Raw genomic sequence first — 114364 nt, 5'->3', positions numbered from 1 at the left:
CCGTGCTGACCGACGCGCGCACCCCCGAGCAGGTGGCAGCGGAGATCGCCGCCGACCCCCGAACCGACGCGCGGGTGACCCCCGCACCGCAGGAGGAGCAGTGAGCACGATCGAGACCACCCGGGTGCAGGTCGCCGGGGAGAGCCCCTACGACGTCGTGATCGGGCGCCATCTGCTCGGCGAGCTGCCCGGGCTGCTCGGCCCTGACGTCCGGCGTGTCCTCGTCATCCACCCGTCCTCGCTCGCGGCGACGGCAGAGACGATCCGTGCGGACCTGGCCCAGACGGGCCTGGAGGCGTTCGCCGCCGAGGTGCCGGACGCCGAGGAGTCCAAGACCGCGCAGGTCGCGGGATTCCTCTGGGGGGTGCTCGGGCAGGCCGACTTCACCCGCTCGGACGCGATCGTGTCGGTCGGCGGGGGAGCGACCACCGACCTGGCGGGCTTCGTGGCTGCGACGTGGTTGCGCGGCATCCGCGTGGTGCACGTCCCCACGACGCTGCTCGCGATGGTCGACGCCGCGGTCGGGGGCAAGACCGGGATCAACACCGCGGAGGGAAAGAACCTCGTCGGTGCGTTCCACCCGCCGGCCGGGGTGCTGTGCGACCTGGTGGCCCTCGAGACTCTGCCGCGGTTCGATCTCGTCGCGGGCCTCGGCGAGGTGGTCAAGACCGGCTTCATCGCCGACGAGCGCATCCTCGAGATCGTCGCCGACCATGCGGCCGAGCTGCGGGACTGGAAGGGCGCCGACGCGGCGGACGAGACGTGGGCGGCGCTCGCCGAGCTCGTGGAGCGGTCCGTCGCCGTCAAGGCACGGGTGGTCGGTGCCGACCTCAAGGAGGCGGGCCTGCGCGAGATCCTCAACTACGGGCACACCCTCGGGCACGCGATCGAGCTCGTCGAGCGGTACCAGTGGCGGCACGGCGCCGCCGTCTCCGTCGGGATGGTCTTCGCCGCCGAGCTCGGACGGCTGGCCGGGAAGCTCGACGACTCGGTCGTCGACCGCCACCGCGAGATCCTCACGTCGCTCGGGCTTCCGACGACGTACCGCGGGGACCGGTGGGAGAAGCTGCTGTCGGGGATGCGCCGGGACAAGAAGACCCGGGGCGACCTGCTGCGGTTCGTCGTCCTGGACGCCGTCGGCCAGCCGACCCGTCTCGAGGGGCCCGACCCGACACTGCTCGCGGCGGCCTACGCCGAGATCAGCGAGGACGCCCCGACCGGCCGGGCTCCGATCGCCCTGTAGGTCGGCGCACTCACCACACGCCGCGGGCGCGCAGCACCTTCTCGAGCAGTTCCGCGCGGTCGGTCACCAGACCGTCGACCCCGAGGTCGAGCAGCTGGTGCATGTGGTCGACTGCGTTAATGGTCCACACGTGTACCTGCCGGCCCGCCCGGTGGGCGGCGGCGACCGTCGAGCGGTCGACGACCGTCACCGGTCCTTGGCGCACGGGGACCTGCAGCGCCTGGACGTCCGCCAGCGCGCAGCGAGCGAGTCGGGCCGAGCGCAACCGCGCGGCGCCGACGAAGGCCGCCACCTCCCCGGTGGCCGCCGACGTCGCGACGGCCCGTCCCAGAGCGGTCAGGGTTGCCCGACGGCGTGCCCGGGAGAACGACGTGACGCAGACCCGGTCCCACGCGCCGGTCCGGGCGACCGCCTCGGCCACCGGCACCGCCCCCGAGGCGGCCTTGACGTCGATGTTGACCCGCAGGTCCGGCCACGTCCCGAGCACGTCCTCCAGGAGCGGGACCGGCTCGACGCCACCGATGCGGGCCTCGCGCACCTTCGCCCAGGGAAGCTCCGCGACGAGCCCGTGCGCATCCGTCGTCCGGTCCAGCGATGCGTCGTGCAGAGCCACCGCCACACCGTCACGGGTGGCATGGGCGTCGGTCTCGACGTAGCCGAACCCGAGGTCGACCGCTCCGGCGAACGCCGCCATCGAGTTCTCCAGTCCCGAGAGCGAGAAGCCACGATGCGCGAGTGCGACCACGCCGCCCGGTGCGTCGAAGTACGGAAACGCCCACGACGTCGGACGCCCGCTCACGGGGCACCACCGGCCGAACCGGCGCTCGCGGCGAACGACAACACCTCGTCGAGGTACAGCGCGCGAGGTGCTGGTGCCGACAGCGACAGGTCGTGCACCCCGCCCTCGACCGCCACCGTCCGCACGTCGTCGCCCAACCGCGGCGCCAACCGTTCGATGTGGGCGACGTCGAGCACCGTGTCCTGGGCATCGAGCAACGGGTTGTCCGGGGAGTCGATGCCCGAGGACGCCGAGTGTGCGACCAGCACCGGGCATCCCACCTCGAGCCCCGCTGCCAACCGCACCTGAGCGCGCACCACCGCACGCAGCCAGCCTGCCCGCGCCGGCAGCCCCTGCGGACGCTTCAACGACGTGTCGAAGTCCCAGCGCCCTCCGTGCTCGACATGCTGATACGTCGCGTACCAGGACGGCGCGGACGTCACCTGCACCATCGGTGACAACGGCGCCGCGACGTCGAGCATCGCGAACGCCACCGGCGACAACCAGCTGCTGGCCCCCACGTCCAGGAACGGGCTGTTCAGCACCAACGCGTCGACCGTGCGGCGCTCGCGGTGCGAATGGGCCCACAGCGCGGCCACCAGCCCTCCGGTGGAGTGCGCGTGCACGATCAGCGGGAGGCCGGGGTGCGCGGCCCGCGCCAGAGCCACGGCCGTGCTCAGGTCGGTCGCCTGCTCGTGCAGGTCCGACTGGTAGTGCGGGACCTCGCCCGGTCGCAGGGACCGACCTGCGCGGCGGGCGTCGACGGCGTAGAAGGCGAACCCGGCTCGTGTGAACGCCTCGGCGAGGTGCGCCTGGAAGAAGTAGTCATTGTAGCCGTGCAGGTGGACGACGACGCCTCGCGGATCGGACGGCGTCCGGCGTGGCCGGACGAGCGTCGCGCCGGCGATCGGGGCCGACTCAAACGCGTCACCGAGCGGCGCGTCCGGAGCCCAGGGCACAGAGGGTGCGGCGTTCGTCATGGGTCGAACCTATGCCCTGCGCGCCGGTCTGCACCGGCGGGACGGTGCGCGGAGGTCCAGCACGCGGTCTCGAGTGTCGCCGCACTCGGCCGGCGCGGTCCGATCTCGGATCCCGCGCTGGGCACGTCGATCATGTCGCACTCCTCGAAGGGGGCCTTGCGCGGTGGGCGGTCGACGTTCTGGTAAACCGCGGACAGGGTGACGGCCCCTTCTGCCGATGTGCAGCCGGTCACCGTGCGACTGACGCGCGAGGTCCAGCTCGCCTCGAGCGGGGGATGGAGCACCTTCGTCGCCGCCCAGCTCGTCGAGAAGGTGCTCGTCGGGGTGGGGGTCGTCGCATGGCTCGCGATGGTGTGGCGGCTTCTCGCGGCTGCGGCCGCGGGAACGGCGTTCAGTCCTCGCACCGTGCGGTTGCTGCGTGGTCTGGGATGGCTGGCGATCGTAGGCGCGGCACCGGCCCCTGCTGAGCCACTACACGTCCATCGTCCAGACCGGCTACGGCGCGCAGTCCTTTGCCGAAGAGATGATGCTCGCACCGTGGGACGGCGCCTCGACCGGTGTGGACTTCGTCCAGATCGCCCTCGGTGTCCTGGTCCTCCTCGTGGCCGAGGTGTCTCGCCACGGGGCAGACATCGAGAACGAGCAGAGGTTGACGGTCTGATGGCGATCGCCGTCCGTCTCGACCGGATGCTCGTCGAGCGCAAGATGACCCTGACCGAGCTCGCCGAGCGAGTCGGTATCACGGTCGCCAACCTGTCGATCCTCAAGACCGGCAAGGCCAAGGCCGTGCGCCTCGGCACGCTCGACGCCATCTGTCGCCAGCTCGAGTGTCAACCGGGAGACATCCTCGAACACGTGGACGACGACGACCGCTGACGTACCGGCACCGTCGTCCGGTCGAGACCCACACCGAACGCTCGGGAACCGCCCGGGTCCTTCATGGCTCGCACACAGGTGCGGTTGCCAGGATCAGCAGCGTGACCCCTTCCGATCAGGTGAGGCGGCGACTGGCCGCCATCTCGAGCACGACGCTCACCATGCAGCAGCTGCGCGTCCTCGCGATCCTCCACGCGCACGACCCCCAGCGGGCGACAGAGCTCGCGAACCGCCTGCAGGTCAGCGCGGCCACGACGTCGGGCATCCTCGACCGGCTCGAGGCAGGCGGATACCTCGAACGTCGACAGCACGAGCTCGACGGGCGGGCCCGGGCGATCACCCTGACGCCGCGCGGTCGAGCGTCGATCCTGGCCTTCGTCGACTAGGGGGCACCTCCGCCGCAGCCCCGCCGACACGCGCCCGGTCCCGTGCACCCCCGATCGCGCGCATCGAGCTCTCGGGCACACCATGGAAGACAGCCGGCGGCCGTCGAGAACGCCCGGGCGCTCGCGGACAGCCACCAGGAGACGGACGGACCGACCAGGACGGGGACACCATGACCGACACCACCACCGGGGGACCGCACGAGGCGCTCGCGGTCTTCGTCGGCAGCTGGCACGCCGAAGGGGTCTCCTACGGTGGACCCACCCAGACACCGGCCGACCCGTACGCAGAACCCGCCCCGTGGCGAAGCATCCACACCGCACGCTGGCACACCGGCAAGTACTTCGTCATCCAGGACGAACGCGCCAACGGTCCCTTCGACACCCTCAGCATCCTCGGGTGGGACCGCGACACCGAACGCTACTTCGCACGGACCGTCGAGAACCACGGGTACGCCCGCGACTACACGATGACCGTCGACCGTCGCACGTGGACGCTCACCGGCGAGCACGAACGAGCGACGTTCGAGTTCAGCGCGGACGGCCGCACCCAGACCGTCACCTGGGAGTGGAGACCCCGGGACGCGTGGCTGCCCCTGTGCGACCGGGTCGCCCACCGCATCGACTAGTCGCGACGTCCGACAGCGTGCGGGTAGTCGGCATCCCGCCCCTGGAAGGCAAGGATCGCCGGGTTCAGCACGACGCCGTCACGGACCTCGATCGCGCGACGCACCGTCTCGTCCTCCACCCAGGCGTCGGGCCCACCCATGACCGTACGAAGAAACGACATCAAGGCAGAGCTGATCTCCCACGTCGCAGAGTTCCACAGGTACGAAGGACTGTGGTCGACCGCGTAGTACAGCACCCCGTTCCCGACGGCGAACGCCGGCTCCTCGAACGACGTCGGCCGGGCCCAGCCGAACGCCATACCCTCGTCGCACGACACGTCCACGATCACCGTCCCCGACGCAAGGTCCGGCAGATCATCGTCCGTCAAGAACATCAACGGAGCCTCGGTGTCCTGCAGCACGCAGTTGACGATGATGTCGTGCTCACCCAGGAACTCCGGCAACGGCACCCGGCCCTCCGCAGTCACCGCGTGCCCCACCCGGCCCCCGCTCGGATCGTCGTCCAACCGGACGATGCGCGCCGAATGGATCGGGGCCGCCACCGCCGCCACGTCCCGACGCGTCAGCACGTCGACGTCATGCACCCCCAGAGCATCCAACGCCGTCACCGCGCCACGCGCCGTCGCACCGAACCCGATCACCACCGCACGCAGCCGCGGACCGTAGTCCCCGGCCATCCCCGCCAGCTGCATCGCATGCAGCACCGAGCTGTACCCCGCCAGCTCGTTGTTCTTGTGAAACACGTGCAGGTTGAACGCCCCGTCCGGACCCCAGTGGTTCATCGCCTCGAACGCGATCAACGTCAACGACCGGTCGATCGCCACCTGCGTCAGCTCAGAGTCCTGGACACAGTGCGGCCACCCCCACAGCGTCTGACCCTCCCGCAGCTCCGCGACGTCGCTCAGCAACGGCTTCGGCGCCAGCACCACGTCCGACTCCGCGACCAGCTCCTCCCGAGACCGCAGACCACCCACCCACGCGCCCACCTGCTCGTCCGAGAACCCGAACCGCTCGCCGTAACCGCGCTCCAGCAGCACGAACGGACGAAGATCCTCAGGGATCTGCCGCAGATGACGCGGATGGATCGCCAGGCGCAGCTCGTTCTCCTTGCGCGACCGGGCAAGAATGCCAAGAGTCAGGGGAGTCATGACGGTGTCCTCCAGGGCCCAGGCGGTTTCGAGAGAATCGCACCAGCAGCCACCGGGCCCACCAGGGGAGGCTCTGCCTCGAACCGTACGCCCCTTTCCACCCGCCACCGACCACCAGGCCCGGCCGCCGACCACCACGCCGACGAACGCGCCCCGCCTGCACGGCGCAGGGGACGTCACGAAACGGCGCACGAGGACCTGACGGGCGCTCGCGGACAAGGCCCTGGCATAAATAGTGTGCCAAGCGTGGTCAACCCACCGTGGTTGCGCAGCGCAAGAAGCCCTCAGTCCACCGAGGCAGGGGAGCCGAGGCGCCGACGTCCCGCGCGTGCTGCGAACTCGTCGAGGGCGGTGAGGACCTGGGGTGCCTGCCAGAGGATCGACCGCCGTCGCCCGCCGACCTCGACGAGCGCACCGGCGTCCACCAGCCGGTCGATGGCGCGCCGGGCGTTCGGTTGGGTGACGCCGAGCTGCTCTCGCACCAGCTCGGTCCCGAGCACGGGGTGGCGCAGGACGACGTCGAGGAGCGGCCACGCGGCCGAGTCTGCGCGCGCGGTGAGGTTCGCGGCCCAGGTGGCACGGGCGTCGAGCAGATCGGCGACGAGGCGACGACCGTTCGACACGGAGAGGACCGCTGCGGCGGAGAGCGCGTCCACGATCGGTGCGGCGTCTCCTGCGCGGAAGGCGGTCAACGCTGAGAAGTACCCCTCCGTGTCGACGAGCAGGCCGGCGGAGACGGGCACGGTCACGGTCCGGGTCAGCCCGCGGTGCCTGAGGAGTGCATGGATGAGCGCTCGCCCCGTCCGGCCGTTGCCGTCGACGAACGGGTGGATCGTCTCGAACTGCGCGTGGGCGACCGCAGCGTGCGTGAGCGCCGGAACGTCGGTTCGTCGTGCGAACGCGACCAGGTCGGCAAGGTCGTCGGTCAGGCGGTCGTGGTGGGGAGGTGTGAAGACGGCGTCGTGCGGCGAGTACGCGGTGCCGCCGATCCAGACCTGCTCCGTGCGGAGCTCCCCGGCGTACGGGGCCGGGGACATCAGTGCGTCGTGCATCGTCAGGATCCCGGTGATGTCGACCCCCTCGGACAGGTTTACGGCGGCGGTCATCGCGCGGACGTTGCCGACGATCTGCTGCGCGTTCGCGCGGGCGTCCTCACCGATCTCGGCGAGCGCGATCTGACGTGCGCCCGACGTGAGGTTCTCGATCTGCGACGACGAGGCCGACTCCGAGCGCAGGAGCACCGCTGCGAACGGCGCGACGTTTCTGCCGACCTCCTGGTCGAAGTCTCCGATCAGGCGCGAGGCCTCCTCGGCGGCGGCTGCGGTCGCGCGCGGCACGCGGACGTCGGTGTCCGCGATCCTCGGTACGACGGCGGAGGTGTACGGCCTGCGGAGACGCTCGGCCGCACTGCGAGAGAGCGCTTCCGGCGGCAGCGACGAGCGCCAGCGGTGCTCCTCGCCGGCGGTCGCGGGCCAGGGGGTCGAAGCGGATGACATCTCGTCACCGTAGCACTCGGTCGTTGATTAAAGGATGATAAGCGTCGTGCTCGTCATCCTTTCCGGTCGCGGGCACCGTTGATCCCGAGTCCGGCCGGGAAGCGCACGCGGAGCAGGACGACGAGACCGAGCAGGATGACGGCGACGAGCCCCAGGATCCCCCAGTACTGGGCACCGCCCAGCGTCACCGCCACGGAGAAGGCGAGGGGTGCCAGGAAGCTTGCGGCGCGGCCCGTCGTCGCGTACAGGCCGAACGCCTCGGCCTCGTGGCCGGGGGTGGCCAGTCGACCGAGGAGCGCGCGGCTGGCCGACTGTGCCGGCCCGACGCATCCGGAGAGGACGAGTCCGCAGACCCAGAAGACGGTCGTCCCGCCGTCGTGCAGGAAGAAGACGCCCAGGCCCGCGGCCACCAGGATGACGAGCGACCAGACGACGACGCGGCGCGGGCCGACCTTGTCGTCCAGCCAACCCCCGACGAAGGTCGAGAGTCCGGCGACGAGGTTCGCCGCGATCGCGAACACGATGACCTCGCTCGCGGAGAAGCCGAAGGTCCCGGAGGCGATGACGGCCCCGAACGTGAAGACCCCGGCGAGTCCGTCGCGATAGATCGCGCTGGCGACGAGGTACCAGAGCGTCGAGCGCTGAGTGCGCCACAGGCCGGCGATGTCGCGGCCGAGCTTGCGGTACGCGTCTGCGACGCCGAGGGAGGTCCTGGCCGCCGTGCGCGGCTCCTCCGGGACCATGGTGAGGACCGGGACGGCGAAGAGCGCGAACCAGAAGGCCGAGATCAGCACCGAGACGCGGATGTTCATCCCGTCCTCGCCCGTCACACCGAACCACCCGACGTCGGGGTTGATGAAGCCGACGAAGAGGACGAGGAGGAGGACGATGCCACCCACGTACCCCGCGCCCCAGCCCCATCCGCTCACGCGGCCGATCGTGTCCGGCGTCGAGATCTGCAGGAGCAGGGCGTTGTAGGCCACCGACGCGAGCTCGAAGAACACGTTGCCGACGCTCAGCAGGACGACCCCGAGGATCACCGCGTCCGAGAGCGAGCCCGGCTCGGGGCGGACGAAGAACATCGCGACCATCGAGGCGAAGACCATGGCCGAGTTGATGCCGAGCCAGAGCTTGCGTCGTCCGGACGCGTCCGCGAGCGTCCCGATCGCGGGGGCGAGGACGGCGATCACCAGGCCGGCCGCTGCGAGTCCCCAGCCGAGCCACGCGGAGTGCTCCGCCATGACGGCCGTCGCGTCCGCGCCCTGCTCGACGAAGTCCTCGCTCGTGATCCAGCGGGTGAAGACGAAGGTGGTGACGACGGCGTTGAACGCGGCCGACCCCCAGTCCCAGAGGGACCAGGCCACGACCTGGCGACGGCGGCCCCCTGACGCAGGCGCGGGCACAGTGGCGGAGGTCACGTCGTCGGGCATGTCGTGATCGTAGCCGTCGAGGGGGTTCGCGAGGCGGCCGGCGGCACGGCGCGGGCGTGCCGGGTGTCGTGGCCGCTAACCTCAGGGGCATGACACGTGTCCTCGTCCTCAACGGACCCAATCTCGCCCGTCTGGGCGTCCGCGAGCCCGACGTCTACGGGCACACGAGCTACGACGGTCTGGTGGAGGCGGCCGCGGGGTGGGGTGGCGCCCTGGGCTTCGAGGTCGAGGTCCGCCAGACCGACGACGAGGCCGAGATCGTCGCATGGCTCCACGAGGCCGTCGACACGAGGTCGCACGTGGTGATCAACCCTGCGGCGTTCACGCACTACTCCTATGCGTTGCGGGACGCGGCCGCGCAGGTCACCCACGGCGGGCTGCGGCTGATCGAGGTCCACATCTCCAACCCGTACGCACGGGAGGAGTTCCGTCACCGGTCTGTCGTCGGCGCGGTCGCGACGGGGACGATCGCCGGGTTCGGCGTCGGGTCGTACCGCCTGGCTCTCGAGGCTCTGCGTGAGCTGGTCGGGGACGGAGCCGATGCCTAGATCGGTCAGCATCAAGGTTCAGAACTTGATCCGGGCGGATCAAGTCTGTACTATGGATTCATGTTCGTCCTGACGATCGACCAGCGTGGCAGCACCCATGCGTCCGACGAGGTGCCCGCGCTGCTCGACGCGCTGACCGAGACCTCGCCGACGGCGCTGCTCCTGCCGTACGAGCGGACGGTCGGCGACGAGGTCCAGGGTCTGCTCGTCGACGCGGCGACGGTCGTCGAGACGGTCCTGAGGATCGCGGGCCGTGGCGGGTGGAGCGTCGGTCTCGGCATCGGGTCCGTCCGTGAGCCGCTGCCCGGCAGCACCCGCGAGGCGACGGGGGACGCCTACGTCCGGGCGCGCGACGCCGTCGACCGGGCGAAGGGCCGTGGGCTGACCGTCCCGCTGGCCGTGACCGGAGCCGACGAGGAGCGCGCGCACGACACCGAGGCCTTCCTCCGGCTGCTCGCTGCGGTCGTGGCCCGCCGCTCGACGGCGGGGCACGACGCCGTCGCCGCGCTCCGGCGGGTCGGGGGGACCCAGAAGGAGGCGGCAGCCGAGCTCGGCATCAGCGAGCAGGCGATGAGCCAGCGACTTCGCGCTGCGCTCCACGACGAGGTCGAGGCGGCACGCCCGGTGGCGGTCCGCATGCTGCAGGAGGCAGACGGATGAGCGAACCCTGGTTGACGATCGTGTCCGTCGTGATCGGGGCCGGTGCCCTGGCCGCGAGCGTCGGCGGGGGGAGCCTGATCGTCCCCTGGGTCCTGCGATCGGCGTCCCGCGGGGCGGCGCAGGACGACGGGCCTGCGGGGGCACAAGCCGTCGCCGCGCTGCGCGGGGGCACGTGGATCGGGATCCTCGAGCGACTCGCCGTCACCGGGTGCCTGCTCGCCGGCTACCCCGCGGGGATAGCCGTCGTCGTCGCGATCAAGGGGCTCGGTCGGTATCCCGAGCTGCGCGAGCGGCCGGTCGCGTCGGAGCGGTTCGTGATCGGGACGCTCGCGTCGATGGGCTGGGCAGGGCTGGCGGGACTGCTCGGAGTCTGGGTGATCGGGCTGCTGGCGTAGACTGGACCGAGTTTTCGCGCGGCGGCACGTCCCCGCGCCCATCCGACACGACGACAGGAAGTTCTCACCCGTGGCAACGAGCAATGACATCAAGAACGGCACCGTCCTGCGTATCGACGGCCAGCTCTGGTCGATCATCGAGTTCCAGCACGTCAAGCCGGGCAAGGGTGGCGCGTTCGTCCGCACCAAGATGAAGAACGTCCTGTCCGGCAAGACGGTCGACAAGACGTTCAACGCCGGTGCCAAGATCGAGACCGCGAGCGTCGACCGTCGCGACATGCAGTACCTGTACCAGGACGGCGACGACTTCGTCTTCATGGACACGGACACGTACGACCAGCTGATGGTCCCGGCCACCGTCGTGGGCGACGCCAGCAACTACATGCTCGAGGGCATGATGGTGAACGTCGCGCAGAACGACGGCAACCCGCTCTACGTCGACCTGCCCGCCTCCGTGGTCCTCGAGGTCACGTACACCGAGCCCGGCCTGCAGGGGGACCGCTCCACGGGCGGCACCAAGCCCGCCACGCTCGAGACCGGCGCCGAGATCCAGGTCCCGCTCTTCCTCGAGCAGGGCACCAAGGTCAAGGTCGACACCCGTGCGGGGACGTACCTCAGCCGCGTGAACGACTGACATGGGCGCCCGGACCAAGGCGCGCAAGCGCGCCCTCGACGTGCTCTTCGAGGCCGACCAGCGCGAGGTCGACGCGGGGACCCTTCTCGCCGACCGCGTCGTCGAGCCCGGCACCGAGGCGGCGCTCCCGCAGTACACCGTCGAGATCGTCGAGGGTGTGCTCGAGCACCGTGAACGGATCGACGAGATCCTGTCGACGTACTCGCACGGCTGGACGATCGAGCGGATGCCGTCGGTGGACCGTGCGCTGCTGCGGATCGGCACCTGGGAGATGCTCTTCAACGACGACGTCCCCGACGTGGTCGCCATCGACGAGGCCGTGGACCTGACACGCGGTCTGTCCACGGACGAGTCCCCGGACTTCGTCAACGGACTCCTCGGCCGGATCCTCTCGCTGAAGCCGACGCTGCTCGCCTGACGAGACCTCGCCACGCGAGCCACGACGACCCCGCACCCCGACCGGTGCGGGGTCGTCGCCGTCTGTGACGCATCTCGCGCGCCGCATGCTGGATGCGTGGGCGGAGCACTCTGGCGGGCGCGCTAGTCTGAGCGTGTCAGAGATCCTTTAAGACTCGTCCAGTGAGGCGAGGAAGGAGCCAGAATGACTCGCTCACCTGTGCCCGCAGACGACGCACCCGCGTCCCCGAGCAGCGCCGGTCGCCCCGAGGGCACGGTCGTCCTCGGCGAGGCCGACATCTCCCGGGCACTGACCCGGATCGCCCACGAGATCCTCGAGCGCAACCGCGGCGCTGCCGACGTCCTTCTTCTCGGAATCCCGACGCGCGGCGTCCCGCTCGCACAGCGTCTGGCGCGTCGAATCGCGGAGGTCGAGCCGCAGGCAGACCCCGCGACCCTCGTCGGCCGCCTCGACGTGACGATGTACCGGGACGACCTGCGGAACAACCCCACGCGGACGATCGGGCGGACGGACGTGCCCGCCGGCGGCATCGACGGGAAGGTCGTCGTCCTCGTGGACGACGTCCTCTACTCGGGCCGGACCATCCGCGCGGCCCTCGACGCGATCGTCGATCTAGGTCGGCCCCGCGCGGTGCAGCTCGCCTGCCTCGTCGACCGCGGGCACCGCGAGCTGCCGATCCGGCCGGACTTCGTCGGCAAGAACCTGCCGACCGCCACCGACGAGCGTGTCCTCGTGCGCCTTGCGGAGACCGACCGCGACAACGCGGACTGCGTCGTCATCGCCGGGGGTGCTCGATGAGACATCTGCTCTCGACCCAGGACATCTCTCGCGACGAGGCCGTCCGCATCCTCGACACGGCCGCCCAGATGGCGGCGACGCAGGGCCGCGAGATCAAGAAGCTCCCCACGCTGCGGGGGCGGACCGTCGTCAACCTCTTCTACGAGGACTCCACCCGGACCCGTATCTCGTTCGAGACCGCGGCGAAGCGGCTCTCGGCGGACGTGATCAACTTCTCGGCCAAGGGCTCGAGCGTCTCCAAGGGCGAGTCCCTCAAGGACACCGCCCTGACGCTGCAGGCGATGGGCGCCGACGCCGTGGTGTGTCGGCACCAGGCCTCGGGAGCTCCGCACCTGCTGGCGAACGCCGGCTGGTTGGACGCCGCCGTCGTCAACGCGGGTGACGGCATGCACCAGCACCCCACGCAGGCGCTCCTCGACGCGTTCACGATGCGCCGCCACCTTGCGACGTACCTTGCGGGAGGCGCGGCACGTCCGGACGACGACGTGGCCGACGGCACGGACCTCGCCGGGCTGCGTGTCGCCATCGTCGGTGACGTCCTGCACTCCCGCGTCGCGCGGTCGAACGTTCACCTGCTGGCCACGCTCGGCGCGCACGTGACCCTGGTCGCCCCGCCCACGCTCCTCCCGGTCGGCGTCCAGACGTGGCCGTGCGACGTGTCGTTCGACCTCGACGCCACGCTCCGGGACGTCGCGCCCGACGCGATCATGATGCTGCGCGTGCAGCGGGAGCGGATGAGCGGGAGCGGCAGCGGCGGGGGAGCGTTCTTCCCCAACCCGCTCGAGTACACCCGCAAGTACGGGCTCGACCCGCGCCGTCTGGCGACCCTCGCCCCGCACGCGATCGTGATGCACCCCGGACCGATGAACCGGGGGCTCGAGATCTCCGCCGAGGCGGCCGACTCGCCGCGTTCGGTCATCGTCGAGCAGGTCGGCAACGGCGTGGCCGTGCGCATGGCAGTTCTCTACCTCCTCCTGTCGGGGGACAACTCCGAAGGGACGACACTCTGATGAGCACGACGACCATCCTCCGCGGCGCCCGGCCGACGGGCGGCGACCCCGTCGACCTGGTGCTGCGCGACGGCGTCATCGCCGAGATCCTCGACGAGGGGACCGCGTCGCACGAGGGCGCGGCCGTCGTCGACGCCACCGGTCTGGTCGCCCTCCCCGGACTCGTCGACCTGCACACGCACCTGCGCGAGCCGGGCCGCGAGGACGCCGAGACGATCGCCTCGGGAACGCGCGCTGCGGCAGCCGGCGGCTTCACCGCCGTCCACGCCATGGCGAACACGACGCCGGTCGCGGACACGGCAGGCGTCGTCGAGCAGGTCTGGCGGATCGGACGCGACGCCGGCTGGGTGGACGTCCACCCCGTGGGTGCCGTCAGCGTCGGCCTCGACGGGACGCAGCTCGCGGAGCTCGGCGCCATGGCCGACTCGGCGGCGCGTGTCCGCGTCTTCTCCGACGACGGCAAGTGCGTGCACGACCCGATCCTGATGCGACGGGCCCTGGAGTACGTCAAGGCGTTCGACGGTGTCGTCGCCCAGCACGCCCAGGAGCCGCGCCTCACGGAGGGCGCCCAGATGAACGAAGGTGTCGTCTCGGCGGAGATCGGGCTCACCGGCTGGCCCGCGGTCGCGGAGGAGGCGATCATCGCCCGCGACGTGCTGCTGGCCGAGCACGTCGGCTCCCGTCTGCACGTCTGCCACCTCTCCACGGCAGGGTCGGTCGACCTGGTCCGGTGGGCGAAGAAGCGCGGCGTCGACGTCACGGCCGAGGTCACGCCGCACCACCTCCTGCTGACCGACGATCTGGCGCGCGACTACGACCCGACGTTCAAGGTCAACCCGCCCCTGCGGACGGCTGAGGACGTCGAGGCCGTCCGCGCGGGTCTCGCCGACGGGACGATCGACATCGTCGCGACCGACCATGCCCCGCACACCCGTGAGGACAAGGACTGCGAGTGGGCCGCCGCCGCCTTCGGCATGACCGGCCTCGAGACCGCGCTCTCCGTCGTGCAGGCGACGATGGTCGACACAGGGCGCATGAACTGGGCGGACGTCGCCCGGGTGCTCTCCGCGGCACCGGCCCGGATCGGTCGGATCGACAGCGGGGACCGCGCGCAGGGTCGACCGCTCGCGGTCGGCGAGCCGGCGAACGTCGTGCTGGTCGACCCCGCGGCGACCCGGGTCGTCGACGGGGCGGAGCAGGCGACGGCGAGCACGAACACGCCCTTCCGCGGGCGGGAGCTCCCCGGGCGGGTCGTCGCGACGTTCCTGCGCGGTCGCGCGACGGTGCTCGACGGGTCTCCGGTGGAGGTGACCGCATGAACCTGCCCCAACCCGTCGCCGTCGCCATCTGGGTCGTCGTCGGTCTGGTCCTCGTCGCTCTGGTGGTCCGCGGGTTCGTGCGGATGCGGCGCCGTGGCGTCGACACGATCGGGGACCTGCCGGGACGTCCCGACGACCTCGGCGAGATCGTTCTCGGCGCCGTCGACGTGACCTACGTCAGCTCCACCCTGGCAGGAGAGGCGCTCGCCCGGGTCGGTGTCCACCACCTCGGGGACCGCTCCCGGGGGACGGCCACCGTCCACGAGAACGGCGTCGTCGTCGAGCGGTCGGGAAGCGCCCCGCTCTACGTCGGACGCTCCGCGCTGGAGGGCGTCCACATCACCAACGGAATGGTGGGCAAGCAGCTCGGGACGGGCACCATCGTCGTGCTCACCTGGAAGGCGCCCGCGACCGCACCGAACGACAGCATCACCCTGGACACAGGCCTGCACGTGCGACGAACGAGCGATCGCGAGCAGCTCATCGCCGCGATCGACGCACTCGTCCCATCCACCATCGACGGGGAGGAAACCTCGTGAGCATCGCACCCACCGCGCCGCTGCGCGCACCAGCCACGACGGACGAGGCCGTGCTCGTCCTCGAGGACGGCCGGACCGTCGTCGGGCGCGCGTACGGCGCCCGCGGCACGACCGTCGGCGAGATCGTCTTCAACACCGGCATGACCGGGTACCAGGAGACGCTGACCGACCCGTCGTACCACCGGCAGATCGTCGTCATGACCGCCCCGCACATCGGAAACACGGGGGTCAACGACGACGACGACGAGTCCCAGCAGATCTGGGTCAGCGGCTTCGTCGTCCGCGACCCCGCGCGGCGGGCCTCGAACTGGCGCGCCACACGGACCCTCGACGAGGACCTGGAGTCGCAGGGCGTCGTCGGGATCAGCGACATCGACACGCGCGCCCTCACGCGTCATCTGCGGGAGCTCGGCACGATGCGGGCCGGGATCTTCTCGGGCGAGTCGCTCGAGAACGACGGGGTCCGTCGCCCGACGGCGGACCTGGTCGCCGAGGTCAAGGCTGCTCCGCGCATGGCAGGGGCCGACCTGGCGAAGGAGGTCAGCGTCTCCGAGGCCTACACGGTCGAGCCGCAGGGCGTCGACGAGGCGACCGCCACGGTCGTCGCCGTCGACCTCGGCATCAAGTCGATGACGCCGCAGCGGCTCGCCGAGCGCGGGCTCCGGGTCCACGTCGTGCCGAGCATCACGACGATCGACGAGATCGTCGCCCTCGCCCCGGACGGCGTCTTCTTCTCCAACGGTCCGGGCGACCCGGGAGCGGCGACCGTCGAGGTCGACCTGCTCCGGTCGGTCCTGGACCGCCGCATCCCGTACTTCGGGATCTGCTTCGGCAACCAGATCCTCGGCCGCGCCCTCGGGTACGGCACGTACAAGCTCGGGTACGGCCACCGCGGCATCAACCAGCCGGTGATGGACCGCCGCACGGGCAAGGTCGAGGTGACGGCGCACAACCACGGCTTCGCCGTCGACGCCCCGCTCGAGGGTGAGTCCACCGCACCGCACGACGGCGGACGGTACGGCCGCGTCGTCGTGTCCCACGTCGGGCTGAACGACCAGGTCGTCGAGGGGCTCGAGTGCCTCGACCTCCCGGCGTTCTCCGTGCAGTACCACCCGGAGGCCGCGGCGGGTCCGCACGACGCCGCCTACCTGTTCGACCGCTTCGTCGAGCTCATGACGACCCAGAAGGAGGCCTCCGATGCCGCGCAGAACTGATCTCAAGAGTGTCCTGGTCATCGGCTCCGGCCCGATCGTCATCGGCCAGGCCTGCGAGTTCGACTACTCCGGCACCCAGGCGTGCCGCGTCCTGAAGGAGGAGGGCCTCCGGGTCATCCTCGTGAACTCGAACCCGGCGACGATCATGACCGACCCGGAGTTCGCCGACGCGACCTACGTCGAGCCGATCACGACCGAGGTCCTGACCACCATCATCGCGAAGGAGCGGCCGGACGCGCTGCTGCCCACGCTGGGCGGGCAGACGGCGCTGAACGCGGCGATCGACCTGGACAACGCCGGCGTGCTCGCCGAGTACGGCGTCGAGCTCATCGGTGCGAACATCCCCGCCATCCAGAAGGGCGAGGACCGCCAGCAGTTCAAGGACGTCGTCGAGAAGTGCGGGGGAGAGAGCGCCCGGAGCGCCATCATCCACACCGTCGACGAGGCGATCGCGGCGGCCGACGACCTGGGATACCCCATGGTGGTGCGTCCGTCGTTCACCATGGGCGGGCTGGGTTCCGGGATCGCGTACGACGAGCGCGACCTGCGCCGCATCGTCGGTGCCGGTCTGCACTACTCGCCGACCACGGAGGTCCTGCTCGAGGAGTCGATCCTCGGGTGGAAGGAGTACGAGCTCGAGCTCATGCGCGACAAGCACGACAACGTCGTGGTGGTCTGCTCGATCGAGAACGTCGACCCCGTCGGCGTGCACACCGGTGACTCGATCACCGTGGCCCCGTCGCTGACCCTGACGGACCGTGAGTTCCAGAACCTCCGGGACATCGGCATCGCCGTCATCCGCGAGGTCGGTGTCGACACGGGCGGCTGCAACATCCAGTACGCCGTGCACCCCGAGACCGGTCGTGTGGTCGTCATCGAGATGAACCCGCGCGTCTCCCGCTCGTCCGCCCTCGCCTCGAAGGCGACCGGCTTCCCGATCGCGAAGATCGCCGCCAAGCTCGCCGTCGGGTACACCCTCGACGAGATCCCGAACGACATCACGCAGGTCACCCCGGCGTCGTTCGAGCCCACGCTCGACTACGTCGTGGTGAAGGTCCCGCGGTTCGCGTTCGAGAAGTTCCCCGCGGCCGACCCGACACTCTCGACCACCATGAAGTCGGTCGGCGAGGCGATGGCGCTCGGGCGCAACTTCACCGAGGCGCTCGGCAAGGCGTTGCGCTCGATCGACAAGTCGGGGTCCGTCTTCCACTGGGACGGAGAGCCGCTCGGCGGTGCCGACCTGGACGCGCTGCTCGTGAAGATCGCCCGTCCGACGGAGAACCGTCTCATCGGCGTGCAGCAGGCGCTGCGTTCCGGGGCCACGCTGGAGCAGGTCTTCGAGGCCACGAAGATCGACCCGTGGTACCTGGACCAGATCCAGCTCGTCAACGAGGTAGCGGCCGAGGTGGCCGGTGCGGACGCGCTGACGTCGACGCTCCTGCACCGGGCAAAGCGTCACGGACTCTCCGACGCGCAGATCGCCGCGCTGCGGAACATGTCGGAGTCGACCCTCCGCGAGGTCCGCAAGGCGCTCGGCGTCCGGCCCGTGTACAAGACCGTCGACACGTGCGCGGCCGAGTTCGCCGCCGCGACGCCGTACTTCTACTCGACCTACGACGACGAGTCCGAGGTCGCGCCGCGCGAGCGCCCCGCGGTGATCATCCTGGGCTCCGGCCCGAACCGGATCGGTCAGGGCATCGAGTTCGACTACTCGTGCGTCCACGCGACCCTCGCGCTGAGGGACCGGTTCGAGACCGTGATGGTGAACTGCAACCCGGAGACGGTCTCGACCGACTACGACACCTCCGACCGGCTCTACTTCGAGCCGCTGACGTTCGAGGACGTCCTGGCGGTGTACGAGTCCGAGCTCGCCGCTGGCCCGGTCGAGGGGATCATCGTCCAGCTGGGCGGGCAGACCCCGCTCGGCCTGGCGCAGCGACTGGCCGACGCCGGCCTGCCGATCCTGGGCACGAGCCCCGAGGCCATCGACATGGCCGAGGACCGGGGGGCCTTCGGCCGGGTCCTCGAGGCCGCGGGCCTGCCTGCACCGCAGTTCGGCACCGCGCTGTCCCTGACCGAGGCGCAGGAGACGGCCGAGAGGATCGGTTACCCGGTGCTCGTCCGCCCGTCGTACGTCCTCGGTGGTCGCGGGATGGAGATCGTCTACTCGCGCGAGCAGCTGACCGGCTACGTCGAGCGTGCGCTCGAGGCGGCCGGCGAGGTCGCCCGCGCGAGCGCCGGCCTGCCCGCCCCGTTGCTGATCGACCGCTTCCTCGACGACGCGATGGAGATCGACGTCGACGCGCTGTACGACGGGACGGACCTGTACCTGGGCGGCGTCATGGAGCACATCGAGGAGGCCGGCATCCACTCCGGCGACTCGGCGTGCGTCCTCCCGCCGGTCACGCTCAGCGAGTCCGAGATCGCACGGATCCGTCGGTCGACCGAGGCGATCGCCGCCGGCGTCGGCGTGCGCGGTCTGCTCAACATCCAGTTCGCGCTCGTCTCGGACGTGCTCTACGTCCTCGAGGCGAACCCCCGCGCGTCGCGGACGGTCCCGTTCGTCTCGAAGGCGACCGGCACCCCGCTGGCCAAGGCCGCGTCGCTGATCATGACGGGCTCGACGATCGCCGAGCTCCGCGCCGAGGGTGTGCTGCCCGCGACCGGTGACGGTGGCGATCTCGACCTCGACGCCCCGATCGCCGTCAAGGAGGCGGTGCTGCCCTTCAAGCGGTTCCGTACCGACGACGGCACCGTCGTCGACACCCTGCTCGGCCCGGAGATGCGCTCGACCGGCGAGGTCATGGGGTTCGACGCGGACTTCCCACGCGCCTTCGCGAAGTCCCAGGCGGCTGCCTTCGGCGGTCTTCCGACGTCGGGCTCCGTCTTCGTCTCGACGGCGGACCGTGACAAGCGCGCGATCATCTTCCCGATCAAGCGGCTCGCCGAGCTCGGTTTCGACATCCTGGCGACGACGGGAACCGCGAACGTCCTGCGGCGCAACGGCATCAGCGTCACGACGGTGCGCAAGAACTCCGACGGTCGGGGCCCGGACGGGGAGCCCACGATCGTGGACCTGATCACGGACGGCAAGGTGGACCTCGTGGTCAACAGCCCGTCGGGTCAGGGCGCCCGTGCCGACGGCTACGAGATCCGCGCGGCCACGACGGCGGCCGACAAGACGATCGTCACCACCGTCCAGCAGCTGGCCGCGGCCGTGCAGGGCATCGAGGCGGTCCTCGAGGGTCCGTTCGACGTGTCCAGCCTTCAGGAGCACGACGCGCGGGCGAACGCACGATGACCGCGGCGTTCGGGGCGCGCCTCGCCGCCGCGATGGACGAGCACGGTCCGTTGTGCGTGGGGATCGACCCGCACCCGGGGCTCCTCGCGTCGTGGGGTCTTCCCGACGACGTGGGCGGGCTCCGGGAGTTCGCGCTGCGTGTCGTCGACGTGCTCGGCGGACGGGTGGCTGCCCTCAAACCGCAGTCGGCGCTCTTCGAGCGGCACGGGGCCGCGGGTATGGCGGTTCTCGAGGACGTCGTCTCGGCCGCTCGCGCGGCAAGCACGCTCACGATCGTGGACGCCAAGCGGGGCGACATCGGCTCGACGATGGCCGGCTACGCCGACGCGTTCCTGTCCGACGGCTCACCGCTGGCCGGCGACGCGGTCACCGTCTCGCCCTACCTCGGGTTCGGCTCGCTGAGCCCGGCGGCGGAGCTTGCTGCGCGTACCGGACGGGGGATCTTCGTCCTCTGCCTCACGTCCAACAAGGAGGGGCACGAGGTCCAGCACGCCGTCGGATCCGACGGGGCGAGCGTCGCCGCGTCCGTCGCGGCCCAGGCGGCCGTCCTCAACGCAGGTGCGGACCCGATGGGCTCGGTCGGGCTCGTGGTCGGGGCGACCGTCGGGGACGCGGTGCGCGAGACGGGCACGGATCTCGAGGCGGTCAACGGTCCGTTGCTCGCTCCTGGGCTCGGTGCCCAGGGCGCCGGCGCGGCGGAGCTCGCGAAGGTCTTCGGAGCGGCACGCCCGCGGGTGCTGGCGTCGACGTCACGTGCCGTGCTCGGTGCCGGACCGGACGGCCTGCCCGACGCGGCGCGTACGGCGGCCGACGAGGCACGTGGTGCTCTGAGGGCCTGACCTGCGTGGTCGTCCTCGGCGCGTTGCCGTTGCCACATCTGTGCGTGCTCGTTACTTTCGGTCCACGGGGTGTGACCCCGACCGCATGTGCGGGACTCCGCATCGACCGAGAAGGTGACTTGCGTGGCACTTCCGAACCTGACGCCCGAACAGCGCACGGCAGCGCTGGAGAAGGCTGCCGAGGCGCGCCGTGTGCGGGCCGAGATCAAGAACCGCCTGAAGTACTCGCAGGGCTCCTTGCGAGAGGTCGTCGAGCTGGGCCAGAAGGACGACGTCGTCGGCAAGCTGAAGGTGTCGGCGCTGCTCGAGGCGTTGCCAGGCGTGGGCAAGGTCAAGGCCCGTGCGATCATGGAGGAGATCGGCATTGCCGAGACCCGTCGCGTGCGGGGACTGGGACCGCACCAGTCCGCCGCCCTCATCGAGAGGTTTGGCTGAGATTTCCGCTGCATCCACCGGGGTTCCCGCGGAACCCCGTCCTGCCCGACTGACCGTACTTGCCGGACCCACCGCCGTGGGCAAGGGCACCGTCTCCGCCGACGTGCGCGAGCGCTACCCCGACGTCTGGTTGTCCGTCTCGACGACGACGCGTCCGCCCCGCCCGGGGGAGATCGAGGGGGTGCACTACCACTTCGTCTCCCCGGAGGAGTTCGACGCACTCGTCGCCGACGGGCAGATGCTCGAGTGGGCCGTGGTCCACGGGCGCAACCGGTACGGCACCCCCCGGGCCGCGGTCGAGCAGCGACTGGCCGACGGGGTCAGCGCGCTGCTGGAGATCGACCTGCAGGGAGCCCGACAGGTCCGAGAGTCGATGCCCGACGCACGCTTCGTCTTCCTCGCCCCGCCGTCGTGGGAGGAGCTCGAACGACGCCTGGTCGGGCGGGGGACCGAGGGGCCGGAGGAGCGCGAACGGCGGCTGGAGACCGCGCGCGTCGAGCTGGCTGCGGAACCGGAGTTCGACGTCGTGATCGTGAACGACGACGTTCACCGCGCCACGGACGAGCTCGTCCGTGTGATGGGGATCGACCCCGTCTCGGCCGGTCGACTGGACAGCAGCGACTAGAATATTGACGACGTCCCGCGCCCAGCGCGGGTGCCAGCTGCGGGACCACCGCAGGACGAGCCAACCCACGGAGCCCACTGTGTCCGGAACCATCGCTGCCCCCGAGGGCATCACCGACCCGCCCATCGACAAGCTCCTCGAGCGTGCCGACTCGAAGTACGCGCTCGTCATCTACGCGGCCAAGCGTGCCCGTCAGATCAACGCGTACTACTCGCAGCTCAACGAGGGCCTCCTCGAGAACGTCGGCCCGCTCGTCGAGACGCGCAACCAGGAGAAGCCGCTCTCGATCGCCATGCGTGAGATCGACCAGGGGCTGCTCACGATCACGCCGTCGGAGCCCGAGCCCGCCGCCTCCTGATCGTCGATGCGCGTCCTCCTTGGCGTCAGCGGAGGGATCGCGGCCTACAAGGCCGTGCTCCTGCTGCGTCTTCTGCGTGAACAGGGCCACCGCGTCCGCGTGATCCCCACCGAGGCCGCTCTGCGGTTCGTGGGGGCACCGACGTGGGAGGCCCTGTCCGGCGAACCCGCGACCGCGGCCGTCTTCGAGGACGTCGAGCACGTGCCGCACGTCGCCCTCGGCCAGGAGGCCGACCTCGTCGTCGTGGCCCCTGCCACCGCGGACCTCCTGGCCCGGGCAGCTCATGGTCGCGCCGACGACCTCCTGACGTCCGCCCTGCTCACGGCGCGCTGTCCCGTCGTGATGGCACCGGCGATGCACACCGAGATGTGGGAGCACCCGGCGACCGTCGCGAACGTCGAGACGCTCCGTTCCCGGGGTGTCACCGTGGTCGAGCCGGCCTCGGGGCGCCTGACGGGTACGGACACCGGGCCGGGCAGGCTGCCGGAGCCGGAGGAGATCCTCACGGCCGCGCTGTCGGCGGTTCGCGCCTCCGGCGATCTCGCCGGTCGACAGGTCGTGGTCTCGGCCGGAGGCACTCGCGAGCCGATCGACCCGGTCCGGTTCCTCGGAAACCGGTCGAGCGGACGCCAAGGTGTCGAGCTCGCCCGGGCTGCGACGGCCCGTGGTGCCGTCGTCACGCTGGTCGCCGCCAACGTCGAGGTGCCGGTGCATCCGTCGGACGTCCGGCAGATCGTGCGCGTCGGGTCGGCGCTCGAGCTCGAGACCGCCGTCCGGGACGCTGCACGCGACGCCGACGTCGTGGTGATGGCGGCCGCCGTCGCCGACTTCCGGCCCGCCCGGACCCCCGAGACGAAGATCAAGAAGGTCGCGGGGCAGGCGCCGGCCGCGATCGAGCTCGTGGAGAACCCCGACATCCTCGCGGGCCTGGCCCGCGACCGCGCCCGCGCCGGGCAGATCGTGGTCGGGTTCGCCGCCGAGACCGGCGACGAGAACGGCTCGGTGATCGACCACGGGCGCGTCAAGGCTCGACGCAAGGGTGCGGACCTGCTCGCGGTGAACGAGGTCGGTGCGCACCGGGGCTTCGGGGTCGCGGACAACACCGTGACGATCGTCGACCCCGACGGCGTCGTCGTCGGGCACTCGACCGGCACCAAGCGGGACGTGGCCGACGGGATCTGGGATGCCGTGGTGGGGTTGCTCCCGCCCGCGTGAAGCGCGTCTCATCTCGCAGTGCGGATGCCTCTGACCAGCCTTCAAGACAGTAGGGTGTGACCCATGACCGAACTGCGCCTGTTCACCTCGGAGTCAGTGACGGAAGGCCACCCGGACAAGGTCTGTGACCAGATCTCGGACGCCATCCTCGACGCGCTGCTGGACCAAGACCCGCACGCACGTGTCGCCGTCGAGACGATGGTGACGACCGGTCTCGTCCACGTCGCGGGCGAGGTGACCACCGAGGACGCGTACGTCGAGATCCCGCAGATCGTCCGGGACGTCGTGCGCCGCATCGGGTACACGTCGTCGGACGTCGGGTTCGACGGCTCCTCGTGCGGCGTGTCCGTGTCGATCGGGCAGCAGTCGCCCGACATCGCCCAGGGTGTCGACAAGTCGATGGAGCAGCGGGTGGACTCCGCGGACCTCGACCCGCTCGACGCGCAGGGCGCCGGGGACCAAGGGCTGATGTTCGGCTACGCGTGCGACGACACCCCGACACTCATGCCCCTGCCCGGCTACCTCGCGCACCGCCTCGCCGAGCGCCTGGCCACCGTGCGCCGGGAGGGGATCGTGGCAGGGCTTCGCCCCGACGGCAAGACGCAGGTGACGATCGGCTACGACGGCGACCGGGCGGTCACCCTCGACACCGTGGTCGTCTCGACGCAGCACGCGCCGGACGTCTCGCAGTCCTGGCTCGCCGAGCAGATCTCCACGCACGTGATCGACCCGGTGGTCGTCGAGCTCGGCGTCGAGCTCGACATCAGCGCCATGCGCGTGCTGGTCAACCCGACGGGCACGTTCGTCATCGGCGGCCCCCAGGGTGACGCGGGGTTGACGGGTCGCAAGATCATCGTGGACACCTACGGCGGGATCGCACGCCACGGGGGTGGGGCCTTCTCGGGCAAGGACCCGTCGAAGGTCGACCGCTCCGCCGCCTACGCCACGCGGTGGGTCGCCAAGAACGTGGTCGCCGCCGGGCTGGCGCGCCGCTGCGAGGTCCAGGTGGCCTACGCGATCGGCAAGGCGCAGCCGGTCGGCCTCTATGTCGAGACGTTCGGCACCGAGACGGTCCCGACGGCCCGCATCGCCGCAGCGATCCGCGAGGTCTTCGACCTGCGGCCGGCGGCGATCGTCCGCGACCTGGACCTGCTCCGTCCGATCTATTCGCAGACGGCGACCTACGGGCACTTCGGACGGGAGCTCGACGACTTCACCTGGGAGCGCACGGATCGCGTCGACGCGCTTCGCGCCGCCGTCTAGCGTCTGCCGGACGCCGTCGGTGGCTCGTGCTCCAATGGTCGCGTGACGAAGGACAGCGCGGGTGAGCAGGACACGCTGCTCGACGTGCCGGCGACGCCGGTCCGTCGGCGTGCCGCCCGAGGGGCTGCCGCGATCGCCGCAGCGGCGCCGGTCGCGCGGGTCACGCTCGACCTGGCGCCTGCACACCTGGACCGGATCTTCGACTATCTCGTCCCCGAGTCGATGGACGCGGCGGCACAGCCAGGGGTACGGGTCAAGGTGCGGTTCGGCTCCCAGGACGTCGACGGGTACGTGCTCGCCCGCGCCGACACGACGAGCCACGACGGGACGTTGCAGCGGATCCGGCGTGTCGTCTCGGACGAACGTGTCCTGACGCCCGAGGTGGCCGTCCTCGCGCGGGCCGTGGCCGACCGGTGGAGCGGGACGATGGCCGACGTCCTGCGTCTCGCCGTCCCCCCTCGTCACGCTCGCGCAGAGCTTGCCGGCGCCGCCGTCGACGACCCCGACCCCGGGGCCGCGCCCGTCCGGACGCCCGACCCCGACGTTGTTTCCGCACACGACCGTGTCGCGCGGCACTGGGAGCTCTACCGCGGAGGTGCGGCTCTCCTGCAGCGGATCAGCGCAGGAGGCGACCCCCGTGCGGTCTGGACGGCTCTTCCCGGCCGAACCGTCGCGATTCCCGAGGTCGAGGACTGGGCGGCCGGGTTGGCCGCGCTCGCGCGGACGGCGGCCACCGCGGGCCGTGGTGTGATCGTCGTCCTGCCGGACAAGCGGGACGTCGACCACCTGGCCCGGGCTCTCGACGCCACCGGCTGGTCGTGCTGCACGGCCCGGACACCGGGGGACTACGTGCGACTGGAGGCAGACGCGGGGCCGTCGCCCCGGTACCGCAGCTTCCTGTCCGCGCTGCACGCCGACGTCCGGGTCGTGATCGGCACCCGCGCCGCGGCCTATGCCCCCGTCGCAGGTCTCGGCCTCGTGGTCTGCTGGGAGGACGGTGACGACTCCCTGGCAGAGCCACGGGCCCCCTACGCCGCCGCGCGAGACGTCCTCGCTCTCCGGAGCGAGCTCGAGGGAGCGGCGTTCGTCGTCGGGTCGCACGGTCGCACGGTCTCGGCCCAGGCCCTGCTCGCCTCGGGGTGGGCGCGTGAGGTGTCGGCGGCCCGAGACGTGGTCCGGAGCTCCGCGCCCCGGGTCCGTGCCTTGACGTCGACCGAGCTCGCGTCGGAGGGTGCGGGCGCGGCGGCGCGTCTGCCGACGGCGGCGTGGCGGACGGCCCGTCAGGCTCTGGTCGACGGACCCGTGCTCGTCCAGGTGCCACGGGCCGGCTACATCCCGGTCGTGGCGTGCTCCCGGTGCCGCGCGTCGGCTCAGTGCCCGCGGTGCCACGGTCCGCTGGGCCTCGCCGGACAGCGGTCGACGCCGCAGTGCTCCTGGTGCGGTCATCTGGCAGCAGGCTGGCGGTGCGACGAGTGCGGCAACGACGCGCTGCGGTCCGTACGGGTGGGGTCGGGGCGGACGGCCGAGGAGCTCGGACGGGCGTTCCCCGGCGTCCCCGTCCGGCAGTCCGGGGCGTCGGCACCGGGCGGTGTCCTCTCGCGTGTCGAGGCACGTCCAGCGCTCGTCGTCGCCACGCCGGGTGCCGAACCCGTCGTCGACGGCGGGTACGCGGCCGCGCTGCTGCTCGACGCCGCGGTCAGCACGGCCTCTGTCCGGCTCACGGCGGCCGAGCGCGCCGTCGGCCGGTGGATGGGTGCGGCGTCGCTGGTGCGACCGGCGTCCGACGGAGGTGTGGTCCTCCTCGTCGGCGACGCCGCACCTGCTCCGACCAACGCTCTGGTCCGTTGGGACCCGGCCGGGCTGGCCGACCGCGAGCTCGCCGAGCGTGTGGAGCTGTCGCTCCCACCCGCCGTGCGGATCGCGTCGGTGAGCGGCGACCGCGAGGCCGTGAGCGCGGTGGTCTCGCGAGTCGGTCTCGCACGGGAGCATGCCGACTTCGTCGTCCTCGGTCCGGTCGAGATCGAGCGCGACGAGCGGAGGACGACCGACCGGACGCTCGCGCGGCCGGTGCGTACCGTGCTGCGCGTACCGGTCGGTGAGGGAGGCAGGCTCGCCAAGGAGCTCGCAGCGTCGCTCGCCGTCCGCAGCGCGCGACGCGAGGGCGGCTCGGTCCGCGTACGACTCGACCCCGAGGAGATGCTGTGACGATCGACACGGTCCTCTACGACTTCGGCAACGTGCTCGTCGGGTGGGACCCGCGACGTGCCCTGGTCGGCCCGATGTCGCCGGAGGACGTCGACACGTTCTTTCGTGAGGTCGACTTCGACGCGTACAACCGTGCGCGGGACGCCGGGCGGACGATCGCCGAGGAGGCCGAGCTCGTCGCGCGCGAGCACCCGGAGCACGCGGAGGCGTTCGCGCTCTACATCGACCGGTTCGAGCTGTCCCTCACCGGTCCGGTGGAAGGTTCCGCCGAGCTGGTCGACGAGCTCGCCGAGGCAGGGCTGCGGCTGTTTGGCCTGACCAACTGGTCGGCAGAGCTCTTCGGGGCGGCCGCTCACGCCGCCCCGGCGACGACGCGGATGGAGCAAGTTCTCGTGTCCGGCCGCGAGCGGCTGGTCAAGCCCGATCCCGCGATCTTTCGCCTCGCTCGCGACCGCTTCGGCCTCGACCCCACGGCGACGGTCTTCGTCGACGACAGCGCCGAGAACGTCGAGGCAGCGTCGGCCCTCGGCTTCTGCACCGTGCGCTTCCGCAGCACGTCCCAGCTCCGGGACGAGCTCCGCCGGCTCGGGGTCGACGTCCGGCTGCCGGGCCGCCGGGAGCCGGGCGCCTAGACTCTTGTTCATGCGTGTCCTCTTCGCCGGTACCCCCGAGGTAGCCGTCCCCGCCCTTGATGCACTGCTCGACTCGGAGCACGAGGTCGTCGCCGTCCTCACCCGTGCCGACGCGCCCGCCGGTCGTGGCCGTCGGCTGCGACCGAGCCCGGTCCGCGTGCGTGCCGAGGAGGCAGGCGTCCCCGTGATCACCGACCGACCGCGAGACCCGGGATTCGTCGACACGCTCGCGGGTCTCGACATCGACTGCGCCCCCGTCGTGGCGTACGGCGAGATCCTGCGCCGCGACGTGCTGGCCGTCCCGCGCCTCGGATGGGTCAACCTCCACTTCTCGATCCTTCCGGCCTGGCGGGGTGCAGCGCCCGTCCAGCGGGCGATCATCGCGGGCGACGAGATCAGCGGGGCCTCGACGTTCCTCATCGAGGAAGGGCTCGACACCGGGCCCGTCCTCGGCACGGCGACAGAGACGATCCGCCCCCGGGACACCGCGGGCGACCTCCTGGACCGCCTGGCTGCATCCGGCGCCGGACTCCTTGTCGCCACCCTGGACGCGATCGCCGACGGGTCGGCCGCCCCCGTGCCCCAGGGTGCGGACGGCGTCTCCGTCGCCTCCAAGCTCGCGCCTGCCGACGCCCTGGTCCGGTGGGCCGACCCGGCCTTCGCCGTCGACCGGCTCGTCCGTGGCTGCACGCCCGCTCCGGGCGCGTGGACGACGTTGCCCGACGGCGCCCGCCTCGGCCTCGGTCCGGTGCGTCCGCGCCCGGATGTGACCGACCTGCGCCCGGGCGAGCTGCGAGCGCTCAAGAAGGAGGTGCTCGTCGGGACCGGCACGCACGCGGTCGAGCTCGGCGACGTCGCACCCGTGGGCAAGAAGCCGATGCACGCGCCCGACTGGGCCCGCGGTGCCCGCCTCGGGGACGACGTCGTGCTCGGCGTTCGGGCGCGACCGGACGAGGGCGTCGCGGAGGAGAAGGCATGAGCGCCGACCGGCGCGACGCCAAGGGACGCCAACGTGGAGCGGCCCGGGCCCGCGGTGCGCGGAACCAGTCGCAGCAGGCGCCGGGTCAGCGCCGTCGGACGGGCGACCCAGCACGCAACGCCGCCTACGACGTCCTGCGGCAGGTCGCAGACTCGGACGCCTACGCGAACCTGGTCCTGCCGCCGCTCCTCCGTGAGCGCGGCATCGTCGGTCGGGACGCCGCGTTCGCGACGGAGCTCGCGTACGGGACGCTCCGGATGCTGGGTCGATACGACGCCGTGCTCGCGCAGTGCGTCGACCGACCGCTCGACCGGGTCGACCCCGCGGTTCTTGACGTCCTGCGGCTGGGCGCGCACCAGGTGCTGGGCATGCGGGTCGCGACGCACGCCGCCGTCTCCGAGACCGTCGCGCTGACCCGTGAGCGTGTGGGCGCAGGTCCTGCCCAGTTCGTCAACGCCGTCCTGCGCAAGGTCAGCGCCCGGCCGCTCGGCCAGTGGCTCGAGGTGCTCGCCTCGCAGGCACCGGACGACCTGGCGCGGCTTGCCGTCACGCAGAGCCATCCGGCGTGGATCACCAGGGCGCTCCGTGAGGCGCTCGTCGCGTCGGGCCGGTCGGCCTCCGAGCTCGGCGACCTGCTGGCCGCCGACAACGAGGCCCCCCGCGTGACGCTCGTCGCCCGCCCGGGGCTGTCTGCCGTGGCTGACCTGAACGGTGCGGAGCCGGGCCGGTGGGCCACCACCGCGGCGGTCCTCCAGGGCAGCGACCCCGGTGCGCTCGAGGCGGTCCGCGACGGCACGGCCGGCGTGCAGGACGAGGGCAGCCAGCTCGTCACGCTGGCCCTCGCCGGCGCCGTCGTGGACGGCCCTGACGAGCGGTGGCTCGACATGTGCGCGGGTCCCGGAGGCAAGGCGGCGCTGCTGGGCGCGATCGCCGCCGAACGTGGTGCCCGCGTCGTGGCCAACGAGTCCCAGGAGCACCGCACCGAGCTGGTCCGTCGGTCGATGAAGGCGGTACCGCGTGCGGCGGTGGAGAGCATCCGGACGGGTGACGGGCGCGACATCGGCACCGACGAGCCCGCCGCATACGACCGTGTGCTGCTCGACGCGCCGTGCACCGGTCTGGGCGCGCTTCGACGTCGGCCCGAGTCGCGGTGGCGGCGGACGCCGTCCGACCTCGGGACGTTGACGGCGCTGCAGCGCGAGCTGCTCGACTCGGCTCTCGACGCCGTCCGTCCCGGGGGAGTGGTGGGCTACGTCACGTGTTCGCCCCACATGGCCGAGACGCAGGTCGTCGTCGACGACGTCCTGCGGCGTCGTGCCGACGTCGAGCGTCTCGACGCCGCGGAGGCGGTCCGTGCCGTCGCCACGACCGAGATCCCGCTCACCGACCGCACGGACGTCCAGCTGTGGCCGCACGTCCACGGCACGGACGCCATGCACCTGACGTTGCTGCGCCGACGCGCGTGACACGGCGGGCCTAGGCTGGGGCCATGTCAGCTCTGATCGCCCCCAGCATCCTGTCCGCCGACTTCGCGAACCTCGAGCGCGACCTTCATCGGATCTCGAACGCCGACTACGCGCACGTCGACGTCATGGACAACCACTTCGTCCCCAACCTGACGCTGGGGCTCCCGGTCTTCGAGCGTCTCGCCCAGGTCTCGCCGATCCCGCTCGACGCGCACCTCATGATCGAGGACCCCGACCGGTGGGCGCCGGCCTACGCCGAGGCAGGGGCTGCCTCGGTCACGTTCCACGCCGAGGCGGCGACCGCGCCGGTCCGGCTCGCGCGCGAGATCCGACGGCTCGGGGCGAGGGCGTGCGTCGCCTTCCGGCCGGCGACGCCGGTCGAGCCGTTCGTCGACCTGCTCGGCGAGGTCGACATGCTCCTCCTGATGACCGTGGAGCCGGGGTTCGGCGGTCAGTCCTTCATCGAGGGGACGTTGCCGAAGATCCGGCGTGCACGACGGGCTGTCGCGGACGCGGGCCTGCAGGTCCGGATCCAGGTCGACGGGGGAGTGAGCAGGGAGACGATCGAGCGCGCGGCCGAGGCGGGTGCCGACGTGTTCGTCGCAGGCTCGGCCGTGTACGGGGCCGACGACGTCGCGGGGGAGATCACCACACTGCGTCGTCTCGCTGACGGAGCGCACGCGTAGGGAGAGTCGGGCGACGCCGGACGGGAGGGGCAGGACGACTGTCCGCTCCTCCCTTTCCTCGACGATAAAATAGTGTGCCAAGCACACATTACGCGCCTTGACGCGACCAAACCGGGACCTCACCCCAAAGGCAGCACATACGCCAGGAGTCGACCCTGGCCAGATGTGGGATCATGAACGTGCAAGTACGCAACAACGTGCTCCGGGGTCGGTGAAAGTCCGAGCCGGCGGTGACAGTCCGCGACCCGCGCTTCGGCGCGGTTGACCTGGTGGAACTCCGGGACCGACGGTGAAAGTCCGGATGGGAGGAACACGTGGCGGCGCGGGGAGACCTGTGTCGTGGTTTCGTGACGCGGCATTCTGCCGCGTGCGCGTGCCGTCTCTCACCCCGGAGCAGGATGCTTCGAGGACGGAGGAGACGTGAGCGCAGCTCGCATGACAGTGGTGGACGCGATGCGTCGTGCCCTGGTACTGGCCGCCGAGCGCCCTGTCCGTGGTCCGAATCCGCGCGTCGGCTGTGTCCTGCTCGCGTCCGGGAACGAGCATGACCCTCGCATGGTCCTGGCCGAGGGCCGCAACCATGGCGTCGGAACCCCGCACGCGGAGGCCGAGGCACTTGCCGATGCCCAGGCCCGAGGGGTCGACGTGCGCGGCTCGACCGCCGTCGTGACGCTCGAGCCCTGCCATCACAGGGGCCGGACACCGCCTTGCTCGTCGGCGCTCCTCGATGCGGGCGTCTCCGAGGTGGTCTATGCCGTCGCGGACCCGCACGCCGTCGCTGCCGGGGGCGGTGCGTGGCTCGCGGACCACGGCGTTCGCGTCACCGAAGGCCTCCTTGCCGACGAGGGGACCCAGGTGCTCGGTGTCTGGCTCGATGCGGTCCGCGCGGGCCGCCCGTTCGTGACGCTGAAGATCGCGACGAGTCTCGACGGCCGTGTCGCGGCTGCCGATGGGTCGAGCCGGTGGATCACCGGCGACCAGGCACGGATGCACGCGCACGAGGTCCGTGCCCAGGCCGACGCGATCCTTGTCGGTACCGGCACCGTGCGGGCCGACGACCCGTCCCTCACCGCGCGCGGTCCCGAGGGGAGGCTAGCCGACACGCAGCCGCTGCGCGTCGTCGTCGGGCACAGCCCCGTGCCCGCGAGCGCCCGTGTGCGGTCTGCGGACGGTGGGGAGCTCGTGGTGGTGCGGTCACGGGACGTCCGCGAGGTGCTGTCCGTCCTGCAGGAGCGTGAGGTGCGGCACGTGGTGGTCGAGGGTGGGCCGGTGGTGGCGTCGGCGTTCCTGGCGGCGGGTGCGGTCGACGAGGTTCATGCGTATGTGGCCCCGGTGCTTCTGGGTTCGGGCCGGAGCGCGGTCGTCGACATCGGGGTGAGGACGATCGGGGAGGCGGTGCGGCTGTCGACCGTGGGGGTTCGGCAGCTGGGTGAGGACATGTTGGTCGTTGCGAGGCCTGTCGGGCCGTCGCGGGAGGAGGAGTGCTGATGTTCACGGGAATCGTCGAGGAGATGGGTGTGGTGCGGGGGCTGGAGTTCCCGTCGGGTCCGGAGGGTGACGCGGTGCTCACGGTGGAGGGGCCCGTGGTGACGTCGGACGTGCGGCTGGGGGACTCGATCGCCGTGGACGGGGTCTGCCTGACGGTCGCGGGTGTCGACGGTGCGGTGTTCACGGCGGACGTGATGCCGGAGTCGTTGCGCCGCACTGCGCTCGGTGGCCTGACGGTGGGGGCGCGCGTCAATCTCGAGCGGGCGATGCCGGCCCACGGGCGGCTGGGCGGGCACATCGTCCAGGGGCACGTGGACGGCGTCGGTGCGTTGGTCTCCAGATCGCCGGGGGAGAGGTGGGACGACCTGGTGTTTGCCGCACCGTCGGATCTGCTCCGGTATGTCGCGGAGAAGGGCTCGATCGCCGTCAGCGGGGTGTCGTTGACGGTGACGTCGGTGGGTTCCGACTCGTTCGGCGTCTCGCTGATCCCGACGACGTTGGAGGCGACGGTTCTCGGCGCGCTGGAGCCGGGCGCCCGGGTGAACCTCGAGGTGGACGTGGTCGCGAAGTATGTCGAGCGGCTGATGGCGGGGGGCTCGTCCGCGAGCGCCGTCGGGGGTGTGGCATGAGCGGGGTGGTGCTGTCGTCGGTGGAGCGTGCGCTGGAGGAGATCGCTGCGGGACGCCCGGTGCTGGTGGCGGACTCTCCGGAGCGTGAGAACGAGGCGGACGTGGTGTTCGCGGCCTCGCGGGTGAGTGCCGAGTGGGTGGCGTGGACGATCCGGCACTCGTCGGGGTATCTGTGTGCGCCGATGCCGATCGGGCGGGCGGACGCGTTGGAGCTGCCCTTGATGGTGCCGGAGAGTCAGGATCCGCGCCGCACGGCGTACACGGTGACGGTGGACGCGGCGGTCGGCGTGACGACGGGGATCTCTGCGGCGGACCGTGCACGGACGCTTCACGTGCTGGCGGACCCGGGGTCGGGGGCGGTGGATCTGATTCGTCCTGGGCATGTGCTGCCGTTGCGTGCGGTGGCCGGAGGGGTGCTGCACCGTGCGGGGCACACGGAGGCTGCGGTCGACCTCGTTCGGCTGGCCGATGCGGGTGAGGTCGGTGGTATCGCGGAGCTCGTGCACGACGACGGGTCGATGGTGCGTCTGGACGACGCGTCGGCGTTGGCGCAGCGGGAGGGGCTGGTGCTCATCACCATCGAGGACCTGATCGCCTGGCGCTTGGAGCACGACCCGGTGGTGACGGAGCCGGAGGCTGCGCCGCAGCGTGCCCGGGTCCAACGTTCGGGTGTGGCTGCGCTGCCGACGGAGCACGGGGAGTTCCGGGTGCACGGGTACCGGGACGTGAAGACGGGGGCGGAGCACGTGGCCCTGGTGCCGGTCGAGCCGACCGGGGCGCCGGCGGACGTGCCTGTGGTCCGGGTGCACTCGGAGTGTCTGACCGGGGACGCGTTCGGGTCGTTGCGCTGCGACTGTGGCCCTCAGCTGCACGAGGCGATGCGCCGCGTCGCCGCGGTCGGGGGCGCGGTGGTGTACCTGCGGGGGCACGAGGGTCGGGGCATCGGCCTGCTCGGGAAGATCGGCGCGTACGAGCTGCAGGACGACGGCCGGGACACGGTCGAGGCGAACCTGGAGCTCGGCTGGCCTGCCGACAGGAGAGAGTATGGTGCCGCCGCGGCGGTCCTGGAGGATCTCGGGCTCGGTCGGGTGGAGCTGCTGACGAACAACCCTGCGAAGGTCACCGGCCTGACGGCGTCGGGCATCGACGTCGTGCGCGCGACACGGCTCGAGGTGGGGCACGGCAGGCACAACCATGCGTACCTGCTGACGAAGAAGGTGGCGATGGGCCACCTGCTGGACACGATCACGGAGGACGGACGATGAGCGGAGCAGGAGCACCGAAGATCCAGGTGGACGGGACGGGCCTGCGGGTCACGGTCGTCGCCGCGAGCTGGCACACCACCGTCATGGACGGGCTGCTGGCCGGGACACGCCGTGCGTTGGTGGAGGCTGGCGTCAGGAGCGTCACGGAGGTGCGGGTGCCCGGGTCGTTCGAGCTGCCCGTCGCGGCGGCGCGAGCGGCTGAGACCGGCGCCGACGCGGTCGTCGCGCTGGGCGTCGTGATCCGCGGCGGGACCCCGCACTTCGACTACGTCTGCTCGGCCGCCACGCACGGGCTCACGGACGTCTCGACCCGGACCGGCGTGCCGGTCGGATTCGGGCTCCTGACCTGCGACACCGAGGAGCAGGCCCTCGAGCGTGCGGGCCTCCCGGGGTCCGGCGAGGACAAGGGCGCCGAGGCCGCCGAGGCGGCGATCGCGACCGTCCTGGCCCTGCGTGCACTGTGACGTCCGCGAGCGCCGGGGCCGGTGCGTGGAATCCGTGCACCGTTCCGTGCGCGGGCGTCTAGGCTGGGTTCGTGAAGACGTTTGAGGAGCTGTTCGCCGAGCTGACCGAGAAGTCCGTGTCGCGTCCCGAGGGGTCGGGCACCGTCGCGGAGCTGGACGCCGGCGTGCATGCCATCGGCAAGAAGATCGTCGAGGAGGCTGCGGAGGTCTGGATGGCGTCGGAGTTCCAGACGGACGCCGAGGCTGCCCAGGAGATCTCCCAGCTGCTGTATCACCTGCAGGTCATGATGGTGGCGAAGGGTCTGACCCTTGAGGACGTCTACCGCTACCTGTGACGTGTCGTTGCCCGTGTCGTCAGAGTCGAACCGAGGAATTCCGTGCTGCGCATTGCCGTCCCGAACAAGGGGTCACTGTCCGAGCCTGCTGCTGCGATGTTGAGGGAGGCCGGGTACCGGCAGCGCCGTGACTCGCGCGAGCTCGTCCTGGCAGACCCGGACAACGACGTCGAGTTCTTCTTCCTGCGTCCGCGCGACGTCGCGGTGTACGTCGGGGCGGGGACGGTCGACGCCGGGATCACGGGCCGGGACCTGCTGCTCGACTCGGGGGCGCGGGCGGACGAGCACCTGCCGCTGGGCTTCGCCGGGTCGACGTTCCGGTTCGCAGCGCCGTCGGGGACGACGACGCAGATCTCCGAGCTCGCGGGCAAGCGGATCGCGACGTCGTACAACGTCCTGGTGGAGCAGTACCTGACCAGCCGGGGGATCGAGCCCGCGGGGATCGTGCACCTCGACGGAGCCGTCGAGTCGTCGGTGCGTCTCGGCGTCGCCGACGTGATCGCGGACGTCGTGGAGACGGGGACGACGCTGCGCGCGGCCGGCCTGGAGGTGTTCGGAGAGCCGATCCTGCGCTCCGAGGCCGTCCTCATCAAGCGGCGCGGTGAGGAGGACCCGGCGGGACTGGAGATCCTCACCCGCCGCCTGCAGGGGGTGCTCACCGCCCGGCAGTACGTCCTGCTCGACTACGACGTCCCCGTCCGGCTCGTCGAGCAGGCCGTGGCCCTCACCCCGGGGCTCGAGTCTCCGACCGTCTCCGCGCTGCACGACAACGACTGGGCTGCCGTCCGCGCAATGGTCCCGCGCCGCGAGACCAACCAGGTGATGGACGCCCTGTACGACGTGGGGGCACGGGCGATCCTCGTGACGTCCATCCACGCGTGCCGACTCTGAGCACCATGGCGTCCGTACCCCGCGACACCGACCCCTACGCGTCGTTCTACCCCCGGTGGGGGCGCGCCGTCGCGCTCGTCCTGGCTGCGATCCTCCTCGGCGGCTGCATCATCATCGCCGTCGTCGTCGAAGGTCCGATGGCCTCGGCCGGAAACCGTGCGTCACTCCTCGGCTTCGGTGCGTTCTCCGCCTTCCTCATGTGGCGGCTCGGCGGGGTCCGTGCCGACGTCAACCCCCAGGGCATCACCATCCGCAACGCGGGGAGCACCCGCAGGCTCGACTGGGCACAGATCGTGGCCGTCCGCTTCAGCCCCGACGACGCCTGGGTCCGCCTCGACCTGTCGGACGGAGACACCGTCTCCGTCCTCGCCGTCCAGCGCGCCGACGGCGCACGCTCCGAGGCCCAGGCACGTCGCCTCGCCGCGCTCGTCGCCGCCCACGGCGAGGCCCCCGAACCTCGACCCTGACAGCACGACCCTGCGTGCACGCCCTCGGAACGCACGACGTGGGGCCCGGACGGCGCGGGTGGCCCGGGGCATGACGAGGAAGGGCCCCGCAGCCACTGGCTGCGGGGCTCTTCCTCGTCATGACGGACTAGCGGTCCGAGCCTGCGCGCGAACGCTCCGGACGGTTCACCGGGCGGCTCGTCGCACCGTGACGGTGCTCGTGCCGCGGAGCGCTCGAGCCGCGAGCGCCCGACGGTGCCCCGCGGTCCTTCGTGATGCGCAGCGGGCGACCGCCCACACGGGCCCGTCCGATCCGGGCGAGCGTCTCGTCGTCGAGGTTCGGGACGATGTCGACCAGGGAGAAGCTCGGGAAGATGTCGATCTTGCCGAGGTCCTTGCCGTTGAGCCCGCCCTCGTTCGTCAGCGCACCGACGATGCCACGCGGCTCGACGCCGTCCTTGTGCCCGACCGAGACGCGGTAGCGCGTCCCGACGGCCTCGCGGCGGATCCCGCGCTCACCGCGCTCACGCTCGTCACGGACCCGGGGGGACCGCTCGCGGTCGGGACGGGTGCCTTCGCGACGTGCTGCGCCACGCTCGCGGGCGGCCTTCGCCTCGGCACGCTCGGCGTCGAACGCCTCCTGCTCGGCACGGGCCTTCGGGCCGTCGTCGCCGACCGCGAGCGCCGCGAGCGCCGCGGCGAGGTCGACCGGGTCGGTATCGGGGTGCTCTGTCAGGTAGGTGCGGACGAGGTCCGCGTACATCGTCAGGCGGCCGGCCTCGGTGCGGTCGGCAACCTTCGCGAGGAGGGTCTTGGCCCGGTGGGCGGAGACGTCGGCGGGGGAGGGGATCTCGATCTCCTCGAGCCGCACGCGGATCATCCGCTCGATCGTCTTCAGGCGTCCGCGCTCGTGCGGGTTGACGAACGACAGCGCGGTGCCTGACCGGCCTGCACGGCCGGTGCGGCCGATGCGGTGCACGTAGGCCTCGGGCTCCTTGGGCAGGTCGAAGTTCACGACGAGGCCGATGCGGTCGACGTCGAGTCCGCGCGCGGCGACGTCGGTGGCGACGAGGACGTCGACCTGGCCGGAGCGCAGGCGCTCGACGATCTTCTCGCGGTCCTTCTGCGCGACGTCGCCCGAGATGGTCGCAGCGGCGATCCCGCGTTCGACGAGGGCGGACCCGACCTCCTCGGCGGCGGCACGGGTGCGGACGAACACGATCGCCGCGTCGACGTCCGAGGTCGCGATCACGCGGGCGAGGGAACCGGCCTTGTGGCGGAACGGCACGACGGCGTAGGTCTGGCGGACGCTGGTGACCGTCGTGGCCTGGCGGGCGACGGCGATCTCGAGGGGGTCGTTGAGGTGCTGGGCCGCCACGCGACGAATCTGCGGGGGCATGGTCGCGGAGAAGAGTGCGACCTGACGCTCGACAGGGGCACGGTTGAAGATGTTCTCGACGTCCTCGGCGAAGCCCATGCGCAGCATCTCGTCGGCCTCGTCCAGAGCGAGGAACCGGATCGAGTCGAGCTTGAGGGTTCCGCGCTCGAGGTGGTCGATGACGCGACCGGGAGTGCCGACGACGACCTGGGCGCCGTCGCGCAACGAGCGTGCCTGCGGGCCGAACGGCGCGCCGCCGTAGACGGGGACGACCTCCAGACCGGGCATGTCGGCGGCGAACGACTCGATGGCCTCCGCGACCTGCATCGCGAGCTCGCGGGTCGGGGCGAGGACCAGCGACTGCGTACGGCGCAAGGTCGGGTCGATCGCGGCCAGCAGCGGCAGGCCGAAGGCCGCCGTCTTGCCGGTGCCGGTCTGGGCGATGCCGGTGATGTCGCGACCCGACAGCAGGGCCGGGATCGCCTCGGCCTGGATGGCGGAGGGGGTGGTGAAGCCCAGGTCGGCGACAGCCTTGCGCAGCGAGGCCGGCAGGTTCAGGTCGTCGAAGGTCAGGGCAGGGGTGGGTGCAGCGTGATCGGTCACGTACCGGTCCGTTCATGTGGGGCGGCGGAGCGTCGTGCGGTCACCGAGTCGGTTCTCCGCAGGTCGCTGTCCCGGACACAAACTGACGAGAGGCGCGCACAGTAGGGCGCGAATACACACCACGGGAATGGCGACATACTCCACTGGAGTCCCTCCAGCGTACGTTCTGCCCGCCGGCATGGGAACACCGAGGCCCGGTGAGGTCGGCCACAACGCCTCGGGGACACTACGCTTGCCCCGAGCACCGCACCGCACGAGAAGGGGAGGGCGACGTGCAGACCGCGACGGCGACACATACCCGTGCGACCTGTGTCCCGGCGCTGTTCACGCCCTGCCTCGTCCCCGGTACCGTCGGCGTCGTGACCCTGATCGTGGAGGAAGTCCGATGACGCGCCGCCCGGACGAGTCGATGACGCTGCTGCGCGAGGTGATGGAACGTCCCCTCGACCCCGGCTACGCGGCGGCCGCCGAACGGCGTGCCCAGAGCCCCGACGGCGGGACCCGCCGGGCCGCCTGGGTGACCGTCACGGTCTTCCTGGTCGCCGCGGCGATCGGTCTCGTCGTCACCGTCGCCGCCGTCACCCTGCGCGCACCCCAGCCGGCCGCCGCCGAGGCCCGCACGCTCCTCGAGACCGAGCTCGCCGACCGCGAGCGCCAGGCCGACGCCCTGGGCGCTGAGGTCGACGGCCTGTCCGACGAGGTGGAGGCCCTCCGGTCCCAGACCTTCGACGACCAGGACCCCGACGTCCAGGCCGCTCTGCTGCGTGACGGCGTCGTGTCCGGGTCGGTCGCCGTCGAGGGCGGGGGACTGCTGCTCACCCTCGCCGACGCGAGCGCCCTGGCCGGTGCGGAGATCGACACCGACTCCCGGGTGCACGACGACGACCTGCAGCGCGTGGTGAACTCGCTCTGGTACGCGGGCGCTGAGGCGATCTCGATCAACGGACGACGCCTGACCCCGCTCAGCGCCATCCGGTCCGCGGGTCAGGCGATCCTCGTCGACCTGCAACCGGTCTCCTCCCCGTACCGCATCACCGCCGTCGGCGACCCGACGACGATGCAGACGGAGTTCGCGAAGTCCCCGGGCGCATCATTCATCCTCACGTTGTCGTCGTTCGGGATCCAGAGCTCGACCACGCCACAGTCCAGCGGGCTCTCCGTGCCGGCCGACCCGAGCATCCAGACGTTCTACGCACAACCCCTAGACTCCAACCAAGACGATGCAGACGACACCGACGCCGACAGCACCTCGACGGAGCCGCCGACGTCCGACCCGGAAAGCACCCCATGATCGCCGTGATCGGCCTCGTGGTCGGCATGATTGCCGGCCTGGCCCTGCAGCCTGAAGTTCCCGCGTTCCTCGCGCCGTATCTCCCGATCGCGGTGATCGCCGCGCTCGACGCCCTGATGGGTGGCCTGCGCGCCAAGCTCGACGGCATGTTCGACGACAAGGTCTTCCTCGTGTCGTTCCTGTCGAACACGGTCATCGCGGCCTTCATCGTCTTCCTCGGAGACCAGCTCGGTGTGGGCAGCCAGATGTCCACGGGCGTCGTCGTCGTCCTCGGGATCCGCATCTTCTCCAACTCCGCGGCGATCCGCCGCCACCTGTTCAAGGCGTGAGCGGCATGACCTCACCGGAGAACGACGAGCCCGCTCCCGGGCGCAAGGACCCGACGGGCGCCGCAGACCCCGCAGACGCCGCGGACGAGACAGAGCGCCCGGAGGACGGGACGTCGCAGCCCGCCGGGCCCGCAGGCTCGGAGGCGCAGGCGGTGCCGGTCACCGATGCGCCGGAGGAGGCCCGTGAGCCTCGCGGAGCCGCAGACGACGGGCCCGATGAGGAAGGAGCGTCGGAGGAGGAGCTCGACACGGCCGACGAGTCCGACGTCGACCGCCCCGGACCGCCCGAGCCGCAGGAGCACCACGTGAGCGAACGGACGCGCGACGACCGGGGGACCACCGACACCGAACCCGACGCGGCCGGTTCCGACCTCGAGGTCGACCCGTCGGACACTGACGCGGCCGACGACGACCACGAGCACCGCGCCGGCCACCACGACCCGGTCGGCCCGAGCTGGTTCGCCTCGCGCAGGTCGCAGTTTCTCGCTGCGGTGCTGCTCGCGGGACTCGGCTTCGCCCTGGTCGTGCAGGTCGGTGCCAACCAGGAGGACGAGTACTCCACGCTGCGCCAGTCCGAGCTCGTCAGGCTGCTCGACGAGGCGACCCAGCGGACCAACGAGCTCGAGGAACGATCCCGTGAGCTCGAGGCGACCCGCGACGAGCTCGCCGCCGGCGTCGAGAGCGACCGGCGGTCCGAGGAGCTCGCGCAGGAACAGGCGACGACCGAGGGCATCCTGTCCGGCCGCCTGCCCGCCACGGGGCCCGGCATCGAGCTGACCATCATCGAGGGTTCCGAGGCGCTGTCGGCCTCGACGATGTTCAACATCCTCGAAGAGCTGCGCAACGCCGGGGCCGAGGCGATCGAGCTCAACGGTGTCCGCGTCGTCACGAGCACCTGGTTCACCCGGGGCGAGGACGGCCTCGTCATGGACGACAACCTCCTCGAGTCGCCGTACCACTGGGCGGCGATCGGCGAACCCACGACACTCGAACCCGCGCTCGAGATCGCCGGCGGTGCGATGGCCGCGGTCCGCAACGCCGGCGCGCAGGAGACGATCCGTCAGCTCGACGAGCTGGAGATCACCACGACCCGAGAGCCCGAGGACCCCGAGTTTGCGACGCCCGTCCCAGAATCTGGTTCATAGCGTCGTACCCCGCAGGGTGCGGAGAGTGCCTCACTGGCCATAGGGTGTACACGGATCCGACATGATGGACGCAGCGGCCGGAAACGGCGTTGCCAAGGAGGCGACATGACTACTCCGGCAGGCCCTGAACCGACGCACGGTGGCCCTGAGACGACGATCAGCTTCGGCCGCATCGACCCGGCTGCCGCCGAGGAGCCGGGGCCTCGCGGTGGGCTCGAGTCGGACGAGAAGGCCGCCGTCGCCGCGCTCCCGCGACACTCTGCGCTCCTGATCATGCAGCACGGACCCGGGGCCGGGTCGCGGTTCTTGCTGGACACCCCGCGGACCGTCGCGGGCCGCAGCGAGCGGGCCGACATCTTCCTCGACGACGTCACCGTCTCGCGCAAGCACGCCGAGTTCGTCCGCGAGGACGACGCGTTCTACGTCCGCGACATCGGCTCGCTGAACGGCACCTACGTCAACCGAGACCGGGTCGAGACGGTCGCGCTGAACCTGGGCGACGAGGTGCAGATCGGCAAGTTCCGTCTCACGTTCTACCCGAGCCCCCACGCGGGGACGACCGAGGCGTGAACGCTTCCGCACAACGTGCCGTCGGTCCCGAACCGGCAGGCACGACGTGGCCCCATGGTGTCTCGCATCGCGCCACCATGCGGATCTCGGACGTACTGACGGCGCTACGTCCCGAGTTTCCGGGCGTCAGTCACTCCAAGCTCCGTTTCCTCGAGGAGCAGGGCCTGATCGAACCGGTGCGGACCAACGCCGGGTATCGGCAGTACAGCCCCGCCGACGTCGAGCGGTTGCGGTTCGTGCTGGTCGAGCAGCGAGACAGCTACCTGCCGCTCAAGGTCATCAAGGAACGCCTCCACGAGCTCGACGAGGGCGGGACCGAGCACGCGCCCGGCCCCCGGATCGCCGGCACCCCCGCCGAGGCCGCGCCCAGCCGGTACACGACCGAGTCCCTCGCGGCTGCCGCCGGCGTCCAGACCGAGTTCGTCGACTCCCTGGTCGAGGCAGGGGTCCTTCGACGCTCGCCCGGCGGGCAGCACGACGCCGCGTCCCTCGAGATCCTCCGGCTCGCCTCCGCGCTGGCCGAGTACGGCGTCGAGGCCCGACACCTCCGCTCGCTGCGCACCGCCTCGGACCGGCACGTCAGCCTCGTCCAGCAGATCGTCGCACCGTGGCGCAGCCAGCAGTCCCCGTCGGCTCGCGCCCACGCGGGCACCATGGCCGCCGAGGTGGGGGAGACCTGCGCCCGGCTGCACCGGGCATGGGTCCACGAAGGCATCTCCGACCTCACCTCCTGACGCTCCGCGCGCCGTCCCGGTCGGACCGTCGTACGGTGACCAGGTGAGCCACAACGCCCCGATGGTTCACGTCGACGTCCTCGGCGTGAGGCAGCGGCAGGGCGAGCGAGAGATCGTCGTCCTGCTTCTCGATGGTGCCTCAGAGCTGGTCGTGCCGATCGTCGTCGGGCCCCGTGAGGCCAACGCGATCGCGACCGCCCAGTCGGGCATGACGGCTCCCCGCCCCATGACGCACGACCTGCTGTGCGACGTCCTCGAAGCCGTCCAGGTGCAGCTGACCTGCGCCGAGATCGTCGCGCTGGACGACGGGGTCTTCTACGCCGAGCTCGTGCTCAGCAACGGTCAACGCCTCGACGCCCGCGCGTCGGACGCCATCGCGGTCGCGATCCGCACCCACAGTCCCGTGCTGTGCTCGGCCGAGGTCGTCGCGACCTCCGGCGTCGAGGTCGTCTCCGGGCGCCAGCGCGAGGACCTCGAACGCTTCCGCACATTCCTCGACCACGTCGTCCCGGAGGACTTCACATGAGCCACCGGCGCGCCGCACCCTCGACCTGAGGTCGAGGGTCATAAGGTTGGTCCAGAGCACGATCACCGGACCTCGTGGGCGCACCACATGGCCGACGAGAACTCCGACCTTCAGGAGGCGCAGTGAACAGCAGCGGACAGTCGCAGGCCCCGGCCCCGCGCGACAACGGTGCGCAAGGCTTGCTGTTCGGCGAGTCGCTCGACGAGCAGTCCCTCACGGTCGGATACCGCGGACCCACCGCCTGCGGTGCCGCCGGGATCACCTATCGCCAGCTCGACTACTGGGCACGGACCGGGCTCGTCGAGCCGTCCGTGCGGAACCCGACCGGCTCTGGGACGCACCGGCTCTACGGGTTCCGCGACATCCTCGTGCTCAAGATCGTCAAGAGACTTCTCGACACCGGGGTGTCGCTCCAGCAGATCCGCACCGCGGTCCAGGCCCTGCGAGACAGGGGAGTGGCGGACCTGGCCCGGATCACCCTCATGAGCGACGGCGCCAGCGTCTACGAGTGCACCTCCGCCGACGAGGTCGTCGACCTCGTCCAGGGCGGGCAGGGTGTCTTCGGCATCGCCGTCGGACGGGTCTGGCGCGAGGTGGAGGGCACTCTGAGTGCGCTGCCCACCGAGGACGCCGAGCCGACGCAGCACGCGGGAGACGAGCTTGCAGCACGTCGCCGCTCCCGCATCGAGGCCGGGTAGCCGACTCCCCACCGCGCGGTCGTCGTCAGAGGTTCTAAGGTGAGAGGACGACCCGAGGAGGAACGATGACCACCCCCGAACCGCATGCGGACAGTCTCGGCGAGCAGATCGTCGCCCAGCATCCCGAGTACACCGAACCTGTCCTCCTCGAAGAGGACGAGACGGTTCCGCCGCGCCCTGAGGAAGACGCGGCGGACACACTGCGCTCCTAGAGGAGCGGGCGCAATGGCCTGATCATCGACTCCGAGAGCTTGGCGACGATGTTGCGCTCGCTCCACTCGCCGGCCGTGAGCTCACGGCAGTTCGTCAGGTCGGTCGCGAAGATCTCGTCCATCAGGCGTGCAACGCCCTCGTCGACGATCTCGGCGTTGACCTCGTAGTTGCCGCTCAGGCTCAGTCGGTCGATGTTCGCGGTGCCGATCGTGGTCCACCGTCCGTCGATCGTCGCCGTCTTGGCGTGGACCATGGCGTCCTGGAACAGGAAGATCCGCACTCCGCCGTTCAGGAGCGTCGCGTAGATCCCGTTGCGCAACCAGTCGGCGATGACGTGGTTCGAGATCTCCGGGACGATCACCCGCACGTCGACGCCGCGGGCCGCCGCGAGCAGCAGGCCCGTCAGGATCTCGCGGTCGGGGATGAAGTAGGCCTGCGTGATCGAGACCGTGCGCACAGCCCGGTCGATCGCGTCGAGATACAGGTTCCGGATCGGGAAGACCAGGTGCGACGGCGCGTTGCGAGCCATCCGGATCCGCGGGTCCCACACCTGCGAACCCGGGTCCTCGAGTGCGGGGTGCGCCGTCCTGTTCGCGTTCCAGAAGTCGACGAACGCGTTGCGCAGGTCCCAGACCGCCGGGCCCGAGATACGAAGGTGCGTGTCCCGCCAGCGCGTCGCGTAGTCGTCCCCGATGTTGTACCCGCCCACGAACCCGACCTCGTCGTCGACGACGAGGATCTTGCGGTGGTCACGGCCCGACTTCCTGACGTTGAAGGCCAGGACGCCCGGACGGAACACGGGAAACCGCACCACGTGGATCGCGGGGGAGAAGCGGAAGAAGTCGCGCGGGACGACCAGGTTCGCGAAACCGTCGTAGACGAGGTAGACGTCGACACCGCGAGCCGCTGCCTCCTCGACGGCCTCCTTGAAGGCGTGCCCGGTGGCGTCGTCCTTCCAGATGTACGTCTCGAGCATGACGCGGCGGCGTGCGCCGCGGATCGCAGCGAGCATGTCGGCGTAAAGGTCCTCACCGAACGTGTAGACGCGTGCCTCGGTCTCGTCGATCGACGTGTCTCCGGGCGGCGTGACGGGGAACGTACCGGTCAGACCAGAGCTGCGACGGCGGATCGCGTCGTACGCCATGATCCCCGTCGCGGCGCCGAAGGGGATCATGGCGGCGACCAGCGCCGACCGGCGCACCAGCCGCCCGAACCGTTGGGACGTCGTCAGGGGCTGCGGTGCGGAGCGCGCGAAGAAGGACACGTCCCGCACTTTACTGCGAGCGGACCGGATCAGCGCGACCGCAGCGCCTTGATGAGCTCGCTCTTGCGCATCGAGGACCGACCGGCGACGTCGAGCTCGCGGGCACGCTCTCGCAGGTCGTCGACCGTCCAGTCCTCGTAGGGCTCCGCATGACCGCCCCGGCGGCCGACGGCGCTCCGCCCTTCGTTTGCCGAGGCGTTGGCGATCCGCGCTGCCTTCTCCTTGCTCGCCCCGTCCTCTCGAAGACTCTCGTACACCGTGTCGTCCTTGACGCTCGGCCCCGGCTTCTTTCCCGGCATCTGCCACCTCCACGCGGTTCTGCTGATCGTGTACGAGCCCAGCATGGAACGGACCGCGCGAACTCGCACCGGGATGCCCGTCAGCCCGTCGACTCGCGAGGGCCGCTGAGCGGGTGGGCCCGGATGGCTGCCGCCAGCTCGCCGTCGATCCGGTCGAGGTAGACGTTCGTGGTGGCGATCGAGGCGTGGCCCAGGAGCTCGGCGACGACCTTGACGTCCCAGCCGTGCGCGACGAGGACGGTGGCCGTCGTATGCCGTAGCGCGTGCGGGGTGGCATCGCGACGGTACTCCTCGGGCATTCGCGCGGTGGCACGCCGCACGACGTCACGGACCCCCTGGGCGTCCATGCGTCGCCCGCGCCACGTGAGGAACAGCGCCTGCGCCGTGTCGGGATTGTCCGGCCGTCGGGCCGCGAGCCGTGGCCGCAGATCCCCGGTATAGGTCGCCAGCGCCTCGGCCAGAGGAGGGGAGAGCACGACTGTTCGCGGGACCCCGCCCTTGCCGCGGATTCGCCACCGCGTCTCGTGCGGCTCACGGACCAGGTCGTCCAGGTCCGTGCGGACCACCTCTGAGACACGCGGACCGAGGACGAGAAGGAGAGCGACGAGCAGGCGGTTCCGTTGGGCGAGATCCTGGTCGACACGCGGCGCCTCGTCGTCCGCCCTCTCGGTCGAATCCAGCAGCGCTCGGGCGGCCGAGGCGGACAGGGCCGTGCGGGCGCTGCGGAGCGGCTCCCGCGACCTCGCCGGAGGAGACGCGAGCTGGAACGGGTCCACCTGGACCCAACCGTGCCGTACCGCGTGGGCGAAGAACCTCGAGACGGACTGTCGGAATCGGTTCACCGTCGCGGCCGAGCGGCCGGGGGGCCGCTGCCGGGCCGAGCCGGGGGAGTAGCGGCGGTCCGGAGTGGCCTGATACTCGACGAGGACGTCGTCGACGTCGGGACCCTCGATCTCGTCCAGCACCACGCGGTCGCCCACCAGGCTCTGGAACTCGCGCAGATCCCGGACGTAGCTGCGTTGGGTCGAGGGAGCGAGGACCCCCCGCGAGGTCTCTGACGCGACGGAGCGCAGGTAGGCATCCACGGCGTCGACGACGACGATGCGTTCGATCCGTGGGGGACTGGCCATGAGAAACCTCGGGGAGCTGGTGTCAGAAGGTACGGACCAGACAGTACGGACAGCCACCGACAGCCCGTCGCCCGCGAGCACGTGCAGAACCATTGTGTTGCACTAAACACAATGGTTTATACCTAATGTCCGAATCAGCGTACCTCATGCACGGTTTGTCACGCGCGCTGCACGCCGCGAGCGTCGCCGTGCAGGGGCGTGCAGCGTGAAACGACACAGTTCGCGCCGAGCCGGGGTGCGCGCGTCGTCGGCCCGCCGTGCTCATGGATGTGCGAACGCCCCAGCGCGGCGCACGCCGGCAGGCCCGGAGGGGAGTGCGTAGTCGGCGATCGCGTCGCCGTGCTGGGTCGTGGGCTGCGCGACGGAGGCATTGCATCCGGGTGCATGTCGCGTCGCGCGACTGGCGACACCGTCGACCTCGTCGTGAGCTCGGCAGGAACGCGCCGTGGCACAGCGGTGGTTCACCGACGGTCGTCGCGGGTATGCGCGATCAGCGTCGTCGTCCCGGTCCGGGACGACGCATTCACCGTCTGGGCCCGCCCGTGACTCACGGGCTCTGGGGAGCGGACTCCTGGCTGCGTCCGGGCCGTTCTGACGCCAGAATGACATAATGAACATTATCGGCGTTCCCTAGGAGTGGCTTAGCACGCTTCTATGCACCAGCAGATCGACGGGACGTCGACCTTCGTGGCCGCTCCAGCTCCTGGTGCGACCAGCCAGTCCACACCGTTCGCCTCCGGGTTGGTCGCACGTCGCTCGATACGCGGACCATTCGTCGGCCGCGCTGTCGGCCCGCGGAGTGGTTCGGAGCTCGTCCGTCCGGGTGCCTGGGTGCCGTCACGCACCGACCACCGGCGCCACCAGGCCCGGCCGGCCCGGATTCCGCGCAGCTTGCCGGTGGTGACGCTCTCCCCTGTGCATGTCCTAAGTGTCCGAATTGCGGACGTCTGCGTCCTCGACACGCCAGGCCCGCGATCGTGTGTCGTCTCGCGAGGTCGGGCGTCGTCGTGCCCCGCTCCCCTGCTCTCGCCCCGCGCGATCCGTTAGTTGAATCTGATCGCAATTCCCGTGTCGTGCGTCACCCGCGATGCAGAGCTTGCTCTGTGCGACCCGCAGGATCTCACCGATCGTCAGGACCTACCACGAGTGCGTGCGCGGTGGCGAAGTTGCGGCGAGAGCGCCGGACCGACACTCTGGTCCGGTCCCGCACGCGGGACGTCCCCCATGACATTCACCGGACCTTCACGCGTTCACGGAACACCGGGCCCGAAGAAGCCGTTGAATGTCAGTGACGGCGATTGCTGTCATTCGACGCTTCCACTACCCCTTGGAGGATCACATGCCCGACCGCTCGCTGCGTGGGATGAGCATCGGTTCGAAGAGCATGGAGTCGGACGAGGGCGTCGACTTCGCCCCGCGCTTCCAGGCCAACTACGACTGCCCGAACGGGCACACCATCATCCTGCCGTTCTCCACCGAGGCTGAGGTCCCGCCCGTGTGGGAGTGCCGCTGTGGTGCCGAGGCTCTGCTGCGGGACGCCGAGCGTCCCGAGATGAAGGCGGGCAAGGCGCCGCGTACGCACTGGGACATGCTCCTGGAGCGTCGCACGGTCAAGGAGCTCGAGGAGCTCCTCGAGGAGCGACTCGAGCTGCTGCACGCGGGCAAGCTGCGCCGTTCGGCCTGATGCCTGAACGCGGACCGTCGAGGTCCGAACCGACGAAGGGCGTCGTGATCCACCACGGATCACGACGCCCTTCGTCTATGCCCGACGCCGGCGGCTGGCGACGACGCCGGTGCCGAGGAGGATCAGTGCGACGCCCCAGATGATGAGCTCGGGCCATGCCCCGAGGAAGACGGCCGGGGTGATCGTGGTCCGCAGCGGCAGGTCGGCAATCATCTGGTCCGCGGTGAAGAGGTCGGTCTGCTCGAGCATCGTCCCGTCGGCGGCGATGACGCCGGACACCCCGACCGTCGAGATCTGGACCGTGGAGCGACCGGTCTCGATCGCGCGCAGCTGGGACATCGCGAGCTGCTGGGTCGACTCGGCGGTGAAGCCGAACGACGCGTTGTTGGTGGGGACCACCAGCAGCTCTCCCCCGTCTCGGATCGACTGCTGGACGGTGTCGTCGTAGGCCACCTCGAAGCAGATGATGGTCGCCAGGGGGACGGTGCGGCCCAGGTCCGGTACGTCGAGGTCGACGACGGCGGGCCCGTCCCCCGCGATCATGTCGTTGGTGACTCGGTCGACCTGGTCGGTGAACAGGCCGACGAACGCGCGCATGGGGATGTACTCGCCGAACGGTGCGGGACGTTGCTTGGCGTACCGGTCGGTGACGCCGACCCCGGGCTCCCACAGGAGTGCGACGTTGTACCGGCCGCCGGTGTCGGGGAACTCCTGGGCGCCGACGAGGATCGGTGCGTCCACGGCCTGTGCGGCCTCGTCGATGTCTGCCGCGACGTCGGGCGTCGTCTGCGGGTCGAGGTCGGAGCCGTTCTCCGGCCAGAGCACGATGTCGAGCTCCCCGGGTTCCACGTCGTCGAGGAGGTCGAAGGTGCCGTCGACGTGGTTCTGGAGGACCTCTCCCCTGTTGGCGAACGACCCGAGGCCGGGTTCGGCGACGTTGCCCTGGACGGCTCCGACCGCGAGCGTCCCGGACTGTGCGTCGGTGCTCAGCGGGACGAGCAGCCCTCCGAGGACGAGCACCACCGCGGTGCCGGCGCCCGCGAGCGCCGGGGTGCGGTGGGTTCGGCGTGCGGTGATGAGGGTGACGGCGAGGAGTGTTCCGGTGAGGGTGACGGCGAGCGAGACGGCGGGGATGCTGCCGAGCCAGGCGTAGTGGCCGAGGGGTGACTGGGCCTGGGAGAAGCCGAGTCGGGCCCAGGCGAAGCCGCCGAAGGGCCAGGAGGAGCGGAACTGTTCGACGGCGACCCAGAGCACGCTGAAGGCGAGGGCCTGCAGGAGGAGGTGGCGTTGGACGAGGGGTGTGCGCCGGGTCCAGGTCCAGGTGGCGCCGAAGAGGGCGAAGAAGGCGGCTTGCAGGACGCTGAGTGCGATCCAGGGAAGGAGTGCGGTGGCTTCGTAGGACCACCACAGGTGCGGCAGGAGGAAGGTCAGGCCGAGGACGAGTCCGGTGAGGGCGTTCCATCCGGCGTGGTCGCGGCGCAGCGCGAGGAACGCGAGGGTCGTGCCTACGGGGGCGAGGGGCCAGATGCCGGCGTCGGGGAAGGCGAGGAACAGTGCGGCGCCGCCTGCGACGGCGAGGTAGATCGACAGGGCCCGGCTTGGTGGGGCGATGTCGGGTCGGGGGCCTGGTTCCATGCGCGCCAGCCTACGGCTCGCCTGTGAGTGGTCGGTCCACGGGTGGGTGGTGCGGGTCAGAAGGTGTCGTAGAGCACGACGCCGTCGCGCATGGTGTGCAGGCAGGTGGGGTCTGGTTCGTCGGGTCCGACGGCGGGCAGCAGGGGTGTGCCGGAGCGGACGTCGGTGGACCAGCTGGAGGCGCGTTGCTTGCCGCCCTGGACGGCGTAGTGGTCGGCGCGCCAGACGGCGAGGTGTGCGGGTGCTCCGACGCGGATCTCCCCTGCTCCGGTGTGTTCGAGTCCGGCGAGCCGCCATCCTCCGCGGGTGTGGGCACGGAAGGCGGCGCGGGCGGAGATGCGCTGGTCGGGGTCGACGTGTTCGAGGCAGGCGCGGACGGCTCCCCAGGGGTCGACGGGGGTGACGGGTGCGTCGGAGCCGAAGGCGATCGGGATCCCTGCGGACGCGAGGTCGGAGAACGCGTTGATGCCGTCGATCCGGGTGCCGCCGAGGCGTGCGGCGTACATGCCGTCGGCTCCGCCCCAGGCGGCGTCGAACCCTGGTTGGATGCTCAGGCTCACGCCGAGCAGCAGCAGGGCGGCGAGCGCCTGCGCGTCGACCATGGGTGCGTGCTCGATCCGGTGTCCGCGGGCGCGCAGGGCGCTGTTGCCCTCGATGTCGGAGGCTGCCTTGAGGCCGATGAGGAACTCGTCCATGGCGCGGTCGCCGATGACGTGGAATCCGCCCTGGGTCTTGGCGCGGGTGACGGCAGACAGGTGGTTGGCGACCTGTTCGGCGGTCAGGTAGAGCAGCCCGCGTCCGTCGGGGCCGCCGGCCTGGGCGTGGGCGTCGTGGGTGAGGTCGGAGTATCGGCCGCGCAGGGCTGCGGTGCGCGAGCCGAGGGAGCCGTCGACGTCGAGGTCTCCGCCGATGCCGGTGAGGCCGGGGATGTCGGCGAGGAGGGCGCGTGCGTCGTCGGCGGTCTCGCAGAGCTCTCCGCGGTAGCCGATGACGAGGGGGTGCCCGCTGGCGGGGTCGGCGGTGGTGGTCAGCAGTTCGCGCAGTCCGGCCCGGGTGTCGATGTGGGGGGCGGAGTTCTCGTGGATGGAGGCGATGCCGTGGGAGGCGGCGTGGTCGAGGACGGTGCGGTAGAGGCTGGTGCGCTGGGTGGGCGAGAGCTCGCGTGCGGCGTCGCGTGCGGCGTCGTTGGCGTCGGCCGTGACCCATCCGTCCTCCGACCATCCGGTGTACCGGGCGAGTCCGGCGCTGGTGGCGAGCGCGGTGGACACGACGGCGGAGTGCACGTCGACCCGGGCGGCGTAGACGCGTGCTCCGGCGGTGGCGTGGTCGATCTCGGCGGCGGTCGGTGCCCGGTGCTCGGGCCATTCGGTCTCGTCCCACCCGAAGGCGCGCAGGACCTCGTCGGCGTCGGTGGCCGGGCGCTCGCGGGCGGCGGTGGCCAGGACGCGCAGTGCGTCGTCGAGGCTGTGCACTCCCCCGCGGGGCGAGAGGTCGACGCCGGTCAGGGCGAGTCCGGTCTCCAGGGTGTGGACGTGGGCGTCGACGAAGGCGGGGGCGACGAGCGCGCCGTCGAGCTCGATGACGCGGTCGGCTCGGTGGGCGAGGCCGTCGGCGGTGTCGTTGGCACCGATCCAGGTGATGACGCCGTCGGCGACGAGGAGGGCCTCGGCGAACGGGTCGGCCGAGGAGTGGATGATGCCGCCGCGGTAGAGAGTCGTAGCCACGTCTCGCACCCTAGGGCACGTGGGGAGGTTTGCGGGACCGGGTGTGACGGAGTTGTGATGTTTGGGCCGGTGTGCCCGTTGTCTTAGAGGCTGGAGTAGGCCACGACGCCGCGGTGCAGCGACTTCAGGGCGGTGCGGGCCGTGGACCGGGTGCCGGTGGTGGGCGCGGCCTGGGCGAGCTGGTCGAGGACGTCGATGACCTGCTTGCACTGGCGGACGAAGTCTCCGGCGGTCAGGTCGGTGTCGCGCAGGACGAACTCGAGCGAGCGGCCGGTGGCCCACCGGTGGACGGGGCGCACGATCCCGAAGTCCGGCTGGTTGGTCGTGGCGACCTTGTGCGCAGCCTCGAGGTCGTCGACGGACGACCAGACGCGCACGGTCTCGTGCAGGGCGTGGGCCAGGCGCCCGTCGGGGCCGCCGGGGATCGGCGGGTCGGACGCGTCGTCGCGCCGTGCCTGGTAGACGAGCGTCGAGACGGCGGCGGCGAGCGCCGGGGCGTCGAGGTCGTCCCAGGTGCCGCGGCGCAGGCACTCGGCGAGGACGAGGTCGTTCTCGGCGTACAGGCGGCGCAGCCAGCGTCCGGCGTCGGTGACGGTGACGTTCCCGTCGGTGACGTCGAGGTAGTCGAGCTCGGTCAGGACGTCGCAGATGTGGTCGAAGGTGCGGGCGATGGTCCCGGTGCGCCCTTCGACACGGCGCACGAGGGCCGCGTGCTCGGTGCGAAGCCGTGCCCACCTCTCCCCCCAGCGGGCGTGGTCCTCGCGCTCGGGGCAGTCGTGGCAGGGGTGGCTGCGCAGCTGGCGGCGCAGGCGGGCGAGCTCGGTGTCCTCCGGAGCGCTTGCTGGTGCCTTGGTGCGGCGGGCCGTGCGGGGGCCGTCGTGCTGGGTCAGGGCGTGGCGGACCGTCTGGGCGAGGTCGCGGCGGTGGGCGCTGACGCGGGCGTTGAAGCCGCGCGGCACCCGGACCCGGGTGACGACGCGCACGCCGCCGGGGGCGTCGTCGGCGGTCAGGTGGGTGGTGCGGCGGTCGGCGTCCAGGACGAGGGGGCGGGGTCCGTCGAAGTTGCGTTCGCCGGTCGCGACGACGGTGACGTACCCGGCGCGTCGTCCTCCGAGGATCTGGACGACGTCCCCGGGGCGCAGGGCGTCGAGCGCGTCGGCGGTCTGCGCCCGTGCGGCGGTGCGGTCGCGGCGCGAGAGTTCCTTCTCTCGGTCGCCGATGCGCCGGCGCAGGCTCTGGTACTCGCGGAAGTCCCCGCGGTCGCAACGCATGGCCTGGGCGTACCCGTCGAGGGCCTCGGCGTGGGCCTGGGCCTGCTTGGCGAGCCCGACCACCCCCCGGTCGGCCTGGAACTGGGCGAAGGACGTCTCGAGGACGTCGCGGGCGCGGGCGCGACCGACCTGTTCGACGAGGTTGACGGCCATGTTGTACGTGGGCCGGAAGGACGACGTGAGCGGGTACAGGCGCCGGGAGGCGAGTCCCGCGAGCGCCACGGGGTCCAGGCCCTGGTGCTCGACGACGATCGCGTGCCCCTCGACGTCGATCCCCCTGCGGCCGGCACGTCCGGTCAGCTGGGTGTAGGCCCCGGGTGTCAGGTCGACGTGCCCGGTCCCGTCGAACTTGACGAGCTTCTCGAGCACGACGGAGCGCGCGGGCATGTTGATGCCCAGGGCGAGGGTCTCGGTGGCGAAGACGACCTTGACCAGCCCGGCGGCGAACAGCTCCTCGACGGTCTCCTTGAAGATCGGGAGCATCCCGGCGTGGTGGGCCGCGACCCCGCGTGCCAGGGACTCGGACCACGTGCGGTAGCCCAGGACGTCGAGGTCCTCGGGAGGCAGGGTGGCCGCGCGCGTCTCGACGATCTCGCGGATCTGGGACTCCTCGGCGGGGGTCGTCAGCCGCAGGCCGGCGCCGAGGCACTGTGCGACGGCGCCCTCGCACCCGGCTCGGGAGAAGATGAAGTAGATCGCGGGCAGCAGGTTCGCCTCGGCCAGGGTGTCGACGACGGCGAACCGGGCCGGTCCGCGACGCCCGACCGGGCGACCCCCGCCCGCGGGTCCGCGTCGTCCGGCGTTCCGCCGTCCCCCACGTCCGCGATACCCGCGGTCGCCCCCGCGAGGTCCGCCGTCGTCGCGGCCCGCGCGCATCGCGGTGACGAGCTCGGGGCTGATCGGCGGGTTGGTGCCCGGGTCGGTGGGATCGACGTCGTGGGCGTACAGGTCCAGCAGCTCGGGCGGGCCGTGGTGCTGGCTGCGTGAGGAGACCACGACGTGCTGCCACAGCGGCACGGGACGGCGCTCGCTGACGATCACGGCCGTGTCGCCGCGGACCATGGCGAGCCAGTCGCCGAACTCCTCCGCGTTCGAGACCGTCGCCGACAGGGAGACGAGCTGGACGTCGTCGGGCAGGTGGATGATCACCTCTTCCCACACGGGCCCGCGGAACCGGTCGGCGAGGTAGTGGACCTCGTCCATGACGACGTACGCCAGCCCGTCGAGCGCACCCGACCCGGCGTAGAGCATGTTGCGCAGCACCTCTGTGGTCATCACGACCACGGGCGCGTCGGCGTTGACGGAGGTGTCGCCGGTCAGCAGCCCGACGTCGTCGGGGCCGTACCGGCGCACCAGGTCGGCGTACTTCTGGTTCGACAGCGCCTTGATGGGGGTGGTGTAGAAGGCCTTGCGTCCGGCCGCGAGGGCCAGGTGCACGGCGAACTCCCCCACCACGGTCTTGCCCGCGCCCGTGGGTGCGGCCACGAGGACCCCGGAACCGGCCTCCAGGGCCTGGCAGGCCTGGACCTGGAACGGGTCGAGGTCGAAGTCGAGGGGGGCCCGGAACCGGCCGAGCTCGCCGCGTTCGGCGGCGGCCCGCTCCTGGGCGGCCGCATACCGCTCGGCCGGCGACGTGCCGGTCTCCTCGGGGCTGGTCGTGCCGCTGGTGCTGCTGCGCTTGGCCATGTGGCCACCCTACGGTCCGGCGAGGACCAGCAGCGCGCCGGGGCGGACCTCCACCCGCAGGGGCAGCGACCCGAGGACCTCGCCGTCCGCGCAGGCGACCGGTGGCGCCGCACCGGCGGCCGTGGCCTCGAGCACGACGGCGGTGCTGCGGAAGGTCTCGATCCCCTGCGTGCGCAGGTGCGCCCCGCGGTACATCCCGGGAAAGATGGTCGCCGCCCGCACCCGGGAGAAGGCAGGCGCGACGACGACGTCGAGCTGCCCGTCGTCGAGGACCGCGTCCGGGGCGATCCGGACCCCGCCGCCGATCACCGGGCCGTTCGCGACCGCGACCAGGGTGCCCGGTTGCTCCCAGACCCGGTCACCCGCCACGACGCGGTACCCGTAAGGGCGGAACCGGCGCAGCTCGCCCACCACCGCACGGACGTACCGCATCGAGCCCTTCGAGCGGGTGTCGGCGCTCGCACGGGCGCTGACGGCGGCGTCCAGACCCGCGGACAGCACACCGACGTACCAGCGCCCGACCGGGGTCACGTACGCGGCGTCGATCCGGCGCGGTCGCTCACCGGACCGTGCGATCACGGCCAGGGCGGCGTCGACGTCGTGCACGGGAAGGCCGAGCGTCGTGGCCGTGTCGTTGCCCGACCCGACCGCGACCACACCCAGCGGCACGGACGTCGCCGCGCACGCGTTGACCCCCAGGTGCACCATGCCGTCTCCCCCGACCACGACCAGGACGTCGACGCGGTCGCCGGCCACGGCCGCCCGGGCGCTCGCGGCCGCATTCTCGAGGGTCGGGGCGGACAGGTCGAGGACGTCGTGGCCCGCGGCACGCAGCGTCCCCAGGACGCGGGGTCCGGCGGGGGCGCCGCGGCCGGCCCCGGCGGTGGGGTTGACGACCACGCCGACGCGCTGGGGTCTCACGGACTCGCAGGGGCGGGGTCGGTGCTCGCGCGGCGGGCGACCTGTCGTCCGCGCAGGGCGCAGATTCCGACGGCCACGAAGTACAGCGCGCACACGGGCAGGGCGACCCAGATCATCGTGATGACGTCGGGCGTGGGTGTCATGACGGCGGCGAACGTGAACGACAGGAGGATGGCCCACCGCCACCCGTTGAGCCAGGTGCGTGCCTGGACGATCCCGAGGAACGTCAGGGCGACCATGACCACGGGGACGAGGAACGCGAACCCGAAGGCGAGGAGGAACCGCATGACGAAGCTCAGGTACGTCTGGGCGTCGATGAGGGAGGCGGAGCCGTCGGGGACGAACTCGAACAAGATGGAGACCGCGCGCGGGAGCATGAACCAGGCGACGGCGGCCCCGCCGAGGAAGAGCGGGACGGCGGAACCGAGGAACGCGAACGCGTAGCGCTTCTCGACGCGCGTCAGCCCCGGGGTGATGAACGCCCAGAACTGGTACAGCCACCAGGGGCTGGCGATCAGCATCCCGAGGAAGAACGAGATCTTGACCTTCATGTCGATCGCGGTGGCGACGCCGGCGAAGTTCAGGGCGGCGAGCCCGTCGCGTTCGGCGGCGACCTCCTCCATCGGGCGCTGCAGGAGCGCGAAGACGGTGTCGTAGACGATCCAACCGACCACGGCCCCGACGAGGATGCCGAGGCAGGCGAGGACGAGCCGGCGCCGGGCCTCGCGCAGGTGCTCGCGCAGTGCCATGCGCCGTTCGGGGTTGGCGCGTCGGGCGCCGGGCACGGCTATGCCTTCGGCGTGGTGCCGGGCGGCGTGGTGCCACCGTCGTCGCTGCTGGTGGTGCTCGCCGGGGTGCCGGGCTCGGTGCCCGGGGTGCTCGACGCCGGGGCGTTCGGCGCCTGAGGCGTCTCGGGCGTGTGGGTCGTCTGCGTGCCCGGGGTCGCGGGCGTCGTGCCGTCGCCGGCGGCGGGTGCGGCGGGCTCGTCGTCGCGGAGGTCCTTGACCTCCTTCTTGAAGATCTTCAGCGACTCGCCGACGGAGCGCGCCAGGTCGGGCAGCCGGCGGGACCCGAAGAGCAGGACGATCAGCAGGATCAGGATCAGGATCGTCGCCGGGTGGCGCAGGATGTTCACGTCGGGTCCTCGGTCTCGGTACGTGCGGGGGTGCGGACCTGGCCATCGTACGACCCTGGCCACTCGTCCCGCACCCATCGGCCCCAGGTCCGGCGGTGGCGGGCGGCCCGTGCGGCGCGCTGCGGTGCGTGCGACGCCCGGACGGCCCGGTACTCGGCCCGCAGCGTGTCAGGGTCGTCGTCGAGCCGCGCGCGGGCGACCGTGGGGTTCTCGGCGGCGACGCGTTCGAGCTCGTCCGCCCGCAGGCTCAGCTCGGCTGAGACGGACTGCGCGCGTCCGAGCTCTCGGCCGAACTCCTTGGCCCGGGACCACACGTCGCGCAGGATCAGGCCCAGCGCGACGACGGCACCGACGACCAGCACGACCCACACGATCCACCACATGCCGCTCAGCCTAGCGTCGGGGGTGCGGGATCGAACGCGGCGTAGGCGTCCAGGGCGGCCTGGGCGTCGCGGGCGACGTCGGTGAGCAGGTCGGGCGGGTGCGCGTCGACGACGTAGCGGGCCTGCTCGGTCAGCAGGTGCAGGAGCCAGACGCGGTTGGCGACGCGCAGGTCGACCTCGAACGTGGCGTCGGGCAGGTCACGGACGGCGTCGACGGGCACCTGTTCCGCGATCCACCGCGCGGACGAGGCGAGGCGCACGGTCACGACGGGCGCGTCGTCGTCGGGACGGAACGTCACGTCCCGGGGGACGTCGTGCTCGACGGCCGGCGTGTCGGTCACGTGGGCCGAGACGATGCGGTCGGTGCGGAAGGTCCGGCGTGCCTGGGCCCGGTAGCACCAGGCCAGCAGGTAGGTCGAGGCGTCGCGGGTGTGCAGCTCGATCGGGTCGACGTCCCGCTCGCTGAGGTTGTCGGCCGCGTCCGCGTACGTCAGGTGCAGTCGGCGGCCGCTCGACAGCGCGGTGCGGATGGCGTGGACGACGTCGGGGCGCCCGGGCGGTGACAGGCGCACGTCCAGGGCGGCGGCGGCCTCCCCGGTGGCCGTGGACAGTTTGGCGAGCACCGAGTCGAGGACGGCCTCGCGGCCGTCCTCGTCGGCGACGGTCTCGCGCAGCGCGCGCAGGGCGGCCACGAGGGCGACGGCCTCCCGGGTGCCCAGTCGCAGCGGGCGGGTGATGCCGCGGCCGTCGATCAGACGGACCACACCACGTTCCATGGACGCCGCGTCGAAGTCGATCAGGTCCTGCGGCCAGTACCCGGGGGTGCCCGCGACCCAGAGCTGGTCCACGTCCTTGAGGATCTGGGCGCCGGTGACGTCGAAGCGCCGTGCGAGATCCTCGACCCGCGCGGGCCCGGCGCTCTGCAGGTACGTGACCAGGCCCAGGAGTCGGACGAGTCGTTCGTCGGCGCGCTCAGCCACGGTCCGCCCCCAGTCGTGCCGCCGCCCGCAGTCGTTCGAGCACGGCTTCTCGCAGCTCGGTGGGCCCGAGCACCACCACGGCGGCCCCGTACCCGGCGATCTCGTCCGCCATCGCGGAGAGCTGGCCGTACGGCACCTCGACGACGTCCCGCACCTCCGCCTCCGCCTCCATCGGCGTCGTCGACCCCGGCGCGTGGCCGCGTACCGTCACGCCGACGGTGCCGCGTGCCCGCACCGCCCCGGCCCGCTCGGGCAGGACGGCGAGGCGCGCGACCTGCTCGGGGCCACCCGCCGTCGACAAGAACGCGTCGACGTCGACGTCGGCCGGCACCATGTACTCCCCCGCCGCCCCGGCGAGCCGCACGGACCCGACCATGCGGGACAGGCGGTAGGAACGTGGCGCCTGGCGCTCGCGGTCGTGGCCGATCAGGTACCACCCGCCCCCGCGGGCGGCGACCCGCCAGGGCTCGACGTGCCGCTGCGCCGTCTCGCCGGTGTTCGCGGCGTGGTAGCCGAAGCGCACGGGAGTAGCGGTGCCGATCGCGTCGAGCAGCGGGCCCAGCGCCCCGCCGGCGGCACTGACGCGCGGGGCGAGACCGGCGACGATGTCTGTCGCGGCCTCCGCGACGTCCGCGGCGCGGATCTTGGTCAGCGCCCGCGACGTGTCGGTCGCGATCGAGCGGTCCTGCCACAGCTGTGCCGCGAGCGACAGAACGCCCAGCTCGGCCGGGGTGAGGTCGAGCGCCCCGAGCGCGTAGGCGTCCTGGTCGACGCGATAGCCGATCTCGTCGGCATGCCCACCGGGGTCGACGGTCACGATCGGCACTCCCAGGTCGCGCAACGTGTCCTTGTCCCGCTCGAACATCCGTTCGAAGGCCTCGATGCTCGGTGCCTGGTCGTACCCGGCGACCGACGTGCGGATCTGCTGCTTCGACATCGCGGTGGACGTGTTGACCAGGGCGATGACGAGATTGAGCAGCCGTTCGGCCGGTGGGGTGCGGGTCACTTCCCCCACGCTAGCGGGCGGTACGCTCGTGCGCGTGATCACCTGGCGTTCCGGCACGGTCGTGTCGCACGGAAAGTCCTGGACGGGGGCGCAGGAGCTGCGCGTCGACCTCCATGACGCCGCGCACGACCCCGCACTCCCCGACCACGTCCGCGCGCTGGCGTACACCGACGTCGTCGGCACCCCCGCGGTCGGCGACCGGGTGACGCTCAACGTCTCCGCGCTGGCCCGCGGGCTCGGCACGGGAGGCTACGCGCTCGTCGTCGCCTCCCCCGACGCCCTGCCGCCCGACCCCGCCCCCGGACCCGGTCACCTCGTCAAGGCGCGCTACACCCCGCTGCAGACCCTCGTGCTCGGGGCCGACGAGCAGGAGTCGGACCACCACGCCCTCCTGGCCGACGCCGACGACCTCGCCGCGCTGCCCGTGGTCGTCGCCGACCTGCACTCGGCCGTGCCCGCCGTCGTCGCCGGGGCGCGGCATGGTGCGGCGCTCGCAGGCCGACCCGCACCCCGCGTGGTCTACGTCATGCCCGACGGCGGTGCACTGCCCGTCGCGTTCTCCCGCACCGTCTCGGCCCTGCGCGACGCCGACTGGCTCACCTCCTGCATCACGGTCGGGCAGGCCTACGGCGGCGACCACGAGGCCGTCACCGTCCACACCGGCCTGCTGACCGCGCACCTGGTCGAGCACGCCGACCTCGTCGTCCTCGCCCAGGGCCCCGGAAACCTCGGCACCGGGACCCGCTGGGGGTTCTCCGGCGTCCAGGCCGGCGAGGCCCTCAACGCCGCCGGCGTCCTCGGCGGGCACCCCGTGGCCTCCCTGCGGGTCTCCGGCGCCGACGCCCGGGACCGCCACCGTGGGATCTCCCACCACTCGTTGACGACGTACGGGCGCGTGGCCATCAGCCCCGCCGACGTCCCCGTCCCCGCGCGCACGCCCCAGACCCCCGCCGGTGCGTGGGACGCCGACCTCGACGCCCGCGTCCGCGACCAGGCCCGGGCGCTCGCGGCCCCGCACGGGCGACACCGGCTCGTGGACGTGCCCGTGGAGCCCGCCCTGCTCGAGGCGCTCGCGGACTGTCCCGTGCGGCTGTCCACGATGGGCCGCGGCCTGCACGAGGACCCGGCGTCGTTCGTCGCGGCCGCGGCCGCCGGGATCCATGCCGAGCAGGTAGCCTGCCGACGGTGAGCGAGGCACACCGCGGGGGGCACCGCGTCCGGATCGTCGCCGCCGCGGTGGTCGCCTGCCTGGTCGTGCTCGTCGCGGCGACCGCGACGCCTTGGGTGGTGGACGTGACCATCGGCGACCAGGATCCGGTCGACCCGGTCGCCCTCGACCCCACGATCCTCGAGTACAAACCCCCAGCACGCGGCGAGAGCACCGCGTGGAACCTCGGCGACCTGCCCCGGTGGACGGCACTGCTCCCGGTGCTCGCACTCGTCGGGGCGCTCGTCGCGCTCTTCGGCCGCGACGTGCTCAGATGGCTCCGCGACGTCGTCGACAGCCTGCGACGCCGCACGCCCACGACGACGTACGACACGCCCTCCACCGGAGGCACCGTGGACGCGAGCACCGTCACCGACGCCGTCCGGCACGCCGTCGGTGACGCCCACGCCGCGCTCGACGACCGGACCCGAGACCCGTCGGACGCCGTCGTCGCGGCCTGGGTCTCGCTCGAGGCCGCCACCGCCGACGTCGGCCTCGAACGCGACCCGACCCACACCCCCGGCGAGTACGTCCTCACGGTCCTCACCCGCACCGGGGCAGACCCGGACGCCGCCCGCGAGCTGCTCGCCCTGTACCACCGTGCACGGTTCGCCCAACACCACCTGTCCCCGGACGACCTCCAGGCAGCACGCCGGTGCCTCGACCGCCTCACCGAGACCCTCACCGACCCCGCAGGACTCGACACCGAACCGGGACGGGCATGACCGCCGCCCACGACCGACGCGGCGTCACAGCACCCCTCGTCGTCGCCACCGCGCTCGGACTCGCCGCCTGGGCGTTCGGCGACCTCGCCGACGCCATCACGACCGCCGCACTCGTCCTGACCGTCGTCGCCGCCGCCCGCATCGCACCCCACGGAACCCGGGCCACCCCCACCGACCCGACCAGCCCGCGGCCCGGAGGAGCACGAGCCGACCTGGACCTGCTCGGCCGCGAGACCCTCCGCACCGACCGAACCGTCGGCGAACGAGCCGTCGCCCGCACCCTCGAGCTCACCCGCGCCACGCTGATCCACCACGGCATCGACCCCACCTCACCCGCCGACCGCCCCGCCCGCGCCGCACTCCTCGGCAACACCACCCCGGCCATCGAGAGGGCGCTCGCGGGCTCTTCGACCGCGCCCGTCACGGCGGCCGAGCTGCGGCGGTGGCTGGATGTTCTGGACACGCTGGGACCGGTGCCGACGGTGGCACCGGCCGACACCCCGACGACCGAAAGGCCCACACGATGACCTCGGAGCACCCGCGGACTGCACGAACGACGGACCAGCCGCCCCTGGGCGTCGAGGAGATCGCGGCGCTCGGCCAGGACGTGATGAGGGCGGTGCGGACCGTCGTGGTGGGCAGCCTCGACGCGCTCGAGATCGCGCTCGCGTCGATCCTCGCGGGTGGGCACGTGCTGTTCGAGGACGTACCCGGGCTCGGCAAGACCGTCGCGGCGCGCAGCATCGCGCAGGCGCTCGGCCTGGACTTCGCGCGCATGCAGTGCACCCCTGACCTGCTGCCCGCGGACATCACGGGCTCGTACGTGCTGGACCCGGCGACGGCCGAGTTCGTGTTCCGGCCGGGGCCTGTGTTCACCGGGCTCTTCCTCGCGGACGAGATCAACCGCACGGCACCGAAGACGCAGTCGGCCCTGCTCGAGGCGATGGCGGAGGGTCAGGTCTCGGCCGAGGGGAGGACGTTCGCCCTGCCCACGCCGTTCCACGTCGTCGCGACGGCGAACCCGGTGGAGCACGAGGGCACCTATCCTCTGCCGGAGGCGCAGCTCGACAGGTTCATGGTCCGTCTGGCCGTCGGGTATCCCGACAGGCAGGACGAGGCGGAGATCGTGCACCGTCGACTCGTCCGGCGCACGGAGGCGACACGCGTGGAGCAGGTGACCGACGCCGGGACGGTCCGAGAGATGCAGCGTGGTGTCGAGGACGTCTCGGTCGACCCCGACGTCGTGCGGTACTGCGTCGACCTGGCCGCGGCGACACGCAGCCACCACGCCGTCGAGGTCGGTGCCTCGCCCCGCGGGTCGCAGAACCTCGTCCTGCTCGCCCGCGCCGTCGCCGTCCTCGCGGGGCGTGACCACGTGCTCCCGGACGACGTGAAAAAGATCGCGGTCCCGGTGCTCGCGCACCGGCTGACCCTCACGCCCGCAGCATGGGCCGCCGACACCGACCCGGCCACGGTCGTCGCCGCCGTGCTCGCCACGGTCCCCGGACCCGCCGCCGTCCCGAGCCGATGACCGAGCCGGGCGTCTGGCCAGCCACGCGCTACACGGTCCTGTCCGTCAGCGCGGGTGTGGTGCTGATGGGCCTCGGTCTGCTGCGAGGTGCTGCCGACGTCGCACTCCTGGGCCTTCCCGTCCTCCTCGCCGGGCTGTGGGGCCTCGGAGCCACGCCACGAACCCCCGGTACCGTGCGCCTCACCAAGGCACCGGCCGCGCCCGGTCGGGTCACGGCCGTCCTCGAGCTGACGACACCCCCGGGCAGCGACGTCGTCGTCGCCCGCGTCGCCGTACCCCACCACGGCACGCTCGAGGCCGTCGTGCACGTCCCCCACGAGCGCCGCCTGACCCTGACCGCCCCCACGAGCAGGACGGGACCGCACCCGCCATACCGGGCCACCGCCCTCGCGCTCGGACCGCTCGGTGGACGCACCGACGACCCGCGCACCGCCACCGGCGAAACCAGCCTCGTCCTGCCCGCACCCACCGCACTGCGTGGCATCCCCGTCCCGCACGCGCTGCGCGGCCTCGTCGGACCGCACACCGCACGACGCGGCGGTGACGGCACCGAGCTGCGCGACATCGCACCCTTCACCCCCGGGGACCGCCTGCGCCGCATCGACTGGCGCGCCACCGCCAGACGAAGTCCCACGCTGCAGACCCTCTACGTGCGCCGGACCCTCGCCACCGCCGAGGCCACCGTCCTGCTCCTCGTCGACTCCCGCGACGACCTCGGCCCCGACCCCGCCGACTGGGGCATGCCGACTCCCACCCGGAGAGAACTAGGCTCCCTCGACCACGCCCGCGACGCCGCAGCCTCCGTGGCCGCCCATGCGCTCGACCGGGGCGACCGCGTCGGCCTCGAAGAACTCAGCCGCTACCGACGCCCCGTCCCACCCGGCAGCGGACGCCGCCACCGACGCCGGATCCTGCACGCCCTCGCACACACCACCGCCCACGGCGAGGCCGAACCTCGACGACGAGCCCCGCACCTGCCCACCGGGGCCTACGTCTACCTCTTCTCCACCTTCATGGACGACACAGCCCTCACCCACGCCCTCACGTGGCGTGCCGCCGGCCACCAGGTCGTCGCCGTCGACACCCTCCCGAGGCTCAGCACCGACCACCTCCCCCCGCACCTGGCCACCGCCTGGCGCATCATCCGCCTCGAACGCGCCAACCGGTTGCGCACGCTCGCCCGGCACGACATCACCGTGACCGCCTGGGCCCCCGACCGCGACGACGCACCGCCACCCGCGACTGCCCAGCTCCAGGCCGCCGGCCGCCGGAGAACGCGATGACGACCACCGAGAACACACCGCAGATCACCACCGCACCCACGCTCGGCGGCCGCACCCTCCGAATCGGCGCAGCCCTGCTCACCGCCGCCACCCTCCTCGTCGGACTCGCACCCACACACCTGCCCACCGCACTCGTCTCCGCCACCGTCGCCGGCGCAGCACTTCTGTGGCGGCCCACACTCCCCCTGCCCTGGATGACCCTCGCGCTCGTCGCACTCCCCCTGCTCGGAGACGACGGATTCACCCCGTACGCACTCGCCCTCGCACCCCTCGGCCACCTCACCGTTCGCGCCACCTGGTGGGCCCGCCACACGACCACCACGACCCGCGTCGAGACCCGCGCCCTGCGTACCGAGATCCGACCCGCCGCGACCATCCTCGCCACCACACTCACCATCGGCACCCTCGCCGCATGGGCCACGACGGCGCTCGCGGCCCAGATCGCCGTTCCGCTCGGGGCTGTCCTCCTTCTCGCCACGGTGCTGCTGGCCGCGCCGGCGCGATGGTGGCGGTAGAGCAGACGCCGGGCTGCGAGCACACACCGGATCGGCCAACATGGTGGTGAAGGAGCCATAGCGGCTCCTCGCCAAGACGAAGGAGGCATCCATGTCGGCAGCACGCCTGCCCAAGTACACGGTCCCGTCGCTCACCGTCGAGACCGGCGCCAAGGTCGCGGAGATTCTCCAGCAGCGACTCGACGCGCTCAACGACCTCCAGCTCACGCTCAAGCACATCCACTGGAACGTCGTGGGCCCGCACTTCATCGCCGTGCACGAGATGATCGACCCCCAGGTCGACGCCGTGCGCGAGATGGTCGACACGATCGCCGAGCGCATCGCGACGCTGGGTGTGGCACCTCAGGGCACGCCCGGGGCGATCGTGGCAAACCGCACGTGGGACGACTACTCCCTCGGGCGGGCGTCGACGATCGCGCACCTGGGCGCGCTCGACACCGTCTACCAGGGCGTCATCTCCGACCACCGCGCGGCGGCGACCGCGACGGAGGAGCTCGACGACGTCACGAACGACATCCTGATCGGGCACCTCCAGGAGCTGGAGCTCTTCCACTGGTTCGTCCGCGCCCACCTCGAGAGCGCCGGCGGATCGTTGAGCACGACCGACGCCGACGGCGAGTCGGAGTCGGCGAAGCTCGCCGAGAAGGACGCCCGCGGTACCGCCTGACACCGCGCACGCTCAACGCTCCTGAGACGACGGCCCCGGCGACATGCCGGGGCCGTCGTCGTCCGTGTCCGTGGTGTGCAACCTACGCTCGGCCGACTCGGTCCACGCACGCCGGACCTGCTCGAACCGCGTCGGAAGCGGAGGACGCCGGCCCGCCCAGCGGGCGTTGGTGCGATGGACGTGCCGACGCCACGAGAGCACAAGACCCTGCTTGGTGATCGGCAGACCGCTGACCACCGTCGTCCCGTTGTCGTGCGTGTGGTGCACCGTCAGCAGCAGCGCCCGCGGCGCCGAGCCCTCGAGCTCTGCACAGAGCTCTGCACGGACGTCGAACCAGCGCCGCAGGAGGATCACCTCGCTCGCGTCCAGCGGATGGACCACTCGTGTGCGGTGCTTGCCGTGGAAGACCTCGACCGTCCCCGCGCTCGCACGGGCGCCCTCCTCCCCCAGGTCGAACGAGTCGACGCCACAGCGCAACAGGTCCGAGTAGCGGGCACCCGTCGCACGGGTCAGGGCGACGATGACGGCGAGCCTGACGATCTCCGGCTTCACCCCGGGGTCCATCGCGGCCGACGCGAGATCGCGCCAGACCGTCTCGGCCTCGTCCGTCGAGACGGTGGGTCGGGGGTACCTCCCCTCCTCCGGGCTGTTTGGTGAGTTCTTTGGGTTCGGTGACATGGTGCGATAGTACCGCTTGGCACACTATTTTTCTCGATGAGAGAGAAGCCTTAGGCTCATGACGATGCCGACCCCGCCGAACGAGACCCTCCTCGCCACCGTCGCCGCTCCTGTCTCGACCGAGACCGAGGTGAAGAGGTCGCGCTTCCTCGCCCACCTCTCCCCCGTGACGTCGGTCGACGAGGCGACGTCCGTGATCGCCGACCGACGTAGGTCCTTCTGGGACGCGCGCCACCACTGCACCGCGCTCGTCGTCGGCCCCTCGGGGGACGTTCAGCGCTCCTCCGACGACGGCGAGCCGGCCGGCACCGCCGGCGCTCCCCTGCTGGACGTCCTGCGCAAGCAGCACCTGACGGACGCCGTCGTGGTCGTGACCCGGTACTTCGGCGGGACGCTCCTCGGATCAGGGGGCCTGATCCGCGCCTATTCCGGAGCGGCGGCGCTGGCGGTCGCCTCCGCGCACCGGGTGGAACGTCGATACATGACGCGTGTCAGCGTCGCCGTCCCGCACGCGGAGGCCGGTCGGCTCGTCGCACTGCTGCACGCGTGGGCCGCCCAGCACGGCGCGGTCATGGGGACACCGCACTACGCCGAACAGGCCGTGCTCCGGCTCGACGTCGCCGACGCCGAGCTGGACCTGCTCGACGCCGACCTTGCGGCAGCGACGGGCGGCGCGACCCTCGCGTCCCGCGGCGAGCGGAGGGTCGTCGACGTCCCGTAGCGCCTAGGCGTCGCGGGACGCGAGCCCGTCGGGCCCGACCACGGAGCGATCAGGGACGACGCCACCTTCAGCACCGAGAATCGCCTCGCCCCGGACGCGGACACCGGCGCCGAACGCCCAGTCCCCGTCCACCGTCAGCGCCCGGGCCTCGCGCAACGACGGTGCGCCGTCCGGGAATCGCTCGTCAAAGTCGTGCACGAGCTTGTACGCCGACGAGAGCGTGATCAACGGCGCGTCGACCTGTGCGACGAGCCGGTAGTCCTCGTCGAGCGCGTACACGTCGGACCGGAGCAGGAGCAGGTCGCTCGTGGTCTTGACAGGGAGGAACCGCGAGCGGTCGATCTCGATCGCCACGGCGCCGTCGAACACCTCGACGGCGGCTCCCATCGCCGACTCGATCTGCACGACCTTGGTGGACGACGGGTCGCTCGGGTCGACCGTCTTGTCGTTGCGGATCAGCGGGAGCTCGAGCACACCCCCGGTCCGGTTGAGCTCCGTCGAGAGCGCCTCGAGGTCGAGCCACAGGTTGTTCGTGTTGAAGTACCGGTGCTTCTCGATGTCTCCGGCGGCGTCAGCGTCCTCGGACGGCGTCTGCGCGGACTCGCGCAGGACGAGACGCCCGTCGTCCGTCCGGACGACGAGGTGGCCGCCCTTGCGGTCCGCTGGGGTCCGCCGCGCGACCTCGGCGGCGAACGGCGCTCCCGAGGACGCGAACCAGCCGGCCATCGTCGCGTCCGGGGCGGCGCCGAGGTTGTCCGAGTTCGACACGCTCGCGTACCGGTACCCCGCGTCGAGGAGAGCACGTAGGACGCCCGAGGCGTGCATGGCCGTGTAGAGGTCGCCGTGGCCGGGCGGGCACCACTCCAGCGCAGGGTTCGAGGGCCACTCGACCGGCTCGAGACCGTCCGCGGTGAGCTTCGGCTCACGGTTCTGGAGGAAGTCGAGAGGGAGCCCGTCCACCCGCAGGTCGGGGAACCGCCCGAGCGCCTCGAGGGTGTCGTCCTGGGTCGAGAACGAGTTCATCACCACAAGCGGCAGCGGCGCACCCGTCGCCCGACGGGCCGCACGGACCTGACCGACGATCACGTCGAGGAAGCTGAGGGACCGACCGTCCGGACCGTCCTCTCGGACTGTCAGCAACGACTTGGCCCGGTCCATCCCCATCGACGTGCCCAGCCCGCCGTTGAGCTTGATGATCGCGGTCGAGGCCAACGCGTCGCGAGCGACCTCCGGGTCGACGTCGAGGTCCGCGTGCCTCGGCACGTCGGTGAGCGGACTCACCGTGCTCTCGGGGATCGTCCCCGTCTGACCGGCCTCGAGCAGGTCGTAGAAGCGGCTGAAGACGTCGATCGCCGTGGGGTGCACCCCGGCGTCGGACATCTTGGTGCGGGCGTGGTCCAGTCCGTCGCGGCTCATGCGCTCAGGCTATGCGGGTCGCCGGCACCGGGCACGCCCGGTCCGCACCGTGTCGGTCACACCGGGTGACCCGCGGTCGCGCCGCCCGCGCTCAGAGGAAGCGCTCCACCGGCCCTGCCCCCTCCCGCACCACGACGGGCTCCCGCTCGGACCAGTCGACCACGGTCGTGGGCTCGGTGCCGCACTCCCCCGCGTCCACGACGGCGTCGACGAGATGGTCCAGCGTCTCCTTGATCTCCCAGCCGTCGGTCAGCGGCTCCTCGCGGTCCGGAAGGAGCAGGGTCGACGAGAGCAACGGCTCGCCGAGCTCACGAAGGATCGCCTGGACGACGCGGTTCTCCGGGATCCGGATGCCGACGGTCTTCTTCTTCGGGTGGGCGAGCCGGCGCGGCACCTCGGCCGTCGCGGGGAGGATGAACGTGTAGGGACCCGGCGTGGACGCCTTGATCGCACGGAAGGCGTGGTTGTCGATCCGGACGAGCTGACCCATCTGCGAGAAGTCTGCGCACATCAGGGTGAAGTGGTGCTTAGCGTCAAGGTCGCGGACGGCACGGATCCGGTCGGTGCCGTGGGTGTTGCCCATGCGGGTGCCCAGCGCGTAGCACGAGTCCGTGGGGTAGGCGACGAGCGCGTCGTCCCGGAGCATCGCCACGACCTGCGCGATCGCCCGAGGCTGCGGGTCGTGGGGGTGTACGTCGAAGTAGCGGGCCATGCACCGAGGCTATGCCCGGGCGCGCAGTCGGGCACGCACGGCGCGCGGGCTAGTCCTGGAGCCCCGGCAGAAGACGGCGCAGCTCCGCACCGGCGGCGTTCCCACCGGTGACGGGCACCCCGACGTGCCGTCCGGCGAAGCGCCCGGGGTCGGCGAGCACCGCCGCGAGTGCCGCGGCCCCCGCACCTTCGGCAAGGACGTGGGCGTCTGCGAGAAGAACCGCCTGCGCGTGGGCGATCTGCTCGTCGGTGACCGTGACGAAGTCGGCGAGGTGGTCGCGCAGGATCGCCTGGGTGAACTCGAAGCCGCGACCGGTGGCGAGCCCTTCGGCCCTGGAGGTGTTCGCGCGCTTGACGCAGGCGCCGCCGTGCCAGGAGTCGTGGGCAGCGGGCGAGGCGGCGGACTGGACGGCGATCACCTCGATGTGAGGTGAGACCGCCGCCGCGACGAGACAGGCGGCGGCTGCACCGCTGCCACCGCCGACGGGGACGACGATGACGTCGAGGTCCGGCTCCTGCTCGACGAGCTCGAGGTAGGCGGTGCCGACCCCGGCGACGAGGCACGGTTCGGCAGCACTGACGAGTCGCGCGCCGGTGGTATCGGCGATCTCGCGTGCTCGTACCGCGGCCTCGTCGAACGTGGCTCCGTGCAGCTCGAGGGTCGCGCCGAGGTCACGGACGCTCTGCGCCTTGCCCGGGTTGTGGTTCTCCGGCATGACGATGGTGCACGGCGTCCCCGTGACCTGGGCGGCGTGGGCGAGAGCCTGGGCGTGGTTGCCGGTGGAGTAGGCGACGACGCCGGCCCGGCGCTCCTGCGACGTCGTGCGCAGGAGGAGGTTGAGCGCGCCGCGGACCTTGAACGCACCGGTGGGCAGGACGTCCTCCCGCTTGAGAGTGACACGGGTGCCCGCGGCCCTCGACAGAGCTGCGCAGGTGCGGGTGGGTGTTCGTTCGAGCTCGGAGGCCAGAAGCCGTCGCGCGTCGAGGACGTCCGCGAGGCAGGGCACGTCGGTGGGTGCTGGGCGCGTGGTCGTCGTCATGCCTCTACCGTCTCAGTGGATAACCCATCGGTCCAATAGTTCTTTTCTGGATTTCTATCAATGCTGTCGATATGTTGAGGGAATGGATCTCCACCGGCTCACGATGCTCGTCGCCGTCGCGCGCGAGGGCTCGGTCACCGCGGCCGCGGCCGCCCTGCGGTACAGCCAGCCGTCCGTGTCGCACCATCTGGCCCTGCTGGAAGCGGAGGTGGGCGTTCCGTTGCTCCAGCGGGTCGGTCGTGGCGTCCGCCTGACCGACGCCGGCACCCTGCTCGTCGGACGGGCGGAGGAGATCCTGGGCCGGGTCGAGGCCGCGGAGTCGGAGGTCCGCGCGCTGGCCGGGCTGCAGGCAGGGCGTGCACGACTGGCCGCGTTCCCGTCGGCGCTCGCGACGATCGTGCCGGAGGTCGTCGCCCGGCTGGGAGCGGAGCATCCCGGCGTGGGCGTGGAGCTCGTGGAGCATGAACCACCCGAGGCACTGGCTGCGCTCAGACAGGGCACCGTGGACGTGGCGCTGGTCTTCGAGCACGACTACGCACCGAGCGACCTGCACGGGCTCGCCGTCACGGCGGTGACGGAGGACCCGATGGTGCTGGTGACGGCGACGACCTCCGACTCCCCCGGCGGACCCGCGGTGCTCGGCGACCACGCCGGGTCGGCGTGGATCGCCGGGTGCGAGCGCTGCCGCACGGACCTCGTCGCCCGGTGCGAGCGCGAGGGCTTCACGCCGCAGATCACGTTCGAGACGGACGACTACGTGGCGGTGCAAGCGCTCGTCGCCGCCGGGGTCGGAGTCAGCCTCCTCCCCGCCCTCGCGCTGCGCGCGCACCGCGCCGACGGGGTGGACGTGACGGCCGTCCCGGGCGCGCACCGGCGGGTGCTCGCCGTGACGTACGGCGACCGCCCGGCCCCTGCGGCCGGTGCGCTGGTGAGGCTCGTCGTCTCGGCCGCGCGGCGGCAGGCTACGGAGCGCTGACGTGCAACGTGGCGCGGGCCTCCCGGGCGAGGGCCGCGGCGGCGTCTCGGTCCAGCACGCTCAGCCGGGCTCGTTTCTCCCCCACCTGCACGACGTCGAGCGGCCGGAACCCGAGCCGGTCGATCCGTCGGGTCGCCGCGGCGTTGCGCGTGTCCGGCTCGACGACGACGCGGTCGACACCGTCGCGGTCGACGACGAACGCGTGCACGACGATCGCGAGCACCGACCAGAGGGGGACGTCGCGCGGCCCGCGGTCACCGAGCAGGAAGTGGATCCCTACGTCTCCCGGGAGCACGTCGTACACCTCGCCGAGCGGGTCGTGCTCCGGCGCGTACGTCTGCAGCAGCACGACGGGTAGCCCGTCCCAGCGCACCAGGAAGGCGTGGTGGGTCTCGAGATCGTCCACGTAGGCGTACAGGTCGCGCAGCTCCGTGCGAGAGAGCTCACCGAGTCCCCAGAACCTGGAGCGAGGCTGGGTGACCCAGGCGTGCAGGACGTCGAGATCGGCATCGGGATCCAGGACGTCGACGGTGAGGCTGCCGTGCGTCGCGAGGTCCACGGTGCACAGCGTCTGCCCCGGCGGTCCGCTCGCGAGCCGATCCAACCGGTACTCCCGGGCGGGGCGGTCGGGTGTCGTCATGGCTGCTCCTGAAGGTCGGGGAACTCGATTCGGGTGGTACGGCCGGCCGCCCAGGTGGAGAGCTGGTCGACGTGGTGTCGGCTGCGCGGGTCGCCGGCCGCCCCGAAGGGCACGGCCCACCGCGACCGGGTCCGGTCGTCGAGGTCCCACACCCAGCGCGCGACGGGTCCGCTGACCACGTGCGCGGCCCCGGGGACGCTCGCGGTCGCCAGGACGCACTCGGAGTCGCCCGCGAGCGCCGTGGGTGGCGTGGGCGGCGGGTCGAGGTGTGCGTCGTGGTGCAGGTGGACGGGGACCAGTGCGTGCTGCGTCCCCCAGGGGGCGGGTGGTGCTGCGAAGGCGTCGGTCAGGGCGTCGGCGAGCGTCTGGGGGACGTCGAGGTCGAGCCAGGGCGCGTCGAGCAGGGTGGGCAGGGCGGTGCGCAGGCGTGCCGGCAGGGCGAACCAGGGGTCGAGCACGCTCGTGTGCGGGTGCGGTTCGGTCAGCGGTGCGAGCGCGGGGTGGTCGGCGAGTCTCGTGACGACGGCGGTGCGCCAGGTCGCGTAGAGCGTCGCGTCGGTCGAGTCGGTGGTCATGCGGCGGTCCCAGGCGAGCAGCTGCTGTCGCGCCCGGGCTGCCGGGTGGTCGAGGAGGGTGTCGGGGACCGCGGCCAGGCGGTCGAGGAGGTCGTGCGCGTCCGGCTGTTCGGTGTCGGCGTGGATGCGGTGCTGGTCCTCGGCGGTGGTGGGGGCGTCGGGTTCGCGCAGGAGTGCGGTGATGCGGCGGGCCCGATGTGGCGGCGGGTAGGCGAAGCCGTGGTCGGCTGCGGCGTGGGGGCGCTGGTTGGCGTCGACGGCGTGGGTGGTCACGCGGACTGCCGGTGCGTTCGGCAACGACTCTGCGGCCCTGGCTGTCCTGGCGTCGCGGGGCAGGCGGCGCTCCGTGCGGTCGAGGTCGGGCACCTGGCCGACCGTCGCGCTGAGCACGGTGTTCCGGTCGGCGGCCAGGACCCTGTTGACGGGGTCGACCCAGGCCGCGAAGGCGTCGACGACGTCGCGGGCCGTGCGCGCCCGCAGGAGCACGCGAAGCGCCCCGACGCCCAGGTCTGCTCGGGTGTGGGCGGGCAGGTGCACGCCCGTGGCGCGGTGGGCCGTGGGGGTCGGCGGCAGGTCGAGCAACAGGCTCCGCCGGGTCCGGCCCCACGGGACGTCGACCGTCTCGTGGGCCTCCGTGGTCTCGTGGCGCGTCTGGCGCACGTGCACCTGCTCGACGCCTGACTCGACCGGTTCGTCCCCGTCCGGTCCCGCGGCGCGCCACGCGCCGCCGTCGTCGCGCAGGTGTTCGACGAGGACGTCGACGTGGTGCGCCACGGCGTTCGTGACCCCCCACGCGGCCGTCCCGGTGTGGCCGAAGTGCGCGATCCCGGGGACGCCCGGGAACGCCAGCCCGACGACGTCGTACTCGGGGCAGGCTAGCCGGACCTGCTGGTAGGTGCCAGGCAGCTCCAGGAGCCGGTGCGGGTCTCCGGCCAGGATCGGCGCGCCGGTGGCCGTGCGTATGCCCGCGAGCGCCCAGGCGTTGGACCCGCCGCTGCGGGGGTCGACGCCGCTGAGGGTGTCGACCAGTTCCTCGACGGGTGTGCGGGGGTGGTGCGGGCCGAGCGTGCGGGCGACGTGGGCGCGCCAGAGCACGTTGGGAAAGCCGGTGAACAGGACGTGGTTGACGTGCAGGATCGCCAGGGGCATCCACGCGGGCCAGGGCTCGTCGGGCGGGTGGACGCCGGGCAGTGCACGCAGGTCGTGGGTCTCGGGGGTCTGCCGGCCCTGCGGGAGCCCGGCGTTGACGCCGTCGGTGTAGGCCTCGACCCATCGCCGGTCGGCGTCGTCGAGCCGGGCGAAGGACCGTCGGGCGGTCTCGGTGATGCGCAGCTGGCGCGCGAGCGTGTCCCACGCGAGGCCCGGGGGGCCGATGCGTGCCGCGAGGGTTCCTTCGGCGCGCCACCGGTCGGTGTCGAGCTGCCACCCGCGGTCGCGAGCGGTGACGTAGCCCTGGGCCCGGGCGAGCGTGAGCTCGTCCGGGGCCCACAGGTGCGGGATGCCGAGACTGTCGCGCCGCAGTCGCCACTCCGCGGAGGCGGGTGCCGGACCGCTCATGCCCGGACGGCGGGGTTGTCGATCTGTCCGGCGTAGATCAGCGAGGAGGACTGGTCGGTCAGGTCGACCATCTGCAGGGTGTTGCGCAGCTGGAGCCGGTTCAGGCAGGAGTGGGCGAAGGTCCGTGCGTGCAGGTCGACGCCGGTGCTCAGGTCCGGGTGGTCGTCGCGGTGCCGGCGCAGGCACGCTCCGACCTCGGCCCAGAAGTCGTCCTGGTCGAGCACACCGTCGACGTGGAGGATCCCCGCGAGGTGGCGCAGGACGCCGTCGTAGACGTCGGTGAAGATCGCGAGCGCCTTCTCCGTCTCGTCGACCTCGGCGCGGACCCGCTCGACGTCGGCGGGCAGGGGCCTGTCGGAGAGCACCGCGACCTCTTCCCCGATGTCCTTCATGAACGCCCGGACGGGAGTGTGGTCGGCGAGCCCGAGGATGAGGTTCTCCCCGTGGGGCATGAACGCCAGGTCGTGGGCGAGCAGGCAGTGGGCCAGCGGGCGCAGGTAGACGTCGAGGTAGGCGCGGAGCCAGTCGCGCGGGGTGCGTCCGGAGGCGCGGATCAGGGCGGTCGCGTACGCCTCGCCCTCGCGATCACGGTGCAGGAGCGCCGCCATGGTGACCAGGCGCTCGCCGTCCAGCAGCCGCGGGACCGGGCTCTCCCGCCACAGGGCGGCGAGCATCTTGCGGTACGGGCTGGTCGTCGCGGTGCCGTGGTAGGCGTCTCCGGTGTACCCGACGGTCGCGTGCTCGCGCAGCACCTCGAACCGGGCCCGGCGCAGGGTCGGGTCGCCGTGCACGAGGTCCGCGACCCAGTCGTTGATCGCGGGGGTGTGCCGCATGTAGGCGGGCGAGAGTCCGCGCAGGAATCCCATGTTCTGGATCGCGAGCGCGACCTTGACGTAGTCCTGCGTGTCGTCGGTCCGGTCGGCGAGCGTGCGGATCGACTGCTGCGGCTGGTACTCGTGGGCGCTGACCCCGACCGGGACGAGATCGTGACGGGCGACGTCGGGGGCGAACGTGATCGCGACCCGGTGCTCCCACTGCCACGGGTGGACCGGCAGGTACGTGTAGTCGGCGGGGTCCAGGCCCCGGGCACTTAGTCGCGCGGCAAAGGCACGCCGTTCGTCCGGACGCAGCGCCACGTCCCAGTGCTGCTGCGGGGTGCGGCCCGCTCCCAGTGCGAGGTGGGTGTGCTGCGTGCGGGCGGCGAGCCACTGCAGGCGCAGCGTCGACCCGCGCTCGGGCGCGAAGGCCTCGTAGTCGGCGAGGCTGAAGCCGATCCGCCCGTTGTTCGCGACGAACGCGGGGTGCCCCTCGGTCATCGCGGCCTCGGTCTGCTGGAAGCTGGCCCCGAGCAGGTCCTGTGAGCCCGGACCCGGGTTCACGTGCTTCGCAGCCGCGGCGGCGAGCGTCGAGCTGACCTCTTCGAGGTAGGTCGGCAGCAGCTCTGCCGGGATCTGCAGCACCGGCTGCAGCTCGTTGACGAGGGCGAGGGCGTCCAGCGGCGCCGGCGAACCCGCGACGGTCCGCACGATCGACGCCTCGTCGAGCACCCAGTGCTCCAGGTCGAGCACATGGGCAGTGAAGGTGTAGTCGACCGCACCGTCGGCCGCGTGCGTGCGCAGCCGGAACTGACCGCGTCCGCCGCGCGGTGCCCGGCTGCCCACCGGCTCGGGGACGAGGAGTCGTTCGTGGGAGAGCTCCGCCACGGTCTTCGCCACCAGGTGCCGGTGCGCCGCCGCCATGGCGTCCGGTCGCAGGTGCGGGGCCGCGTCGTGACCGGGCCCGAGCGGACTGCGCGCGTAGTCGGCCCGGCTGCACACCGACAGCAGGGCCCGCTTGTCCGGCAGGTCGACCTCGCGCACCACCCGGAAGCCCGCGGCCGCGTTCTTCTCGTGCACGGCCGTGTTCCGCACGTCCGGCTCGACCACGACACGCGCCGCGGCCAGGCCGTCGTCGGCGAGGCAGAAGCCGACCACGGCGCCCATCACCGCCGAGGTCAGCCCGGAGCGGGGGGCACCGTCCGGCGGCCCGACGAGCAGGTGCATGCCGAGATCACCCGGTTCGATCTCCACGACCGCGTCGAGCACGAGCCGGTGCGGGTCGTACGTCTCCACGTAGGCGATCGGCGCGCCGTCGAGCCAGGCCCACCACCCGTCCTGCGCGTCGTCGGCGACGAGCTCGTCGACGTAGGCGCGCACCTGCTCGGCGCTCATCCGGCCCATCTGCCAGAACGCCGAGCGCGGGTGCGTCAGCCAGGCGTGCAGCAGGTCCGAGTCCGCGCGGTCCAGTGCCACGAAGCCGATCGGCCCGAGCGTCGTGGCGGTCTGCCAGCGTGGGGGAACAGTCGTTCCGGGATCGTCCGCGCCGGGAACGGCCGCTCCGGTTCCGGCCACCGCGCCGAGCACCGGCGCCCCGGCTCCCCCGCTCATGCGTCCTCCGTCGAGCCACGCCCGGCCCCGGCCGGTGCGGTGCCGTCGGAAGCGTCCGCCCCGTCGGCGGGAAGTCCGAACTCCTGGAAGGCGATCCGCCGCTCGACCGGGTAGACCTCGCGGCCGAGCACCGAGGCGAGCACGACGGAGTTGCGCCATGCCGCGAAGCCGAGGTCCGGCGCCGTGATCCCGTGCGTGTGGTCCTCGGCGTTGAGCACGTGCAGGGTCCGCTCCGCGTCGATCGTGTAGTCGCGCGCGACGGCGAACCGGCCGCGCGCGTCCCAGCAGATCCTGTCCCGGACCGGGTCGAGGAACGCCGGCACCCGCGGGGCGTAGCCGGTGGCGGCGACGACCGTCTGTGTGCGCCGCTCGACCTCCTGGCCGGTCTGGGCGTGCCGCAGACGCAGCACGCACTCCTCGGCGGCCGCGTCCCATCCGGCCCCGACGACGGCGGTGTCGGTCAGCAAGGTCGTCGGCACCGGGGCCGTGACCGACTTGCGGTAGAGGGTGTCGTAGATGTCGTCGACGAGGTCGCCGCTGATCCCCTTGTAGAGGCTGCGCTGGTCTCGGCCCAGGCGGTCGCGGGTCTCCATCGGCAGTGCGTGGAAGTGGTCGGCGTACTCGGGCGAGGTCATCTCGAGCGTCAGCTTGGTGTACTCCATCGGGAAGAAGCGCGGCGACCGCGTCACCCAGTCCAACCGGTAGTCGTGCTCGTGCACCTCCTCGAGCAGGTCGCGGTAGATCTCCGCCGCCGACTGGCCCGACCCCACGACGGTCACCGACCCGGAGGCCACCAGATCCGCACGACGGGGCAGGAAGTCGGCCGAGTGCAGGACCGCGCCCGGCTGCGCCTCGGCGAGTGCGCGCAGCGGTGCCGGCATCGTCGGGGCCGTCCCGGTCCCGAGGACGAGGTGCCGTGCCCGACGGACCTCGATCTCGGAGGAGGCGACGCGCGAACGGACGACCCACGCCTCGCCGTCGTGCTCGACGGACACGACCTCCCGGCCCCATCGCAGGGTGCCGAGCTGACCCGCCACCCACCGGCAGTAGGCGTCGTACTCGGCGCGCAGCGGGTAGAAGCTCTCCCGGATGTAGAACGGGTACAGCCGCCCGGTCGCCTTCAGGTGGTTGAGGAACGAGAACCGCGAGGTGGGGTCCGCCATCGTGACCAGGTCGGCGAGGAACGGCACCTGGATCGTGGCGCCCTCGAGCATCATCCCGGGGTGCCAGCGGAACTCGTCGCGGGCGTCGAGGAACACGGCATCCAGGTCGAGCGGGTCCGCGAGCGCCGCGAGACCGAGGTTGAACGGGCCGATGCCGATGCCGATCAGGTCGTGGGTGGTGGTCATCGGGCCATCTCCAGGGAGTCGAGAGTGCGGGTCTGGTGCAGGGTGGCCGCGACCGAGCGCACCAGGTCGAGCACGACGTGCACGTCTGCGACGGTCGAGGCGGGGTTGAGGAGGGTGAGCTTGAAGCAGGGGCGCCCCTCGACGACGGTCTTGGTGACCATCGCGCGGCCGGAGTCGAACAGCAGACGCCGCACGGGCGCAACGAGGCGGTCGGCGTCGGCGTCGGTCATCCCGGCGGGCTGGTATCGGAACAGCACGGTGCTCAGGTCCGTGGGTGCCACCAGGTCGAAGTCGGTGTCGTCGGCGAGGTCGCGGTGGACGTCGGCGGCGAGGTCGCAGACGCGGTCGAAGAGCTCGCCGAGACCGTCGGCCCCCACCGACCGGAGCGTGGTCCAGAGCTTGAGGGCGTCGAACCGGCGGGTGGTCTGCAGCGACTTGTCGACCTGGTTCGGCTCGGCGTTGGCGACGGGGTTGAGGTAGTCGGCATACCAGGCGACCGGGGCGAGGTCCGACGCCTCGCGGACGATCAGCGCCGAGGCGGAGACGGGTTGGAAGAAGCTCTTGTGGTAGTCGACCGTGACCGAGCGCGCGCGCTCGATGCCGTCGAGCAGGTGTCGACGGGTCGAGGAGACCAGCAGGCCGCAGCCGTAGGCGGCGTCGACGTGCAGCCAGATCGCCCGGTCCTCGCCGTGGCAGACGTCGGCGATCGCCTGCAGCGGGTCGACGCACCCACGGTCGGTGGTCCCCGCCGTGGCGACGACCGCCATGACGAGGTGACCGTCGGCGTGCACCTGGTCGATCGCCCGGCGCAGGGCCGCGGGTCGCACCCGCCCGAGAGCGTCGACGTCGACGGTGACCACGGCGTCGTCGTCGAGCCCGAGCAGGCGGGCCGCGGTGTTGACGCTGAAGTGGGAGCTGGCACCCGTGAGGACCTTGAGCCGGGGCAGCACCTCGGTCCGGCGACGGCCGGTCTCGGCTGCGCGCGCGACGATCGCCTCCCGGGCGCAGAAGAGCGCCTGGAGGTTGGACTGGGTCCCGCCCGATGTAAAGACTCCGTCGCCGTCGTCGAACCCGATCCGCCCGGCGGTCCATCCCACGAGCCGCCGCTCCATCAGTGTGGCGACGGTGGACTGGTCGTAGGTGTCGACGGAGGTGTTGACCGCGGCCAGCGCCGCCTCGGCCGCGACGGCGGGCAGCACGACCGGGCAGTTCAGGTGGGCGGCGTACGACGGGTGGTGGAACCAGACGGCGTTGCGCACGTAGAGGTCGGTGACCTCGGCGAGCGCCGTCTCGTTGCCCTGTCCCGGTCCGTCGAGGTCGACGGCGTCCACGGCGGCCTGCAGGTCTGCCCGGCTTGCCCCGGTGAACGGTTGCTCGACCGTGCGGATCCGTGCGGCGAGGTCGTCGACGACCGAGCCGACGAGGCGCGCATAGCGGTCGGCCGAGGCGGCGTTGAGGACCTCGTCGACGACGTCGTGGGATGCGGGCATGGGACCTTCTTCCGTGCGGGCAGACCCGCACGCGCGGGCTGATTAGGTATGGCACACCTAACCTAACCTATGGGCGCGACAATTCCGACACCCGGGTCGACCCGTGGACACGGGCCGGGCCGTTCCGGACCAGGGATCGATCGCGCCGCCGCACGCGCAGGCCGCCCGGCTACGGGTCCCGCATCAGGACGACCGGAATGACGGCACCCGTCAGGCTTCGCTGCGCGCCCCGGCCGACGACGGCCATCCCGAGGTGCTCGTAGATGGCGACGTTCCGGGGCTCGGCCGCCCGGACGCTGCACGACAGTCCGCTCAGACCGGTGTCGCGGGCTGTCGTGCGCAACGCCTCGAGCAGTGCGGACGCCAGGCCACGTCCACGGGCCCCGGGCAGGATCGCGAGCCGACCGAAGGTCAGGGTCCCGTCGCCCGACGGCCGGTGCTTGACCGTTGCGACGACCTCGCCGTCGAGCCGGACCAGCGCGACTCGGACCCCGCCCTCCATCTCCTCGCGGAGCGACCCGGGCGTCTCGAGCAGCGCACCGGACGGCTCACCACGGTCGGAGTACTCCGCGAACGCGGCGTGCATCACCGCGACCACCGCGTCGACGTGCTCGGTCCCCGCGTCCACGTCGACGACCGTCGTGGCACTCTCCGCGTGCTCGCTCATGGCCCGGGAGACTACCCGGCGCCGACAGCCCCCTCCGACCTCAGGGGCCGCAGGCGTCGACCACCCGCTCCCCCAGCTCGGACCGCAGGTACAGCACAGAGCGTCCGGATCGCGCAGAGGTGAGCAGGCCCGCTGCGCGCAGGACGCGCAGGTGCTGGTTGACCGCGCTCGTGCTCACCTCGGCCCGCAGCGCCAGCTCGGTCGAGGACGCCGGCTCGTCGAGCGCGGTCAGCAGTCCCGCCCGCACCTGGCCGAGGATGCCCGCGAGCGCCGGGGGCGCGTCCCGGGGCGAGGTGTGCCACAGCGTGCCGATCCCGCGCGCGCCGTACATGATCGTCGGGGGTTCCTCCGCGGAGATCGGGCAGGAGGCACCCCGGGTGAAGAGGGTCGGGACGAGCGTGAGGCCCACCCCGGTGGTGGCCGCCCGCTGCAGCATGGCGTGCGACGTCAGGCGAACGGTCACGACACCTCCGTCGTACGTGACGCGCTCGCTCAGCCCGGAGAACATCCGACCGACCCCGTGACGCGAGATCAGCGCGCCACGGTGGACGACGTCCGCCTGGAGCACCGCACGCATCCGGGGCCAGTGCGGGACGAAGCACGCCTCCCAGTACCCCGTGAGCGCGTCCAGGACGCGCTGCCTGACGACGGAGGCCGGGCCGCGCAGCGCGGGCGGTCGCCCCTCGGGGTGGAGTCGTGCGAGGTCCGCGAGCAGTACGTCGTCGGGCGTGGCCGCGATCGTGTCGAGCTCGTCGTCGATCCGCGTCAACGGTCCCCGGGGACGCGGGCTGAGGTAGTCCGGCGTCCAGAGCCGATCGTCGACCAGCGCCCGCAAGACGTCGCCGTCGAGGGACTCGCGAGCCGACTGGGTCGCTCGCAACCACGGAAGGTGGTCCGGGTACCGGCCCGGGTCGCGCCAGGTGCGCAGCGACAGCGTCAGCTCGTTGATCGGCGAGATCGCGAAGCGCACGTCGGCAAGGTCCATGCCGTCCAGCACGTACTCCATTCGCCCCACGTGATGAAGCATAGTGCTACATCTGTTGGGAACGACGAGGAACCGGGGCCTACTTGGTCCCGTGATCAAGACCCTGCTGCCCCGCGAGCCCGTCGCCCGTGCCCTGACGTTCTCCACGATGGCCCTGGCCGCCTCCAACGGCGTGTTCTACGCCGTCTCCGTTCTCTACTTCACACGGGTGGTCGGGCTCTCGGCCACCACGGTCGGTCTTGGACTCGGCATCGCCGGTGGCGCGGGGGTCCTGGGATCCTTCCTCGCCGGAAGATGGGCCGACCGCCTCGGGGCGCACCGCCTGCAGTGGTGGGGCGTCGCCGTCCAGGGTGCGGCACTGGGGGCCTACACCCTCGCCACCGGCCCGTGGACGTTCGTCGCCGCAGCCGTGGTCGCCGTCGGGGCACGCGGCGTCCACGGCACCGCCCGTCAGGCCCTGATCGCCCGCTGGTTCACCGGACCGGACCGCGTCGAGGTCCGCGCACGCCTGCGGGTCGTGATGAACGTCTTCATCGGGCTCGGCACACTGCTCGCCGCCACCGCCCTCGCCGTCGACACCGCTGCCGCCTACCGGACCGCGATGGTGGTCGTCGCCGTCCTGCTGCTGCTCGCCGTCGTCCCGGTGTACCGCCTGCCGCGCCGGGTGCCTGCCCTCGCGGAGCAGATGGTCGGCCGGCGGCGAGCCGGGCACGACGAGACCGGGACGTGCGGGACGTGGGACGACCCCGGCGTCCACCCGTTGCGCGACCGCCGGTACGTGGCCAGCGTGGCCGCAAACTCCGTCATCGCCGTCCAGTTCGGCGTCCTCACGGTCGGCATCCCGCTCTGGGTCGCCTCGACCGCCGCCCCGCCCGTGATCGTCTCAGGCCTGCTCGTGGTCAACACCGTCCTGGTCGCGATGCTTCAGGTACGGGCCTCCCGCGGCACCCACGACGTCCGCCGCGCCGGCCGGTCCGTCCGCCGGGGCAGCGTCCTGCTTGCCGCCGCGTGCGTCCTGTACGCGGCCGCGGGGTACGGGAACGTCCTCGTCGCCTGCGCCCTGCTGGTCGTCGCCGCCGTCGCCCACTCGCTCGCCGAGACCCTCGCCGAGGCAGGAGCGTGGGGCATGGCCTTCGAGCTGGCGGACCCACGCCGGGCGGGCGAGTACCAAGGTCTGAGCCAGACGGGGATCGCGCTCGCGACGATGGCTGCCCCGGTCGTCGTGACGCTGCTCCCCGTCCGGTACGGGACACCGGGCTGGCTCGCCCTGGCCGCGGTGTTCCTGCTCGCCGGGGCGGCCGCCGCCGCAGTGGCCCGCATGCCTGATCCCGCCGAAGCGTCCACGGTGAGAGGGTAGTCACCCACCGACCGTGCGCGAAGGGACCACCACCATGGACCAGACCACCCGACCGAACCGCTTCGCCGTGAGCTCGGAGGTGGGGACCCTGCGCACCGTCCTGACCTGTGCGCCAGGCCTTGCGCACAGCCGGCTCACGCCGTCCAACTGCGACGACATGCTGTTCGACGACGTGCTCTGGGTCGAGCGGGCACGTCAGGACCACGCCGACTTCATGGATCAGATGCGGGGTCGGGGCATCGAGGTCCTGGAGCTGCACGAGGTGCTCGCCGAGACGCTCGCCGTGCCGGACGCCCGGTCCTGGCTCCTCGACCGCAAGATCACCGCCAACGAGGTCGGCCTCGGCCTCGTCGAGCCCACCCGTGCATTCCTGGACGAGATCGACGACGCGCACCTCGCGCGGTTCCTCCTCGGCGGCCTCGCGACGACGGACCTGCCCGCCGACGCACGACCGCAGGAGATCACCCTCGCCCGCGAGTCCCTCGGCCCTGGCGAGTACCTGATGCCTCCCCTGCCCAACACCCTGTACACACGCGACACCACCTGCTGGATCTACGGCGGGGTCACGCTCAACCCGCTGTACTGGCCCGCCCGACACGACGAGACGCTGCTGATGAAGGCGATCTACGACCACCACCCCCGGTTCACCGGCTCGACCGTCTGGTGGGGCGACCCGGAGGAGGACGCCGGCATGGCCTCGCTCGAGGGCGGTGACGTGATGGTCCCGGGCAACGGGGTCGTGATCATCGGGATGGGAGAGCGGTCCTCCCGGCACGCCATCACCCAGGTCGCCGCGCGGCTCTTCGCCGCCGGGGCGGCCGAGCAGGTCGTGGTCGCGGCCATGCCCAAGCTGCGCGCCGCGATGCACCTGGACACCGTCTTCACCTTCGCCGACCGTGACTGCGTCACCATCTACCCCGAGATCGTGCACGGCATCCAGGCGTTCACGCTGCGCCCGTCAGATGTCGCGCCGGGGTTCGAGATCACCGTCGAGGACCGCCCGTTCCTCGAGGTGGTCCGCACCGCGCTCGGGCTGTCCGAGCTCCGCACCGTCGACACCGGCGGCAACGTCTACGCCACGGAGCGGCAGCAGTGGGACTCGGGCAACAACGTGGTCGCGCTCGAGCCGGGCGTCGTCGTCGCGTACGACCGCAACACCACCACCAACAAGCTGTTGCGCAACGCCGGCATCGAGGTGGTCGAGATCGTCGGCGCCGAGCTCGGTCGTGGGCGCGGCGGGGGCCACTGCATGACGTGCCCGCTCGAGCGCGACGCCGTCGAGGTCTGATGCGGGGATGGCGATCCTCACGCCCGCGACGGTCCGGCACGCTTCGGGCGAGGTCTAGGCTGGGTGGGTGGCAACGTTCTCCGCAGTGACCCGTACGCACATCCTCCAGGCGATCGCCGAGTTCGACGACCGTGGGAGGACGAACTTCCTCGGTCTCTACGGCTTTGAACCCACCCGCGGCTACCCGATCGTCCACGAGGACCAGGAGTACGACTCCAAGGCGATCCTCGGCGTCGCACACCGCTACGCCACGGGACGCGCCGCCACCCCGGAGGAGTTCTCCGGAGGCATCGCCGGTGCCGTGACGATCCTGCGCAAGCGCGGCTTCGAGGTGCTCGAGCCCATCGGCGCGGCCCCGGTCGTGCCGCCGAAGGCTCCCAAGGCCCCCCGCACGCGGACTGCGCCCCGGACCACCACGCCACGCCGGTCCGCCGTGCCCGAGCCCGTGCTGCGGATGTGCCCCACGTGCTCCGTCGCTCTGCCGGCCACGGGTCGGTGCGACGACTGCGACTGACGCAGGCCTACGCGGCCGGAGGACCGACGCTCGTCACCAGCGGTTGTGCACGTCCTCGGCCCACCCGACGAGCCCCGTGAAGTCGATCCGCTCCCCCGAGCCCGTCTCGAACGTCCCCGACCATGTGCCGAAGCACTGGTCGGTCCGCGAGGAGAGCAGCCCGAGGTTGGTCCGCGAGACCTTGTCGTGCTCCGGGACGAGCGTGGCGTCGAGCCCCGCGCCGTGGACGCGCCAGGGTGCCAGGTAGTCGGCCGGGTCGTAGTCCCAGGTGAGCTCCTCGCCGATCTTGTGCAGACGACCGTCGACGAACACCGCGTTCTCGGTCGAGCCCGTGCCGACGGTCCACCGTCCTCCGACCTGGAGCCCGATGCGTCGACCGTCGCAGACACCCGACCCCGCACCCCAGTTCCAGCGCATGTCGTACGGCCATCGGCCACGGCCGTGGTCGAGCACGGCCCACGACTCGCCTGGCGTCAGCTCCTGCGTCTCGTCCCCGACCGTCACGGTCCCGGTCGCCGGCCGCGCGACATCCTTGACCGTGTACTGGAACCGGCGGTCGCTCCACGGGACGACGACGCCCAGGGCCCCGTGCCCCGACGGCCTCGCGGCGACGACGTCGAACGAGGCGCCCTCGATCCTCGCCCGGATCCGCGTTCCACCGTCCACCTCGTCGACCGCGATGGCGAGGGCGCGTGACCACGCCCGCACGGGGCCCTTCCCGAGCGAGCCCGGAAGCTCCGTGCCGGCGGCGAGAATCGCCGTCGTGCTCGCGGCCACGCTCGTCTTCGAGTGCCGGTCGAAGACCCAGACCTCGTGGACGCCGGCGTAGTCGAGCGAGGAGACCGTCGCCGCGAGGATGAACCGCGGCGTGACGACGTTCCAGTACTCCCACCGCTTGTTCCGGCCCCAGGAGCGGAGGCCGCCGATCCCCTCCGTCGTCACCGACGCGGTCCGCGCCCAGCCCACCGCCTCGCGGTTGAGCCGACCGTTCGGCAAGGTGAGAGGAACCGTCTGCGTGAGCTCGCGTTCGACCATGCGGCATCCTCGCACGGCTCCGCACGGACCGCGGAGATGCCGTCGACCACAGGACGCAGCGACGACTTCCTGTGGGCACGACAAAGCCCCGGCGAGAGAAGATCTCTCACCGGGGCAATCTGTCGGGCTGACAGGATTTGAACCTGCGACCCCTTGACCCCCAGTCAAGTGCGCTACCAAGCTGCGCCACAGCCCGAGGGACCCGTCGAGACGAGCCCCTGGCCCCGCAGGGCCAACGGAAATACTACCCCATTCTCGACCCCGGGCAGCACACCGGCACCGAGACGGTCGTCACCGCCGACGCTTCTCGCGCACGCGCACGGAGATCTCGATGGGCGATCCCTCGAAGCCGAACTCCTCGCGGAGGCGGCGCTCGACGAAGCGGCGGTAGCCGGCCTCGATGAATCCCGTGGCGAACAGGACGAACCGCGGCGGACGTGTCGACGCCTGCGTCGCGAAGAGGATCCGCGACTGCTTGCCCCCGCGCAGCGGGTGCGGGTGTGCGGCGACGAGCTCGCCGAGGAAGGCGTTGAGCCGGCCCGTCGGGATCCGCTGGTCCCAGGAGTTCAACGCACGCTCGAGCGCCGGCACCAGGCGCGAGGTGTGCCACCCGGTCAGCGCGGAGACGTTGATCCGCGGCGCCCACTGGACCTGGACGAGGTCACGCTCGACCTCGCGCTCGAGGAACTTGCGGCGGTCCTCGTCCATCAGGTCCCACTTGTTGTAGGCGATGACCAGCGCACGGCCTGCGTCGACGACCTGGGAGATGACGCGCGTGTCCTGCTCGGTGAGCTGCTCTCCGGCGTCGAGGAGCACGACGGCGACCTCCGCCTTCTCGATCGCCGCACGGGTGCGCAGGGAGGCGTAGAAGTCGGCGCCACGTGTCTGGTGCACGCGACGGCGGATGCCCGCGGTATCGACGAACCACCACGGCTGGTCGCCGAGCACGATCAGCTCGTCGACCGGGTCGCGCGTCGTGCCGGCCATCTCGTCGACCACGACGCGCTCGGAGCCCGCCAGCTTGTTGAGCAGCGACGACTTGCCGACGTTCGGGCGCCCGACGAGGGCCACGCGGCGCGGGCCGTCCGGGCGCAGCGCGCCATGCTCGGAGACCTCGGGGAGCACCTTCATCGCGGCGTCGAGCAGGTCGCCGACGCCGCGTCCGTGCAGGGAGGAGACCGGGTACGGCTCCCCCAGGCCGAGGTTCCACAGCACGAGGGCGTCGGCCTCGCCGGAAGCACCGTCGACCTTGTTGGCGCACAGCACCACGGGCTTGCCGGCACGACGCAGCAGTCGCATGACCCGCTCGTCGGTGTCGGTGATGCCGACGGTCGCGTCGACCACGAAGACGACGGCGTCCGACAGCGAGATCGCCACCTCGGCCTGCTCGGCGACGCGCGCGTCGATCCCCGCGACGTCGACCTCCCACCCGCCGGTGTCGACGAGGGTGAAGTTGCGCCCGGCCCACTCGCCCGGGTAGCTCACGCGGTCGCGCGTGACACCCGGCTTGTCCTCGGTGACCGCCTCGCGGCGTCCGAGGATTCGGTTGACGAGCGTGGACTTGCCGACGTTCGGGCGTCCGACGATCGCCAGGACCGGCAGCGCGCCCTGCTCGGGCGCGTCGTCGAAGTCCTCACCGTCGGAGTCGAGCAGCGCCAGGTCCTCCTCGGCGAGCTCGTACTCCTCGAGCCCGGCGCGCAGGGCACGCTCACGGGAGGCGTCGTCCACGTCGGGCTCGAAGGCGTCGACGCCCTCGGGGGCGTCGTCGATCGGGCTCTCGGGGGCAGGCGAGACGGAGTCGTCGGGGTTGGTCATGCCCTCATTCTCCCAGGCTTCGACGGGTGCGCACGACACTTGTGGTCAGATGTGTCCGACGGCGCTCCTACCGGTCTTCCGGCAGCGCCGTTCCGCTCGAGGACACCGTGGCCCGCACGTGCTCCGCGAGCGCCCGCCGGAGCTGTTCGTTGGCGTCGCGCAGGGCCGCGCGCCCGCTCGTCCCGGGCGCGCGTTCGACGGTCGTCGGCGCGCCGAACGAGACGAGGAGGCGACGACGCGGGCCGGGGACGTGACCGGGACCCTCGCCGGTGCGTCGTGTGCCGAGGACGGCGCACGGCACGACCGGCGCGCCGGTGTGCAGTGCGAGCCACGCCACGCCGGCGCGGCCCGACTCGACGGTGCCGCTGCCGCGGTTGCCCTCGGGGAAGATGCCGACCGCGTCCCCGCGCTCCAGCACCTCCCGCGCGCTGTGCAGGGCGGCGCGGCCGGACTCACGGTCGACGGGGATCTGGCCCGCGGCGCGCAGGACGACACCGACGGGGCCGTGGAACATCTCCTGCTTGACCAGGATGTGCAGGGGCCGGGGGGCGGTGCCGAGCAGAAGCGGACCGTCGACGATCCCGGTGTGGTTGGCCGCGACGATGACGGGTCCGTGGGCGGGGACGTGGGAGCGCCCGTCGATCCGGGTGTTCCACAGCCCGCGGGCCAGCGCGCGCCCGACCCACCGGGACCATGCGGGCCCGGACGGTGCGGGTGCGCTCACCTGTCTGCGGTGACCTGCTCGATGACGGCGAGCACGGCGTCGACGGTCTGCTCGAAGCTGAGCGCCGAGGAGTCGACGGTCGCGACGCCGTCGGCGGCGACGTGGAACGAGGAGACGGTGGCGTCGTCGGAGTCGCGGCGCAGCACCTGGTCGCGCGTGGCCTCGACCTGGGCGACACCGGCCTGTCCGTGGATCTCGAGCGCGCGGCGGGCGAGCCGCGCCTCCTCGGAGGCGGTCAGCAGGAGGCGTGCGTCCGCGTCGGGCGCGACGACGGTGGTGATGTCGCGCCCCTCGGCGACGATGCCGCGACCGCCCGAGAACCCGCCGTCGGACCGCTCCGCGTCGATCGCCGCACGCTGCAGCCGGCGCAGCTCGTCGCGGACCTCGAGGTTCGTCGCGACGGCGGAGACCGCTGCAGAGATCTCCGTCGTCCGGATCGGCTCGGCGACGTCGGTCCCCCCGACGTGCACGCCAGGCGCCGTCGGGTCGACGCCCATCACGAGCGGCATCGCACGGACGGCACCGGCCACGGCGTCACCGTCCACGAGAGCGACGCCCTGGTCGAGGCACCACCACGTGGCGGCACGGTACATCGCGCCCGTGTCGAGGTAGGCGAGCCCGAGCCTGGACGCCACGGCACGCGAGACGCTGGACTTGCCCGATCCGGAGGGACCGTCGACGGCGACGACGAGGGGACGGGTGGGCGTTTCGGGCACGGTGACTCCAGGTCGGTGACAGGCGGTGGATGTTCGAGAGGAAGACTACTGCGCGAGGTCGCGACGCAGCAGCGCGGCTCCGCGCAGGTACACGTGACGGACGTCGGCCCGCGGCACGTCGGTCTCCACGTGCGCAAGAAGACGGACGACGCGCGGCAATGAGCCGGGGACGGCGATCTCGACCGCACACATCAGCGGGACGTCCCCCAGCCCGGCAGCGCGTGCCGCCGCCGCCGGGAAGTCGGAGACCAGGTCCGGCGTCGCCGTGAAGAACACCGAGATCAGGTCCTCGACCCCGAGGTCGTTGGCACGCAGGACCTCGTCGACGAGCTCGGTGGTCCGTGCGGCCATGTGCTCGCGGTCGTCGACGTCGAGCTGGACCGCGCCGCGGATCGCGCGCACGCTCATGCGGCGGCGCTCACAGCCCGACCTCGGACATCAGCGTGCCGAGCTCCGTCTTGCCGAGCACGCGCGTCGCCCCCGGACGAAGGTTGCCCAGGCGCACGGGACCGACCCGGGTGCGCACCAGGGAGGTGACGGGGTGGCCGACCTCGTCGAACATCCGGCGCACGACGCGGTTGCGCCCCTCGTGGATGACGACCTCGACCAGGCTCTGCTGCGGCGTCGTGTCGACGACCTTGTACGCGTCGACCTTGACGACGCCGTCCTCGAGCTCGACGCCGTGCTGCAGCGTGTTCGCGAGCCCGCCCTTGACGCGCCCCTGGACGGTGGCAAGATACGTCTTCGCGATCTCGTACTTGGGGTGGGCGAGACGGTTGGCCAGCTCGCCGTCGTTCGTCAGCAGGAGGAGACCCTCGGTCTCGGCGTCGAGACGGCCGACGTGGTACAGGCGCTCGGTGCGGTCCTTGACGAACTCCGCCAGCGAGGGTCGCCCCTCCGGGTCGTCCATCGTCGAGATGACACCGAGCGGCTTGTTGAGCGCGATCGTCACGGCGCTCTGGTCGAGCTGGACCCGCATGCCGTCGACGTGGATCACGGCGGTTGCGGGGTCCACCCGGACGCCGAGCTCCATCGCGGGGACACCGTCGACGAGGACACGACCGTCGGAGATGAGCTGCTCGCAGGCACGGCGCGATCCGAGGCCCGCTCCTGCGAGGATCTTCTGCAGGCGCACGCCGTCCGGGTCGTGGACGTCACGCTGGGGCGTGCGCGACCGCGCCTGGCTGCGCTGGGCGCGGGTCGGGCGGCGGGGTGGCTGGGGGCTCATCAAAGGTCCTTCGTGTCGTCGGACGCCGCGAGGGCGCGTGGTGCACGTGGGACGGCGGTCAGGCCGTCCACGCCGTCGAGGTCGTCGACGTCGGGCAGGTGCGGGGCGATGGGGGGCAGGTCGTCCAGGCTCGCAAGGCCCATCCGCTCCAAGAAGTAGCTCGTCGTCCCGTACAGGACGGCGCCGGTCGCTGGATCCTGACCGACCTCGGCGACGAGACCTCGTGTAGACAGGGTACGCATGACGGCGTCCACGTTCACACCACGGACCGCGGAGACCTGCCCCCGCGTCACCGGCTGTCGGTACGCGACGACGGCGACGGTCTCGAGCGCCGCCTGGGTGAGCCTAGCCGTCTGACCGTCGACGACGAAGGCGCCGACGACATCGGCGAACACCGGCGAGGAGTAGACGCGCCACCCTCCGCCCGCGGCGCGGACCTCGAACCCCGACGGACGCGAGCCTTCCTCGCCGCGATACTGCGCCGCGAGCTCGTGCAGGGTCCGTTCGACCTCGATCTCGGGCACCTGCAGGACCGAGGCGAGACGCACCGCGCTGATCGGCTCGTCGACCACCATGAGGACCGCCTCGACCGCCGCGCGGAGTCCGCCGGGACGGTCGACGACCGGCGTGCGGGTCTCCGACGAGTCGTCCGTCACGTCGTCCGTCTGCTCCACCGTCATCTCTCCTCCGTCGTCGCCGGCCCGACGTCGGCCGTCGTGTCGAACTCGTCCGTCACCTCGACATCGGCCGAGTCCGCCGCCCAGCGGACGGTCAGCTCCCCGAGCGGGGTGACCTGGTCGAACCCCACCGCACCCTGGCGGAACAGCTCCAGCAGCGCAAGGAAGCGCGCGACCACCACGGGCGTGTCCTCGCCGGCGACGAGCGACCGGAACGTCAGCGCTCCTGCCTCACGGAGCCGGTCCGCGACGAGCCCGGCCTGCTCCCGGACGGAGACCGCCGACCCGTGCAGGTGCGCGACGTCGACCGTCGGAGGTTCCGGCGGCGGCGCGAGCGCCGCGGCCGCGATCTCGGCGAGCCGCTCGGGGCCCGTGCGCCACACCAGCTCGGGCAGCAGCGCCGCCAGGTGCGGCTCGAGCGGCACGACCCGCGGGTACCGGAGGCTCGCCTCCGCGTAACGCGCACCGAGGTCGCCCGCGACGACCTTGTACGCGCGGTACTGCAGGAGCCGGGCGAACAGCAGGTCCCGTGCCTCGAGCAGCTCGAGGTCCTCTCGGTCCTCCACGTCGCCCGTGGGCAGGAGGCGTGCCGCCTTGAGGTCGAGCAGCGTCGCCGCCACGAGGAGGAACTCGCTGACGGCGCCGAGCGTCCACCGGCCCGTCGACTCCGCGGCCCGCGTGTGCGCGATGAACTCGTCGGTGACCCTGGCGAGGGCGATCTCGGTGATGTCGAGACGGTGCTTGGCGATCAGGGACAGCAACAGGTCGAAGGGGCCCTCGAAGTTGTCGAGGTGGACCTCGAACCCGCCGTCGGTCGGCGGCGACTCGACGGCGGTCGTGCTCGCCACCTCAGGCGGCGTCGCCGCGCGAGACGAGCTCGCGCGCGAGCCGACGGTAGGAGTCGGCGCCCGGGTGGTCGGGGGCGTAGGCGGTGATCGGCTCGGCCGCCACGGAGGCGTCGGGGAACTTCACGGTCCGCCCGATGATCGTGTACAGGAGCCGGTCGCCGAAGGCTTCGTAGACCCGGGCGACGACCTCGCGCGAGTGCAACGTCCGTGCGTCGTACATCGTCGCGAGGATGCCGTCGATCTCCAGACGCGGGTTCAGTCGGTCGCGCACCTTGTCGATCGTCTCCACGAGCAGGGCTACCCCGCGCAGCGCGAAGAACTCGCACTCGAGCGGGATGACGACGCCGTGCGCCGCGGTCAGGGCGTTGACCGTGAGCAGGCCGAGCGACGGCTGGCAGTCGATGAGGATGACGTCGTAGTCGTTCTCCACGTCGCGCAGCGCCCGGGACAGGACGGTCTCACGGGCGACCTCGCCGACGAGCTGGACCTCGGCCGCCGAGAGGTCGATGTTGGCGGGGATCAGGTCGAGTCCTTCGACGCCCGTGCGCACGAGCACGTCGGCGGCACTCGTCCCTCGCTCCATCAGCAGGTTGTAGACGGTGTGGTCGAGATCGTGCGGGTTCACGCCCAGTCCGACCGACGCCGCGCCCTGGGGGTCGAAGTCGACGATGAGGACCTTGCGGCCGTACTCCGCGAGCGCCGCCGCGAGGTTGATGGTCGTCGTCGTCTTGCCGACGCCGCCCTTCTGGTTGCACATGGCGATGATGCGGGCAGGGCCGTGGCTCGCGAGCGGTGCCGGGACCGCGAAGTCGGGCATCTCGCGCCCGGCCGCGTCGGTGGGGACGGTCGGCGTGTCGACCGCGGGCGTCGTGGTCTCACTCGGGCTGCTCACGCTCGTCACGCTACACCGGCAGTCTCGGGTCGCCACGGGTGGCGGTCGGCGTGCCGTCGATCATTCCGCATGCCGAATTCCTCTGAGCAGGTCGGCCGCCTTCTCCCCGATCACGATCGACGGGGCGTTCGTGTGCCCGCGGATGATGGTGGGCATGACCGAGGCGTCTGCGACGCGGAGCCCGTGCACGCCGCGGACCCTGAGCTCCTCGTCGACGACGGACGTGCCGTCGGTCCCCATGCGCGCGGTACCCACCGGGTGGTAGAGCGTCTGGGCGTTGTCCACGAGTGTCGCCTCGGCGCGCTCGGCCGCGGTCAGCATCTCGCCGCCGACGGGCTGCACGTACACGCCGGTCGTCCGTTCCCGCAGCGCCGGCGCCGCGAGCAGCCTCTCGCACTCGGCCAGTCCGGCGAGGAGCGCCGCCCGGTCGCGCCCGTCGGGGTCGCTGAGGTACCGCGGGTCGATGGCGGGCTTGTCGAACGGGTTCGCGCTGCGCAGCGAGACGGTCCCCACGCTCTCGGGCTTCAGGAGGATCGCCCCGAGCGTGAGCGCGTGACCTGCGGGGGCGACGAGGCCCTCCTTGACGAAGGCGACCGGGGCGAAGATCAGCTCGACGTCCGGCAGGGCGAGACCGTCGTGCGAGCGGATGAACCCGTAGGCCTCGGCGACGTTGGAGGTGAGCATGCCCTGCCGGCGCGCGAGGTACCGCAGCAGCTGAGCGGGTGTCTCCGCGTCGAAGAGGGTTCCTTCCGTCGCCTCGACGGCCATTCCCGACAGGAGGTGGTCGCGCAGGTTCTTCCCGACCTCCGGGCTGTGGGCGACCACGGGGATCTCGTGCGCCTCCAGCTCGGCGCGGTCACCGATCCCGGAGAGCAGCAGGAGCTGTGGCGTGTTGACCGCTCCCCCGCAGAGGGCGACCTCGCGACGGGCACGCGCCACCTCGGTCCGGCCCCGGTGCGCGTACTCGACACCGACGGCGCGGCCGTTCTCGACGACGACCCGCGTCGCCTGCGCGTCGGTCACCACCGTCAGGTTGGGCCTGCGCGCGGCAGGCTTCAGGTAGGCGTCGGCGGCACTGAACCGGGCTCCGCGGTGCTGGGTGACCTGCGTCTGGCTGAACCCTCGCTGATCCGCCGCGTTGCCGACGACGACGGGATGTCCGGCGTCAGCCGCGCCGCGGAGGAACGCCGCGGTGTGGGCGCTGGGACTGCGCTGCGCCTCGATCCGCACGGGCCCCTGCCGACCGGCGAGGTCCGCGTCGTCGTGCAGCACCTCGGGCGCGACCCCCTCCACCCGGCGGAAGTACGGCGAGAGACTCTCCCACGACCAGCCACGTCCGGCCGCGACACCCCAGTCGTCGTAGTCCTCCGAGAATCCACGCACCCACATCATCGCGTTGATGGACGAGCTTCCTCCGAGCACACGCCCTCGCGGCCAGTACACGCGTCGACCACCGAGCCGGTCCTGCGGCTCGGTGTCGTAGTTCCAGTCGACGTCGGAGCGGAAGAGCTTGGAGAAGGCCGCCGGGACACCGATCTCCCGCTTCGTGTCGCGGGGCCCTGCCTCGAGGAGCAAGACCGTGACGGACGGATCGGCCGTGAGCCGGGCGGCGAGGGCCGACCCGGCTGATCCAGCCCCCACGACGACGTAGTCGTGCGGCCGGGCGGCGAGGGACCGGGGCTTGCTGCGAAGCGGCATCTGTTCTCCTGTGAACATGCCAGCAGTGTGACCGACGTCTCCGGCTTGGACCACCACGGCGCGCCGTCCGTCGATCGACGCTAGTCGTGCGCGCGTGGGTGCGCCGACGCATAGACCTCGCGGAGCGTGTCCGGCGTGACGAGCGTGTAGATCTGGGTCGTCGTGACGGAGGCGTGGCCGAGGAGCTCCTGGACCACCCGCACGTCGGCGCCGCCCGCCAGGAGGTGCGTCGCGAACGAGTGCCTCAGCGTGTGCGGCGAGATCTCGTGCGGCAGGCCGGCCCGCTCGGCGGCGACCCGCAGCACGGCCCAGGCGCTCTGCCGGCTCAGCGGCGCTCCCCTCGTGTTCAGGAAGATCCGCGGCGTTCCCCGTCCACGTGCGGCGAGCTCGGGCCGCGCGCGGACGAGGTAGGCGTCCATGGCGCGCCGGGCGAAGGAACCCACCGGGACGACGCGCTCCTTGCTGCCCTTGCCGAGCAGTCGAACCGCGCCCACCTCGAGGTCGACGTCGTCGACCGACAGGTTCACGGCCTCCGAGATCCGGGCCCCCGTGGAGTAGAGCAGCTCGAGCAACGCGCGGTCGCGCAGGGGCACCGCGCCGTCACCGATCGAGGACGCGTCGAGAAGCCGCTCGACCTCCGACGTCGAGATCGCCTTCGGGAGGCGACGCGCCTGGCTCGGACCACGCAGATCCACGGCGGGGTCCGGGGTCCCGTCCTCGGCGGAGCAGAAACGGTGGAACCCGCGGACCGCGGCGACCGATCGGGCCGTCGACGCCGGTGACAACGGCCGGCCGCCGTCGTCGCCCGTGCGCAGGTTCGTCACGAAGGCCGAGAGATCCTCGGCCGTGACGTCCTCGGCACGGCGTCGACCCGACGCGACCAGGTGCGCGAGATACCTCTCGAGGTCGCGCCGGTAGGCCGCCAGCGTGTTCGCCGACAGTCCGCGCTCGACCCGCAGGTGCGCGAGATACGTGGACAGCGCCTGCTCCAGCGCAGAGGCCGTCCCGCCGTCGGCGCCCACCGGTCAGAACGGCAGGAAGACGTCGACCGCCACCATCGCGAACAACGCGGAGAGGTAGGTGATCGACGCGTGGAAGACCTTCATCGGCTCCAGCTTGCCCCGGCTCGGGTCGTTGGCCCGTCGCAGCAGGCGGATGCACAGGCCGAGGAACCAGGCCCCGAGCCCGGCGGCGACCACCGCGTAGACCCAGGTCATCCCGGCGAGCGGAACGAGGGCGAGGGAGCAGGCGATCATCGCCACGGTGTGCGCCAGCATCTCCCGAGCGACACGCTTGGAGTCCGCCACGACCGGGAGCATCGGGACGCCGGCGTTCGCGTAGTCCTGCTTGAACTTCACCGACAGCGGCCAGTAGTGCGGTGGCGTCCAGAAGAAGATCACGCCGAACAGCGCGAGCGCCGACCAGCTCAGTCCCCCCGTCACCGCGGCCCAGCCGATGAACACCGGCATGCACCCGGCGATCCCGCCCCACACGATGTTCTGCGACGTGCGGCGCTTGAGGATCATGGTGTAGCCGACGACGTAGATCGCGATCGCGGCGAACGTCAGCCAGGCGGCGGCCGAGTTGACGAAGAGCTGGAACCAGAGCAGGGAGATCACGCCGAGCACGGTGGCGAAGACCAGGCCGGCTCTCGGCGTGATCTCGCCGGTCACGAGCGGGCGACGCTTGGTGCGGTTCATCACGCCGTCGATGTCACGGTCGATGTAGCAGTTGAACGCGTTCGCCGAGCCGGCCGCGAGCGCCCCGCCGACCAGCGTGATCAGCACGAGCCCGAAACCGGGGAAGCCGTCCGCGGCGAGGATCATCGTCGGGACCGTGGTCACGAGGAGAAGCTCGATGATGCGGGGCTTCGTCAGTGCGACGTACGCCCCGATCCGACGACGGACGACCGCCCAGTCGGACGACAGATCGCGGGCCCCGTCGGAGGTGCGGGTTTCACCTGAGGGCTGGCTCGTGGTCGTCACGCGGTGATCGGTCCGTTCTGGGTGGAAGCGGTCGGAACCCCCATCGTACGGCCCATGCACAGCAAAGCACCCCTCCGACGGCGACGGATCGTGTGATCCACCTCGCCCGTGCACGGCCGGGTGGTCCGGTCGACGCCGATACGTCCGCACTCCGCACCACGGTCCACTCCACGGGCGACCGGTCCTCCCAGGACCAGCGCGTATAGGGTGGTGGGGACGACGACGCCGGTTCACCCTGCCCCGAAGGCTCGGGCGAACGCGGTCGTCCCCCCGCTCAGGCAGACGGTCCGACCACACTGCGTCGGACGGGAAAGAGGTTCGGTGAACACGTTCGACCCGGCAATCACGCCGCTGGACTGGTCAACGCTCGACGACCAGGCCGTGCGCAGCATCAAGGCACTCGCAGCCGACGCCGTGGAGAAGGTGGGTAACGGGCACCCCGGTACCGCGATCTCCCTGGCCCCTGCGGCCTACCTGCTCTTCCAGAAGACCATGCGGCACGACCCGGCCGACCCCGACTGGGTGGGCCGCGACCGCTTCGTCCTCTCGGCCGGGCACTCGTCGCTGACGATCTACCTCCAGCTCTTCCTCGCGGGCTACGGCCTCGAGATGGACGACATTGCCGCGCTGCGGACCTGGAACTCCGCGACACCCGGTCACCCCGAGTTCCGGCACACGCGAGGCGTCGAGATCACGACCGGCCCTCTCGGGCAGGGTCTCGCGTCCGCCGTCGGCATGGCCATGGCCTCCCGCCGCGAGCGCGGGCTGCTCGACCCTCACGCGGCGGCAGGCACGAGCCCGTTCGACCACCACGTCTACGTCATCGCCTCCGACGGCGACCTGCAGGAGGGCGTCACCTCCGAGGCCTCGTCGATCGCAGGTCACCAGCAGCTGGGCAACCTCGTCGTCATCTGGGACGACAACAAGATCTCGATCGAGGACGACACCGACATCGCGTTCACCGAGGACGTGCTCGCGCGCTACGAGGCGTACGGCTGGCACACCCAGCGCGTGGACTGGACCAACGGCGGCACGGGCTACTCCGAGGACGTCCAGGGGCTGGCCGCCGCGGTGGACGCCGCGAAGTCCGAGACCGGCAAGCCCTCGATCATCGCCCTGCGCACGATCATCGGGTACCCGGCACCGACCAAGCAGAACACCGGCGGGATCCACGGCTCGGCCATGGGCGCCGACGAGGTCGCCGGCATGAAGACGGCGCTCGGGCTCGACCCCGAGGCCTCGTTCGCGATCGCGGACGACGTCCTCGCCTACACCCGCGCCGTCGCCGAGCGCCAGCAGGACGAGCGCGACGCATGGGACACGGCGTACGCCGCCTGGCGCGAGGCCTCCCCCGAGAACGCCGCGCTCCTCGACCGCCTGCGCTCGCACACGCTGCCCGAGGGCTGGACGGACGCGCTGCCGGAGTTCGAGCCCGGCAAGGGCATCGCCACGCGTGCCGCCTCCGGCAAGATCCTCTCGGCGCTCGCCGACGTCCTCCCCGAGCTCTGGGGCGGTTCGGCCGACCTCGCGGGGTCGAACAACACGACCATGGACGGGGCCGAGTCGTTCGTCCCGATCGAGCACGCCACGGCGAAGTTCCCGGGCAACGAGTACGGGCGCACGCTGCACTTCGGCATCCGTGAGCACGCGATGGGTTCGATCCTCAACGGCATCGTCCTGCACGGGCTCACGCGTCCGTACGGAGGGACGTTCCTGCAGTTCTCGGACTACATGCGTGCGGCCGTCCGGCTCGCGGCGCTGATGGGCGTCCCGTCGACGTTCGTCTGGACCCACGACTCGATCGGTCTGGGCGAGGACGGCCCCACGCACCAGCCCGTGGAGCACCTGGCCGCGCTGCGCGCCATCCCGGGCCTCGACGTCGTGCGTCCTGCCGACGCGAACGAGACCGCGTGGGCGTGGCGCACCATCCTCGAGAACACCGACAACCCGGCCGGGCTCGTCCTGACCCGCCAGGGCGTGCCGACGTTCGACCGTGGCCCCGAGGGCATGGCGGACGCCTCCGGCGTCGCACGCGGCGGGTACGTCCTCGCGGACAGCGAGGGGACCCCCGACGTCGTGCTGATCGGCACCGGCTCCGAGGTCCAGCTGGCCGTCGAGGCACGCGAGATCCTCGCGGGCGAGGGAGTCAACGCGCGCGTCGTCTCCATGCCGTGCCGCGAGTGGTTCGACCAGCAGGACGCCGACTACCGCGACTCCGTGATCCCGGGCGGGGTCCGGGCGCGGGTCTCGGTCGAGGCCGGGGTGGCCCAGGGCTGGCGTGAGATCGTCGGCGACGCGGGCCAGATCGTCTCGCTCGAGCACTACGGCGCGTCCGCCGACGCCGCCACGCTCTTCCGCGAGTTCGGCTTCACCGCCGAGGCGGTCGCCGAGGCCGCCCGCACGTCCGTCGCCCGCGCGGGCGACAACGCCTGACGGACCGTAGATTGCCCGGTGGCGAGGCGGGTTCACCTCGCCACCGGGCACACCTATTCGAAGGAGCGCGCGAGATGACGCAGAACGACTCGACCACCCAGAACCCGCGGACCCAGGCCCTGAGCGACGCCGGGGTCGCCGTCTGGCTCGACGACCTGTCGCGCGAGCGCCTGCGCTCGGGCAGTCTCGCCCGCCTCGTGGCGGAGCACAACGTCGTCGGCGTGACCACGAACCCGACCATCTTCGCCGGCGCGCTCTCGGAGGGCGACGCGTACGACGCCCAGCTGGGCGACCTCGCGGGCACCGACGTCGAGACGGCGGTCGAGAAGATCACCACGGACGACGTCCGCAGTGCTGCCGACGTGCTGCGCCCCGTGTACGACGCGACCGGCGGCATCGACGGACGCGTGTCCATCGAGGTCGACCCCCGGCTCGCCCACGACGCCGACGCGACCGTCGAGACTGCCCGGCGCCTGTGGTCGACGGTCGACAGGCCGAACATCTTCATCAAGATCCCCGCCACCGTCGAAGGCCTGGACGCCATCGAGCGTGTGACCGCGGAGGGCATCAGCGTCAACGTGACCCTGATCTTCTCCCTCGAGCGGTACGTGGCCGTGATGGACGCCTACGCGTCCGGTCTCGAGGCGGCGCGGGCGAACGGGATCAACCTCTCCCCCGTCGCCTCGGTCGCGTCGTTCTTCGTCTCGCGCGTCGACGCCGCGATCGACCCGCTCCTGACGGCCGTCGGCACACCCGAGGCCATCGAGCTGCAGGGCCGGTCGGCGATCGCGAACGCTCGACTGGCGTTCGCGGCGTACGAGCAGTTCTCCGCGAGCGACCGCTGGCAGGACCTCGCCGGCACCGGCGCCAACCCCCAGCGGCCGCTGTGGGCCTCGACCGGGGTCAAGGACCCGAACTACCCCGACACGCTCTACGTGGACCAGCTCGTCACCCGGGGTGTCGTGAACACGATGCCCGAGAAGACGCTCGACGCCTTCGCCGACCACGGTCAGGTGTCCGGGGACACCGTCACGACCCTCTACGGTGACGCACGGACCGTGCTCGCCGAGCTCTCGGACGTCGGCGTCTCGCTCTCCGACGTCACCGACCGGCTCGAGTCGGAGGGCGTCGAGAAGTTCGAGACCTCCTGGTCCGAGCTCCTTGAGACGGTCCGCGCGGGGCTCGAGACCAACCGCTAGCCTTCGTCCTCACCCGCACCCGCCCGCCCCACCTGATCGGAGACCACCGGTGCCACCGGCCACCATCACCGCCAGCACGAACCCTCTGCGCGACTCCCGTGATCTTCGCCTGCCGCGCATCGCCGGCCCGTGCGGGCTCGTCATCTTCGGCGTCACCGGGGACCTTGCCCGCAAGAAGCTGATGCCGGCGGTCTACGACCTCGCCAATCGTGGTCTCCTGCCGCCGGGCTTCGCGCTGACAGGGTTCGGCCGTCGCCCCTGGTCGGACGAGGACTTCGCGGAGGTGGTCCGCGACGCGGTGGTCGAGCACGCCCGTACACCGTTCGACGAGTCCACGTGGGAACAGCTCGCCTCGGGCATCCGGTTCGTGCAGGGCGAGTTCGACGACCCCGACGCGTTCACACGCCTGAGGGAGACGCTCGAACAGCTCGACGCCGACCAGGGAACCAGCGGGAACCACGCCTTCTACCTCTCTGTCCCGCCGTCGGCCTTCCCCGTCGTCTGCACCCAGCTCGCGCAGTCCGGTCTCTCCCGTGCGTCGGACGGATCGTGGCGCCGGGTGGTCATCGAGAAGCCGTTCGGCCACGACCTCGCCAGCGCGCGCGAGCTCAACGACGTCGTCTCGGAGGTCTTCGCGCCCGAGGACGTCTTCCGGATCGACCACTACCTCGGCAAGGAGACGGTCCAGAACCTGCTGGCACTGCGCTTCGCCAACCAGCTCTACGAGCCGATCTGGAACTCGCACTACGTCGACCACGTCCAGATCACGATGGCCGAGGACATCGGGATCGGGAGCCGCGCCGGGTACTACGACGGCATCGGCGCCGCGCGGGACGTCATCCAGAACCACCTGCTGCAGCTTCTCGCCCTGACCGCGATGGAGGAGCCGGTCTCCTTCGACGCCGACGAGCTCCGCACCGAGAAGATCAAGGTGCTCAACGCCGTCCGCCTCCCCGAGGACCTCGCGCTCCACACCTCCCGTGGCCAGTACGCCGCGGGCTGGCAGGGCGGGTCGGAGGTCGTGGGATACCTCGACGAGGACGGGATCGACCAGTCCTCGGCGACCGAGACCTACGCCGCCATCCGGGTCGACATCGACAACCGCCGCTGGGCCGGGGTGCCGTTCTACCTCCGCACCGGCAAGCGTCTCGGCCGACGGGTCACCGAGATCGCCGTGGTGTTCAAGAGCGCCCCGCACCTGCCGTTCGAGTCCTCCGTGTCGTCCGAGCTCGGACAGAACGCGCTCGTCATCCGCGTCCAGCCCGACGAGGGCGTCACCATCCGGTTCGGCGCGAAGGTTCCGGGCACGCTCATGGAGATCCGGGACGTCACGATGGACTTCGGGTACGGCCACGCGTTCACCGAGTCGTCGCCCGAGGCGTACGAACGCCTCATCCTCGACGTCCTCCTCGGAGACCCGCCGCTCTTCCCCAGCCACGAGGAGGTCGAGCTCTCGTGGCGGATCCTGGACCCCGTCACCGAGGCCTGGGCCGAGAGCGGCACGCCCGACCCGTACCGGTCCGGCACCTGGGGACCCGACTCAGCCAACGAGATGCTCGCACGCGACGGTCGCGTGTGGCGCCGTCCGTGACCGTCCGCCGTAGGCACCTCGAGGAGCAGCTCTCATGATCATCGATCTTCCCGACACCACGACGACGGCCGTGTCCAAGCGTCTCGTCGACCTCCGCGACGAGGGCGGAGCGGTGGCGCTCGGTCGCGTCCTGACTCTCGTCATCCAGACCTCCGAGCACGATCTCGAGGGCGCGGTGGACGCCGCGAACGAGGCGAGCCGCGAGCACCCGTGCCGCATCGTCGCCGTCGTGGACAGCGCACCCGAGGCCGACGCCCGCCTCGATGCCGAGATCCGCGTCGGCGGCGACGCCGGGGCGAGCGAGGTCGTCGTCCTTCGCACCAGCGGTGCGCTGCGCGAGCACCCGGACACGCTCGTCATGCCCCTCCTGCTCCCCGACGCCCCGATCGTCGCGTGGTGGTCGGGGACGGTACCCGAGTCCCCCGCCGAGGACCTGGTCGGCCGAATGGCGCACCGACGGATCACCGATGCGGTGAGCTGCTCGGACCCCCTCGCGGCGCTCGAGCGACTGCGCGCCAACTATCAGCCCGGCGACACCGACCTGGCCTGGACCAGGATCACGCTCTGGCGCGGCCTGCTCGCCTCGGCGCTCGACGAGCCGCCGTACGAGCCGGTCACCAGGGTGTCGGTGACGGGACGTCCCGGACACCCGTCCGTCGACCTTCTCGCCGCCTGGCTCGGCCTGCGACTGGGCTGCCCCGCCACGGTCGAACGCCTCGAGGGCTCGCACGGCATCAGCCACGTCGAGCTGTTCCGCGAGTCCGGCTCGGTCGTGATCAAGCGCCCGGACGGCCGCAACGCGACCATCGAGCAGCCGGGGAAGCCTGCCCGGCACCTCGCCCTCCCCCTGCGCCGACGTCGTGAGTGCCTGAGCGAGGAGCTCCGGCGCCTCGACCCGGACGACGTCTTCGGCGAGGTCCTCACGCACGGACTGTCGGCGGTCGGCTGATGTCCACCCGATCCGTCGTCGTCCACCCGGATGCTGCCCTCCTCGCCAAGGCCACCGCGGCCCGCCTCCTGACGGCGGTTCTCGACCGCCAGTCGACCGCGCCTCGTGTCGACCTCTGCCTCACCGGCGGGACGGTCGGGATCCGTACGCTCGCAGAGGTTGCGCAGGATCCTGTCCGCGAGGCGGTCGACTGGACCGGGGTTCACCTCTGGTGGGGGGACGAGCGGTTTCTCGCCGACGGCGACGGCGACCGCAACGAGACCCAGGCGCGCGACGCCCTGCTGCGCGTCCTGCCGGTCCCGGCGGAGAACATCCACCCGATCCCGGCCCGGTCGAGCTCCGTCCCGGACCCGGAGACGTCGGCCGCACTGTATGCCGACGAGCTCGCTGCCCATGCCCCCGACGGTTCGTCCGTCCCCGAGTTCGACGTCCTTCTTCTCGGCATGGGGCCCGACGCCCACGTCGCCTCGCTGTTCCCGGGGCACCCCGAGCTGAGCGCGAGCGGTGTCACCGCGCCGGTGCACGGGTCGCCCAAGCCGCCGTCGGAGCGCGTCACCCTCACCTACGCCACGATCCGCTCGGCGCGGCAGGTCTGGGTCGTCGCAGCCGGCGCGGAGAAGGCTGACGCCGTCGCGTCGTCCCTGCGTGGCGACGACGTGACCGTGGCTCCCGCGTCAGGTGCCTACGGCACCGAGCGCACTCTCTGGCTGCTCGACGCGGCTGCGGCGGGTTCGGCGTAGCAGGACGTCGACGACGTCACGTCGCAACGACGTCCGACGACGTGAGAAGGGCCCGCCCGATGGGGGGCGGGCCCTTCTCGCGTCAGGCATCGCTGGATGTCAGGAGAACCGTCGCGTCACCCTCGTCGCCGTGCGCGGAGCGACTCGAGCGCCTCGTCCAGGATCGCCACACCGTCGGCATCCGAACGACGCTCCTTCACGTACGCGAGGTGCGTCTTGTAGGGCTGGGTCGACGGAGGCGGCGGCGGTGCTGACTTGTCCTGCCCGCCGGGGAAACCGCATCGCGGACAGTCCCACGTCTCGGGGGGCTCGACGTCGTTGTCCGCCGAGAAGCTCGGCGTCGTCTCGTGCCCATTCGCGCACCAGTAGGAGACGACGACGCGCGGAGCAGCGTTCCCGCGCTCGGTCTCTCCCATGGGCCCCGCGCCCACTCGTGAACCACGGATAGCACTCGCTGCACCCACGAAGCCACTGCTCCCTCCCGCACCCGGCTCGTTCCGGCGTGCGCGTCGACTCGCGCCGCAGACCCCCTGCGACGCGGAACGTCAGTTGACCTTCTGAATCAGACCAAGCAGGACGATCACCACGGTCCACACGAGGGCGATGCCCACGGTGATCCGGTTGAGGTTTCGCTCGGCGACGCCAGAGCTCCCGACGGAGCTCGTCACACCGCCGCCGAACATGTCAGACATCCCGCCGCCCTTGCCCTTGTGCAGGAGCACCAGGAGGATCAGCAGTCCGCTGCACGCGACCAGGACGATCTCAAGGATGATGCGGAGCACGTCCACGGGACACGACCTTCGCTTTCAGGGCCCTCGGGGCCAGTTGATGTCCGGACCCGAACAGGGCCCGCAGGACAGAGTAGGTGACGTGGCCCCTCCGAGGCCAACGTCGCGACGCCGGATGCCCGACATTCGGACATCCGGCGTCGCACGACTTCTCGATCAGGCGCTCAGCGAGTCAAAACGTACGATCTTCGCGAACTCCTCGGCGTCGAGGCATGCCCCGCCGACGAGCGCCCCGTCGACGTCGGGCTGAGCCATGATCGCCGCCACGTTGCCCGACTTGACGGATCCGCCGTACAGCACGCGCACACCGTCGGCGAGCTCGGCGCCGTACAGCTCGGCGAGACGCGCGCGGATCGCACCGCAGACCTCCTGCGCGTCCTCCGGCGTCGCGACCTCACCCGTGCCGATGGCCCAGACGGGCTCGTAGGCGATGACGATCTGCGCCGCCTGCTCCGCGCCGAGCCCGTCGAGCGCGCCGTCGACCTGAGCGAGCGTGTGCTCGACCTGGTTCCCGGCCTTGCGGACGTCGAGGCCCTCACCGACGCAGAGGATCGGAACGATCCCCTGGCCGAACGCCGAACGGATCTTGGCGTTGGTCACGGCCTCGTCCTCGCCGTGGTAGGCACGGCGCTCCGAGTGCCCGATCGCCACGTAGGTCACGCCGAGCTTGGCGAGCATCACCGGCGAGATCTCACCGGTGTAGGCGCCCGACTCGTGCGCCGAGACGTCCTGCGCGCCGTAGCGGATGTCGAGCTTGTCGGCGTCGACGAGGGTCTGCACGCTGCGCAGGTCGGTGAACGGCGGCAGGACGGCGACCTCGACGGAGTCGAAGTCGTGCTTGGCGTCCTTCAGGGTCCACGCCAGCTTCTGCACGAGGTGCGTCGCCTGGTGGTGGTCCTGGTTCATCTTCCAGTTGCCCACGATGAGCGGGGTACGGTCGGCCACGGTGTGCCTCTCTGATCGGTCGGTGCGTGCTCGGAGCACGCCGTGCGGTACGGAGCGGTGCACGCGAACGGGCGCCGCCCCGTGATGTCGTGGTGCTCAGGACTCCAGGACCGCGAGGCCCGGCAGGGTCTTTCCCTCGAGCAGCTCGAGGCTCGCGCCTCCACCGGTCGAGATGTGGCTGAAGCCGGCCTCGTCGAACCCGAGACGGCGCACTGCCGCGGCAGAGTCACCGCCGCCGACGATCGTGAACGCACCGGCTGCGGTGGCGTCGACGAGCCCCTGCGCGACGGCACGGGTCCCGCCCTCGAACGCCTTGAACTCGAAGACCCCCATGGGCCCGTTCCAGACGACGGTCTTCGCCTCGGTGATCGCACGGGCGAACGCGGCGCCGGACTCGGGCCCGATGTCGAGGCCCATGCGTCCGGCGGGGATGGCGTCGGCGGAGACGACCGCGTGCGGCGCGTCGGCCGCGAACGAGTCGGCAGCCACGATGTCCGTCGGCAGCACGATCTCGACGCCCTTCTCCTTCGCCGTGGCGAGGTAGCCCTTGACCGTCTCGATCTGGTCCTCCTCGAGCAACGACGAGCCGACCTCGTGGCCCTGCGCCGCGAGGAACGTGAAGACCATCCCACCGCCGATGAGCAGGCGATCGGCCTTGCCCAGCAGGTTGGCGATGACGCCCAGCTTGTCCGAGACCTTCGAGCCGCCGAGGACGACGACATAGGGCCGCTCGGGGTCGGACGTGGCACGGCTCAGCGACTCGACCTCCTTGAGGACGAGCTCGCCCGCCGCGGCGGGGAGGACCTGCGCGACGTCGTAGACCGACGCCTGCTTGCGGTGCACGACACCGAACCCGTCCGAGACGAACGCGTCCGCGAGCTCCGCGAGCTCGCCGGCGAGCTCTGCCCGCTCCTCGTCCACCTTGGACGTCTCCCGCGGGTCGAACCGGATGTTCTCGAGAAGGACGACCTCGCCGTCCGACAGCCCGTCGACGGCGGCGTGCGCCGACTCGCCGACGACGTCGCCGGCCAGGCGCACGGGTGCGTCCAGGAGCTCACGCAACCGCTCGGCCACAGGAGCCAGCGAGTACTTGACGTCCGGGGTGCCCTTGGGGCGACCGAGGTGGGCCGTCACCACGAGACGAGCGCCGGCGGAAAGCAGACGGTTGAGCGTCGGCAGCGCCGCTCGGATACGGCCGTCGTCCGTGATGGTCGTCCCGTCGAGGGGGACGTTGAAGTCGGAGCGCACCAGGACGCGCTTGCCGCGCAGGTCTCCGAGGTCGTCGATCGTCTTCATGGTCAAATCTCTCCCGTCGTTCACATGACGACGTCCGCGGGTGCGGGGGCCGCACAGGCCCCGCACACCCGCGGACGCATGGTCTCAACCGTCCGTCAGGACGATCAGAGCGAGGCGCCGACCTTGGAGGTGAGCGCGACGAGGCTGTTCGAGTAGCCCCACTCGTTGTCGTACCAGGAAACAACCTTGACCTGGTCGCCCATCACCTTGGTGAGCTTCGAGTCGAAGATGCTCTGGTGCGGGTCGGTCACGATGTCCGAGGAGACGATGTCGTCCTCGACGTAGGACAGGACACCCTTGAGCGGGCCCTCGGCAGCAGCCTTGACCGCGGCGTTGACCTCCTCGATGGTGGTCTCCTTGCCGGCGGTGAACGTCAGGTCCGTCGCCGAGCCGGTGATCGTCGGCACGCGGAGCGCGTAGCCGTCGAGCTTGCCCTTGAGCTCCGGGAGGACGAGAGCGACGGCCTTGGCCGCACCGGTCGTCGTCGGAACGATGTTCTGTGCAGCGGCACGGGCGCGGCGAAGGTCCTTGTGCGGGCCGTCCTGGAGGTTCTGGTCACCCGTGTACGCGTGGATCGTGGTCATGAGACCACGCTCGATGCCGATCGAGTCGTTGAGCGCCTTCGCCAGCGGGGCGAGGCAGTTCGTCGTGCACGACGCGTTCGAGATGATGTGGTGCGCGGCGGCGTCGTACTGGTCGTCGTTGACGCCCATGACGAAGGTCGCGTCCTCGTTCTTCGCCGGGGCCGAGATGATGACCTTCTTGGCGCCGGCGTCGATGTGGGCCTTCGCCTTGGTCGCGTCGGTGAAGAATCCGGTGGACTCGATGACGATGTCGGCACCGAGCTCCTTCCACGGGAGGTTCGCGGGGTCGCGCTCGGCGAGAGCCTTGATGGCCTTGCCGTCGACGATGATCGCGTCGTCGCTGAAGTCGACCGACTGGGGGAAACGGCCCAGGACGGTGTCGTACTTCAGCAGGTGCGCGAGGGTCTTGTTGTCCGTGAGGTCGTTGACCCCGACGATCTCGATGTCCGCTCCCGACGCGATGATTGCGCGGAAGAAGTTACGTCCGATGCGGCCGAAGCCGTTGATGCCGACGCGGATGGTCACGTGCCCTCCTCAGAGCGCCCCGGTCGTTGCCGACGCGCTCGATAGATTCCGAACGAGTACGTACGACGGCGTACGCAATGAACTGGACCAGACCGAAGGTCGATACCTCAGACCACCCAGATGGAGACGCGGGGAGTCCGGTTCGCCCGGGCAGAACCCGAGACGACCCTTGAGGCCGTCCAGATATCCCTAGCCTATACCCGAACTGCACCTTTGCGTGACCCGAACACAGCACGTGAGACAAGCTGTTTCGAGCCAGGGTCGACGACCGTCATGCACGCGTGCTCAAAGTTCCATCATGTCGGTCGAAAGAACGGCCTCTGTGTCGGGAATGCCCAGTTCGAGCGCACGCTTGTCGGCTGTCGCGAGGAGTCGACGGATGCGCCCGGCCACGGCGTCCTTGGTCAGCACCGGGTCGGCGAGCCTGCCCAGCTCCTCCAGCGAGGCCTCCTTGTTGCTGAGCCGCAGCCGGCCCGCTTCGACCAGGTGGTCGGGCACGTCGTCCCCCAGGATCTCGAAGGCCCTCTCGACCCGTGCCCCCGCTGCGACGGCCGCGCGCGCGGAACGCCGCAGGTTCGCGTCGTCGAAGTTGGCGAGCCGGTTCGCGGTGCCCCGCACCTCACGGCGTGCACGCCGCTCCTTCCAGGCGACGAGCGAGTCTGTCGCACCGAGTCGCTCGAGCATCGCCGCGATCGCGTCGCCGTCACGGATGACGACCCGGTCGACGCCGCGTACCTCCCGCGACTTGGCGGCGATCCCCATCCGGCGGGCAGCACCGACCAGGGCAAGAGCCGCCTCTGCGCCCGGGCATGTGACCTCCAGCGCCCCGGAACGTCCGGGCTCGGTCAGCGAACCGTGCGCGAGGACGGCACCGCGCCACGCGGCCTCGGACTCCCCCACGCCCCCGGAGACGACCTGCGGGGGCAAGCCACGAACGGGGCGGCCGCGGCCGTCGAGCAGACCGGTCTGACGAGCCAGCGACTCGCCACCACGGACGACCCGGACGACGAACCGACGGCTGCGTCGGATCCCTCCGGGCGACACCACGATCATCTCGCTGGCGTGCCCGTACAAGTCCGAGATCGCCGAACGAAGACGCAGCGCCGCGGTCTCCGAATCGAGCTCCGCCTCGATCACGATCCTGCCGGCGATGATGTGCAGCCCACCGGAGAATCGAAGCGTCGACGCCACCTCGGCGCGCCGCCACGACGTGCGTTCGACGCGTACACGAGCGATCTCGTCCTTCATCTGTGCAGTCAGCGCCATGGCGCACATCCTGCCACCTCATCGAACACTCGCGCGGCCTACGAGCCCGGGACGTCCCCGATGACGTCCTCGAAGACGTCGCGGTAGGCAGCCGCGAGACGCAGCCGGTCGTGGCGAGGCGTCCCGTCCCCGCGCCGGACCTGGCGCAGCAGCAGCTTCGCACCGACCGTCGCCGCGGTCGCGACGAGGGCCTCCGTGTCCTCGACGGCGCTCGGGTCCGCCACGACGGCGTCGATCCGCAGGTCGGGGGCATGCCGGTGCAGAGCGTGCAGGTGCTCCTCGGCACTCAGACCGTCCGTCTCGCCCTCGTCCGCCGAGAGGTTGAGCGTCACGCAGATGCGTCCGCGCGTCGTGTGCAGCGCGTCCGAGAGCTCGGGGACGAGAAGGTGCGGCATGACCGACGAGTACCAGGACCCCGGGCCGAGGACGACCCAGTCGGCCTCGCGGATGGCCGTGACGGCCTCGGGGCAGGCCGGCGGGTCGTGGGGAACGAGCCTGATCTGCTCGATCCGGCCCGGGGCGACCGCGACCGCGCTCTGGCCGTGGACGACCTCAAGTCCGTTCTCGCCGCGGACGTCCGCCTCGATCTTCAACGGCACCGAAGACATCGGCAGCACCCGACCGCGGGCGTTGAGCAGTCGAGCGACCCAGTCGAGACCGGCCACCGGCTCGTCCAGCAGCTCCCACAGCGCGACGATGAGGAGGTTCCCGACGGCGTGCTGGTCCAGGTCCCCGGGCGACGTGAACCTGTGCTGGAGCACGTCGCGCCACGTCCGGCCCCACTCGGTGTCGTCACAGAGTGCCGCGAGCGCCATACGAAGGTCACCCGGCGGCAGGACGTCGAGCTCCTGGCGGAGCCGGCCCGATGATCCGCCGTCGTCGGCGACCGTGACGACGGCGGTGAGCTGGTCGGCCATCAGCCGGAGCGCGGACAGGCTCGCGGAGAGCCCGTGTCCCCCGCCGAGCGCTGCGACGACGGGGGCCGAGGGGGAGCTCACTCCTTTCCCAGGTCTCGTGCGGTGACGTGCGTGCGCTGCCCGCGTGCCTGCAGGCGCCGGGCGAGAGCCTCGCTCATCGCCACGGACCGGTGCTTGCCTCCCGTACAGCCCACGGCGATCGTGACGAAGTGCTTCTCCTCGGCCTGGTACCCCGCCAGGACCGGCTCGAGCGCGTGCGCGTAGCGGTCGAGAAACTCCTCCGCACCGTCGAGCCCGAGGACGTAGTCCCGGACGGCCGCGTCGCGACCGGTCAACGCACGCAGCTCCGTCACCCAGTACGGGTTCCGCAGGAACCGCACGTCGACGACGTGGTCGGCGTCGAGCGGGATCCCGTACTTGAAGCCGAAAGAGACCACGTTGATCCGTAGCGGCTGGCGGCTCCGTCGGGTGACGGCGTCGCGCACCATCCGGGCGAGCTCGTGCACCGTCAGGTCGGAGGTGTCGACGACGAGGTCCGCACGCTTCTCGATCGTCTCGAGCATGCGACGTTCCTCGGCGATCCCGTCGAGGATCCGCCCGTCTCCCTGGAGGGGGTGGGGGCGCCGCACCTCCTCGAAGCGGCGGACGAGAGCCTCGTCCGATGCCTGGAGGAAGACGATGCGGGAGTCGACCCGGGCCTGCTCGAGATGGTCGAGGACCTCGACCAGGTCCTGGAAGAACTCCCGCCCGCGCACGTCGACGACCGCTGCGACGCGGCCGAGCACGGCCTGGGACCGCGACATCATGTCGACGAGCGGCACGATCATCCGGGGCGGGAGGTTGTCGACGACGTACCAGTCGAGGTCTTCGAGGACCGCTGCGGCGCGCGTCCGACCGGCGCCTGACATTCCGGTGATGATCAGGACCTCGGGAACGACCGGCTCCGGGGCGTGCGCGCTGGCCTCGACGGCGTCGATTCCGTCGGGTGCGTCCGAGTCAGGAGTGCTCATTCCACCAGCATGCCAGGCTCACTTGCTCTCGGTGGCGATCGACTCCCCGACGTCGGGCGGTGCGGCGACGGTGTCGCGCGAGACCGTCGACAGCGCCTCGACGACGGCAGCCGCGGTCGAGGCCCCCATGCCACGGACGGCGCCGATCTCCTCCACGGTCGCCGCCCGCATCTTCTTGACGGAGCCGAACTCCGCGAGGAGCGCCTTTCTGCGTGCAGGGCCCAGTCCGGGCACGTCGTCGAGCACGCTCGCCGTCATCCCCTTGCTGCGGCGCTTGCGGTGGTAGGTGATCGCGAACCGGTGCGCCTCGTCGCGAAGACGTTGCAGGAGGTAGAGCCCCTCGGACGAGCGCGGCAGCACCACGGGGAACGGCTCGCCCGGGAGCCACACCTCCTCCAGCCGCTTGGCGAGCCCGCAGAGCGCCACGTCGTCGATCCCGAGATCCGCCAGCGCCCGTGCGGCGGCCGCCACCTGCGGCGGACCGCCGTCGACGACGACGAGCTGGGGTGGGTAGGCGAAGCGACGGCGCTCGGGGACCTCGGGTCCGACCTCGGCCGACTCGGGTGCGTCGGTGAAGTCCGACTCGGGCTCGTCGGTCTCCGACCGCTCGGTGAGGTAGCGCTTGAAGCGCCGCGTGACGACCTCGTACATCGCCGCCGTGTCGTCCCTCGCCCCGTCGCCCTCCGGCCCCCGGACCGCGAAGTGTCGGTACTCGCCCTTGCGCGCCAGACCGTCCTCGAACACGACCATGGATGCGACCTGATGCGTCCCCTGGGTCGTCGAGATGTCGTAGCACTCGATCCGCAATGGTGCCGTGTCGAGCTCCAGCGCCTCCTGGATCTCCTGCAGGGCCTGGCTCCGCGTCGTCAGGTCTCCCGCTCGCCGGGTCCGGTGCAGCATCAGGGCGTGCTCGGCGTTCGCGTGCACCGTCGCAGCCAGCTCCCGCTTGTCCCCTCGCTGCGGCACACGGAGGTCGACCCGCGACCCACGGATGCCCCGCAACCACGCGGCCATCTGCTCCGGGTCGGGCGGCAGCTGCGGTACGAGGACCTCGCGAGGCACCGCGTCGCGGACCGGAGCCGCTCCCTCGACGTCTGCGACCTCGTCGACGGCACCGTAGACCTGCTGCAGCAGGTGCTCGACGAGCTCGGCGTCCGTGACGTCCTCGACCTTCTCCACCACCCACCCGCGCTGGCCGCGGATCCGTCCGTCGCGCACGTGGAAGACCTGGACCGCTGCCTCGAGCTCGTCCCCGGCGAGTGCGAACACGTCGGCGTCGGTGCCGTCGGTGAGCACGACCGCGTTCTTCTCCGTCGCCCTGCGCAACGCCTCGATGTCGTCCCGCAGCCGTCCCGCCTGCTCGTACTCCATCTCGGCGGCGGCCTCCTTCATCCGGGCCTCGAGCCGACGGACGAACCGCGCGGTGTCCCCCGCCATGAAGTCGCAGAAGTCCTCGGCGAGCGTCCGGTGCTCCTCGGGCGACACACGACCGACGCAGGGCGCCGAGCACTTGTCGATGTACCCGAGCAGACAGGGACGGCCGCTGGACGCCGCACGACGGAAGACTCCGGAGGAGCAGGTGCGCACCGGGAACACGCGGAGCAAGAGGTCGAGGGTCTCGCGGATCGCCCACGCGTGGCCGTACGGACCGAAGTACCGCGTACCAGGGCGTTTGGCCCCGCGCATCACCTGTGCTCGGGGGTACTCCTCCCCCATCGTGACCGCCAGATACGGATAGGACTTGTCATCCCGGTACTTGACGTTGAACCGGGGGTCGAACTCCTTGATCCAGGTGTACTCGAGCGTCAGAGCCTCGACCTCGGTGCCCACGACCGTCCACTCCACCGCGGCGGCCGTCGTGACCATCGTGCGTGTCCGCGGGTGCAGGTTCGCGACGTCCTGGAAGTAGTTGGAGAGACGAGCCCGGAGATTCTTCGCCTTGCCGACGTAGATCACGCGGCCGTGGTCGTCGACGAAGCGGTAGACGCCCGGCGTGGTGGGAATCTCGCCGGGGCGCGGACGGTAGCTGGCGGGATCTGCCATGGTCACGAGCCTAGTTCAGACCGGGGACACCGCGGGCGGGCCGAACGGCGCGGACGACCCCGTGGGACTACCGTGCAGCCATGAGCGGAGCGACGCACGGGTACACACTGACCGTCCGCTGGACGGGAGCGGGCGAGGAGGGGACGCGCACCTACACCTCCTACAGCCGCGAGCACGAGGTCGACGCGGAGGGCAGGCCGACGCTGACCGCGTCCTCCGACGTCGCCTTCCGTGGAGACGCGGCACTGCACAGCCCCGAAGACCTCTTCGTGGCGAGCATCGCGCAGTGCCACATGCTCTGGTTCCTCCACCTCGCAGCGGCCGACGGCGTCGTCGTGATCGCCTACGAGGACGCCGTCTCGGGGACGATGCGCGTCGAGTCCGCGGGCGCAGGCCAGTTCAGCGACGTCACGTTGCGCCCACGGGTGACGATCGACGACTCCTGCGCCTCGGCGATCGATCCCGACGAAACGCTCAGCTCGCTGCACCGCCGGGCGCACGACCACTGCTTCCTCGCCCGTTCGGTCAACTTCCCCGTCCTGGTGGAGCCGAATCCCGTGCGGGTCGGCCGATAGGCCGCCCGACGCCTACGCCGCGGGTGACGCGTCGGTCTGCTCGAGAACCTCGGCCAGGAACCGCCCGGTGTGACTCGCCTCGACGCGCGCGACCTGCTCGGGGGTCCCCGCGGCGACGACGGTCCCTCCGCCGGAGCCACCCTCGGGCCCCATGTCGACCACCCAGTCGGCGTTCTTGATGACGTCGAGGTTGTGCTCGATCACGAGGACCGTGTTCCCCTTGTCGACGAGCGACTGCAGCACGGCAAGCAACCGGCGGACGTCCTCGAAGTGCAGGCCCGTCGTCGGCTCGTCGAGCACATAGACGGTCCGCCCGGTCGAGCGCTTGCGCAGCTCGGACGCAAGCTTGACACGCTGCGCCTCGCCTCCCGAGAGCGTCGGTGCCGGCTGCCCGAGGCGGACGTAGCCGAGGCCGACGTCACGCAACGTCTCCAGGTGCCGTGAGATCGCCGGCACCGCGGCGAAGAACTCCGCAGCCTCCTCGATCGGCATGTCGAGGACGTCCGCGACGGTCTTGCCCTTGAAGTGCACCTCGAGCGTCTCGCGGTTGTACCGCGCCCCGTGGCAGACCTCGCACGGCACGTAGACGTCCGGGAGGAAGTTCATCTCGATGCGGATCGTGCCGTCGCCGGAGCACGCCTCGCACCGGCCGCCCTTCATGTTGAAGGAGAACCTTCCCGGTGTGTAGCCGCGGACCTTCGCCTCGGTCGTCTGCGCGAAGAGCTTGCGCACGTGGTCCCACACGCCGGTGTAGGTGGCGGGGTTGGACCGCGGCGTCCGGCCGATGGGGCCCTGGTCGACGTGGACGACCTTGTCCAGGTGCTCGAGCCCGTCGACGCGGCGATGGCGGCCCGGGACCTGGCGTGCTCCGTTGAGCTCGTTCGCCATCACCGTGTAGAGGATCGAGTTCACGAGGGTCGACTTGCCCGAGCCGGAGACGCCCGTCACGGCGGTGAACGTCCCGAGCGGGAACGACACGTCGACGCCCTGAAGGTTGTGCTCGCGCGCACCGACGACGGTCACGCGTCGGTCCTTGTCGACCGGGCGACGTTCGGCCGGCATCGGGATGCGGCGGCGGCCGGAGAGGTAGGCGCCCGTCACCGAGTCCGCCGAGGCGAGGAGGCCCGCGTAGTCGCCGGAGTGGACGACGTGCCCGCCGTGCTCCCCGGCACCGGGCCCGATGTCGACGATCCAGTCGGCCGTGCGGATCGTGTCCTCGTCGTGCTCGACCACGATCAACGTGTTGCCGAGGTCGCGCAGCCGCGTCAGCGTCTCGATCAGGCGCCGGTTGTCGCGCTGGTGCAGGCCGATGCTGGGTTCGTCGAGGACGTAGAGGACTCCGACGAGACCCGAGCCGATCTGCGTCGCGAGACGGATGCGCTGCGCCTCGCCCCCGGACAGCGTCCCCGCCGGGCGTTCGAGCGAGAGATAGTCGAGACCGACGTCGAGGAGGAACCCCAGCCTCGCGTTGATCTCCTTGAGGACCTCGGCGGCGATCGCGCGGTCACGCGCGCTCTGCTCGAGGGAGCCGAGGAACTGCTCCGCCTCGGTCAGCGGGAGCCGACAGACCTGGGCGATCGACTTGCCGCCCACACGGACCGCGAGGACCTCGGGCTTCAGGCGCGCTCCGTCGCAGACCGGACACGGCACCTCGCGCATGTACGCCTCGTAGCGTTCCTTCGACCAGTCGGACTCGGTCTCGGCGTGACGGCGCTTCAGGAACGTCACGACACCCTCGAAGCCGGTGGAGTACTGCCGCTCGCGACCCCAGCGGTTGCGGTACTGCACGTGGACCTTGTGGTCCTTTCCGTGCAGGACAGCCTTCTTCGCCCGAGCCGGGAGCGCCCGCCACGGAACGTCCATGCCGAAGCCGAGATCGTCGGCCAGCGCGGCAAGAACGCGCTGGAAGTAGTCGGGCGACCCGTGGGTCCAGGGAGCGACGGCTCCCTCGGCGAGCGTCTTCTCGTCGTCGGGCACCACGAGGTCGGGGTCGACCTCGAGGCGGAAGCCGATGCCGGTGCACTCCGGGCACGCACCGTAGGGGGCGTTGAAGGAGAACGTGCGCGGCTCGATCTCGTCGAGCGTCAGCTCGTGGTCGTTCGGGCAGGCGCGCTTCTCCGAGAAACGGCGTTCCCGTCCGGGGTCGTCCTCGGACAGCCCCACAAGGTCGACGACGACGAGACCGCCGGCGAGGCCGAGAGCGGTCTCGATCGAGTCGGTCAGGCGCCGACGCACGCCGTCGCGGGCGACGAGTCGGTCGACCACGACCTCGATGTCGTGCTTGACGTTCTTCTCGAGCGTCGGGGGGTCCGTCAGCGGCACCACGGCACCGTCGACGCGGACGCGGGAGAACCCCTTGCCCTGGAGCTCTTCGAACAGTTCGACGTACTCGCCCTTGCGACCGCGGACGACGGGCGCGAGCACCTGGTACTTGGTCCCCTCCTCGAGCTCGAGCAGCCGGTCGACGATCTGCTGGGGCGTCTGCGCGACGATCTGCTCGTCGCAGACGGGGCAGTGCTGCACACCTGTCCTCGCGAAGAGCAGGCGGAGGTAGTCGTAGATCTCCGTGATCGTCCCGACCGTGGACCTCGGGTTGCGGTTGGTCGACTTCTGGTCGATCGACACCGCCGGCGACAGCCCCTCGATGAAGTCCACGTCAGGCTTGTCCATCTGTCCCAGGAACTGGCGGGCGTACGCCGACAGAGACTCGACGTACCGGCGCTGCCCCTCGGCGAAGATCGTGTCGAACGCGAGCGAGGACTTGCCCGACCCGGAGAGACCCGTGAAGACGATCAGCTGATCACGAGGCAGGTCGAGACTGACGTTGCGCAGGTTGTGCTCACGCGCACCTGAGATGACGAGTCGATTCTCCACCCCGACATCGTACGTTCCCTGCTGGTGTTCGTACAGGTGTTCGACGACGACGCGCCGGAGGCGACGAC

General features: G+C 71.5%; 113 protein-coding genes, 1 tRNA gene and 1 riboswitch (1 of these 115 only partly in view). Of the genes, 62 read left to right on the top strand and 52 right to left on the bottom strand.

All coding sequences use genetic code 11. The annotated features are described in order from the left end of the window. Positions 1-104: the 3' end of a shikimate kinase gene (locus Q343_RS0110055; RefSeq protein WP_029253459.1), read on the top strand. It extends 466 nt beyond the left edge of the window; 104 of the gene's 570 nt are visible here — the last part of the coding sequence; the start codon falls outside the window, past its left edge; the stop codon is at positions 102-104. After that, positions 101-1243: a 3-dehydroquinate synthase gene (gene aroB, locus Q343_RS0110050; RefSeq protein WP_029253458.1), complete on the top strand. Its 1143-nt coding sequence runs from the start codon at positions 101-103 to the stop codon at positions 1241-1243. The genes Q343_RS0110055 and aroB overlap by 4 nt, the downstream gene beginning before the upstream one ends. A gap of 10 nt (positions 1244-1253) precedes the next feature. Here aroB and Q343_RS0110045 read toward each other — a convergent pair whose 3' ends face one another. Continuing rightward, positions 1254-2042: a glycerophosphodiester phosphodiesterase family protein gene (locus Q343_RS0110045; RefSeq protein ID WP_029253457.1), complete on the bottom strand. Its 789-nt coding sequence runs from the start codon at positions 2040-2042 to the stop codon at positions 1254-1256. Continuing rightward, entirely contained in the window at positions 2039-3001 is a 963-nt protein-coding gene (locus Q343_RS0110040) for an alpha/beta fold hydrolase (RefSeq protein WP_248616807.1), read from the bottom strand. Before Q343_RS0110040 ends, Q343_RS0110045 begins: the two co-directional genes overlap by 4 nt. 523 nt (positions 3002-3524) lie before the next feature. On the opposite strand from Q343_RS0110040, the gene Q343_RS15295 reads away from it, so the two are divergent. The 4 genes from Q343_RS15295 (at position 3525) to Q343_RS14025 (ending at position 4889) form a co-directional block, all read left to right on the top strand. Next, entirely contained in the window at positions 3525-3662 is a 138-nt protein-coding gene (locus Q343_RS15295) for a hypothetical protein (RefSeq protein WP_162175480.1), read from the top strand. Continuing rightward, entirely contained in the window at positions 3662-3877 is a 216-nt protein-coding gene (locus Q343_RS15290; RefSeq protein WP_029253454.1) for a helix-turn-helix domain-containing protein, read from the top strand. The genes Q343_RS15295 and Q343_RS15290 overlap by 1 nt, the downstream gene beginning before the upstream one ends. Positions 3878-3978: 101 nt before the next feature. Next, on the top strand, positions 3979-4263 hold the full coding sequence (locus Q343_RS0110020; protein WP_155990705.1) for a MarR family transcriptional regulator: 285 nt from the start codon (positions 3979-3981) through the stop codon (positions 4261-4263). A 170-nt stretch (positions 4264-4433) separates the two neighbouring features. Further along, a complete protein-coding gene (locus Q343_RS14025) occupies positions 4434-4889 on the top strand; it encodes a DUF1579 family protein (RefSeq protein WP_043109953.1) in 456 nt (151 codons plus the stop codon). Here Q343_RS14025 and Q343_RS0110010 read toward each other — a convergent pair. The 3 genes from Q343_RS0110010 to Q343_RS0110000 all read right to left on the bottom strand — a co-directional run bounded on the left by Q343_RS0110010 (position 4886) and on the right by Q343_RS0110000 (position 8963). Continuing rightward, a complete protein-coding gene (locus Q343_RS0110010) occupies positions 4886-6037 on the bottom strand; it encodes a N(5)-(carboxyethyl)ornithine synthase (protein WP_029253452.1) in 1152 nt (383 codons plus the stop codon). The two genes, Q343_RS14025 and Q343_RS0110010, sit on opposite strands and share 4 nt — an antisense overlap. A 284-nt stretch (positions 6038-6321) precedes the next feature. After that, positions 6322-7533: a Fic family protein gene (locus Q343_RS0110005; protein WP_029253451.1), complete on the bottom strand. Its 1212-nt coding sequence runs from the start codon at positions 7531-7533 to the stop codon at positions 6322-6324. A 53-nt stretch (positions 7534-7586) separates the two neighbouring features. Further along, on the bottom strand, positions 7587-8963 hold the full coding sequence (locus tag Q343_RS0110000; protein ID WP_052367094.1) for an MFS transporter: 1377 nt from the start codon (positions 8961-8963) through the stop codon (positions 7587-7589). An 89-nt stretch (positions 8964-9052) separates the two neighbouring features. Between Q343_RS0110000 and Q343_RS0109995 the strand changes: the two genes are divergently transcribed. The 29 genes from Q343_RS0109995 to Q343_RS0109855 all read left to right on the top strand — a co-directional run bounded on the left by Q343_RS0109995 (position 9053) and on the right by Q343_RS0109855 (position 36041). After that, positions 9053-9511 carry a type II 3-dehydroquinate dehydratase gene (locus tag Q343_RS0109995; RefSeq protein ID WP_029253449.1) on the top strand — a complete coding sequence of 153 codons (459 nt, stop codon included), beginning with the start codon at positions 9053-9055 and terminating at the stop codon, positions 9509-9511. A 60-nt stretch (positions 9512-9571) separates the two neighbouring features. Further along, the gene (locus Q343_RS0109990) at positions 9572-10171 is read left to right on the top strand and encodes a helix-turn-helix domain-containing protein (RefSeq protein WP_029253448.1); all 600 of its coding nucleotides are present in this window, start codon (positions 9572-9574) and stop codon (positions 10169-10171) included. Continuing rightward, the gene (locus Q343_RS0109985) at positions 10168-10566 is read left to right on the top strand and encodes a hypothetical protein (protein WP_029253447.1); all 399 of its coding nucleotides are present in this window, start codon (positions 10168-10170) and stop codon (positions 10564-10566) included. Before Q343_RS0109990 ends, Q343_RS0109985 begins: the two co-directional genes overlap by 4 nt. 70 nt (positions 10567-10636) lie before the next feature. Next, positions 10637-11200: an elongation factor P gene (gene efp, locus Q343_RS0109980; protein ID WP_029253446.1), complete on the top strand. Its 564-nt coding sequence runs from the start codon at positions 10637-10639 to the stop codon at positions 11198-11200. A 1-nt stretch (position 11201) separates the two neighbouring features. Continuing rightward, complete coding sequence (nusB, locus tag Q343_RS0109975; protein ID WP_029253445.1) at positions 11202-11618, top strand: transcription antitermination factor NusB; 417 nt, start codon at positions 11202-11204, stop codon at positions 11616-11618. A gap of 183 nt (positions 11619-11801) precedes the next feature. Then, entirely contained in the window at positions 11802-12416 is a 615-nt protein-coding gene (pyrR, locus tag Q343_RS0109970; protein WP_029253444.1) for a bifunctional pyr operon transcriptional regulator/uracil phosphoribosyltransferase PyrR, read from the top strand. Then, positions 12413-13426 (top strand): aspartate carbamoyltransferase catalytic subunit, encoded by a 1014-nt coding sequence (locus Q343_RS0109965; RefSeq protein WP_029253443.1) that lies wholly within the window; start codon positions 12413-12415, stop codon positions 13424-13426. Before pyrR ends, Q343_RS0109965 begins: the two co-directional genes overlap by 4 nt. Beyond that, positions 13426-14745, top strand: a complete 1320-nt coding sequence (locus tag Q343_RS0109960; protein ID WP_029253442.1) for a dihydroorotase — start codon at positions 13426-13428, stop codon at positions 14743-14745. The genes Q343_RS0109965 and Q343_RS0109960 overlap by 1 nt, the downstream gene beginning before the upstream one ends. Next, positions 14742-15284: a PH-like domain-containing protein gene (locus Q343_RS0109955; protein WP_052367093.1), complete on the top strand. Its 543-nt coding sequence runs from the start codon at positions 14742-14744 to the stop codon at positions 15282-15284. The genes Q343_RS0109960 and Q343_RS0109955 overlap by 4 nt, the downstream gene beginning before the upstream one ends. After that, positions 15281-16498 carry a glutamine-hydrolyzing carbamoyl-phosphate synthase small subunit gene (gene carA, locus Q343_RS0109950; protein ID WP_248616806.1) on the top strand — a complete coding sequence of 406 codons (1218 nt, stop codon included), beginning with the start codon at positions 15281-15283 and terminating at the stop codon, positions 16496-16498. The genes Q343_RS0109955 and carA overlap by 4 nt, the downstream gene beginning before the upstream one ends. Further along, positions 16482-19799, top strand: a complete 3318-nt coding sequence (gene carB, locus Q343_RS0109945) for a carbamoyl-phosphate synthase large subunit (RefSeq protein ID WP_029253439.1) — start codon at positions 16482-16484, stop codon at positions 19797-19799. The genes carA and carB overlap by 17 nt, the downstream gene beginning before the upstream one ends. Next, positions 19796-20638 (top strand): orotidine-5'-phosphate decarboxylase, encoded by an 843-nt coding sequence (gene pyrF / locus Q343_RS0109940; protein ID WP_029253438.1) that lies wholly within the window; start codon positions 19796-19798, stop codon positions 20636-20638. The genes carB and pyrF overlap by 4 nt, the downstream gene beginning before the upstream one ends. A gap of 123 nt (positions 20639-20761) precedes the next feature. Continuing rightward, positions 20762-21073, top strand: a complete 312-nt coding sequence (mihF, locus tag Q343_RS0109935) for an integration host factor, actinobacterial type (protein WP_029253437.1) — start codon at positions 20762-20764, stop codon at positions 21071-21073. Then, positions 21066-21698: a guanylate kinase gene (gene gmk, locus Q343_RS0109930; protein WP_081829759.1), complete on the top strand. Its 633-nt coding sequence runs from the start codon at positions 21066-21068 to the stop codon at positions 21696-21698. Before mihF ends, gmk begins: the two co-directional genes overlap by 8 nt. 79 nt (positions 21699-21777) lie before the next feature. After that, positions 21778-22056, top strand: coding sequence for a DNA-directed RNA polymerase subunit omega (gene rpoZ / locus Q343_RS0109925; RefSeq protein ID WP_029253435.1), 279 nt, complete (start codon positions 21778-21780; stop codon positions 22054-22056). Positions 22057-22062: 6 nt separating this feature from the next. After that, on the top strand, positions 22063-23271 hold the full coding sequence (gene coaBC / locus Q343_RS0109920; RefSeq protein WP_029253434.1) for a bifunctional phosphopantothenoylcysteine decarboxylase/phosphopantothenate--cysteine ligase CoaBC: 1209 nt from the start codon (positions 22063-22065) through the stop codon (positions 23269-23271). 63 nt (positions 23272-23334) lie between these two features. Further along, positions 23335-24534, top strand: a complete 1200-nt coding sequence (gene metK, locus Q343_RS0109915; RefSeq protein WP_029253433.1) for a methionine adenosyltransferase — start codon at positions 23335-23337, stop codon at positions 24532-24534. Between the two features lie 42 nt (positions 24535-24576). Next, positions 24577-26739 carry a primosomal protein N' family DNA-binding protein gene (locus Q343_RS0109910; protein ID WP_029253432.1) on the top strand — a complete coding sequence of 721 codons (2163 nt, stop codon included), beginning with the start codon at positions 24577-24579 and terminating at the stop codon, positions 26737-26739. Next, entirely contained in the window at positions 26736-27371 is a 636-nt protein-coding gene (locus tag Q343_RS0109905) for an HAD family hydrolase (protein WP_029253431.1), read from the top strand. Before Q343_RS0109910 ends, Q343_RS0109905 begins: the two co-directional genes overlap by 4 nt. A gap of 10 nt (positions 27372-27381) precedes the next feature. Next, positions 27382-28350 (top strand): methionyl-tRNA formyltransferase, encoded by a 969-nt coding sequence (gene fmt / locus Q343_RS0109900; protein ID WP_029253430.1) that lies wholly within the window; start codon positions 27382-27384, stop codon positions 28348-28350. Continuing rightward, a complete protein-coding gene (locus tag Q343_RS0109895) occupies positions 28347-29816 on the top strand; it encodes an RsmB/NOP family class I SAM-dependent RNA methyltransferase (protein WP_029253429.1) in 1470 nt (489 codons plus the stop codon). Before fmt ends, Q343_RS0109895 begins: the two co-directional genes overlap by 4 nt. A 23-nt stretch (positions 29817-29839) precedes the next feature. Continuing rightward, positions 29840-30502, top strand: coding sequence for a ribulose-phosphate 3-epimerase (gene rpe / locus Q343_RS0109890; RefSeq protein ID WP_029253428.1), 663 nt, complete (start codon positions 29840-29842; stop codon positions 30500-30502). A gap of 194 nt (positions 30503-30696) precedes the next feature. Beyond that, positions 30697-30819, top strand: a riboswitch (FMN riboswitch). Between the two features lie 103 nt (positions 30820-30922). Further along, positions 30923-31990, top strand: coding sequence for a bifunctional diaminohydroxyphosphoribosylaminopyrimidine deaminase/5-amino-6-(5-phosphoribosylamino)uracil reductase RibD (gene ribD / locus Q343_RS0109885; protein ID WP_231959162.1), 1068 nt, complete (start codon positions 30923-30925; stop codon positions 31988-31990). Further along, a complete protein-coding gene (locus Q343_RS0109880; protein ID WP_029253426.1) occupies positions 31990-32619 on the top strand; it encodes a riboflavin synthase in 630 nt (209 codons plus the stop codon). The genes ribD and Q343_RS0109880 overlap by 1 nt, the downstream gene beginning before the upstream one ends. Next, on the top strand, positions 32616-33884 hold the full coding sequence (locus tag Q343_RS0109875; protein ID WP_029253425.1) for a bifunctional 3,4-dihydroxy-2-butanone-4-phosphate synthase/GTP cyclohydrolase II: 1269 nt from the start codon (positions 32616-32618) through the stop codon (positions 33882-33884). The genes Q343_RS0109880 and Q343_RS0109875 overlap by 4 nt, the downstream gene beginning before the upstream one ends. After that, positions 33881-34348 carry a 6,7-dimethyl-8-ribityllumazine synthase gene (gene ribH / locus Q343_RS0109870; protein ID WP_029253424.1) on the top strand — a complete coding sequence of 156 codons (468 nt, stop codon included), beginning with the start codon at positions 33881-33883 and terminating at the stop codon, positions 34346-34348. The genes Q343_RS0109875 and ribH overlap by 4 nt, the downstream gene beginning before the upstream one ends. Positions 34349-34419: 71 nt before the next feature. Then, positions 34420-34683, top strand: a complete 264-nt coding sequence (locus Q343_RS0109865) for a phosphoribosyl-ATP diphosphatase (RefSeq protein WP_029253423.1) — start codon at positions 34420-34422, stop codon at positions 34681-34683. Positions 34684-34725: 42 nt separating this feature from the next. Beyond that, entirely contained in the window at positions 34726-35574 is an 849-nt protein-coding gene (gene hisG / locus Q343_RS0109860) for an ATP phosphoribosyltransferase (protein WP_029253422.1), read from the top strand. 5 nt (positions 35575-35579) lie between these two features. Continuing rightward, a complete protein-coding gene (locus Q343_RS0109855; protein WP_029253421.1) occupies positions 35580-36041 on the top strand; it encodes a PH domain-containing protein in 462 nt (153 codons plus the stop codon). A gap of 127 nt (positions 36042-36168) precedes the next feature. Here the strand turns inward: Q343_RS0109855 and Q343_RS0109850 are convergent, their stop codons facing one another. Then, on the bottom strand, positions 36169-38001 hold the full coding sequence (locus Q343_RS0109850; RefSeq protein WP_043109952.1) for a DEAD/DEAH box helicase: 1833 nt from the start codon (positions 37999-38001) through the stop codon (positions 36169-36171). A 385-nt stretch (positions 38002-38386) separates the two neighbouring features. Here Q343_RS0109850 and Q343_RS0109845 point away from each other — a divergent pair, with 385 nt between their 5' ends. The 8 genes from Q343_RS0109845 to Q343_RS15175 all read left to right on the top strand — a co-directional run bounded on the left by Q343_RS0109845 (position 38387) and on the right by Q343_RS15175 (position 43506). Beyond that, on the top strand, positions 38387-39292 hold the full coding sequence (locus Q343_RS0109845) for a DUF881 domain-containing protein (protein ID WP_052367092.1): 906 nt from the start codon (positions 38387-38389) through the stop codon (positions 39290-39292). Continuing rightward, positions 39289-39621 carry a small basic family protein gene (locus Q343_RS0109840; RefSeq protein WP_029253418.1) on the top strand — a complete coding sequence of 111 codons (333 nt, stop codon included), beginning with the start codon at positions 39289-39291 and terminating at the stop codon, positions 39619-39621. Before Q343_RS0109845 ends, Q343_RS0109840 begins: the two co-directional genes overlap by 4 nt. A 5-nt stretch (positions 39622-39626) precedes the next feature. After that, positions 39627-40766, top strand: a complete 1140-nt coding sequence (locus Q343_RS14560) for a DUF881 domain-containing protein (RefSeq protein ID WP_155990704.1) — start codon at positions 39627-39629, stop codon at positions 40764-40766. Positions 40767-40871: 105 nt separating this feature from the next. Continuing rightward, positions 40872-41336 (top strand): FHA domain-containing protein, encoded by a 465-nt coding sequence (locus tag Q343_RS0109830; RefSeq protein ID WP_043109951.1) that lies wholly within the window; start codon positions 40872-40874, stop codon positions 41334-41336. Positions 41337-41413: 77 nt separating this feature from the next. Beyond that, positions 41414-42070 carry a transcriptional regulator FtsR gene (ftsR, locus tag Q343_RS0109825; RefSeq protein ID WP_043109950.1) on the top strand — a complete coding sequence of 219 codons (657 nt, stop codon included), beginning with the start codon at positions 41414-41416 and terminating at the stop codon, positions 42068-42070. 43 nt (positions 42071-42113) lie between these two features. After that, positions 42114-42596: a bifunctional nuclease family protein gene (locus tag Q343_RS0109820; protein WP_345940098.1), complete on the top strand. Its 483-nt coding sequence runs from the start codon at positions 42114-42116 to the stop codon at positions 42594-42596. 122 nt (positions 42597-42718) lie between these two features. Beyond that, entirely contained in the window at positions 42719-43294 is a 576-nt protein-coding gene (locus Q343_RS0109815) for a MerR family transcriptional regulator (RefSeq protein WP_029253413.1), read from the top strand. A gap of 65 nt (positions 43295-43359) precedes the next feature. Continuing rightward, positions 43360-43506, top strand: a complete 147-nt coding sequence (locus Q343_RS15175) for a hypothetical protein (RefSeq protein ID WP_155990703.1) — start codon at positions 43360-43362, stop codon at positions 43504-43506. Here the strand turns inward: Q343_RS15175 and Q343_RS0109805 are convergent. The 3 genes from Q343_RS0109805 to Q343_RS0109795 form a co-directional block, all read right to left on the bottom strand. Further along, positions 43503-44771, bottom strand: coding sequence for a phospholipase D-like domain-containing protein (locus Q343_RS0109805; protein WP_029253412.1), 1269 nt, complete (start codon positions 44769-44771; stop codon positions 43503-43505). The genes Q343_RS15175 and Q343_RS0109805 overlap by 4 nt on opposite strands. Before the next feature lie 29 nt (positions 44772-44800). Further along, positions 44801-45070 carry a DUF7218 family protein gene (locus Q343_RS0109800; protein ID WP_029253411.1) on the bottom strand — a complete coding sequence of 90 codons (270 nt, stop codon included), beginning with the start codon at positions 45068-45070 and terminating at the stop codon, positions 44801-44803. A gap of 80 nt (positions 45071-45150) precedes the next feature. Further along, on the bottom strand, positions 45151-46200 hold the full coding sequence (locus Q343_RS0109795; RefSeq protein WP_029253410.1) for a tyrosine-type recombinase/integrase: 1050 nt from the start codon (positions 46198-46200) through the stop codon (positions 45151-45153). Positions 46201-47539: 1339 nt separating this feature from the next. Between Q343_RS0109795 and Q343_RS0109785 the strand changes: the two genes are divergently transcribed. Further along, positions 47540-47884 carry an RNA polymerase-binding protein RbpA gene (locus tag Q343_RS0109785; RefSeq protein WP_029253409.1) on the top strand — a complete coding sequence of 115 codons (345 nt, stop codon included), beginning with the start codon at positions 47540-47542 and terminating at the stop codon, positions 47882-47884. A 75-nt stretch (positions 47885-47959) separates the two neighbouring features. Here the strand turns inward: Q343_RS0109785 and lnt are convergent, their stop codons facing one another. The 9 genes from lnt to Q343_RS0109740 all read right to left on the bottom strand — a co-directional run bounded on the left by lnt (position 47960) and on the right by Q343_RS0109740 (position 58625). Continuing rightward, positions 47960-49519 (bottom strand): apolipoprotein N-acyltransferase, encoded by a 1560-nt coding sequence (gene lnt, locus Q343_RS0109780; protein ID WP_043109949.1) that lies wholly within the window; start codon positions 49517-49519, stop codon positions 47960-47962. Positions 49520-49575: 56 nt separating this feature from the next. After that, the gene (locus Q343_RS0109775) at positions 49576-51243 is read right to left on the bottom strand and encodes an amidohydrolase (RefSeq protein WP_029253407.1); all 1668 of its coding nucleotides are present in this window, start codon (positions 51241-51243) and stop codon (positions 49576-49578) included. Between the two features lie 83 nt (positions 51244-51326). Beyond that, positions 51327-54200, bottom strand: a complete 2874-nt coding sequence (locus Q343_RS0109770) for a DEAD/DEAH box helicase (RefSeq protein ID WP_052367089.1) — start codon at positions 54198-54200, stop codon at positions 51327-51329. Between the two features lie 9 nt (positions 54201-54209). Then, positions 54210-55121, bottom strand: coding sequence for a diacylglycerol/lipid kinase family protein (locus tag Q343_RS0109765; RefSeq protein WP_029253405.1), 912 nt, complete (start codon positions 55119-55121; stop codon positions 54210-54212). Further along, positions 55118-55906: a twin-arginine translocase subunit TatC gene (tatC, locus tag Q343_RS0109760; protein WP_345940097.1), complete on the bottom strand. Its 789-nt coding sequence runs from the start codon at positions 55904-55906 to the stop codon at positions 55118-55120. Before tatC ends, Q343_RS0109765 begins: the two co-directional genes overlap by 4 nt. Positions 55907-55908: 2 nt before the next feature. After that, the gene (locus tag Q343_RS0109755; RefSeq protein ID WP_052367088.1) at positions 55909-56256 is read right to left on the bottom strand and encodes a twin-arginine translocase TatA/TatE family subunit; all 348 of its coding nucleotides are present in this window, start codon (positions 56254-56256) and stop codon (positions 55909-55911) included. Beyond that, positions 56253-56639 carry a hypothetical protein gene (locus tag Q343_RS0109750; protein ID WP_052367087.1) on the bottom strand — a complete coding sequence of 129 codons (387 nt, stop codon included), beginning with the start codon at positions 56637-56639 and terminating at the stop codon, positions 56253-56255. The genes Q343_RS0109755 and Q343_RS0109750 overlap by 4 nt, the downstream gene beginning before the upstream one ends. 5 nt (positions 56640-56644) lie before the next feature. Then, the gene (locus tag Q343_RS0109745) at positions 56645-57619 is read right to left on the bottom strand and encodes a helix-turn-helix transcriptional regulator (protein WP_052367086.1); all 975 of its coding nucleotides are present in this window, start codon (positions 57617-57619) and stop codon (positions 56645-56647) included. Continuing rightward, positions 57612-58625 (bottom strand): helix-turn-helix transcriptional regulator, encoded by a 1014-nt coding sequence (locus Q343_RS0109740; protein ID WP_052367085.1) that lies wholly within the window; start codon positions 58623-58625, stop codon positions 57612-57614. Before Q343_RS0109740 ends, Q343_RS0109745 begins: the two co-directional genes overlap by 8 nt. A gap of 34 nt (positions 58626-58659) precedes the next feature. Between Q343_RS0109740 and Q343_RS0109735 the strand changes: the two genes are divergently transcribed. The 7 genes from Q343_RS0109735 (at position 58660) to Q343_RS0109705 (ending at position 64553) form a co-directional block, all read left to right on the top strand. Beyond that, positions 58660-59814, top strand: coding sequence for a DUF3866 family protein (locus Q343_RS0109735; RefSeq protein ID WP_029253399.1), 1155 nt, complete (start codon positions 58660-58662; stop codon positions 59812-59814). Further along, complete coding sequence (locus Q343_RS0109730; protein WP_029253398.1) at positions 59811-60557, top strand: DUF4129 domain-containing protein; 747 nt, start codon at positions 59811-59813, stop codon at positions 60555-60557. Before Q343_RS0109735 ends, Q343_RS0109730 begins: the two co-directional genes overlap by 4 nt. Further along, on the top strand, positions 60554-61084 hold the full coding sequence (locus Q343_RS0109725; protein ID WP_029253397.1) for a hypothetical protein: 531 nt from the start codon (positions 60554-60556) through the stop codon (positions 61082-61084). Before Q343_RS0109730 ends, Q343_RS0109725 begins: the two co-directional genes overlap by 4 nt. Next, complete coding sequence (locus tag Q343_RS0109720) at positions 61081-62088, top strand: AAA family ATPase (protein ID WP_052367084.1); 1008 nt, start codon at positions 61081-61083, stop codon at positions 62086-62088. Before Q343_RS0109725 ends, Q343_RS0109720 begins: the two co-directional genes overlap by 4 nt. Further along, a complete protein-coding gene (locus Q343_RS0109715; RefSeq protein WP_052367083.1) occupies positions 62085-63371 on the top strand; it encodes a DUF58 domain-containing protein in 1287 nt (428 codons plus the stop codon). Before Q343_RS0109720 ends, Q343_RS0109715 begins: the two co-directional genes overlap by 4 nt. Further along, the gene (locus tag Q343_RS0109710; RefSeq protein ID WP_029253394.1) at positions 63368-63886 is read left to right on the top strand and encodes a hypothetical protein; all 519 of its coding nucleotides are present in this window, start codon (positions 63368-63370) and stop codon (positions 63884-63886) included. Before Q343_RS0109715 ends, Q343_RS0109710 begins: the two co-directional genes overlap by 4 nt. Positions 63887-63977: 91 nt before the next feature. After that, positions 63978-64553: a Dps family protein gene (locus Q343_RS0109705; RefSeq protein ID WP_029253393.1), complete on the top strand. Its 576-nt coding sequence runs from the start codon at positions 63978-63980 to the stop codon at positions 64551-64553. Positions 64554-64565: 12 nt separating this feature from the next. Here Q343_RS0109705 and Q343_RS0109700 read toward each other — a convergent pair whose 3' ends face one another. Further along, entirely contained in the window at positions 64566-65231 is a 666-nt protein-coding gene (locus tag Q343_RS0109700; RefSeq protein ID WP_248616805.1) for a site-specific integrase, read from the bottom strand. 64 nt (positions 65232-65295) lie between these two features. Between Q343_RS0109700 and Q343_RS0109695 the strand changes: the two genes are divergently transcribed. Further along, positions 65296-65952, top strand: coding sequence for an IMPACT family protein (locus Q343_RS0109695; RefSeq protein WP_029253391.1), 657 nt, complete (start codon positions 65296-65298; stop codon positions 65950-65952). Positions 65953-65955: 3 nt separating this feature from the next. On the opposite strand, the gene Q343_RS0109690 is transcribed toward Q343_RS0109695, so the two are convergent. The 3 genes from Q343_RS0109690 to Q343_RS0109680 form a co-directional block, all read right to left on the bottom strand. After that, a complete protein-coding gene (locus Q343_RS0109690) occupies positions 65956-67368 on the bottom strand; it encodes a UTP--glucose-1-phosphate uridylyltransferase (RefSeq protein WP_029253390.1) in 1413 nt (470 codons plus the stop codon). A 91-nt stretch (positions 67369-67459) separates the two neighbouring features. Further along, on the bottom strand, positions 67460-68080 hold the full coding sequence (locus Q343_RS0109685) for an L-threonylcarbamoyladenylate synthase (protein ID WP_029253389.1): 621 nt from the start codon (positions 68078-68080) through the stop codon (positions 67460-67462). 49 nt (positions 68081-68129) lie between these two features. Continuing rightward, the gene (locus tag Q343_RS0109680) at positions 68130-69119 is read right to left on the bottom strand and encodes a threonine ammonia-lyase (protein WP_029253388.1); all 990 of its coding nucleotides are present in this window, start codon (positions 69117-69119) and stop codon (positions 68130-68132) included. Between the two features lie 82 nt (positions 69120-69201). Here Q343_RS0109680 and Q343_RS0109675 point away from each other — a divergent pair, with 82 nt between their 5' ends. Beyond that, a complete protein-coding gene (locus Q343_RS0109675; protein ID WP_029253387.1) occupies positions 69202-70095 on the top strand; it encodes a LysR family transcriptional regulator in 894 nt (297 codons plus the stop codon). Here the strand turns inward: Q343_RS0109675 and Q343_RS14015 are convergent. The 7 genes from Q343_RS14015 to Q343_RS0109640 form a co-directional block, all read right to left on the bottom strand. Continuing rightward, positions 70082-70735, bottom strand: coding sequence for a GNAT family N-acetyltransferase (locus Q343_RS14015; RefSeq protein ID WP_052367082.1), 654 nt, complete (start codon positions 70733-70735; stop codon positions 70082-70084). The two genes, Q343_RS0109675 and Q343_RS14015, sit on opposite strands and share 14 nt — an antisense overlap. After that, positions 70732-72867 carry a penicillin acylase family protein gene (locus Q343_RS0109665; RefSeq protein WP_029253385.1) on the bottom strand — a complete coding sequence of 712 codons (2136 nt, stop codon included), beginning with the start codon at positions 72865-72867 and terminating at the stop codon, positions 70732-70734. Before Q343_RS0109665 ends, Q343_RS14015 begins: the two co-directional genes overlap by 4 nt. After that, entirely contained in the window at positions 72864-75293 is a 2430-nt protein-coding gene (locus Q343_RS0109660; protein ID WP_081829755.1) for a GNAT family N-acetyltransferase, read from the bottom strand. Before Q343_RS0109660 ends, Q343_RS0109665 begins: the two co-directional genes overlap by 4 nt. Next, the gene (locus tag Q343_RS0109655; protein ID WP_043109947.1) at positions 75290-76642 is read right to left on the bottom strand and encodes a lysine N(6)-hydroxylase/L-ornithine N(5)-oxygenase family protein; all 1353 of its coding nucleotides are present in this window, start codon (positions 76640-76642) and stop codon (positions 75290-75292) included. Before Q343_RS0109655 ends, Q343_RS0109660 begins: the two co-directional genes overlap by 4 nt. Continuing rightward, positions 76639-78132: a pyridoxal phosphate-dependent decarboxylase family protein gene (locus Q343_RS0109650; protein ID WP_029253382.1), complete on the bottom strand. Its 1494-nt coding sequence runs from the start codon at positions 78130-78132 to the stop codon at positions 76639-76641. The genes Q343_RS0109655 and Q343_RS0109650 overlap by 4 nt, the downstream gene beginning before the upstream one ends. A gap of 169 nt (positions 78133-78301) precedes the next feature. Next, entirely contained in the window at positions 78302-78799 is a 498-nt protein-coding gene (locus tag Q343_RS0109645) for a GNAT family N-acetyltransferase (protein WP_029253381.1), read from the bottom strand. Positions 78800-78839: 40 nt separating this feature from the next. Further along, on the bottom strand, positions 78840-79805 hold the full coding sequence (locus Q343_RS0109640) for an ArsR/SmtB family transcription factor (RefSeq protein WP_043109946.1): 966 nt from the start codon (positions 79803-79805) through the stop codon (positions 78840-78842). 70 nt (positions 79806-79875) lie between these two features. On the opposite strand from Q343_RS0109640, the gene Q343_RS0109635 reads away from it, so the two are divergent. From Q343_RS0109635 to Q343_RS0109625, 3 genes are all read left to right on the top strand, one after another. Beyond that, on the top strand, positions 79876-81141 hold the full coding sequence (locus Q343_RS0109635) for an MFS transporter (RefSeq protein WP_211248993.1): 1266 nt from the start codon (positions 79876-79878) through the stop codon (positions 81139-81141). Positions 81142-81175: 34 nt separating this feature from the next. Beyond that, a complete protein-coding gene (locus Q343_RS0109630; RefSeq protein WP_029253378.1) occupies positions 81176-82429 on the top strand; it encodes an arginine deiminase in 1254 nt (417 codons plus the stop codon). Positions 82430-82496: 67 nt separating this feature from the next. Then, positions 82497-82943 carry a ScoMcrA-related endonuclease gene (locus tag Q343_RS0109625; protein WP_029253377.1) on the top strand — a complete coding sequence of 149 codons (447 nt, stop codon included), beginning with the start codon at positions 82497-82499 and terminating at the stop codon, positions 82941-82943. A 33-nt stretch (positions 82944-82976) separates the two neighbouring features. Here Q343_RS0109625 and Q343_RS0109620 read toward each other — a convergent pair whose 3' ends face one another. The 13 genes from Q343_RS0109620 to Q343_RS0109560 form a co-directional block, all read right to left on the bottom strand. Next, the gene (locus tag Q343_RS0109620; RefSeq protein WP_029253376.1) at positions 82977-83978 is read right to left on the bottom strand and encodes a DUF2804 domain-containing protein; all 1002 of its coding nucleotides are present in this window, start codon (positions 83976-83978) and stop codon (positions 82977-82979) included. 122 nt (positions 83979-84100) lie between these two features. Then, positions 84101-84174: transfer RNA gene (locus tag Q343_RS0109615), tRNA-Pro, on the bottom strand. A gap of 95 nt (positions 84175-84269) precedes the next feature. Beyond that, positions 84270-85793, bottom strand: a complete 1524-nt coding sequence (gene der / locus Q343_RS0109610) for a ribosome biogenesis GTPase Der (protein WP_029253375.1) — start codon at positions 85791-85793, stop codon at positions 84270-84272. 67 nt (positions 85794-85860) lie between these two features. Further along, positions 85861-86517, bottom strand: a complete 657-nt coding sequence (locus Q343_RS0109605; protein WP_029253374.1) for a lysophospholipid acyltransferase family protein — start codon at positions 86515-86517, stop codon at positions 85861-85863. Beyond that, positions 86514-87233 carry a (d)CMP kinase gene (gene cmk / locus Q343_RS0109600; RefSeq protein WP_029253373.1) on the bottom strand — a complete coding sequence of 240 codons (720 nt, stop codon included), beginning with the start codon at positions 87231-87233 and terminating at the stop codon, positions 86514-86516. Before cmk ends, Q343_RS0109605 begins: the two co-directional genes overlap by 4 nt. Positions 87234-87278: 45 nt before the next feature. Next, a complete protein-coding gene (aroH, locus tag Q343_RS0109595) occupies positions 87279-87641 on the bottom strand; it encodes a chorismate mutase (protein ID WP_029253372.1) in 363 nt (120 codons plus the stop codon). A 10-nt stretch (positions 87642-87651) separates the two neighbouring features. Beyond that, the gene (locus tag Q343_RS0109590; protein WP_081829754.1) at positions 87652-88461 is read right to left on the bottom strand and encodes a pseudouridine synthase; all 810 of its coding nucleotides are present in this window, start codon (positions 88459-88461) and stop codon (positions 87652-87654) included. Next, positions 88461-89141 carry an SMC-Scp complex subunit ScpB gene (scpB, locus tag Q343_RS0109585; protein ID WP_052367081.1) on the bottom strand — a complete coding sequence of 227 codons (681 nt, stop codon included), beginning with the start codon at positions 89139-89141 and terminating at the stop codon, positions 88461-88463. The genes Q343_RS0109590 and scpB overlap by 1 nt, the downstream gene beginning before the upstream one ends. Then, entirely contained in the window at positions 89138-89986 is an 849-nt protein-coding gene (locus tag Q343_RS0109580) for a segregation and condensation protein A (RefSeq protein ID WP_029253369.1), read from the bottom strand. The genes scpB and Q343_RS0109580 overlap by 4 nt, the downstream gene beginning before the upstream one ends. Before the next feature lies 1 nt (position 89987). Then, a complete protein-coding gene (locus tag Q343_RS0109575) occupies positions 89988-90803 on the bottom strand; it encodes a ParA family protein (RefSeq protein ID WP_081829769.1) in 816 nt (271 codons plus the stop codon). 135 nt (positions 90804-90938) lie between these two features. Then, the gene (locus Q343_RS0109570) at positions 90939-92594 is read right to left on the bottom strand and encodes a GMC family oxidoreductase (protein WP_248616804.1); all 1656 of its coding nucleotides are present in this window, start codon (positions 92592-92594) and stop codon (positions 90939-90941) included. A 62-nt stretch (positions 92595-92656) separates the two neighbouring features. After that, the gene (gene xerD, locus Q343_RS0109565; RefSeq protein WP_029253366.1) at positions 92657-93598 is read right to left on the bottom strand and encodes a site-specific tyrosine recombinase XerD; all 942 of its coding nucleotides are present in this window, start codon (positions 93596-93598) and stop codon (positions 92657-92659) included. Between the two features lie 3 nt (positions 93599-93601). After that, complete coding sequence (locus Q343_RS0109560) at positions 93602-94504, bottom strand: heme o synthase (RefSeq protein WP_029253365.1); 903 nt, start codon at positions 94502-94504, stop codon at positions 93602-93604. Between the two features lie 378 nt (positions 94505-94882). Between Q343_RS0109560 and tkt the strand changes: the two genes are divergently transcribed. The 5 genes from tkt to pgl all read left to right on the top strand — a co-directional run bounded on the left by tkt (position 94883) and on the right by pgl (position 101473). After that, a complete protein-coding gene (tkt, locus tag Q343_RS0109555; RefSeq protein ID WP_029253364.1) occupies positions 94883-96994 on the top strand; it encodes a transketolase in 2112 nt (703 codons plus the stop codon). Positions 96995-97068: 74 nt separating this feature from the next. Further along, positions 97069-98193, top strand: a complete 1125-nt coding sequence (gene tal / locus Q343_RS0109550) for a transaldolase (RefSeq protein WP_052367079.1) — start codon at positions 97069-97071, stop codon at positions 98191-98193. Positions 98194-98242: 49 nt separating this feature from the next. After that, positions 98243-99784, top strand: a complete 1542-nt coding sequence (gene zwf, locus Q343_RS0109545; protein ID WP_029253362.1) for a glucose-6-phosphate dehydrogenase — start codon at positions 98243-98245, stop codon at positions 99782-99784. Between the two features lie 34 nt (positions 99785-99818). Continuing rightward, on the top strand, positions 99819-100733 hold the full coding sequence (opcA, locus tag Q343_RS0109540) for a glucose-6-phosphate dehydrogenase assembly protein OpcA (protein ID WP_029253361.1): 915 nt from the start codon (positions 99819-99821) through the stop codon (positions 100731-100733). After that, positions 100733-101473 (top strand): 6-phosphogluconolactonase, encoded by a 741-nt coding sequence (pgl, locus tag Q343_RS0109535; RefSeq protein ID WP_029253360.1) that lies wholly within the window; start codon positions 100733-100735, stop codon positions 101471-101473. Before opcA ends, pgl begins: the two co-directional genes overlap by 1 nt. A 116-nt stretch (positions 101474-101589) precedes the next feature. On the opposite strand, the gene Q343_RS0109530 is transcribed toward pgl, so the two are convergent. The 9 genes from Q343_RS0109530 to uvrC form a co-directional block, all read right to left on the bottom strand. Further along, positions 101590-101937, bottom strand: a complete 348-nt coding sequence (locus tag Q343_RS0109530) for an RNA polymerase-binding protein RbpA (protein WP_043109945.1) — start codon at positions 101935-101937, stop codon at positions 101590-101592. Positions 101938-102018: 81 nt separating this feature from the next. Next, positions 102019-102261: a preprotein translocase subunit SecG gene (gene secG / locus Q343_RS0109525; RefSeq protein WP_029253358.1), complete on the bottom strand. Its 243-nt coding sequence runs from the start codon at positions 102259-102261 to the stop codon at positions 102019-102021. A 156-nt stretch (positions 102262-102417) separates the two neighbouring features. After that, the gene (gene tpiA / locus Q343_RS0109520) at positions 102418-103206 is read right to left on the bottom strand and encodes a triose-phosphate isomerase (protein ID WP_029253357.1); all 789 of its coding nucleotides are present in this window, start codon (positions 103204-103206) and stop codon (positions 102418-102420) included. A gap of 96 nt (positions 103207-103302) precedes the next feature. Beyond that, positions 103303-104502, bottom strand: coding sequence for a phosphoglycerate kinase (locus Q343_RS0109515; protein WP_029253356.1), 1200 nt, complete (start codon positions 104500-104502; stop codon positions 103303-103305). Between the two features lie 104 nt (positions 104503-104606). Next, on the bottom strand, positions 104607-105611 hold the full coding sequence (gene gap / locus Q343_RS0109510) for a type I glyceraldehyde-3-phosphate dehydrogenase (protein ID WP_029253355.1): 1005 nt from the start codon (positions 105609-105611) through the stop codon (positions 104607-104609). Positions 105612-105896: 285 nt separating this feature from the next. Continuing rightward, positions 105897-106877 carry a DNA-binding protein WhiA gene (gene whiA / locus Q343_RS0109505; RefSeq protein WP_029253354.1) on the bottom strand — a complete coding sequence of 327 codons (981 nt, stop codon included), beginning with the start codon at positions 106875-106877 and terminating at the stop codon, positions 105897-105899. Positions 106878-106915: 38 nt separating this feature from the next. Further along, entirely contained in the window at positions 106916-107875 is a 960-nt protein-coding gene (locus Q343_RS0109500; protein WP_029253353.1) for a gluconeogenesis factor YvcK family protein, read from the bottom strand. After that, complete coding sequence (gene rapZ / locus Q343_RS0109495) at positions 107872-108804, bottom strand: RNase adapter RapZ (RefSeq protein WP_029253352.1); 933 nt, start codon at positions 108802-108804, stop codon at positions 107872-107874. The genes Q343_RS0109500 and rapZ overlap by 4 nt, the downstream gene beginning before the upstream one ends. An 18-nt stretch (positions 108805-108822) precedes the next feature. After that, positions 108823-110847 (bottom strand): excinuclease ABC subunit UvrC, encoded by a 2025-nt coding sequence (gene uvrC / locus Q343_RS0109490; RefSeq protein ID WP_043109944.1) that lies wholly within the window; start codon positions 110845-110847, stop codon positions 108823-108825. 80 nt (positions 110848-110927) lie between these two features. Here uvrC and Q343_RS0109485 point away from each other — a divergent pair, with 80 nt between their 5' ends. After that, positions 110928-111422, top strand: coding sequence for an OsmC family protein (locus tag Q343_RS0109485; RefSeq protein ID WP_029253350.1), 495 nt, complete (start codon positions 110928-110930; stop codon positions 111420-111422). Between the two features lie 12 nt (positions 111423-111434). Here Q343_RS0109485 and uvrA read toward each other — a convergent pair whose 3' ends face one another. Continuing rightward, the gene (gene uvrA / locus Q343_RS0109480) at positions 111435-114296 is read right to left on the bottom strand and encodes an excinuclease ABC subunit UvrA (protein ID WP_043109975.1); all 2862 of its coding nucleotides are present in this window, start codon (positions 114294-114296) and stop codon (positions 111435-111437) included. Positions 114297-114364 lie beyond the last annotated feature (68 nt).

It is taken from the genome of Paraoerskovia marina DSM 21750, from assembly GCF_000701465.1.
Classification (GTDB): Bacteria; Actinomycetota; Actinomycetes; order Actinomycetales; family Cellulomonadaceae; genus Paraoerskovia; species Paraoerskovia marina.
This window is presented reverse-complemented; position numbering and strand designations above follow the sequence as displayed.

Coding starts and splice junctions, on each gene's coding strand:
- Q343_RS0110040 (WP_248616807.1), bottom strand. CDS start 3,001: ATGACGAACGCCGCACCCTCTGTGCCCTGGGCTCCGGACGCGCCGCTC.
- Q343_RS15295 (WP_162175480.1), top strand. CDS start 3,525: ATGATGCTCGCACCGTGGGACGGCGCCTCGACCGGTGTGGACTTCGTC.
- Q343_RS15290 (WP_029253454.1), top strand. CDS start 3,662: ATGGCGATCGCCGTCCGTCTCGACCGGATGCTCGTCGAGCGCAAGATG.
- Q343_RS14025 (WP_043109953.1), top strand. CDS start 4,434: ATGACCGACACCACCACCGGGGGACCGCACGAGGCGCTCGCGGTCTTC.
- Q343_RS0110010 (WP_029253452.1), bottom strand. CDS start 6,037: ATGACTCCCCTGACTCTTGGCATTCTTGCCCGGTCGCGCAAGGAGAAC.
- Q343_RS0110005 (WP_029253451.1), bottom strand. CDS start 7,533: ATGTCATCCGCTTCGACCCCCTGGCCCGCGACCGCCGGCGAGGAGCAC.
- Q343_RS0110000 (WP_052367094.1), bottom strand. CDS start 8,963: ATGCCCGACGACGTGACCTCCGCCACTGTGCCCGCGCCTGCGTCAGGG.
- Q343_RS0109995 (WP_029253449.1), top strand. CDS start 9,053: ATGACACGTGTCCTCGTCCTCAACGGACCCAATCTCGCCCGTCTGGGC.
- Q343_RS0109990 (WP_029253448.1), top strand. CDS start 9,572: ATGTTCGTCCTGACGATCGACCAGCGTGGCAGCACCCATGCGTCCGAC.
- Q343_RS0109985 (WP_029253447.1), top strand. CDS start 10,168: ATGAGCGAACCCTGGTTGACGATCGTGTCCGTCGTGATCGGGGCCGGT.
- nusB (WP_029253445.1), top strand. CDS start 11,202: ATGGGCGCCCGGACCAAGGCGCGCAAGCGCGCCCTCGACGTGCTCTTC.
- pyrR (WP_029253444.1), top strand. CDS start 11,802: ATGACTCGCTCACCTGTGCCCGCAGACGACGCACCCGCGTCCCCGAGC.
- Q343_RS0109965 (WP_029253443.1), top strand. CDS start 12,413: ATGAGACATCTGCTCTCGACCCAGGACATCTCTCGCGACGAGGCCGTC.
- Q343_RS0109960 (WP_029253442.1), top strand. CDS start 13,426: ATGAGCACGACGACCATCCTCCGCGGCGCCCGGCCGACGGGCGGCGAC.
- Q343_RS0109955 (WP_052367093.1), top strand. CDS start 14,742: ATGAACCTGCCCCAACCCGTCGCCGTCGCCATCTGGGTCGTCGTCGGT.
- carB (WP_029253439.1), top strand. CDS start 16,482: ATGCCGCGCAGAACTGATCTCAAGAGTGTCCTGGTCATCGGCTCCGGC.
- pyrF (WP_029253438.1), top strand. CDS start 19,796: ATGACCGCGGCGTTCGGGGCGCGCCTCGCCGCCGCGATGGACGAGCAC.
- coaBC (WP_029253434.1), top strand. CDS start 22,063: ATGCGCGTCCTCCTTGGCGTCAGCGGAGGGATCGCGGCCTACAAGGCC.
- metK (WP_029253433.1), top strand. CDS start 23,335: ATGACCGAACTGCGCCTGTTCACCTCGGAGTCAGTGACGGAAGGCCAC.
- fmt (WP_029253430.1), top strand. CDS start 27,382: ATGCGTGTCCTCTTCGCCGGTACCCCCGAGGTAGCCGTCCCCGCCCTT.
- Q343_RS0109895 (WP_029253429.1), top strand. CDS start 28,347: ATGAGCGCCGACCGGCGCGACGCCAAGGGACGCCAACGTGGAGCGGCC.
- rpe (WP_029253428.1), top strand. CDS start 29,840: ATGTCAGCTCTGATCGCCCCCAGCATCCTGTCCGCCGACTTCGCGAAC.
- Q343_RS0109880 (WP_029253426.1), top strand. CDS start 31,990: ATGTTCACGGGAATCGTCGAGGAGATGGGTGTGGTGCGGGGGCTGGAG.
- Q343_RS0109875 (WP_029253425.1), top strand. CDS start 32,616: ATGAGCGGGGTGGTGCTGTCGTCGGTGGAGCGTGCGCTGGAGGAGATC.
- ribH (WP_029253424.1), top strand. CDS start 33,881: ATGAGCGGAGCAGGAGCACCGAAGATCCAGGTGGACGGGACGGGCCTG.
- Q343_RS0109855 (WP_029253421.1), top strand. CDS start 35,580: ATGGCGTCCGTACCCCGCGACACCGACCCCTACGCGTCGTTCTACCCC.
- Q343_RS0109845 (WP_052367092.1), top strand. CDS start 38,387: ATGACGCGCCGCCCGGACGAGTCGATGACGCTGCTGCGCGAGGTGATG.
- Q343_RS0109840 (WP_029253418.1), top strand. CDS start 39,289: ATGATCGCCGTGATCGGCCTCGTGGTCGGCATGATTGCCGGCCTGGCC.
- Q343_RS14560 (WP_155990704.1), top strand. CDS start 39,627: ATGACCTCACCGGAGAACGACGAGCCCGCTCCCGGGCGCAAGGACCCG.
- Q343_RS0109830 (WP_043109951.1), top strand. CDS start 40,872: ATGACTACTCCGGCAGGCCCTGAACCGACGCACGGTGGCCCTGAGACG.
- ftsR (WP_043109950.1), top strand. CDS start 41,414: ATGCGGATCTCGGACGTACTGACGGCGCTACGTCCCGAGTTTCCGGGC.
- Q343_RS15175 (WP_155990703.1), top strand. CDS start 43,360: ATGACCACCCCCGAACCGCATGCGGACAGTCTCGGCGAGCAGATCGTC.
- Q343_RS0109800 (WP_029253411.1), bottom strand. CDS start 45,070: ATGCCGGGAAAGAAGCCGGGGCCGAGCGTCAAGGACGACACGGTGTAC.
- Q343_RS0109795 (WP_029253410.1), bottom strand. CDS start 46,200: ATGGCCAGTCCCCCACGGATCGAACGCATCGTCGTCGTCGACGCCGTG.
- Q343_RS0109785 (WP_029253409.1), top strand. CDS start 47,540: ATGCCCGACCGCTCGCTGCGTGGGATGAGCATCGGTTCGAAGAGCATG.
- lnt (WP_043109949.1), bottom strand. CDS start 49,519: ATGGAACCAGGCCCCCGACCCGACATCGCCCCACCAAGCCGGGCCCTG.
- Q343_RS0109770 (WP_052367089.1), bottom strand. CDS start 54,200: ATGGCCAAGCGCAGCAGCACCAGCGGCACGACCAGCCCCGAGGAGACC.
- Q343_RS0109750 (WP_052367087.1), bottom strand. CDS start 56,639: ATGTGGTGGATCGTGTGGGTCGTGCTGGTCGTCGGTGCCGTCGTCGCG.
- Q343_RS0109725 (WP_029253397.1), top strand. CDS start 60,554: ATGACCGCCGCCCACGACCGACGCGGCGTCACAGCACCCCTCGTCGTC.
- Q343_RS0109720 (WP_052367084.1), top strand. CDS start 61,081: ATGACCTCGGAGCACCCGCGGACTGCACGAACGACGGACCAGCCGCCC.
- Q343_RS0109715 (WP_052367083.1), top strand. CDS start 62,085: ATGACCGAGCCGGGCGTCTGGCCAGCCACGCGCTACACGGTCCTGTCC.
- Q343_RS0109710 (WP_029253394.1), top strand. CDS start 63,368: ATGACGACCACCGAGAACACACCGCAGATCACCACCGCACCCACGCTC.
- Q343_RS0109705 (WP_029253393.1), top strand. CDS start 63,978: ATGTCGGCAGCACGCCTGCCCAAGTACACGGTCCCGTCGCTCACCGTC.
- Q343_RS0109700 (WP_248616805.1), bottom strand. CDS start 65,231: ATGTCACCGAACCCAAAGAACTCACCAAACAGCCCGGAGGAGGGGAGG.
- Q343_RS0109695 (WP_029253391.1), top strand. CDS start 65,296: ATGCCGACCCCGCCGAACGAGACCCTCCTCGCCACCGTCGCCGCTCCT.
- Q343_RS0109690 (WP_029253390.1), bottom strand. CDS start 67,368: ATGAGCCGCGACGGACTGGACCACGCCCGCACCAAGATGTCCGACGCC.
- Q343_RS0109685 (WP_029253389.1), bottom strand. CDS start 68,080: ATGGCCCGCTACTTCGACGTACACCCCCACGACCCGCAGCCTCGGGCG.
- Q343_RS0109680 (WP_029253388.1), bottom strand. CDS start 69,119: ATGACGACGACCACGCGCCCAGCACCCACCGACGTGCCCTGCCTCGCG.
- Q343_RS0109675 (WP_029253387.1), top strand. CDS start 69,202: ATGGATCTCCACCGGCTCACGATGCTCGTCGCCGTCGCGCGCGAGGGC.
- Q343_RS14015 (WP_052367082.1), bottom strand. CDS start 70,735: ATGACGACACCCGACCGCCCCGCCCGGGAGTACCGGTTGGATCGGCTC.
- Q343_RS0109665 (WP_029253385.1), bottom strand. CDS start 72,867: ATGAGCGGTCCGGCACCCGCCTCCGCGGAGTGGCGACTGCGGCGCGAC.
- Q343_RS0109660 (WP_081829755.1), bottom strand. CDS start 75,293: ATGAGCGGGGGAGCCGGGGCGCCGGTGCTCGGCGCGGTGGCCGGAACC.
- Q343_RS0109655 (WP_043109947.1), bottom strand. CDS start 76,642: ATGACCACCACCCACGACCTGATCGGCATCGGCATCGGCCCGTTCAAC.
- Q343_RS0109650 (WP_029253382.1), bottom strand. CDS start 78,132: ATGCCCGCATCCCACGACGTCGTCGACGAGGTCCTCAACGCCGCCTCG.
- Q343_RS0109645 (WP_029253381.1), bottom strand. CDS start 78,799: ATGAGCGAGCACGCGGAGAGTGCCACGACGGTCGTCGACGTGGACGCG.
- Q343_RS0109640 (WP_043109946.1), bottom strand. CDS start 79,805: ATGGAGTACGTGCTGGACGGCATGGACCTTGCCGACGTGCGCTTCGCG.
- Q343_RS0109630 (WP_029253378.1), top strand. CDS start 81,176: ATGGACCAGACCACCCGACCGAACCGCTTCGCCGTGAGCTCGGAGGTG.
- Q343_RS0109620 (WP_029253376.1), bottom strand. CDS start 83,978: ATGGTCGAACGCGAGCTCACGCAGACGGTTCCTCTCACCTTGCCGAAC.
- der (WP_029253375.1), bottom strand. CDS start 85,793: ATGACCAACCCCGACGACTCCGTCTCGCCTGCCCCCGAGAGCCCGATC.
- aroH (WP_029253372.1), bottom strand. CDS start 87,641: ATGAGCGTGCGCGCGATCCGCGGCGCGGTCCAGCTCGACGTCGACGAC.
- Q343_RS0109590 (WP_081829754.1), bottom strand. CDS start 88,461: ATGAGCCCCCAGCCACCCCGCCGCCCGACCCGCGCCCAGCGCAGCCAG.
- scpB (WP_052367081.1), bottom strand. CDS start 89,141: ATGACGGTGGAGCAGACGGACGACGTGACGGACGACTCGTCGGAGACC.
- Q343_RS0109575 (WP_081829769.1), bottom strand. CDS start 90,803: ATGCCCGACTTCGCGGTCCCGGCACCGCTCGCGAGCCACGGCCCTGCC.
- Q343_RS0109570 (WP_248616804.1), bottom strand. CDS start 92,594: ATGTTCACAGGAGAACAGATGCCGCTTCGCAGCAAGCCCCGGTCCCTC.
- tal (WP_052367079.1), top strand. CDS start 97,069: ATGACGCAGAACGACTCGACCACCCAGAACCCGCGGACCCAGGCCCTG.
- opcA (WP_029253361.1), top strand. CDS start 99,819: ATGATCATCGATCTTCCCGACACCACGACGACGGCCGTGTCCAAGCGT.
- pgl (WP_029253360.1), top strand. CDS start 100,733: ATGTCCACCCGATCCGTCGTCGTCCACCCGGATGCTGCCCTCCTCGCC.
- Q343_RS0109515 (WP_029253356.1), bottom strand. CDS start 104,502: ATGAAGACGATCGACGACCTCGGAGACCTGCGCGGCAAGCGCGTCCTG.
- whiA (WP_029253354.1), bottom strand. CDS start 106,877: ATGGCGCTGACTGCACAGATGAAGGACGAGATCGCTCGTGTACGCGTC.
- rapZ (WP_029253352.1), bottom strand. CDS start 108,804: ATGAGCACTCCTGACTCGGACGCACCCGACGGAATCGACGCCGTCGAG.
- uvrC (WP_043109944.1), bottom strand. CDS start 110,847: ATGGCAGATCCCGCCAGCTACCGTCCGCGCCCCGGCGAGATTCCCACC.
- Q343_RS0109485 (WP_029253350.1), top strand. CDS start 110,928: ATGAGCGGAGCGACGCACGGGTACACACTGACCGTCCGCTGGACGGGA.